The organism is Pseudoxanthomonas sp. Soil82 (assembly GCF_040446535.1).
GTDB classification, from domain to species: Bacteria; Pseudomonadota; Gammaproteobacteria; order Xanthomonadales; family Xanthomonadaceae; genus Pseudoxanthomonas; species Pseudoxanthomonas kaohsiungensis.
This window is the reverse complement of sequence record NZ_JBEAAK010000004.1, coordinates 114133-225044: the sequence shown is the minus strand read 5'-3', so window position 1 is coordinate 225044 and position 110912 is coordinate 114133. Positions and strand designations below refer to the sequence as shown.

General features: G+C 71.4%; 109 protein-coding genes and 1 riboswitch (2 of these 110 only partly in view). Of the genes, 52 read left to right on the top strand and 57 right to left on the bottom strand.

The window, feature by feature from the left end; genetic code table 11:
• Both ABKA19_RS12410 and purE read right to left on the bottom strand, forming a co-directional pair.
• Window positions 1-552, bottom strand: the start of a protein-coding gene (locus tag ABKA19_RS12410) for a 5-(carboxyamino)imidazole ribonucleotide synthase (RefSeq protein ID WP_353689161.1). Its footprint begins 594 nt before the window's first position; only the first 552 of its 1146 coding nucleotides appear in the window; the start codon lies at window positions 550-552; the stop codon falls past the left edge of the window.
• Entirely contained in the window at window positions 549-1076 is a 528-nt protein-coding gene (gene purE / locus ABKA19_RS12405) for a 5-(carboxyamino)imidazole ribonucleotide mutase (RefSeq protein ID WP_353689160.1), read from the bottom strand. The genes ABKA19_RS12410 and purE overlap by 4 nt, the downstream gene beginning before the upstream one ends.
• 60 nt (window positions 1077-1136) lie before the next feature.
• On the opposite strand from purE, the gene ABKA19_RS12400 reads away from it, so the two are divergent.
• The 4 genes from ABKA19_RS12400 to ABKA19_RS12385 all read left to right on the top strand — a co-directional run bounded on the left by ABKA19_RS12400 (window position 1137) and on the right by ABKA19_RS12385 (window position 4132).
• A complete protein-coding gene (locus tag ABKA19_RS12400) occupies window positions 1137-1406 on the top strand; it encodes a Trm112 family protein (protein WP_162376794.1) in 270 nt (89 codons plus the stop codon).
• A 13-nt stretch (window positions 1407-1419) separates the two neighbouring features.
• Window positions 1420-2292, top strand: a complete 873-nt coding sequence (nadC, locus tag ABKA19_RS12395) for a carboxylating nicotinate-nucleotide diphosphorylase (protein ID WP_353689159.1) — start codon at window positions 1420-1422, stop codon at window positions 2290-2292.
• A gap of 150 nt (window positions 2293-2442) precedes the next feature.
• Window positions 2443-3732: a DUF2272 domain-containing protein gene (locus ABKA19_RS12390; RefSeq protein ID WP_353689158.1), complete on the top strand. Its 1290-nt coding sequence runs from the start codon at window positions 2443-2445 to the stop codon at window positions 3730-3732.
• A 58-nt stretch (window positions 3733-3790) separates the two neighbouring features.
• Window positions 3791-4132: a DUF3301 domain-containing protein gene (locus tag ABKA19_RS12385; RefSeq protein ID WP_162376791.1), complete on the top strand. Its 342-nt coding sequence runs from the start codon at window positions 3791-3793 to the stop codon at window positions 4130-4132.
• A 6-nt stretch (window positions 4133-4138) separates the two neighbouring features.
• Here the strand turns inward: ABKA19_RS12385 and ABKA19_RS12380 are convergent, their stop codons facing one another.
• From ABKA19_RS12380 to ABKA19_RS12355, 6 genes are all read right to left on the bottom strand, one after another.
• Window positions 4139-4594 (bottom strand): ClpXP protease specificity-enhancing factor, encoded by a 456-nt coding sequence (locus ABKA19_RS12380; RefSeq protein ID WP_353689157.1) that lies wholly within the window; start codon window positions 4592-4594, stop codon window positions 4139-4141.
• Window positions 4595-4643: 49 nt separating this feature from the next.
• Entirely contained in the window at window positions 4644-5279 is a 636-nt protein-coding gene (locus ABKA19_RS12375) for a glutathione S-transferase N-terminal domain-containing protein (RefSeq protein WP_162376789.1), read from the bottom strand.
• A 154-nt stretch (window positions 5280-5433) separates the two neighbouring features.
• Window positions 5434-6177, bottom strand: a complete 744-nt coding sequence (locus ABKA19_RS12370; RefSeq protein WP_353689156.1) for a cytochrome c1 — start codon at window positions 6175-6177, stop codon at window positions 5434-5436.
• Window positions 6170-7429 (bottom strand): cytochrome b, encoded by a 1260-nt coding sequence (locus ABKA19_RS12365; protein WP_353689155.1) that lies wholly within the window; start codon window positions 7427-7429, stop codon window positions 6170-6172. The genes ABKA19_RS12370 and ABKA19_RS12365 overlap by 8 nt, the downstream gene beginning before the upstream one ends.
• A gap of 3 nt (window positions 7430-7432) precedes the next feature.
• Window positions 7433-8050, bottom strand: coding sequence for a ubiquinol-cytochrome c reductase iron-sulfur subunit (gene petA, locus ABKA19_RS12360; protein ID WP_353689154.1), 618 nt, complete (start codon window positions 8048-8050; stop codon window positions 7433-7435).
• Window positions 8051-8201: 151 nt separating this feature from the next.
• The gene (locus tag ABKA19_RS12355; protein WP_353689153.1) at window positions 8202-9113 is read right to left on the bottom strand and encodes a lytic transglycosylase domain-containing protein; all 912 of its coding nucleotides are present in this window, start codon (window positions 9111-9113) and stop codon (window positions 8202-8204) included.
• 150 nt (window positions 9114-9263) lie between these two features.
• Here ABKA19_RS12355 and miaB point away from each other — a divergent pair, with 150 nt between their 5' ends.
• Window positions 9264-10721, top strand: coding sequence for a tRNA (N6-isopentenyl adenosine(37)-C2)-methylthiotransferase MiaB (gene miaB / locus ABKA19_RS12350; protein ID WP_353689384.1), 1458 nt, complete (start codon window positions 9264-9266; stop codon window positions 10719-10721).
• A 472-nt stretch (window positions 10722-11193) separates the two neighbouring features.
• Here miaB and ABKA19_RS12345 read toward each other — a convergent pair whose 3' ends face one another.
• The 4 genes from ABKA19_RS12345 to ABKA19_RS12330 form a co-directional block, all read right to left on the bottom strand.
• Entirely contained in the window at window positions 11194-12300 is a 1107-nt protein-coding gene (locus ABKA19_RS12345; protein ID WP_353689152.1) for an ABC transporter permease, read from the bottom strand.
• On the bottom strand, window positions 12297-13220 hold the full coding sequence (locus ABKA19_RS12340; RefSeq protein ID WP_353689383.1) for an ABC transporter ATP-binding protein: 924 nt from the start codon (window positions 13218-13220) through the stop codon (window positions 12297-12299). The genes ABKA19_RS12345 and ABKA19_RS12340 overlap by 4 nt, the downstream gene beginning before the upstream one ends.
• Window positions 13221-13266: 46 nt before the next feature.
• Window positions 13267-14205 carry an HlyD family secretion protein gene (locus ABKA19_RS12335; protein WP_353689151.1) on the bottom strand — a complete coding sequence of 313 codons (939 nt, stop codon included), beginning with the start codon at window positions 14203-14205 and terminating at the stop codon, window positions 13267-13269.
• 73 nt (window positions 14206-14278) lie between these two features.
• Window positions 14279-14998: a TetR/AcrR family transcriptional regulator gene (locus ABKA19_RS12330; RefSeq protein ID WP_353689150.1), complete on the bottom strand. Its 720-nt coding sequence runs from the start codon at window positions 14996-14998 to the stop codon at window positions 14279-14281.
• A gap of 135 nt (window positions 14999-15133) precedes the next feature.
• Between ABKA19_RS12330 and ABKA19_RS12325 the strand changes: the two genes are divergently transcribed.
• From ABKA19_RS12325 to ABKA19_RS12290, 8 genes are all read left to right on the top strand, one after another.
• A complete protein-coding gene (locus tag ABKA19_RS12325) occupies window positions 15134-16117 on the top strand; it encodes a PhoH family protein (RefSeq protein WP_162376781.1) in 984 nt (327 codons plus the stop codon).
• 40 nt (window positions 16118-16157) lie between these two features.
• Entirely contained in the window at window positions 16158-16628 is a 471-nt protein-coding gene (gene ybeY / locus ABKA19_RS12320) for an rRNA maturation RNase YbeY (RefSeq protein ID WP_353689149.1), read from the top strand.
• Window positions 16629-16635: 7 nt separating this feature from the next.
• Window positions 16636-17241 carry a hypothetical protein gene (locus tag ABKA19_RS12315; RefSeq protein ID WP_353689148.1) on the top strand — a complete coding sequence of 202 codons (606 nt, stop codon included), beginning with the start codon at window positions 16636-16638 and terminating at the stop codon, window positions 17239-17241.
• Between the two features lie 64 nt (window positions 17242-17305).
• The gene (locus ABKA19_RS12310; protein ID WP_162376778.1) at window positions 17306-18187 is read left to right on the top strand and encodes a CorC family transporter; all 882 of its coding nucleotides are present in this window, start codon (window positions 17306-17308) and stop codon (window positions 18185-18187) included.
• Window positions 18188-18249: 62 nt separating this feature from the next.
• Window positions 18250-19404: a lipoprotein N-acyltransferase Lnb domain-containing protein gene (locus tag ABKA19_RS12305; protein ID WP_353689382.1), complete on the top strand. Its 1155-nt coding sequence runs from the start codon at window positions 18250-18252 to the stop codon at window positions 19402-19404.
• A 768-nt stretch (window positions 19405-20172) separates the two neighbouring features.
• A complete protein-coding gene (locus ABKA19_RS12300; RefSeq protein ID WP_353689147.1) occupies window positions 20173-21192 on the top strand; it encodes a magnesium and cobalt transport protein CorA in 1020 nt (339 codons plus the stop codon).
• Between the two features lie 146 nt (window positions 21193-21338).
• Entirely contained in the window at window positions 21339-23426 is a 2088-nt protein-coding gene (locus tag ABKA19_RS12295) for a carbon starvation CstA family protein (RefSeq protein WP_353689146.1), read from the top strand.
• 10 nt (window positions 23427-23436) lie between these two features.
• A complete protein-coding gene (locus ABKA19_RS12290; RefSeq protein WP_162376774.1) occupies window positions 23437-23661 on the top strand; it encodes a YbdD/YjiX family protein in 225 nt (74 codons plus the stop codon).
• Window positions 23662-23790: 129 nt separating this feature from the next.
• On the opposite strand, the gene ABKA19_RS12285 is transcribed toward ABKA19_RS12290, so the two are convergent.
• The 5 genes from ABKA19_RS12285 to ABKA19_RS12265 all read right to left on the bottom strand — a co-directional run bounded on the left by ABKA19_RS12285 (window position 23791) and on the right by ABKA19_RS12265 (window position 32174).
• Entirely contained in the window at window positions 23791-25050 is a 1260-nt protein-coding gene (locus ABKA19_RS12285; protein ID WP_353689145.1) for a DUF819 family protein, read from the bottom strand.
• A 59-nt stretch (window positions 25051-25109) separates the two neighbouring features.
• A complete protein-coding gene (locus ABKA19_RS12280) occupies window positions 25110-27278 on the bottom strand; it encodes a prolyl oligopeptidase family serine peptidase (RefSeq protein ID WP_353689144.1) in 2169 nt (722 codons plus the stop codon).
• Between the two features lie 102 nt (window positions 27279-27380).
• On the bottom strand, window positions 27381-29339 hold the full coding sequence (locus tag ABKA19_RS12275; RefSeq protein ID WP_353689143.1) for an OPT family oligopeptide transporter: 1959 nt from the start codon (window positions 29337-29339) through the stop codon (window positions 27381-27383).
• Between the two features lie 85 nt (window positions 29340-29424).
• A complete protein-coding gene (locus ABKA19_RS12270) occupies window positions 29425-31398 on the bottom strand; it encodes an alpha/beta hydrolase family protein (RefSeq protein ID WP_353689142.1) in 1974 nt (657 codons plus the stop codon).
• Between the two features lie 266 nt (window positions 31399-31664).
• Complete coding sequence (locus tag ABKA19_RS12265; protein WP_353689141.1) at window positions 31665-32174, bottom strand: single-stranded DNA-binding protein; 510 nt, start codon at window positions 32172-32174, stop codon at window positions 31665-31667.
• Window positions 32175-32323: 149 nt separating this feature from the next.
• Here ABKA19_RS12265 and ABKA19_RS12260 point away from each other — a divergent pair, with 149 nt between their 5' ends.
• The gene (locus tag ABKA19_RS12260; protein ID WP_353689140.1) at window positions 32324-33331 is read left to right on the top strand and encodes a polyprenyl synthetase family protein; all 1008 of its coding nucleotides are present in this window, start codon (window positions 32324-32326) and stop codon (window positions 33329-33331) included.
• 33 nt (window positions 33332-33364) lie between these two features.
• On the opposite strand, the gene ABKA19_RS12255 is transcribed toward ABKA19_RS12260, so the two are convergent.
• The 5 genes from ABKA19_RS12255 to ABKA19_RS12235 form a co-directional block, all read right to left on the bottom strand.
• Entirely contained in the window at window positions 33365-34171 is an 807-nt protein-coding gene (locus ABKA19_RS12255; RefSeq protein WP_353689139.1) for a dienelactone hydrolase family protein, read from the bottom strand.
• A gap of 235 nt (window positions 34172-34406) precedes the next feature.
• Entirely contained in the window at window positions 34407-35792 is a 1386-nt protein-coding gene (murD, locus tag ABKA19_RS12250; RefSeq protein ID WP_353689138.1) for a UDP-N-acetylmuramoyl-L-alanine--D-glutamate ligase, read from the bottom strand.
• Window positions 35773-37131, bottom strand: a complete 1359-nt coding sequence (gene murL / locus ABKA19_RS12245; protein WP_353689137.1) for a UDP-N-acetyl-alpha-D-muramoyl-L-alanyl-L-glutamate epimerase — start codon at window positions 37129-37131, stop codon at window positions 35773-35775. The genes murD and murL overlap by 20 nt, the downstream gene beginning before the upstream one ends.
• The gene (locus ABKA19_RS12240; RefSeq protein ID WP_353689136.1) at window positions 37128-37625 is read right to left on the bottom strand and encodes a hypothetical protein; all 498 of its coding nucleotides are present in this window, start codon (window positions 37623-37625) and stop codon (window positions 37128-37130) included. Before ABKA19_RS12240 ends, murL begins: the two co-directional genes overlap by 4 nt.
• The gene (locus ABKA19_RS12235; RefSeq protein WP_353689135.1) at window positions 37609-40248 is read right to left on the bottom strand and encodes a bifunctional aspartate kinase/diaminopimelate decarboxylase; all 2640 of its coding nucleotides are present in this window, start codon (window positions 40246-40248) and stop codon (window positions 37609-37611) included. Before ABKA19_RS12235 ends, ABKA19_RS12240 begins: the two co-directional genes overlap by 17 nt.
• Before the next feature lie 172 nt (window positions 40249-40420).
• Here ABKA19_RS12235 and ABKA19_RS12230 point away from each other — a divergent pair, with 172 nt between their 5' ends.
• A complete protein-coding gene (locus ABKA19_RS12230; RefSeq protein ID WP_353689134.1) occupies window positions 40421-41287 on the top strand; it encodes a PhzF family phenazine biosynthesis protein in 867 nt (288 codons plus the stop codon).
• 32 nt (window positions 41288-41319) lie between these two features.
• A complete protein-coding gene (locus ABKA19_RS12225; RefSeq protein ID WP_353689133.1) occupies window positions 41320-42198 on the top strand; it encodes a PhzF family phenazine biosynthesis protein in 879 nt (292 codons plus the stop codon).
• Between the two features lie 124 nt (window positions 42199-42322).
• Here ABKA19_RS12225 and ABKA19_RS12220 read toward each other — a convergent pair whose 3' ends face one another.
• The 10 genes from ABKA19_RS12220 to rlmE form a co-directional block, all read right to left on the bottom strand.
• A complete protein-coding gene (locus ABKA19_RS12220) occupies window positions 42323-42511 on the bottom strand; it encodes a DUF2065 domain-containing protein (protein ID WP_353689132.1) in 189 nt (62 codons plus the stop codon).
• Complete coding sequence (hflC, locus tag ABKA19_RS12215; RefSeq protein ID WP_162376760.1) at window positions 42511-43374, bottom strand: protease modulator HflC; 864 nt, start codon at window positions 43372-43374, stop codon at window positions 42511-42513. The genes ABKA19_RS12220 and hflC overlap by 1 nt, the downstream gene beginning before the upstream one ends.
• Window positions 43371-44516, bottom strand: a complete 1146-nt coding sequence (hflK, locus tag ABKA19_RS12210) for an FtsH protease activity modulator HflK (RefSeq protein WP_353689131.1) — start codon at window positions 44514-44516, stop codon at window positions 43371-43373. Before hflK ends, hflC begins: the two co-directional genes overlap by 4 nt.
• 163 nt (window positions 44517-44679) lie before the next feature.
• Window positions 44680-45993 carry a ribosome rescue GTPase HflX gene (hflX, locus tag ABKA19_RS12205; protein WP_353689130.1) on the bottom strand — a complete coding sequence of 438 codons (1314 nt, stop codon included), beginning with the start codon at window positions 45991-45993 and terminating at the stop codon, window positions 44680-44682.
• Window positions 45994-46046: 53 nt separating this feature from the next.
• Window positions 46047-46322: an RNA chaperone Hfq gene (gene hfq / locus ABKA19_RS12200; protein WP_162376757.1), complete on the bottom strand. Its 276-nt coding sequence runs from the start codon at window positions 46320-46322 to the stop codon at window positions 46047-46049.
• An 88-nt stretch (window positions 46323-46410) separates the two neighbouring features.
• Window positions 46411-47394 (bottom strand): tRNA (adenosine(37)-N6)-dimethylallyltransferase MiaA, encoded by a 984-nt coding sequence (gene miaA / locus ABKA19_RS12195; RefSeq protein ID WP_353689129.1) that lies wholly within the window; start codon window positions 47392-47394, stop codon window positions 46411-46413.
• A gap of 165 nt (window positions 47395-47559) precedes the next feature.
• Window positions 47560-48453, bottom strand: a complete 894-nt coding sequence (folP, locus tag ABKA19_RS12190; protein WP_353689128.1) for a dihydropteroate synthase — start codon at window positions 48451-48453, stop codon at window positions 47560-47562.
• A gap of 221 nt (window positions 48454-48674) precedes the next feature.
• Window positions 48675-48893: a hypothetical protein gene (locus ABKA19_RS12185; protein ID WP_353689127.1), complete on the bottom strand. Its 219-nt coding sequence runs from the start codon at window positions 48891-48893 to the stop codon at window positions 48675-48677.
• 102 nt (window positions 48894-48995) lie between these two features.
• A complete protein-coding gene (ftsH, locus tag ABKA19_RS12180; protein WP_353689126.1) occupies window positions 48996-50930 on the bottom strand; it encodes an ATP-dependent zinc metalloprotease FtsH in 1935 nt (644 codons plus the stop codon).
• 88 nt (window positions 50931-51018) lie between these two features.
• Window positions 51019-51648, bottom strand: coding sequence for a 23S rRNA (uridine(2552)-2'-O)-methyltransferase RlmE (rlmE, locus tag ABKA19_RS12175; protein WP_353689125.1), 630 nt, complete (start codon window positions 51646-51648; stop codon window positions 51019-51021).
• 84 nt (window positions 51649-51732) lie between these two features.
• Between rlmE and yhbY the strand changes: the two genes are divergently transcribed.
• Entirely contained in the window at window positions 51733-52038 is a 306-nt protein-coding gene (yhbY, locus tag ABKA19_RS12170) for a ribosome assembly RNA-binding protein YhbY (RefSeq protein ID WP_162376751.1), read from the top strand.
• Window positions 52039-52068: 30 nt separating this feature from the next.
• The gene (locus ABKA19_RS12165; protein WP_353689124.1) at window positions 52069-52443 is read left to right on the top strand and encodes an Mth938-like domain-containing protein; all 375 of its coding nucleotides are present in this window, start codon (window positions 52069-52071) and stop codon (window positions 52441-52443) included.
• 465 nt (window positions 52444-52908) lie between these two features.
• On the opposite strand, the gene ABKA19_RS12160 is transcribed toward ABKA19_RS12165, so the two are convergent.
• The 4 genes from ABKA19_RS12160 to surE are packed head-to-tail and all read right to left on the bottom strand — an operon-like array spanning window position 52909 to window position 55871.
• Window positions 52909-53673 (bottom strand): peptidoglycan DD-metalloendopeptidase family protein, encoded by a 765-nt coding sequence (locus tag ABKA19_RS12160; RefSeq protein WP_353689123.1) that lies wholly within the window; start codon window positions 53671-53673, stop codon window positions 52909-52911.
• A gap of 49 nt (window positions 53674-53722) precedes the next feature.
• Complete coding sequence (locus tag ABKA19_RS12155; RefSeq protein WP_162376748.1) at window positions 53723-54373, bottom strand: exopolysaccharide biosynthesis protein; 651 nt, start codon at window positions 54371-54373, stop codon at window positions 53723-53725.
• Between the two features lie 5 nt (window positions 54374-54378).
• Complete coding sequence (locus ABKA19_RS12150; protein ID WP_353689122.1) at window positions 54379-55071, bottom strand: protein-L-isoaspartate(D-aspartate) O-methyltransferase; 693 nt, start codon at window positions 55069-55071, stop codon at window positions 54379-54381.
• Complete coding sequence (gene surE / locus ABKA19_RS12145) at window positions 55068-55871, bottom strand: 5'/3'-nucleotidase SurE (RefSeq protein ID WP_353689121.1); 804 nt, start codon at window positions 55869-55871, stop codon at window positions 55068-55070. Before surE ends, ABKA19_RS12150 begins: the two co-directional genes overlap by 4 nt.
• Before the next feature lie 105 nt (window positions 55872-55976).
• On the opposite strand from surE, the gene ABKA19_RS12140 reads away from it, so the two are divergent.
• The 6 genes from ABKA19_RS12140 to rnhB are packed head-to-tail and all read left to right on the top strand — an operon-like array spanning window position 55977 to window position 60752.
• A complete protein-coding gene (locus tag ABKA19_RS12140; RefSeq protein ID WP_353689120.1) occupies window positions 55977-56513 on the top strand; it encodes a Smr/MutS family protein in 537 nt (178 codons plus the stop codon).
• Window positions 56514-56563: 50 nt separating this feature from the next.
• Complete coding sequence (gene lpxD / locus ABKA19_RS12135) at window positions 56564-57589, top strand: UDP-3-O-(3-hydroxymyristoyl)glucosamine N-acyltransferase (RefSeq protein ID WP_353689119.1); 1026 nt, start codon at window positions 56564-56566, stop codon at window positions 57587-57589.
• Complete coding sequence (gene fabZ, locus ABKA19_RS12130; protein ID WP_162376743.1) at window positions 57586-58044, top strand: 3-hydroxyacyl-ACP dehydratase FabZ; 459 nt, start codon at window positions 57586-57588, stop codon at window positions 58042-58044. The genes lpxD and fabZ overlap by 4 nt, the downstream gene beginning before the upstream one ends.
• Before the next feature lie 25 nt (window positions 58045-58069).
• Complete coding sequence (gene lpxA / locus ABKA19_RS12125) at window positions 58070-58858, top strand: acyl-ACP--UDP-N-acetylglucosamine O-acyltransferase (RefSeq protein ID WP_353689118.1); 789 nt, start codon at window positions 58070-58072, stop codon at window positions 58856-58858.
• 20 nt (window positions 58859-58878) lie between these two features.
• A complete protein-coding gene (gene lpxB / locus ABKA19_RS12120) occupies window positions 58879-60099 on the top strand; it encodes a lipid-A-disaccharide synthase (protein ID WP_353689117.1) in 1221 nt (406 codons plus the stop codon).
• A 35-nt stretch (window positions 60100-60134) separates the two neighbouring features.
• Window positions 60135-60752, top strand: coding sequence for a ribonuclease HII (gene rnhB / locus ABKA19_RS12115; protein WP_353689116.1), 618 nt, complete (start codon window positions 60135-60137; stop codon window positions 60750-60752).
• A gap of 83 nt (window positions 60753-60835) precedes the next feature.
• Here rnhB and ABKA19_RS12110 read toward each other — a convergent pair whose 3' ends face one another.
• Window positions 60836-61315 (bottom strand): FKBP-type peptidyl-prolyl cis-trans isomerase, encoded by a 480-nt coding sequence (locus tag ABKA19_RS12110; RefSeq protein WP_353689115.1) that lies wholly within the window; start codon window positions 61313-61315, stop codon window positions 60836-60838.
• 74 nt (window positions 61316-61389) lie between these two features.
• Between ABKA19_RS12110 and ABKA19_RS12105 the strand changes: the two genes are divergently transcribed.
• Together ABKA19_RS12105 and ABKA19_RS12100 are read left to right on the top strand one after the other, a co-directional pair.
• On the top strand, window positions 61390-61950 hold the full coding sequence (locus tag ABKA19_RS12105) for a C40 family peptidase (RefSeq protein WP_162376842.1): 561 nt from the start codon (window positions 61390-61392) through the stop codon (window positions 61948-61950).
• Between the two features lie 245 nt (window positions 61951-62195).
• On the top strand, window positions 62196-62924 hold the full coding sequence (locus ABKA19_RS12100; RefSeq protein WP_502945797.1) for a C40 family peptidase: 729 nt from the start codon (window positions 62196-62198) through the stop codon (window positions 62922-62924).
• An 82-nt stretch (window positions 62925-63006) separates the two neighbouring features.
• Here ABKA19_RS12100 and ABKA19_RS12095 read toward each other — a convergent pair whose 3' ends face one another.
• Entirely contained in the window at window positions 63007-63498 is a 492-nt protein-coding gene (locus ABKA19_RS12095; protein ID WP_162376737.1) for an acyl-CoA thioesterase, read from the bottom strand.
• 144 nt (window positions 63499-63642) lie between these two features.
• On the opposite strand from ABKA19_RS12095, the gene ABKA19_RS12090 reads away from it, so the two are divergent.
• Together ABKA19_RS12090 and ABKA19_RS12085 are read left to right on the top strand one after the other, a co-directional pair.
• Window positions 63643-64524, top strand: a complete 882-nt coding sequence (locus ABKA19_RS12090) for a bile acid:sodium symporter family protein (RefSeq protein ID WP_353689113.1) — start codon at window positions 63643-63645, stop codon at window positions 64522-64524.
• 49 nt (window positions 64525-64573) lie between these two features.
• Window positions 64574-65935: an amidohydrolase family protein gene (locus ABKA19_RS12085; protein WP_353689112.1), complete on the top strand. Its 1362-nt coding sequence runs from the start codon at window positions 64574-64576 to the stop codon at window positions 65933-65935.
• Between the two features lie 10 nt (window positions 65936-65945).
• On the opposite strand, the gene ABKA19_RS12080 is transcribed toward ABKA19_RS12085, so the two are convergent.
• Window positions 65946-67220, bottom strand: a complete 1275-nt coding sequence (locus tag ABKA19_RS12080; RefSeq protein ID WP_353689111.1) for a dicarboxylate/amino acid:cation symporter — start codon at window positions 67218-67220, stop codon at window positions 65946-65948.
• A 208-nt stretch (window positions 67221-67428) separates the two neighbouring features.
• Between ABKA19_RS12080 and ABKA19_RS12075 the strand changes: the two genes are divergently transcribed.
• A complete protein-coding gene (locus ABKA19_RS12075) occupies window positions 67429-69129 on the top strand; it encodes an alkaline phosphatase family protein (protein ID WP_353689110.1) in 1701 nt (566 codons plus the stop codon).
• A gap of 142 nt (window positions 69130-69271) precedes the next feature.
• On the opposite strand, the gene ABKA19_RS12070 is transcribed toward ABKA19_RS12075, so the two are convergent.
• Window positions 69272-69727 (bottom strand): HemJ family protein, encoded by a 456-nt coding sequence (locus ABKA19_RS12070; RefSeq protein WP_353689109.1) that lies wholly within the window; start codon window positions 69725-69727, stop codon window positions 69272-69274.
• Window positions 69728-69814: 87 nt separating this feature from the next.
• On the opposite strand from ABKA19_RS12070, the gene ABKA19_RS12065 reads away from it, so the two are divergent.
• Complete coding sequence (locus ABKA19_RS12065; RefSeq protein ID WP_162376730.1) at window positions 69815-70405, top strand: class I SAM-dependent DNA methyltransferase; 591 nt, start codon at window positions 69815-69817, stop codon at window positions 70403-70405.
• A 13-nt stretch (window positions 70406-70418) separates the two neighbouring features.
• On the opposite strand, the gene ABKA19_RS12060 is transcribed toward ABKA19_RS12065, so the two are convergent.
• The 4 genes from ABKA19_RS12060 to pdxH all read right to left on the bottom strand — a co-directional run bounded on the left by ABKA19_RS12060 (window position 70419) and on the right by pdxH (window position 72827).
• Entirely contained in the window at window positions 70419-70805 is a 387-nt protein-coding gene (locus ABKA19_RS12060) for a DUF4124 domain-containing protein (RefSeq protein ID WP_353689108.1), read from the bottom strand.
• Window positions 70806-70966: 161 nt separating this feature from the next.
• On the bottom strand, window positions 70967-71764 hold the full coding sequence (locus tag ABKA19_RS12055) for a cobalamin-binding protein (protein ID WP_353689107.1): 798 nt from the start codon (window positions 71762-71764) through the stop codon (window positions 70967-70969).
• The gene (gene aac(6'), locus ABKA19_RS12050; protein WP_502945781.1) at window positions 71764-72228 is read right to left on the bottom strand and encodes an aminoglycoside 6'-N-acetyltransferase; all 465 of its coding nucleotides are present in this window, start codon (window positions 72226-72228) and stop codon (window positions 71764-71766) included. Before aac(6') ends, ABKA19_RS12055 begins: the two co-directional genes overlap by 1 nt.
• Window positions 72225-72827, bottom strand: a complete 603-nt coding sequence (gene pdxH, locus ABKA19_RS12045) for a pyridoxamine 5'-phosphate oxidase (protein ID WP_353689106.1) — start codon at window positions 72825-72827, stop codon at window positions 72225-72227. Before pdxH ends, aac(6') begins: the two co-directional genes overlap by 4 nt.
• A 41-nt stretch (window positions 72828-72868) precedes the next feature.
• Here pdxH and ABKA19_RS12040 point away from each other — a divergent pair, with 41 nt between their 5' ends.
• Window positions 72869-73678, top strand: a complete 810-nt coding sequence (locus ABKA19_RS12040) for a kinase (protein WP_353689105.1) — start codon at window positions 72869-72871, stop codon at window positions 73676-73678.
• A 12-nt stretch (window positions 73679-73690) separates the two neighbouring features.
• Here ABKA19_RS12040 and ABKA19_RS12035 read toward each other — a convergent pair whose 3' ends face one another.
• Window positions 73691-74146, bottom strand: coding sequence for a hypothetical protein (locus ABKA19_RS12035; RefSeq protein WP_353689104.1), 456 nt, complete (start codon window positions 74144-74146; stop codon window positions 73691-73693).
• A gap of 568 nt (window positions 74147-74714) precedes the next feature.
• On the opposite strand from ABKA19_RS12035, the gene ABKA19_RS12030 reads away from it, so the two are divergent.
• The 3 genes from ABKA19_RS12030 (at window position 74715) to ABKA19_RS12020 (ending at window position 76537) form a co-directional block, all read left to right on the top strand.
• Window positions 74715-75509 carry a response regulator gene (locus ABKA19_RS12030; RefSeq protein ID WP_353689103.1) on the top strand — a complete coding sequence of 265 codons (795 nt, stop codon included), beginning with the start codon at window positions 74715-74717 and terminating at the stop codon, window positions 75507-75509.
• On the top strand, window positions 75509-76159 hold the full coding sequence (locus tag ABKA19_RS12025; RefSeq protein WP_353689102.1) for a response regulator: 651 nt from the start codon (window positions 75509-75511) through the stop codon (window positions 76157-76159). Before ABKA19_RS12030 ends, ABKA19_RS12025 begins: the two co-directional genes overlap by 1 nt.
• Window positions 76160-76255: 96 nt before the next feature.
• Window positions 76256-76537, top strand: a complete 282-nt coding sequence (locus ABKA19_RS12020) for a hypothetical protein (protein ID WP_353689101.1) — start codon at window positions 76256-76258, stop codon at window positions 76535-76537.
• Window positions 76538-76736: 199 nt separating this feature from the next.
• Here the strand turns inward: ABKA19_RS12020 and ABKA19_RS12015 are convergent, their stop codons facing one another.
• Entirely contained in the window at window positions 76737-76940 is a 204-nt protein-coding gene (locus tag ABKA19_RS12015) for a dodecin family protein (RefSeq protein ID WP_353689100.1), read from the bottom strand.
• 150 nt (window positions 76941-77090) lie between these two features.
• Here ABKA19_RS12015 and ABKA19_RS12010 point away from each other — a divergent pair, with 150 nt between their 5' ends.
• From ABKA19_RS12010 to hemE, 4 genes are all read left to right on the top strand, one after another.
• Window positions 77091-77633: a shikimate kinase gene (locus ABKA19_RS12010; RefSeq protein WP_353689099.1), complete on the top strand. Its 543-nt coding sequence runs from the start codon at window positions 77091-77093 to the stop codon at window positions 77631-77633.
• The gene (aroB, locus tag ABKA19_RS12005; RefSeq protein ID WP_353689098.1) at window positions 77630-78733 is read left to right on the top strand and encodes a 3-dehydroquinate synthase; all 1104 of its coding nucleotides are present in this window, start codon (window positions 77630-77632) and stop codon (window positions 78731-78733) included. Before ABKA19_RS12010 ends, aroB begins: the two co-directional genes overlap by 4 nt.
• 82 nt (window positions 78734-78815) lie before the next feature.
• Window positions 78816-79076 (top strand): WGR domain-containing protein, encoded by a 261-nt coding sequence (locus tag ABKA19_RS12000; RefSeq protein ID WP_162376718.1) that lies wholly within the window; start codon window positions 78816-78818, stop codon window positions 79074-79076.
• Window positions 79077-79113: 37 nt separating this feature from the next.
• A complete protein-coding gene (gene hemE, locus ABKA19_RS11995) occupies window positions 79114-80187 on the top strand; it encodes a uroporphyrinogen decarboxylase (protein ID WP_353689097.1) in 1074 nt (357 codons plus the stop codon).
• A gap of 4 nt (window positions 80188-80191) precedes the next feature.
• Here hemE and ABKA19_RS11990 read toward each other — a convergent pair whose 3' ends face one another.
• Together ABKA19_RS11990 and ABKA19_RS11985 are read right to left on the bottom strand one after the other, a co-directional pair.
• Window positions 80192-81136 (bottom strand): hypothetical protein, encoded by a 945-nt coding sequence (locus ABKA19_RS11990; protein WP_353689096.1) that lies wholly within the window; start codon window positions 81134-81136, stop codon window positions 80192-80194.
• Window positions 81136-84681, bottom strand: a complete 3546-nt coding sequence (locus ABKA19_RS11985) for a hybrid sensor histidine kinase/response regulator (RefSeq protein ID WP_353689095.1) — start codon at window positions 84679-84681, stop codon at window positions 81136-81138. Before ABKA19_RS11985 ends, ABKA19_RS11990 begins: the two co-directional genes overlap by 1 nt.
• A gap of 157 nt (window positions 84682-84838) precedes the next feature.
• On the opposite strand from ABKA19_RS11985, the gene ABKA19_RS11980 reads away from it, so the two are divergent.
• The 3 genes from ABKA19_RS11980 to ABKA19_RS11970 are packed head-to-tail and all read left to right on the top strand — an operon-like array spanning window position 84839 to window position 86752.
• Window positions 84839-85567 carry a YceI family protein gene (locus ABKA19_RS11980; protein WP_353689380.1) on the top strand — a complete coding sequence of 243 codons (729 nt, stop codon included), beginning with the start codon at window positions 84839-84841 and terminating at the stop codon, window positions 85565-85567.
• 10 nt (window positions 85568-85577) lie between these two features.
• The gene (locus ABKA19_RS11975; RefSeq protein ID WP_353689094.1) at window positions 85578-86189 is read left to right on the top strand and encodes a cytochrome b; all 612 of its coding nucleotides are present in this window, start codon (window positions 85578-85580) and stop codon (window positions 86187-86189) included.
• The gene (locus tag ABKA19_RS11970; RefSeq protein WP_353689093.1) at window positions 86186-86752 is read left to right on the top strand and encodes a YceI family protein; all 567 of its coding nucleotides are present in this window, start codon (window positions 86186-86188) and stop codon (window positions 86750-86752) included. The genes ABKA19_RS11975 and ABKA19_RS11970 overlap by 4 nt, the downstream gene beginning before the upstream one ends.
• Before the next feature lie 159 nt (window positions 86753-86911).
• On the opposite strand, the gene ABKA19_RS11965 is transcribed toward ABKA19_RS11970, so the two are convergent.
• Window positions 86912-87346 carry a hypothetical protein gene (locus tag ABKA19_RS11965; RefSeq protein WP_353689092.1) on the bottom strand — a complete coding sequence of 145 codons (435 nt, stop codon included), beginning with the start codon at window positions 87344-87346 and terminating at the stop codon, window positions 86912-86914.
• The gene (locus tag ABKA19_RS11960; RefSeq protein WP_353689091.1) at window positions 87343-87570 is read right to left on the bottom strand and encodes a glutaredoxin family protein; all 228 of its coding nucleotides are present in this window, start codon (window positions 87568-87570) and stop codon (window positions 87343-87345) included. Before ABKA19_RS11960 ends, ABKA19_RS11965 begins: the two co-directional genes overlap by 4 nt.
• Before the next feature lie 125 nt (window positions 87571-87695).
• Here ABKA19_RS11960 and ABKA19_RS11955 point away from each other — a divergent pair, with 125 nt between their 5' ends.
• Together ABKA19_RS11955 and ABKA19_RS11950 are read left to right on the top strand one after the other, a co-directional pair.
• Window positions 87696-89078: an L-serine ammonia-lyase gene (locus ABKA19_RS11955; protein ID WP_353689090.1), complete on the top strand. Its 1383-nt coding sequence runs from the start codon at window positions 87696-87698 to the stop codon at window positions 89076-89078.
• A 186-nt stretch (window positions 89079-89264) separates the two neighbouring features.
• Window positions 89265-92273, top strand: a complete 3009-nt coding sequence (locus ABKA19_RS11950; RefSeq protein ID WP_353689089.1) for a ligand-binding sensor domain-containing diguanylate cyclase — start codon at window positions 89265-89267, stop codon at window positions 92271-92273.
• Window position 92274: 1 nt separating this feature from the next.
• On the opposite strand, the gene ABKA19_RS11945 is transcribed toward ABKA19_RS11950, so the two are convergent.
• The 3 genes from ABKA19_RS11945 to metX are packed head-to-tail and all read right to left on the bottom strand — an operon-like array spanning window position 92275 to window position 95656.
• Complete coding sequence (locus tag ABKA19_RS11945) at window positions 92275-93363, bottom strand: homoserine dehydrogenase family protein (protein WP_502945796.1); 1089 nt, start codon at window positions 93361-93363, stop codon at window positions 92275-92277.
• Between the two features lie 5 nt (window positions 93364-93368).
• Entirely contained in the window at window positions 93369-94616 is a 1248-nt protein-coding gene (locus tag ABKA19_RS11940; protein ID WP_162376837.1) for an O-succinylhomoserine (thiol)-lyase, read from the bottom strand.
• A gap of 8 nt (window positions 94617-94624) precedes the next feature.
• Window positions 94625-95656 (bottom strand): homoserine O-succinyltransferase MetX, encoded by a 1032-nt coding sequence (gene metX / locus ABKA19_RS11935; protein WP_502945780.1) that lies wholly within the window; start codon window positions 95654-95656, stop codon window positions 94625-94627.
• A 72-nt stretch (window positions 95657-95728) separates the two neighbouring features.
• Window positions 95729-95846, bottom strand: a riboswitch (SAM riboswitch).
• A 235-nt stretch (window positions 95847-96081) separates the two neighbouring features.
• Here metX and ABKA19_RS11930 point away from each other — a divergent pair.
• The 5 genes from ABKA19_RS11930 (at window position 96082) to ABKA19_RS11910 (ending at window position 102503) form a co-directional block, all read left to right on the top strand.
• Window positions 96082-97026, top strand: coding sequence for a phytase (locus tag ABKA19_RS11930; RefSeq protein WP_353689086.1), 945 nt, complete (start codon window positions 96082-96084; stop codon window positions 97024-97026).
• A complete protein-coding gene (locus tag ABKA19_RS11925) occupies window positions 97023-97958 on the top strand; it encodes a M23 family metallopeptidase (protein ID WP_353689085.1) in 936 nt (311 codons plus the stop codon). The genes ABKA19_RS11930 and ABKA19_RS11925 overlap by 4 nt, the downstream gene beginning before the upstream one ends.
• Before the next feature lie 85 nt (window positions 97959-98043).
• On the top strand, window positions 98044-99648 hold the full coding sequence (locus ABKA19_RS11920; protein WP_353689084.1) for a peptide chain release factor 3: 1605 nt from the start codon (window positions 98044-98046) through the stop codon (window positions 99646-99648).
• A gap of 107 nt (window positions 99649-99755) precedes the next feature.
• Entirely contained in the window at window positions 99756-100430 is a 675-nt protein-coding gene (gene trhA, locus ABKA19_RS11915) for a PAQR family membrane homeostasis protein TrhA (RefSeq protein WP_353689083.1), read from the top strand.
• An 87-nt stretch (window positions 100431-100517) separates the two neighbouring features.
• Complete coding sequence (locus ABKA19_RS11910; RefSeq protein WP_502945779.1) at window positions 100518-102503, top strand: AsmA family protein; 1986 nt, start codon at window positions 100518-100520, stop codon at window positions 102501-102503.
• Between the two features lie 87 nt (window positions 102504-102590).
• On the opposite strand, the gene ABKA19_RS11905 is transcribed toward ABKA19_RS11910, so the two are convergent.
• Genes ABKA19_RS11905 through mtgA form a run of 3 tightly spaced genes read right to left on the bottom strand, consistent with a single transcriptional unit; the run spans window position 102591 to window position 104777 of the window.
• On the bottom strand, window positions 102591-103019 hold the full coding sequence (locus tag ABKA19_RS11905) for a CBS domain-containing protein (RefSeq protein ID WP_162376703.1): 429 nt from the start codon (window positions 103017-103019) through the stop codon (window positions 102591-102593).
• A complete protein-coding gene (locus ABKA19_RS11900; RefSeq protein ID WP_353689082.1) occupies window positions 102979-104010 on the bottom strand; it encodes a glycosyltransferase family 2 protein in 1032 nt (343 codons plus the stop codon). Before ABKA19_RS11900 ends, ABKA19_RS11905 begins: the two co-directional genes overlap by 41 nt.
• A 47-nt stretch (window positions 104011-104057) precedes the next feature.
• Window positions 104058-104777 carry a monofunctional biosynthetic peptidoglycan transglycosylase gene (gene mtgA / locus ABKA19_RS11895; RefSeq protein ID WP_353689378.1) on the bottom strand — a complete coding sequence of 240 codons (720 nt, stop codon included), beginning with the start codon at window positions 104775-104777 and terminating at the stop codon, window positions 104058-104060.
• Window positions 104778-104845: 68 nt separating this feature from the next.
• Here mtgA and ABKA19_RS11890 point away from each other — a divergent pair, with 68 nt between their 5' ends.
• From ABKA19_RS11890 to ABKA19_RS11875, 4 genes are all read left to right on the top strand, one after another.
• Complete coding sequence (locus ABKA19_RS11890; protein ID WP_353689081.1) at window positions 104846-106138, top strand: aspartyl/asparaginyl beta-hydroxylase domain-containing protein; 1293 nt, start codon at window positions 104846-104848, stop codon at window positions 106136-106138.
• 2 nt (window positions 106139-106140) lie between these two features.
• Entirely contained in the window at window positions 106141-107031 is an 891-nt protein-coding gene (gene hslO / locus ABKA19_RS11885) for an Hsp33 family molecular chaperone HslO (RefSeq protein WP_353689377.1), read from the top strand.
• Window positions 107032-107162: 131 nt separating this feature from the next.
• On the top strand, window positions 107163-108050 hold the full coding sequence (locus tag ABKA19_RS11880) for an XOO1806 family protein (protein WP_162376700.1): 888 nt from the start codon (window positions 107163-107165) through the stop codon (window positions 108048-108050).
• A 109-nt stretch (window positions 108051-108159) separates the two neighbouring features.
• Window positions 108160-110013 carry a tetratricopeptide repeat-containing sulfotransferase family protein gene (locus ABKA19_RS11875; RefSeq protein ID WP_353689080.1) on the top strand — a complete coding sequence of 618 codons (1854 nt, stop codon included), beginning with the start codon at window positions 108160-108162 and terminating at the stop codon, window positions 110011-110013.
• Here ABKA19_RS11875 and ABKA19_RS11870 read toward each other — a convergent pair.
• On the bottom strand, window positions 109941-110912 hold the 3' portion of the coding sequence (locus ABKA19_RS11870) for a class I SAM-dependent methyltransferase (RefSeq protein WP_353689079.1). 21 nt of this gene lie beyond the right edge of the window; only the last 972 of its 993 coding nucleotides appear in the window; its start codon lies beyond the right edge, outside the window — the gene reads right to left on this strand; its stop codon occupies window positions 109941-109943. The two genes, ABKA19_RS11875 and ABKA19_RS11870, sit on opposite strands and share 73 nt — an antisense overlap.

Below are 110912 nucleotides of genomic sequence, written 5' to 3'. Positions count from 1 at the left end.
CTCGAACGGCACGAACGCCTCGACGATCAATCCCACCGTCGCCGCCTGCGCGCCGAGCGCTTCCCAGGCCGCGTCGGCGTCGGCCAGCGCGCGGATCCGGAACTGGCCCTTGCCGTCGTACCCCAGCCGGCGGGTCTTGAGGATGCAGGGGACGCCGACCTCGGCCAGCGCCCGGTCCAGGTCCTGGCGGCTGGCGACCGCGGCGAACTCCGGCACGGGAATGTCCAGCTCGCCGAACAGGGTCTTCTCGGCCAGCCGGTCCTGGGCCACGGCCAGCGCGCGCGGATTCGGGAACACGGGCACGCGCGCGGAAAGCCATTCGGCGCTTTCGGCCGGCACGTTCTCGAAATCGAACGTCGCCACGTCGACCTTGCCGGCGAACTCGGCCAGCGCGGACTCGTCGCGGTAGTCGCCGACCAGCAGCGGCGCGAACTGGCCGGCGCAGGCATCGGCCACCGTGTCCATCACCAGGAAACGCAGCCCCAGCGGCGCGCCGGAAAGCGCCATCATGCGGGCCAGTTGCCCGCCACCCAGGATGCCTACGGTCGTCATTGCCGCGGATCGTCGTGGGCGATGACGTCGTCGGTCTGGCGCTGGCGGAACTCCTCGAGGGAGCGCGCGATCTCCGGGTGGTCCGCCGCCAGCAGCGCGGCCGCGAACAGCCCGGCGTTGGCCGCGCCGGCATTGCCGATCGCGAAGGTCGCCACCGGAATGCCGGCCGGCATCTGCACGATCGACAGCAGCGAATCCATGCCGTTGAGGGCCTTGCTCTGCACCGGCACGCCCAGCACCGGGACCGCGGTCTTGGATGCCAGCATCCCCGGCAGGTGGGCCGCGCCGCCGGCCCCGGCGATGATCACGCGCAGGCCGCGGTCGCGCGCGCTGGCCGCATAGTCGAACAGCACGTCGGGCGTGCGGTGCGCCGACACCACCCTGACCTCGTGCGGCACGCCCAGCGCATCGAGCTTCTGCGCCGCGTGCTGCATGGTTTCCCAGTCGGAACGCGATCCCATGACGAGACCGACCAAAGGCGTCGCTGGCGGGCTGTCAAGCAAACTGGCAGGCTGGGCTGGCATGGCCGTCCTCGGTGACAAGGCCGTATTCTAGCGGTCTTCCCCGCCACGCGCCCCCGCCCCATGGACCGCAAGCTGCTCGACCTGCTGTGTTCGCCCGATACCCGCCAGCCGCTGTCGCTGCTGGAACCGCGGGGCCTGGAAGCGCTGAACCGCGCGATCGCCGGCGGCCAGGTCCTGCGTGCCGATGGCAGCCCCCAGGCCGAACCGCTGCACGAGGCGCTGGTGACCCGCGACCGCAAGCAGGTGTTCCGCATCGACGACGGCATCCCGGTGCTGCTGGTCGAGGAATCCCTGGCCACCGCGCAGGTGGCCGGCTTTCCCGCGGCCTGACCGGCACCCGCGCATGGACCGGACGGCACCCGCGGCGCCCGACCCGTCCCTCGTGCTGGCCGACGTGCGCCGCGCGCTGGCGGAAGACCTCGGGACCGGCGACGTCACCGCCGCGCTGCTGCCGGACGTCCCCGAGCGCGCCTACCTGCTGTGCAAGGAAGATGCGGTCATCGCCGGCCGGCCCTGGTTCGACGCCTGCCACCGCGCGCTGGACCCGGACGTGGCGATCGACTGGAGCGTCGGCGAGGGCGAACGCGTGGCCGCCGGCACCGTGCTCGCGCTGCTCCGGGGCCGCAGCCGCGCCCTGGTCAGCGCCGAGCGCACCGCGCTGAACTTCCTGCAGACCCTGTCCGGCACGGCTACCACCACGGCCGCGCACGTCGATGCGGTGCGCGGCACCGGCACGGTGGTCCTCGACACCCGCAAGACCCAGCCCGGCCTGCGCCTGGCGCAGAAGTACGCGGTCCGCGCCGGCGGTGGCGCGAACCACCGCATCGGCCTGTACGACGCGGTGATGCTCAAGGAAAACCACATCCGGGTCGCCGGCACGGTCGCCGAGGCCATTGCGCGCGCGCGCGCGGCCCAGCCGGGCCTTCCGCTGATCGTCGAAGTGGAGACGCTCGACCAGTTGCGCGAGGCGCTCGCGTCCGGATGCGACCGCATCCTGCTGGACGACTTTTGCGCCGACGACCGCCGCGAGGCGGTACGGATCGCCCGGGCCGCCCCGTTCCACGGACGCATCCCCCTGGAGGTCTCCGGTGGCGTGGGCCTGGACGGCCTGCGCGCGATCGCCGCCGACGGCGTGGATTTTGTCTCGATCGGCGCCCTGACCAAGCACGTGCGAGCGATCGACCTGTCGATGAAGCTGGGCCCGGCGCCAGCCTAGGCGACGCGCACGCCGGCGACGCGGATGGCACGCGGCGAGCGTGTCCCCGCAGCGGCGCGCCCTGCGTTATCCACTTCCAGCGCCGACACGATCACGGATCGTCCACCGCAGGCGGCTAAGCTCGCTCCGGTACCGGGGAAAGGATTCGTCATGCGCAGGCTCCACGCACTCGCCCTGCTCGCCCTGCCAGCGCTCGCGGCACCCGCAGCACACGCGGCGCAGGGCGGCGTGGAAGTCTGCGACCTGCCGCCGCGCTTCGGCGTCGAGGCCACCGCCAAAGCCATCGTCCGCATCGCCTGCGACGAGCACCGGCTGTGGACCCGCCCCTTCATAGAGACCGACGGCCGCGTGGCCTGGCTCGGCGTTACCGAGGCCGAACGCGTCGCCCTGGCCGACGACTACACGCCGGCCTGGCAGCGGGTGGCGAAGTACTGGCGCGAAAGCGGCACCCTGTCGTCGATGGGATCGGCAGCCGGCGCCGCCAGCTGCCTGTACCCGGGTGCCACCCGCGAGACCGCCAGCGACTGCCGCGCCTTCATCGTCGACAACCCGTGGTCGGCGGCCTTCGTCTCCTGGGTGATGATGCGGGCGCCGCTGCCCGAGTTCCTGCGCTCGCCGCGGCACATGGACTACATCGCGCGCGCATGGCGCAATCCCGAGCTCAGCCCCTACCTCTACATGGATCCGTTCGCGGGGCAGCCAGCGCCGGGCGACCTGCTGTGCTTCCTGCGCGCGGACGACCAGGGGCGCGGCACCGCCGGACTGCAGGCGGGATTGTCCGGCAGTGGCCCGCTGCCGGCGTATTCGCACTGCGACATCGTCGTCGCGGCCAATGTCGGCGGCGACCGCACGCTTTACCTGGTCGGCGGCAACGTGCTCAACACGGTGATGATGCGCAAGCTGCCGCTGGACGCGTCCGGGCGGCTGCTGCCGGGACCGCTGCAGGCGGCGGCCGAGGACGCCCTGCGCGGCGACAGGGGCGTCGCCGGCCGCCCCGTCGTAACCGGCGCCCGTGTCGCGACGCCGGCCGCGGCGGCGGCGATGGCCACGGCCGGCACGTCCGCCGCGAGTGCGCTGGCCAGCGACGAGGTGGTTCCCGCGGCCTGCCGCCCGGGCAATCCTTCCGCGTGCAGCTTCAACCGCCGGGACTGGGTGGCCCTGCTCAAGCTCAAGCCCCAGGCGCAGTTGCGCGGCGGGTTTCCGGTAACGCCGCCGGCGCCGTTCCGCCCGACACCGGCGGGCGCCGGCACGCCGCCCATGACGGCGCCCGCACAGGGAGTAGCCACTCCGCCGGCCGGGAGTTCCACGCCCGCCCCTGCGCCGCGACCCGCCACCACGCCACCCGCATCCCCGCCCCGGCAGGCGATGCCCTCGCCCGCGCAGGAGCCTGCGCCGCCGCCGGCAGGTGCGAGCCCGGCCACCACGCCGACAGGTGGCTGAAGCCGCGCATGCACCGCGGCGGGTCGTGGCGCCTCGCCGCTTCCGCTAAAGTCCGGACATGCCCAGCCTGATCCTGCTGATGATCGCCGGTGCCGCCGTGTTCGCATGGTGGAACGCCTCGCGCGCGGCCGCCGAGCGCGCCGAGGCCCTCGGCCGCGACGCCTGCGCGGCCGCGGACGTGCAGTGGCTGGACCAGAGCGTGCACGCGATCGGCATGCGCCTGTACCGGCGCGAGGATGGCTGGCTCGGGCTCGAGCGCACCTTCCGCTTCGACTACTCGCACGATGGCGTCGAACGCCATAGCGGCCGCCTGGTCCTGCGCGGCGACCGGCTGGTGTCCTTCGTCGGACCGTCGTCGGGCGCGCACGTCATTCCGTTCGACCGCCCGCGCCGCGACTGAAGCGCGCTACTTCACCACGCGCAGGTGCGGACGCTTGCCCGCAGGCGGTTCCGCGGGGCCCGCCGGTGGCGTCGGCGCATCCGGCCCATCGCCGTCGGGACCGTCGTCGTCATGCGCGTGGGCGCCGCCCGCGCCCTCTTCCGGCAGGACCATGCCCTGGCCGGTCTCGCGTGCGTACACCGCGAGCACCGCGCCCACCGGCACGCTCACCGGCTGGCTCACGCCGCCGAACCGGGCGGTGAATTCGATCCATTCGTTGTCGATATTCAGGCCGACCACGGCGCGGTCGGCGATGTTCAGCACGACCTTGCCTTCGCGCACCGCGCCGGGCGGCACGCGTACGCCGGCCACGCCGGCATCCACCAGGATGTGCGGGGTCATCCCGTTGTCGTTGATCCACTCGGCCAAGGCCCGCAGCAGGTACGGGCGGTAGCTGGTCATGCGCGGCGCGTCATCGCTCATGCGGACAGTCTACGCTGCCACGGCGGGACCGGCCCGTCGCGGCGGCCGGTCAGGCCGGCATGTCGCGCAGCTTCTTTTCCTGGTCGGTCAGGCTGCGGACGAAGCCCGGGTTACGGAAGATGCGATTGCCGTAGTCCTCGATCGCCTTGCCGTCCTTGGGCAAGGGCACGTCCAGCGACTGCAGGCGCCAGATGATCGGCGCCATCGCGCAGTCGGCCAGGCTCATTTCCGGGTTGAGGAAGAACTTGCTGGCCTTGAACAGCGGCAGCGACTCGGTCAGGAGCTCCTTCAGGCGCTTGCGCCCGGCTTCGGCCTGCTGCTTGTTGCCCAGCTGGATCGCCTGCACCTGCGGCACCCAGTCGTGCTCGATGCGCAGCATGGCCAGGCGCAGGCGCGCGCGCGAGAGCGGATCGACCGGCATCAGCGGCGGGTGCGGGTAGCGCTCGTCGAGGTACTCGCTGACCACCGACGCGGCGTACAGCACCAGCTCGCGCTCGACCAGGGTCGGCACCGAGTGGTAGGGATTGAGGTGGATCAGGTCCTCGGGCGGGTTCTGCGCATCCACCGGGACCAGGTCGTATGTCACGCCCTTGGCCGCCAGGACCAGGCGGACGCGATGACAGAGGACATCATCGACGGACGAGAACAAAGTCAGGGTATTGCGCATGCGCACGCTCGCTGCCATCTGGCCTCCGACGGCCGGACTCCGCCGACCGTTGCGGCGCTGCCAGGCCCCTCGCCGGCAGTCGCCATAGTCCCCCGAGTGTGCCGGGGAGCGCCGGAGAAGCGCAAGGCCGGAAGCACCCGGTATACCCGGCCGCGCCCGCCGGCGCGCCGCGTCAGTGCACGTCGCTCCAGTATTCCTGCTTGAGCAGGTAGCCCAGGAAGGTCAGCAGCACCAGGAACAGGATCACCCACACGCCCATCGCCTGCCGCTTCAGCGCCGCCGGCTCGCCGGCGTACTCGAGGAAGTTGGTGATGTCGCGTACCGTCTGGTCGAACTCCACCGCCGACAGCCGCCCCGGGCCGGAGACCACCAGCCGCTCGGGATGGCGGGTGCCGGTCTCGTCGGGTTCGCCGAACTCGGCGTGCTGCAGGCCTTGCAGCTCCCACAGCGGGTTGGGCATGGAGGCGTTCGGGAACAACTGGTTGTTCCAGCCCAGCGGCCGCGATTCGTCGAGGTAGAACGACTTGAGGTAGGTGTAGATCCAGTCGCTGCCGCGCACGCGCGAGATCAGGCTCAGGTCCGGCGGCATCTTGCCGAACCACTCGGTGCCATCGGCATCGCGCATGGTGACCTGGATGTGCTCCCCGAACTTGGCGCCGGTGAAGTTCAGGTTCCCCATCACCTCTTCTTCGGTCAGGCCCAGGTCCTCGGCCATGCGCGAGTAGCGCAGGAACTTCAGCGAGTGGCAGCTGGAGCAGTAGTTCATGTACAGCTTGGCGCCGCGCTGCAGCGAGGCGCGGTCCGACAGGTCGTTCCCGGCCTGCTGCACGGGCCCGCCGGCGGCGGCCAGCGCCGCGGCGGAGAACAGCAGGCCGGCGGCGGCCGAGGCCAGCAGGGCAATCCACTTCTTAGTCATGCGTCGTCACCCGTTCCGGCACCGGCTTGGTCTTGTCCCACTTGGTCCACAGCGGCATGGTCAGGAAGAAAAGGAAGTAGTAGACCGTCAGGACACGCCCGACGATGGTCTCGACCGGGTCGGTACCCGGGCCGGCGCCGATCTTGCCCAGCCAGACGAAGCTGAAGGCGAACACCAGCAGCAGGGTCCACGACAGCTTGCCGCGGTAGCGGTACGACTTGACCTTGGCCCGGTCCAGCCACGGCAGGAAGAACAGCACGATGATCGCGCCGAACATCACCAGTACGCCGCCGAGCTTGTCCGGCACCACGCGCAACATCGCGTAGAACGGCGTGTAGTACCACACCGGCTTGATGTGCGCGGGCGTCACCAGGCGATTGGCCTCGGTGAAGTTGTCGTGCTCGAGGAACCAGCCGCCGAACGCCGGGGCGAAGAAGATGATAAAGGACGCGATGATCAGCATCGCGAACACGTAGAACGTGTCCTTGACGGTGTAGTACGGATGGAACGGCACGCCGTCGGCCGGGGCGGTCGGCGACCAGCGGTTGCCCTTCGGGCCCTTCTTGATCTCCACGCCGTCGGGGTTGTTCGAACCGACCTCGTGCAGCGCGCCCAGGTGCAGCACGACCAGCAGCAGCAGCACCAGCGGCAGCGCGATCACGTGCAGGGCGAAGAACCGGCCCAGGGTGGCGTCCGAGGGCAGGTAGTCGCCCATGATCCACTCGGTCAGGCCGCCGCCGATCACCGGGATCGCGCCGAACAGCGAGATGATCACCTTCGCGCCCCAGAACGACATCTGGCCCCACGGCAGCACGTAGCCCATGAAGGCCTCGGCCATCAGCACCAGGTAGATCAGCATGCCCAGGATCCACACCAGCTCGCGCGGCTTCTGGTACGAGCCGTACATCAGGCCACGGAACATGTGCAGGTAGACGACGATGAAGAACAGCGAGGCGCCGGTGCTGTGCATGTAGCGGATCAGCCAGCCCCACTCCACGTCGCGCATGATGTACTCGACCGAGGCGAAGGCTTCCGCCGCGCTCGGCTTGTAGTGCATCGTCAGGAAGATGCCGGTCACGATCTGGTTGACCAGCACCACCATCGACAGCACGCCGAAGATGTACCAGATGTTGAAGTTCTTGGGCGCGTAGTACTCGGACATGTGCTTCCGGTACATCGGCGCCAGCGCCGGTGCGCGCGCGTTGACCCAGTCCATCACGCCGGTGGCGGTGCGGGTGAAGATGTTCGCCATCGCTTACGCCCCCTGCGGATCGACGCCCACGACAATCGTGTTGTCGTCGGCGTAGTGGTGCGGCGGCACGACCAGGTTGGTCGGGGCCGGCACGCCCTGGAACACGCGCCCGGCCATGTCGAAGCGCGACTTGTGGCACGGGCAAAAGTAGCCGCCCTTCCATTCCGGGTCGAACGGCTCGGGCCGGATCTCGGCGGCCATCTCCGGCGAGCAGCCCAGGTGGGTGCACAAGCCGACCAGGACCGAGATCTCGGGCTTGAGCGAGCGCAGCTCCGGGTTGGCCTCCAGCACGTAGGCCGGCTGCTGGTCGGCGTTCTGCGACAGCGGATCGCGCAGGTGGCTGTCCAGGGTGGGCAGCGCCTCGAGGATCGCCTTGGAGCGCTTGACGATCCAGATCGGCTGGCCGCGCCACTCGAGGATCAGGCGCTGGCCCTCCTGGAGGGCGCTGATGTCGGCGGTCACCGGGGCACCGGCCAGGCGGGCCCGGGCGCTGGGGTTCCACGACTTGATGAACGGTACTGCGGCGAAACCTGCTCCGACGGCGCCGACCACTGCGGTGGTCGCGGTCAGGAACCGGCGTCGGCCCGTGTTTACGGGCTTGTGGACCTCATCGTTGGCCATCCGGCACTCCGAAAAACTTCTGCTTGGTAGCGTTGGCTGCCTGCGGTACGGGCCCCGTCGCCAGGAAGGCGCGCCGTCCGCAAAAGACGACGAAGTGTAACGGAAGCCTTAACAGGCGGACAATGGCACGGTCCGGGCCGTGCCACCGGCCTCACCGCGACGCCAGTACGCCCCGGTAGCGCTCGGCGAGCACGCCCACCCGCTGCACGTAGCGCTGGGTCTCGCTGTACGGGGGGACGCCCTTGTACCGGTCCACGGCGCCCTCGCCGGCGTTGTAGCCGGCCGCGGCCAGGGTCAGGTCGCCGTCGAAGCGCTTGAGCAGCCAGGCCAGGTACTGGACCCCGCCGCGGATGTTCTGGCCGGCGTCGTAGCTGTCGGCGACCCCGAACCGGCGGGCGGTGGCGGGCATCAGCTGCATCAGGCCCTGGGCCCCGGCATGCGAGAGCGCGGACGGGTTGTAGGCCGACTCGGCATGGATGATGGCGCGCACGATCGCCTCCTCGACCCCGAACTCGCGCGCGGCCGCGGCGATCTCCGCCTGGTAGGCGCTGGTATTCAGGCGCACGGTGGCAAAGCTCACCCCGGGATTGACCGCGCAGGCGTAGCAGGTCTCGATGAAGCTGTAGGCGACCGTGCGCACCTGGCTGGCGCCGGCGCCGCGGCCCGGCGGCCGGCTGCTGAAGTGGCGCACCCCGTCCTTCATGTACGAGTAGACCTGGCCGCTGACGCGCCGCTGCGGCGCGGCCGCCCGCTTCGTCGGCAGCGGCGCCGGAACGATCGCGTCGGTGCGGCTGGATGCCGGGACCAGGGTCGGCGCAGCGGAACCACCGGCCGACGCCGGGGCCGAAACGGTGGCCGCGGCCGGGACTGTCGCCGGCGGCGGTGCGCGGCGGCGGTCGGGCGTGTACTGGCTGAAGACCTTGCACTGCGCGCCGGGAATGCGCTTGTTGACGTAGCTGGACACCCCGTCCGCGCCGACGCAGCGGTACAGCGTGCCCGCACTGGCCGGCAGCGCGGCCAGCGCCAGCAGCATGGCGCCCGCTTTCCCCAACATCCCCTTCATGGCGCGGAGTCTCCCAGCTTCCCCGACCCTTGCCAAGCCGTTGTCCGACAAGCGGAAAAACGTGCCTTGGGTCGCGGATCGGACGCCCACCGGCGCCCGCCCCCGTTACAATGCGCGCCCCACCCGCCTGGATTAACCGCCATGACCGGGATGAACGCCACGCCGGACCTGCGTCCGGACGCCGCCATCGCGCCCGCCGCCGCCCCTGCCCCCGCCCTGGTCCCGCTGCCGGCCAGCGCCCCGCGCGCGATCCCCGGGGGCGCCCGCGGCAAGCTGTACATAAAGACCCACGGCTGCCAGATGAACGAGTACGACTCGGCCAAGATGGCCGACGTGCTCGCCGAGCACGAGGGGCTGGAACTGACCGACGACCCCGAAGAAGCCGACGTCGTCCTGGTCAACACCTGCTCGATCCGAGAGAAGGCGCAGGAGAAGGTGTTCAGCCAGCTCGGCCGCTGGAAGGCCCTCAAGAACAACGGCCGCGAAGTGATCATCGGCGTCGGCGGCTGCGTGGCCTCGCAGGAAGGCGAGGCGATCGTCAAGCGCGCGCCGTACGTGGACCTGGTGTTCGGCCCGCAGACCCTGCACCGGCTGCCCGAACTCATCCGCGCCCGCCGCGAACAGGACCGCCCGCAGGTCGACATCAGCTTCCCGGAGATCGAGAAGTTCGACCGCCTGCCCGAGCCGCGCGCCGAAGGTCCCAGTGCGTTCGTCTCGATCATGGAGGGCTGCTCCAAGTACTGCTCGTTCTGCGTGGTGCCCTATACCCGCGGCACCGAGGTCAGCCGCCCGTTCGAGGACGTGCTGGTCGAAGTCGCGCAACTGGCTGCCCAGGGCGTGCGCGAGATCAACCTACTGGGCCAGAACGTCAATGCCTATCGCGGGCCCATGGATGGCACCGACGAGCTGGCCGACCTGGGCCTGCTGATCCGCACCATCGCCCAGATCGAGGGCATCGGCCGGATCCGCTTCACCACTTCGCACCCGCTGGAGTTCTCCGACTCGCTGGTGGAGGCCTACCGCGACGTGCCGCAGCTGGCCAACTACCTGCACCTGCCGGTCCAGGCCGGCAGCGATCGCGTACTGAGCGCGATGAAGCGCGGCTACACCGCGCTGGAGTTCAAGCAGAAGATCCGCAAGCTGCGCGCGGTGCGCCCGGACATCTCGATCAGCTCGGACTTCATCGTCGGTTTCCCCGGCGAGACCGACGCGGACTTCGACAAGACCATGAAGCTGATCGAGGACGTGGGCTTCGACCAGAGCTTCTCCTTCATCTATTCGCGCCGCCCCGGCACCCCGGCCGCCGACCTGGAAGACGACACGCCCGAGGCGGTCAAGCACGCGCGGCTGGAACGCCTGCAAAAGCACATCAACGAGTACGCCGCCGGCATCTCGCGGCGGATGGTCGGCAGCGTGCAGTCGGTGCTGGTCGAAGGCCCCTCGAAGAAGAATCCCGACGAGCTGACCGGCAAGACCGAGAACATGCGCTCGGTGAACTTCCCCGGTCACCGGCGCCTGGTCGGCCAGTTCGTCGACGTGCTCATCACCGAGGCGCTGACCAACTCGCTGCGCGGGCGGGTGGTGACCGACCGCGACGTGGCGGCCTGAGACCTCACAAGGCGTTCAAGGCAGGAGCGCCAGCTCCGGACGGGGCCGCCGTGCCTCCGCTATCCGGTGCACCGCTCGGCCGGACATCCCTGTCCGTACTCGCGGCCGTGGCACATCCCTGTGCCACTTGCCCCGGATAGCGGAGACACGGCGTCCTCTTGCAACGTCGCGATCATCGCTTCTCCCACCTTGGCGAAAAGCTAATGCGCGACCGCGCCAGCCGTCAGCCTTCTTGGAACCTGCGAAGAAGCCTTGGCCTCACAGCCCGCAGAAGACGCGGCGGGCCGGGGGTGTCGTAGCAGCGGCCATGGATGGCCGCGGTAGCGAGTGCGTACAGGGATGTACGCCCGAGCGGCTACGACACCCCCGGCCTGCCGCGGCTCCACCCGAAGCCCGCCAGACCAGCGCCGTTGCCTTGCCTTTGCCGTCGCCTTTACACGCACGCTCAAAGCGCGCAGCAACCTCACCCCGTTCAATCCAGCCGCTTGCGGAACCGCAGGATCGCCGTGGTCATCATCACCGTGGTGAAGGCCACCAGCGCCAGCACGTCCGGCCACAGCTCCCACAGGCTGGCGCCCCGCAGCATGATCCCGCGTACCAGGCGCAGGAAGTGGGTCAGCGGCAGCAGCTCGGCGATCCACTGCACCACCGCCGGCATGCCCGCGAACGGGAACATAAAGCCGGACAGCAGGATCGAGGGCAGGAAAACGAAAAAAGTGATCTGCATGGCCTGGAACTGCGACCTGGCCTGGGTCGAGATCAGCAGCCCCAGCGCCAGGTTGGCCACGATCAGCAGCACCGCGGCCAGGTACACGTGCAGCACATGCCCGACCATCGGCACCTGGAACAGCCACAGGCCCAGCAGCAGCACCAGCGTGGTCTGCACCAGGCCGATGACGACGTACGGCAGCACCTTGCCGACCATCAGCTCGGCGCTGCTGACCGGCGTGGCGATCAGCAGCTCCATGTTGCCGCGTTCGCGCTCGCGCACGATCGACACACCGGTGAACAGGACCATGGTCATGGTCAGGATCACGCCTACCAGCCCCGGCACGATGTTCACCGCCGAGCGCCGTTCGGGATTGAAGAACGCGACCACGCTGATCGGCGCCTGCGACAGCAGCCGCGTCGCCGGCGAAGCCGCCCCTGCCGTGTCGGCCACGGGCACCTGCGCCAGCTGGGCGGCCGCGCTCTGCATGGCGTTGTCGCTGCCGTCGACCAGGATCTGCACCTGTTCACGGCCCTCGGCACGGCGGCGCTCGAAGTCGGCCGGGATCACGATCCCGATCCCGATCTCGCCGCGGCGGATCGCATCCATCAGCTGTTGCGGGGTCTGCTCGAAGCGCACCGGCTTCACCACCGTGGTGGCGACGATGTCCATCACCAGCGCGCGCGAGGCGGCGGTACCGGCCTGGTCGGCGATCCCGGCCGGCAGGTCGCGCAGGTTGGTGTTGATCGCATAGCCGAACAGCAGCAGCTGCATCACCGGGATGCCGACGATCATGGCCAGGGTGATCCGGTCGCGGCGCATCTGCCGCAACTCCTTGAGCATCACCGCCCAGAGCCGACGCCCGTTCACGCCGCCTCCTCCGCCAGGCGCCGGCGCGTCGCCGATACGAACACGTCCTCCAGGCTCGGCGCGACCGGCTCCACCTGCGCTTGCATGCCGGCCTCGTGCAGCGCCGCGTCCACGCCGTCGGCGGCGCCGGCCGTGCCGTCGAGCAGCACCCGCAGGCTGTTGCCGATCTGGGCCACGCTGACCACGCCGGGCGCGCCGACCAGCGCGGCCCTGGCGCGCCGCGGCTCGGCGGCCTGCACCGCCAGCGTGCGCCCCGCCAGCGCACCGGTCAGCTCGGCCGGCGAGCCGTCGGCGACGAGCACGCCACGGTCCAGGATCGCCAGCCGGTGGCAGCGCTCGGCTTCGTCCATGTAATGGGTGGACACCAGCAGCGTGGTGCCCGCGTCGGCCAGTTCGAACAGCTTCTCCCAGAAGTCGCGCCGCGATTCGGGATCGACCGCGCTGGTGGGTTCGTCCAGGAACAGCAGCTCGGGCTCGTGGATCACCGCACCGGCCAGGGCCAGGCGCTGCTTCTGGCCGCCGCTCATGGTGCCGGCCAACTGCTTCTGCCGGTCGGTGAAGTGGTACTGCTCGACCAGCTGGTCGATCCGCCGGCGCGCGCGGTCCCTGGGCAGGTCCTGCACGGCGGCCAGGAACTCCAGGTTCTCGCGCACGCTCAGGTCCTCGAACAGCGAGAACTTCTGGGTCATGTAGCCGATGCGGCTGCGCAGTGCCTCGGCCTGCTCCGGGATGCGCAGCCCGAGCACCTCGATCTGGCCTTCGCTCGGCGTGAGCAGGCCGCAGAGCATGCGGATGGTGGTCGACTTGCCCGAGCCGTTGGGCCCGAGGAATCCGTAGACATTGCGCCGCGGCACCTGCAGGTCGACGTGGTCGACCGCGACCAGTGCGCCGAAACGCCGCGTGAGGCCGCGTGCGCGGATAGCGATGCCGTCGCCAGCCGACGCCGGCGGTGCCGCGGCTGGCACGTCAGGGGACGCCATCGAATTCCACCCGCACCGGCAGGCCGGCCGGCAGGCCCGCCGCCTCGGCCTCCAGCGCCACCTCGGCCAGGTAGCTCAGCCGCGCCGCGTCGCGCCCGGTCAGGGCGTAGTACGGCGTGAACACCGGCTCGCTGCGGATCATGCGCACGCGGCCGGCGTAGTCGGCGGGCCGGCCGCCTTCGACATGCACGCGCACAGTGTCGCCGACCTTCACCCGCGCACGCAGCGGCTCAGGCACGTAGATTCGCGCGTGCGGAGCTTCGCCGACCAGCAGCACCGCCAGCGGAGCCCCGATCGGCGCCTGGTCGCCGAGCCGGTACGGCAGGCTGTCCACGCGGCCGTCGCGTGGCGCGGCAACCTCAAGCTTGTCCAGCAGCGCTTCCAGGTCGCTCGCATGCGCCTGCGCACCCGCCAATGCCGCCTCGCCCTGCCCCAGTTGTTCCTTGCGGGTGCCTCGCTCCAGTTCCAGCAACGCCTGCCGGGCGGCGGCCACCTGCGCTTGCGCGTTGTCCGCGTCGGCGCGCGCGCGATCGACCATCGCCGCCGAGACCAGTTGCTGGCGACCCAGCGGCTGCAGGCGCGTGTAATAGGTGCTGGCGTCCTTGGCCTGCGCCTGGGCGGCGACCAGTTCGGCGCGCGCCCGGGCGATGGCCTCGGTGCGCGGACCGGCCTGCAGTTCGGCCAGCGCCTGGCCGCTTTGCTGCGCCTGGGCACGGGCGACTTCCAGCTGCGCCCGGGTACGCACCGGATCCAGCCGCAGCAGGACATCGCCGGCCTTCACCGCCTGCCCCTCGCGCACCTGCACCTCCACGATCCGCTCGGCGACCGGTGCCGGCAGCGCGATCCGGTCCCACTCCAGCGTGCCCAGGGCCTGCGGCGCTTCGCGCCCGCACGCGGCCAGCGCAAGGCAGGCGAGCAGGGTCACGGGTCGGATCAGGCCGAAGCGGACCCGCTCAGGTCGGACCAGATCGGGTCGGATCGGATCGGATCGCTCGAGTTCATGCATCGGGAAGCTCCAGGCCACGGTCGAGCAGCGCCAGCGCATGCCGGCGCAGGTCGTCCACGCCGAGGTCGTCGGCGTCGAACAGCCGGCGCCAGATCGGCGCGCCGGCGGCGGGAAACAGGGTCAGGCCGATCAGCGACACCATCAGCAGGCGCGGATCGAGGTCGGGATTGAGCTCGCCGCGTTGCTGCGCTGCCGCGAAGCGGGTCGCCATGAGCTGGGCGATCGGCGGCGCCACGCGTTCGGTGAGCAGGCCGCGCAGTGCGCCGCCCTCGCTGACCACCTCGCGCACCCACAGCGGCGGCAACCACGGGTGGCGGGCGATCACCGCGGCCATGCCGTTGACGAACGCGGCCACGAGCGCGGCGATGTCGTCGTCGACGCGCTGCAGCGACTCGCGCAGCGGCGCGGTGGCTGGCAGCACGCGCTCGTCCACGACCGCGTCGAGCAACTGGGCGCGGTCGCCGAAGTAGTAGTGGAGCAGCGCGGGGGTTACCTCCGCATGGCGGGCGATGTCGCGCAGGGAGGTCGCGGCGATGCCATTGGCCGCATAGCAGGCCAGCGCCGAATCGAGCAGGCGCGGGCGCAGGTCGGGAGCATCGGGACCGGGGCGTCCGCGCGCGCGCCGCGGCGCGCGCGCCGGTGCGGCGGGCTTGGCCGACCTGGTGGCCGGGGAGCGCTTGCCGCGCGAAGGCGGTGGGGTCGTGGCTGGCATGGCGGCATATTTAATCCTACGATTAATTAATTGCAAGCACCGTTCGTCGGGCGCCTCGCTTGGCCCCCCGGCGCCCGCGCGCTACCCTCTCCTCCCCGCTCCCGCCGACATCCGCACGACCCACGCGTGCGAACCATGCCCGCCCTCTCCCGACGCGATTTCACCCTCGAACCCGCCGATACCGAGCGCCTGGCCAACCTGGCCGGTCCGTTCGACGAACACCTGCGCCAGATCGAACTGCGCCTGGGCGTGGAGATCGCCAACCGTGGCAACGTCTACCGCGTCAGCGGCGACGAGGACGCGGCCGCCAGCGCCGAGCACCTGCTGCGCGCGCTCTACGCCGAGACGGCCGAGACCACCTTCGACAGCCACGCCATCCACCTGCGCCTGAACGAGGCCAACGTCGACCAGCTCGACGACGACGGCTACCAGCCGCAGGACGTGGCCGTGCGCGTGCGCCGCGGCACGATCCGCGGCCGTGGCGCCAACCAGGCGCGCTACCTGCACGCCATCGCCAGCCACGACATCAACTTCGGCATCGGCCCGGCCGGTACCGGCAAGACCTTCCTGGCCGTGGCCATGGCCGTGGATGCGCTGAACGAATCGCGCGTGCAGCGGCTGGTGCTGGTCCGCCCGGCGGTGGAAGCCGGCGAGAAGCTCGGTTTCCTGCCCGGCGACCTCACCCAGAAGGTCGACCCCTACCTGCGCCCGCTGTACGACGCCCTGTACGAGATGCTCGGCGTGGAGAAGGTGGTCAAGCTGCTGGAGAAGAACGTCATCGAGATCGCGCCGCTGGCATACATGCGCGGACGCACGCTCAACGACGCGTTCGTGATCCTCGACGAGGCGCAGAACACCACCATCGAGCAGATGAAGATGTTCCTGACCCGGCTGGGCTTCGGCAGCACCGCGGTGGTCACCGGCGACATGACCCAGATCGACCTGCCCAAGCACGTGAAGTCCGGCCTGAAGGACGCGATCGACGTGCTGCGCGGCGTGGAAGGCGTGAGCTTCACCTTCTTCGAGGCACGCGACGTGGTCCGCCATCCGCTGGTGGCGCGCATCGTCAACGCCTACGACCGCCGCGACGCGCAGGACCGGGAGACCGGGCCGGCATGAATCCCCTACCCCCGCTGTCCGGCACCGGCAGGAGCCCGCCATGACCAAGGGTCCCGTGCGCCTCGACGTCTCCGTCAGCTACGCCGCCCCGCGCACCGGGGTGCCGGCGGCGACCAGTTTCCGCAAGTGGGTCGCCGCCGCGCTCAGGGGCCGCATCCGCGAGGCCGACCTGGCGATCCGCATCGTCGGCGCCAAGGAAGGACGCGCGCTGAACCGCCACTACCGCGGCAAGGACTATGCGACGAACGTGCTCAGCTTCCCGGCCGAACTGCCCGAAGGCGTGAAGATGCCGCTGCTGGGCGACCTGGTGATCTGCGCGCCGGTGGTGGCGCGCGAGGCGAAGGAACAGCGCAAGCCGGCGGTCGCGCACTACGCGCACCTGACCGTCCACGGCGTCCTGCACCTGCTGGGCTGGGACCACGACGACGACAAGGAAGCCGAGGCGATGGAGCAGCTCGAGCGCGACATCCTCGCCGAACTCGGCCTGCCCGATCCCTATGCGGAGGAATGAACCGCCCATGCTGCGCACCGCCCTGCTCGCCTTCGCCATATCTCCCGCCGCCGGCGCCGCCGCGGACGGCGCCGCCACGAAGGCAGCGGCCCCGGACCTGTCCGCGCTGATCGAATGCCGTCTCGGGCACGCCGACTTCATGGCCTACATGCCGGTGCTGCAGGACCCGTTGAAGGCGGTGGCGCTGGGCTGGCGGCCGCTGCCGCAGTCCAATCCGTTCATGGTCGAGTACCGCTTGAACGCGCCCGTGACCGTGTTCGGCCGCAGCAGCGACCACATCGCCTTCGCCGGCGAAGGCGTGGTGGCGGTGCTCGACCTGCCCGATCCGCGCGTGCTGGCGCGCGAGCTGCAGCTGGAAACGGCGATCGACACGCCGCAGAAGGTACTGGCGGGCAAGGAAGCGCGCGCCACCGTGCTCGACGGGCCGGATGGCAGCCCCGGCTGGGTCGAAACCGCCGTGATCACCGCCTCCAACGTCGACTCGCATCCGGGCCAGACCCTGGCCGGCTGCAGCTACAGCCTGGATGCCCCCGAACCGGCGGAACCTGCCGAGCCGGCCGCCGCCCCCGCCACCACCGCGGCGCCCTCGCCCGGCGGCGCCCAACCGCGCTAGACTTCCGTGACGGCGCCCGGGTTGCCGGGCCGCCGCATTCCCACCGCGCAGTTCTCTCCAACGAATGTCCGAAGACGACAGTAGTCGCACCGCGCCGGAGCCGCATGAGCGCCGGCGCTCATGGCTGGAGCGGATCAGTTCCGCGTTCTCCGGCGAACCCGACACGCGCGAGGAACTCGTCGCGATCCTCCGCGATGCCCAGGGCGACGGCCTGATCGACGCCGACACGCTGCGGATGATGGAAGGCGCGATCTCGGTGTCGGAACTGACCGTGGGCGACGTGATGGTCTCGCGCTCGCAGATGGTCTCGCTGCCGGCCAGCGCCCGGTTCCTCGACCTGATGAAGCAGGTGGTCGAGTCCGGCCACTCGCGCTTCCCGGTTCACGGCGACGACCGCGACGAGATCCTCGGCATCCTGCTGGCCAAGGACCTGCTGCGCGGCGTGGTGGCCGACAACGGCCCCGGCGACATCCACGGCCTGCTGCGCCCGGCGGTGCTGATCCCGGAATCCAAGAAGCTCAATCTGCTGCTGAAGGAATTCCGCCTCTCGCGCAACCACATGGCGATCGTGGTCGACGAGTACGGCGGCGTCGCCGGCCTGGTCACGATCGAGGACGTGCTCGAGCAGATCGTCGGCAAGATCGACGACGAGCACGACGACGCCGAGGACGACAGCGCGCTGATCGCCGCCCAGGCCGACGGCCAGTACGTGGTCGACGCGCTCACCCCGATCGGCGATTTCAACGAGCGCTTCGGCGCCGGTTTCCCGGACGACGAATACGACACCATCGGTGGCCTGGTCACCGAGGCGATCGGCCACCTGCCCGAGGTCGGCGAGGAGCTGACGCTGGACCGCTTCGAGTTCCGCGTGATCCGTGCCGATGCGCGCCGCGTGCGCGCGTTCCAGGTGGCGGTGATGGCGCCGGACCCGCAGGACGCCGACTGATGCGGCTGCACGACGGGCGCCGGCCACGTTGGCCGGCCGTGCTGGCCCGACCGCTCGCCTGGATGCTGGTGCTGGCGATGTTGCTGGCGATGCCACCGCTGGCGCTGGCCGCCGCCGCGCCGCGGATCGGGGTGATGACGATGCAACCGGGCGAGGTGTTCTTCGAACGCTTCGGCCACGACGCGATCGTGGTCGTGGACCCGGACAGCGGCGAGGCGGTCTCGTACAACTTCGGCTTCTTCGATCCGTCGGAGCCGGACTTCCTGTCGCGCTTCATCCGCGGCGAGATGATGTACCACCTGGTCGCGCTGCCGGCCACGCAGGACCTGGCGCAGTACCAGGCGGCCGGTCGCGGCGTGAGCATGCAGTGGCTGGACCTGGAACCGGACCAGGCGCGCGCGCTCGCCGCCCTGCTCGCCGAACGTGCCAGGCCCGAGAACTCGCGCTACCGCTACGACTACTTCACCGCCAACTGCGCCACCCAGGTACGCGACGCGCTCGATACCGCGATGGGCGGCGCACTGAAGGCGCAGCTGGCCGGACGTTCGCGCGGCAATACCTATCGCAGCGAGGCGGTACGCCTGGCCAGCCCGGCGCCATGGATGTGGCTGGGCTTCGACCTCGGGCTGGGGCCTTACGCCGACCGCGCGCTGTCGCGCTGGGAGGAGGCCTTCGTGCCGATGCGCCTGGCCGACAGCCTGCGCGAGGCGCGCAACCGCCAGGGCCGGCCGCTGGTCCAGTCCGAACAGGAACTGCTGCCGCACCTGATCGCGCCAGAGCCGGTCGAGGCGCCGCGGCGCTGGTGGCCCTGGCTGCTGGCCGGCCTGTCGCTCGCCGCGGCGATCTTCGCGGCGCGCCGCCGTCCTCGCCTGCTCGCCGGATTCGCGCTGCCGCTATGGGTGCTGTGCGGACTGGCCGGCGCGCTGCTGGTGTTCCTGTGGGGCTTCACCGCGCACCAGGCGGGCTGGGCCAACCGCAACCTGTTCCTGCTCAGTCCGCTGTGCCTGCTGCTGCTGCCGGGCGCGATCGCCCTGCTGCGCCGGCGCGCACCCGGGCGGCTGTTCCGCCCGCTGCTGTGGGCGGTGGCCGCGATCGCGATGCTCGGCTGGATCCTGCAGTGGCTGAGCCTGCAGCCGCAGTACAACCTGTCGTGGATCGCGCTGCTGCTGCCGGTCCACGTGGCCCTGGCACTGGCCCTGGGGCGTCGCTCCCGGTAGGAGCCGATCCTCATCGGCGACCCGGCGCCCGTCGGCACGGGCGACGGCCTCGTTGGGCCGGCGACCCGGTCGCCCATGAGGATGGGCTCCTACACGGGCGTCGACCGTCGCGGTGGTAGGAGCCGATCCTCATCGGCGACCCGGCGTCGTCGGCGCGGGCGACGCCCTCGTTGGGCCGGCGACCCGGTCGCCCATGAGGATGGGCTCCTACACGGGCGTCCACCGTCGCGGCGGTAGGAGCCGATCCTCATCGGCGACCCGGCGCCGTCGGCACGGGCGACGCCCTCGTTGGGCCGGCGACCCGGTCGCCCATGAGGATGGGCTCCTACACGGGCGTCGACCGTCGCGGTGGTAGGAGCCGATCCTCATCGGCGACCCGGCGTCGTCGGCGCGGGCGACGGCCTCGTTGGGCCGGCGACCCGGTCGCCCATGAGGATGGGCTCCTACACGGGCGTCGACCGTCGCGGTGGTAGGAGCCGATCCTCATCGGCGACCCGGCGCCGTCGGCACGGGCGACGGCCTCGTTGGGCCGGCGACCCGGTCGCCCATGAGGATGGGCTCCTACAAGGGTGTCCACCGTCGCGGTGGTAGGAGCCGATCCTCATCGGCGACCCGGCGCCGTCGGCACGGGCGACGGCCTCGTTGGGCCGGTGCCCCGGTCGCCCATGAGGATGGGCTCCTACGCGGGGGAAGCGGGCCCACCGGCTTTCGGTACCGAATTGCCGGCACGGCTTGCCCGCCACAGCGACCCGGCGCAGGATTCGAAGCATGGACCATCCCCACGTTTCCGCCCTTCCCGCCAATCCCGCCTGCGTCATCAACTGCGTCTGGTACGACGGCGAGGGCCAACGCCACGACCTGCCGCTGGAGCAGCTCAGCGAGAAGCTGCAGGAGGGCGCGCCCGGATTCGCCTGGGTCGGGCTCTACGAGCCGGCCAACGCGGTGCTGGCGCAGTTGCAGGAGGAGCTCGGCCTGCACCCGCTGGCGGTCGAGGACGCGCGCAACGCGCACCAGCGCCCGAAGGTCGAGGCCTACGGCGACACCCTGTTCCTGGCGGTGCACACCGCGCAGATGGTCGACGGCCAGATCCGCTACGGCGAAACCCATGCCTTCCTCGGCGCGCGCTTCCTGCTGACCGTGCGCCATGGCGGCTCGCTGTCCTACGCGCCGGCGCGCAGCCGGATGGAGCGCGAGCCGGAGCTGCTCAAGCTGGGTCCGGCGATGGGCCTGTACGCGGTGCTCGACCTGATCGTGGACAACTACGCGCCGATCGTCGACGAGCATCGCGACACCCTGCACGCGCTCGAGCGCGACATCTTCTCCGACACCTACCGGCGCGCGATCGTCGTGCGCCTGTACGACCTCAAGCGCGACCTCACCTACATGCGCGTGGCAGTGTCGCCGCTGCAGGACGTACTGGCGCAGGTGATGCGCAGCCAGGTGGCGCAGGGCCTGCTGATCCGCGAGGAAGTCCGCGTGTACCTGCGCGACGTCCACGACCACGTGCTGCGGATCAACGACACCATCGACACCATGCGCGACATGCTCGGCACCGCGCTGAGCGTGAACCTGTCGCTGGTGACGCTGGCCCAGGGTGAAACGGTCAAGCGGCTCGGCGCCTGGGCCGCGCTGCTGGCAGCCCCGACCCTGGTCACCAGCTGGTATGGCATGAACTTCGCGCACATGCCCGAACTGGAGCCGAAGATCGCCTATCCGTTGCTGATCGTTGCGGTCGCCGGGATCTGCGTAGTGCTGTACCGGCTGTTCAAGCGGGCGCGCTGGCTGTGAGGGCGCGCACGCCGGGGCACGCTCCTTCACGCCGTTTGTGATGCTGCAACCGCACATGCGACCAAAGTCTTAGCGCGCCGCGCGCGTGTTTCATTGACCTTCGCGGCGCACGGGACGACCCTTGTCCGATCCCCCCGGAGGCTCCCATGAAAGCTTTCTCCCAAATCGGTTGGGCCGCGCTGGCGCTGCTAGGCGCGTTCTGCCTGGGCACCGTGGCGCTGCGCCAGGGCGAGCAGATCAGCGCGCTGTGGATCGTCGTGGCCGCGGTATCGATCTACCTGGTCGCCTACCGCTACTACAGCCTGTACATCGCCAGGAACGTGATGGGGCTGGACCCGCGCCGGGCCACGCCCGCGCACATCCACAACGACGGCCTGGACTACGTGCCCACCAACAAGCACGTGCTGTTCGGCCACCATTTCGCCGCCATCGCCGGCGCCGGCCCGCTGGTCGGCCCGGTGCTGGCCGCGCAGATGGGCTACCTGCCCGGCATGCTCTGGCTGATCGCCGGCGTGGTGCTGGCCGGTGCGGTGCAGGACTTCATGGTCCTGTTCATTTCCAGCCGCCGCGATGGCCGCTCGCTGGGCGACCTGGTACGCGAGGAGATGGGACCGGTCGCCGGCACCATCGCCCTGTTCGGCGCGTTCCTGATCATGATCATCATCCTGGCCGTGCTGGCCATGATCGTGGTGAAGGCCCTGGCCGAGAGTCCGTGGGGCATGTTCACGGTGATCGCGACGATGCCGATCGCGATCTTCATGGGCATCTACATGCGCTACATCCGGCCCGGCAAGATCGGCGAGATCTCCGTGGTCGGCATCGTCCTCCTTCTGCTGGCGATCTGGTTCGGCGGCAAGGTCGGCGCGCATCCGACCTGGGGCCCGGCCTTCACCTTCACCGGCACCCAGATCACCTGGATGCTGATCGGTTACGGCTTCGTGGCCGCGGTGCTGCCGGTGTGGCTGCTGCTGGCCCCGCGCGATTACCTGTCGACCTTCCTCAAGATCGGCGTGATCGTGGCCCTGGCCATCGGAATAGTGATAGCCAGCCCGGAAGTGACCTCGCTGAAGATGCCGGCACTGACCCAGTTCGCCAGCACCGGCGACGGCCCGGTGTGGAAGGGCGGGCTGTTCCCGTTCCTGTTCATCACCATTGCCTGTGGCGCGGTATCGGGCTTCCACGCGCTGATCTCCTCGGGTACGACCCCGAAACTGCTGGCCAACGAGACCCACGCCCGCTACATCGGCTACGGCGGCATGCTGATGGAGTCGTTCGTGGCGATCATGGCGCTGGTGGCCGCTTCGATCATCGAGCCGGGCGTGTACTTCGCGATGAACAGCCCGGCCGCGGCGATCGGTACCGACGTGGCCGACGTGGCCGCCAAGGTCAGCAGCTGGGGCTTCGTGGTCACCCCCGACGTGCTCACCCAGACGGCCAAGGACATCGGCGAGCACACCATCATTTCCCGCGCCGGCGGCGCGCCGACCCTGGCCGTGGGCATCGCGGTGATCCTGCATGACGCCCTGCCCGGCGGCGATTCGATGATGGCGTTCTGGTACCACTTCGCGATCCTGTTCGAGGCGCTGTTCATCCTCACCGCGGTCGATGCGGGCACGCGCGCGGGCCGCTTCATGCTGCAGGACCTGCTGGGCAGCTTCGTGCCGGCGCTGCGCAGGACCGAGTCGTGGGGCGCCAACGTGATCGGCACCGCCGGCTGCGTGGCGCTGTGGGGCTACTTCCTCTACCAGGGCGTGGTCGACCCGCTGGGCGGCATCAACACCCTGTGGCCGCTGTTCGGCATCGCCAACCAGATGCTGGCCGGGATCGCGCTGATGCTGTGCACGGTGGTGCTGTTCAAGATGAAGCGCGACCGCTACGCGTGGGTCACGATCGTGCCGACGATCTGGCTGCTGATCTGCACCACCTGGGCCGGCCTGATCAAGATCTTCGACGCCAACCCCGCGGTCGGCTTCGTCGCCCAGGCCCGCAAGTACCAGCAGGCGATCGCCGACGGGCAGCTGCTGGGCACGGCCAAGACCGTGGGCCAGATGAACCAGGTGGTGGTCAACAGCTACGTCAACACCGCGCTGACCGTGCTGTTCCTGTTCGTGGTGTTCAGCGTGCTGGTGTATGCGATCCGCGCCATCGCCAAGGCCCGACGCAGCAGCGAGCGGACCGACCGCGAGACGCCGTTCGTCGCCCTCGGCGACGACCAGGTCAAGGCCTGGCTGTAAGGAGATCACCATGGGCACCCAGCTCGTCCCGCTCGACCACTTCGCCACGCACAGGCGCGTGTGGCGGAGGCTGGTCCAGACCGCCCGGCTGTGCTGCGGCGTGCCGGACTACGACAACTACGTCCGCCACGTGCTGGAGAAGCACCCGGACCGCGAACCCATGGACTACAAGACCTTCTTCCGCGAACGCCAGGAGGCCCGCTTCGGCGGGCGCTCTGGGTTCCGCTGCTGCTGAGCGGAATGCCGCGCTAAAAAGGCAAAGGGGCGAAGCCGGTGGCTTCGCCCCTTCCTGCTTCCGGCGCCGCGCAACCGCGGGCCCGAGCGCACTCCCGCGCCGGTCAGCGCGGCGGCACCGGCAGCGATCCTATCCCGCCATGCCCCGCAGCACGATGCCCGTGATGTAGGCGCAGTAGGTCCCCAGCGCATACCCGAACACCGCCAGCAGCACCGCCACCGGCGCAAGCGAAGGATGGAACGCGCTGGCGACGACCGGGGCGGAGGCCGCCGCGCCGATGTTGGCCTGCGAGCCCACCGCCGCGAAGAACAGGGGCGCCCTGATCAGCTTGGCCACGATGAAGAGCAGCAGGCCGTGGGTCGCGATCCAGATCACGCCCAGCAGGAACAGCCACGGCCGGTCGACCAGCGCCTTCAAGTCCATATGCATGCCGATGGTGGCGATCAGGACGTAGAGCATCGCCGTGCCGACCTTCGATGCGCCGGCTCCCTCCATCTGCCGGGCCCGGGTGAAGCTGAGCAGCAGGCCGACCGTGGTGGCGATGACGACCATCCAGAAGAACGTGGAGGTCAGGCTGAAGTCCTCGAGCCTCCACTCGGGCGGCAAGGTCTTGATCCATTCGACCAGCGGCGTGGCCAGGAAGTGCGCCAGGCCCGTCGTGCCGAGGCCGATGCCCAGGATGATCATCAGGTCGGTCAGGGTGGGATTGCGCGCGTGCTGCGCCTGGTAGCTCTCCATGCGCTCCCTGAGCTCGTCGATCGTGCGTGTATCCGCCCCCATCCAGCGGTCGATCTTCGCCGCGCGCGGGATGAGGAACAGCAGGAACGCCATCCACACGTTGGCGACCAGGATGTCCACCGCGACGAATTGCCCGAACAGGGTGGAATCGACCGCGAATACTTCCTTCATCGCGGCCTGGTTGGCACCACCGCCGATCCAGCTGCCCGCAAGCGTCGCCATGCCGCTCCAGGTGTCGCCGGCCACGGTCTCGGGGTGGATGACGCCCAGTGCGATGAACGACACGACCGCGCCGAGCATGACCCCCACGGTGCCGGTGAGGAACATGATGATGGCCTTCGGGCCCAGCCGCAGGATCGCGCCAAGGTCGATGGCGATGCAGAACAGCGCCAGCGAGCTCGGCAGCATGTAGTCGCGCGCCATCGCGTAGAGCCCGGACGCACTGCCGTCGACCAGGCCGGCGCTGTTGTAGATCGCCGGAAGCAGGTAGCACATCAACAGCGCCGGTACGACTGCGTAGAACTTCTTCCACGCGCCGGCGGGGCGCGCGGCGCCCCAGAAGACGAAGGCCAGCGTGGCGGCCAGCAGGCCCATCACGACGGCATCGTTCTGGATCAGCGCGGTGGACGGTGCGGCGGCTTCTATGGCCATCGATCTGGATCTCCTCGGTTCTTGGAAGAAGGGCTGGCGAACGCCAGCCCTTCCCGTCGTTACTGGCCGATGTGCTTCTTCAGCCAGGCATTGACGGTGTCGTGCCAGAGCACGCTGTTGGCCGGCTTGAGCACCCAGTGGTTCTCGTCCGGGAAGTACAGCAGCTTCGACTCGATGCCCTTGCGCTGCAGTGCGGTGAATGTCGACAGGCCCTGGTCCACCGGCACGCGGTAGTCCTTCTCGCCCTGCACCACCAGCATCGGCACCTTCCACTTGGCCACGTGGTTGACCGGGTTGAACTTCTCGTAGTGCTCCGGCTGGTCGAACGGCGTGCCGCGGTTCTCCCATTCGGTGAACCACAATTCTTCGGTCACGTAGCCCATCGAGCGGGTGTCGAACACGCCGTCATGGTTGACCAGGCACTTGAACGGCGCGTTGCCCTTGTCGTCGAACCAGTTGCCGGCGATCCAGTTGATCATGTAGCCGCCGTAGCTGGCCCCAAGCGCGCAGGCGCGATCGCCGTCCAGGAACGGGAACTTGGCTTGCGCGGCGGCCCAGCCCTTCTGCAGGTCGACCAGCGGCTTGCCGCCCCAGTCGCCGCTGATCGCGTCGGTGAAGGCCTGGCCATAGCCGGTGGAACCGTGGAAATCGATCATCACCACCGCGTAGCCCTGGCCGGCATAGGTCTGCGGATTCCAGCGGTAGCTCCAGCCGTCGCCGAAGCTGCCCTGCGGGCCGCCGTGGATCAGGAACGCCACCGGATAGGTCTTGCCGGCCTCGTAGTTCCACGGCTTGACCACGTAGCCGTGCACGGTCTCGCCGTTCCAGCCCGCGAAACTGAACTGCTGGTAGTCGCCGAACGCCACGTCCTGCAGCACTTCGCCCGTGGCCGGGGTGATCGCACGCAGCGCGCCGGTGTCGGACAGCGAGGTGGCGAACAGCTGGTCGCCGCTGGCCAGCGTGTTGCGCGTGAACACCAGCGTGTCGCCGGCGATGCCGAAGGCGGAGATGCTGCCGTCGCCGACCACCTTCTCGACCTTGCCGGTGGCGATGTCGACCGCGAACAGCGGGTGCTCGCCCATGTCCTGGGCGGTGGTGTAGATCGTGCGTCCGTCGGCCGACAGGGTGATGCCGTCGGCGCTGCGGTCCCAGCCGGGCGCGATCTCGCGGGTGGTGCCGGTGGCCATGTCGCGCGCCATCAGCGCGAAGCGGTCGGCCTCGAAGCCGGGGCGCTTCATCGCGCGGTAGTACAGGGTCCTGCCGTCGGCGCTGAACACCGGGCCGGTGTCCCAGGCGCGGTTCTGGCCCTGCGGACCGGGCGAGGCCGCCTTCGGGTCGGTGCGGTTGTCGAAGGTCAGGCTCTTCAGCGGCTGGCCGACGCGGTACTCGTAGAGGTCGAAATCGGTCGACCAGGCTTCCTTGCGGTCGGCGCGGCGCATCGCGAACACGATCGACTCGCCGTCCGGCGACCAGGTGTACTCGTCGTTGCCGCCGAACGGCTTGGATGGCACGTTGCCCGGGCCCGGCGAACCGGTCAACGAGTCGACCAGGAACACGCCCTGCGGATTCTTGCCGGTGGACGGCGTGGTCACGAACAGGCGGTTGTGGCGTCCGTCCTCCCAGGTGTCCCAGTGGCGCACGAACAGCTGGTCGTAGACCACGCCGCTGGACTGGGACGCCTTGCGCTCGTCGAGCCGCTTGACCGTGCAGGCCAGGTCGGCGCCGCAGTCGGGAAAGACCTCCATGCTTACCGCCAGCCGCCTGCCATCGGGCGCGACCTTGAAGGTACCGACATCGAGCGGCAGGTGCGTAGCCTGCTTCGGTGCGCCGCCCGTTGCCGGCATGACGTACACCTGCTGGGTGCCGGACTGCGCGCTCAGGAAGTAAAGCCACTGGCCGTCGGCCGAGAACGCCGGCGAGTTGACGTTCCAGCCGACCGGGCTGAGGCGCTTGGGCGGAGCCAGGTCGCGGGTGCGGAGATCGCGGATCCAGAGCGAGGTGGAGGCCTTGCCCAGGTCCTGGCCGCTGCCGCCGAGCATCTCGCGCTTGGCGAATACCAGCAGGCTGCCATCGGGCGAGAGCACCGGCGAGGACACGCGGTCCAGCTTCTGCAGGTCGCGCACGTCGAAGCCGCGGGCGGCCTCGGCCGGGGCGGCATGAACCGCCCCGAGCGCGGCCGCCAGGGCCAGCGGCAGGATCGGGGCGATGGACTTGAAAGCAGGCTTCATCCGGGGCTCCAGCACGGGCAAACCCCGGATGGTAGGCGCTGGCGGTGGACCGGGCAAAGGCGGAAGGTCATGCCTGCCCGGCGCATCCGGACCGGTGCGGCTTCAGCCGCCCGGCGCGACCGCGGCCTTGCGCGTGGACACGCGGTACAGCAGCCAGCCCACCAGCGCCAGCACCACCAGGCCCAGCCACTGCGCGGCCGCCTCGCCCAGGTGCAGGTGCTGCGGCAGGGCCAGCACGTCGGCGCGTCCCGTCATCACGATCGGGACCGCGATGGCGATGCCCATCAGCGCCTCGCCGGTGATCAGGCCGGCCGCATAGAGCGTGCCGGGCCGGTGGATGCGGTCGCGCGCCTCCTCGTCGCCGGCGCGCAGGCCGTGGAAGCGCTCGACGAAATGTGCGATCAGGCCGCCGAGGAAGATCGGCACCATCAGCTCCAGCGGCAGGTAGATGCCGATGGCCGCGGCCAGCACCGGCACGCGGAAGCTCGAACCGCGCGCCTTGAGCCACTCGTCCAGGGCCACGATCAGCGCGCCGACCACCGCGCCGGCGCCGATCATGCCCCATGGCAGGTCGCCGCCGAACAGGCCGCGCGCGACCGCCGCCATCAGCGTGGCCTGCGGCGCGGACAGCGCATTGGGATGCTCGGCGGTCGGCGCGCCGATGCCGTAGGCCTGCGACAGCAGGTTCAGCACCGGGGCCATGACCAGCGCGCAGGAGAACGCGCCGATGCCCAGCATCAGCTGCTGCTTCCACGGCGTGGCGCCGACCAGGTAACCGGCCTTGAGGTCCTGCAGGTTGTCGCCGCCGACCGCCGCCGCGCAGCACACCACCGCGCCGATCATGATCGCGGCCACCGCGCCGATCGGGGAGTCGCGCCCGAGCAGGAGCATCAGCACCACCGAGGCGAACAGGATGGTGGCGATGGTGATGCCCGAGACCGGGTTGTTCGACGAACCGACTAGGCCGGCCAGGTAGGCCGACACCGACACGAACAGGAAGCCGGCCACGATCATGATCACCGTCATCAGCAGGCTGATGCCCCAGACCCCGACGATGGCGTGGTACAGCATCCACAGCGGCACCACGAAGGCGACCAGCGCGACCAGCATCCACTTCATCGGCAGGTCGCGCTCGGTTTCGGCGACGGCCGCGCCGCTGCCCTTGCGCGCGGCGGCGAAGCCGCTGCGCACGCCCGACACCAGCGACTTGCGCAGCGAGAACAGGGTCCACACGCCGCCGGTGAGCATCGCGCCCACGCCCAGGTAGCGGATCTGGCTCGACCAGATGCCGAACGCGGCGTCCTCGGCGCTGGCCCCGGCCAGCGCGGCCGACAGCACCGGGTCGCCGGCCAGGAAGAATGCATGGTAGAGCGGAATGGCGATGTGCCAGGACAGGATGCTGCCGGACACCACCACGATGCCGATATTGAGGCCCACGATATACCCCACGCCCAGCAGCGCCGGCGACAGGTTCGTGCCCATGTAGCCGAGATACTTGCCGAGGAAGGTCGCGCCCGCGGCGGTATCGGGGATCGCCCGCAGGCCGCTGGTGGCGGCCAGCTTGACCACCGCGCCGATCGCGCCGGCAAGCGCCAGGATCTTCAGGCCCGGGCCCGGGTTCTCGCCGGCCTTGAGCACCTCGGCCGCGGCCTTGCCTTCGGGGAACGGCAACGGGTCCTCGACGATCATGGTGCGCCGCAACGGCACCGAGAACAGCACGCCGAGCAGGCCACCCAGGCCGGCGATGCCCAGCACCCACCAGTACTTGAACTCCGGCCAGTAGCCCATGATCACGAGGGCCGGGATGGTGAAGATCACGCCGGCGGCGATCGACGAACCGGCCGAGGCGCCGGTCTGGACGATGTTGTTCTCCAGGATGGTGCCGCCGCCGAGCAGGCGCAGCACGCCCATCGACACCACCGCCGCCGGGATCGCCGTGGCGATGGTCAGGCCGGCGAACAGGCCCAGGTAGGCATTGGCCGCCGCCAGCACCACCGCCAGGACGACGGCCAGGACCACGGCGCGGAAGGTGAGCTGCGGAATTCCCTTGTTCCCGGCCATCGGCCAATCCCCCTGGTTACTGCTGAAATGAAGGAGGACACGCTATCGGCGACGGCGGGGCAAGTCCAGTACCGGCCCGCTCCCCTCAACGGGGCCTGCTGGCGCCGATGTGCCGGTCGAGGAAATCCAGCAGCTGTCCGTAGTATTCGACCCGGTGGGGCACGCTGTAGAAGCCGTGGCCCTCGGTCGGGTAGTACAGCGTCTGCACCGGCACCCCGGCCGCGATCAGCGCCCGCTCCATCATCCGGGTGTGCACGACGGGGGTGATCTCGTCCTCCCCGCCCGCCGCCAGGAACACCGGCACGCGGATGCTTGCGGCCTGGCGGTTGGGCGAGGTGGCCGCGAGTTCGGCCGGGTCGCTGCCCAGCCAATCCTCCGACCAGGTCTCGGTCGAGCGCGCACCGCCGGCGAGCGCCCGGCTGCGCGTCGCCAGGTCGTAGACGCCGACGTAGCCGGCCGCACAGCGGTAGAGCGCAGGCTCGCGGGCCACCCCCATCAGCGCCGCATACGCACCGTAGCTGGCCCCGTAGATGCATACGCGGGAAGGATCCGCCAGTCCCTCCGCGATCGCCCAGCGCGTCGCATCGGTGAGGTCGTCCTGCATCGAGCGGCCCCACTGGCGCGCGCCGGCCTGCTCGAAGCGGTGGCCGTAGCCGCCGGACCCTCGATAGTTGACCTGGAGCACGGCATAGCCGGCGGCGGCGAGCAACTGCTGCTCCTCGCCGAACTCCCAGGTGTCCTGGACTCCATAGGGTCCGCCGTGCGGCAGCAGCACCAGCGGCAGGCCCTTGCCCTCGGCGCCGCGGGGCAGGGTCAGGTAACCGTGCAGCGGCAGCCCGTCGCGGGCACGCAACAGGACCGGGCGGGTCTCGGCCATCGCGAGCGGATCCAGCCAGGCACGCCGGCTGAGGAGGTGGCCGGCCTTCTTCGCCGACGTGTCGAACTGGAAGAAGTCGCCGCTGTTCCGGTCGGACGAGGTCAGGACCAGTGCCAGCCGGCCATCAGCGGTACGCGAGGTGATCCTCACCAGCTCGCCGTCGAAGGCCTGCTCCAGCATCCGCTGCAGGCGCGCATCGGGGTGGTCGGCCTTGAAGAACGCGGTGCGCGGGCGTCCATCCATGAACAGGGCGCCGATGGGCTCGCGCGGTCCGCTGCTCGCATAGATGACCTCGTAGGGGTCGACGGCATCGTCGCGCAGCACTTCGCGGCGCTGGCCGCTGTCCACGTCCCAGGCGACGATCGAGTCCGGTCCATCCGGCTGGTCACTGCGCAGGTAGACCGACTTCCCGTCGGCGGAGAAGCCCAGCGGCGTCTCGCGGCGCTTGCTCGCGCTTTCGCTGTTGACCAGCGTCCACTCCGCGTCGTCGCCGGCGCGGTAGTAGACGCGGCTGAGATTGTCGCCGTCGGCCCCCATGGCCAGCCTGACCACGCCCTGGTGGTCGGTGGTGAAGCTCGCGTTGCGGACCGGGACGCGCGCCACCACCACCCGGCGCCCGCTCAGTACGTCCATCTTCTCGGCGCGGGTATAGGCGTCGTCGTCGAAACTGGCGACCGTCAGGATGACGTTGCGATCGTCCTGCGGCAGGTCGTCGGTGAGCCGCGCCCAGACCAGCTCCGGCTTGCGCTGCTGGATGCGGGTGCCGGCGCCACCGCCCTCCACGCGCTGGCCCACCAGCATCTCGCCCTTGCCGCCTTCGGCGTCGAGGCCCACGATCTCGCCGGTGGCCCGGGGCCGGGCGAGCATGCCGAACTTGTCGGCTACGCCCAGCAGCACGCGGCCATCGTTGACCCACTGGAACCAGGCGATGTCGGTATTGCGGCCGAGCGAGAACTTCGCCGTGACCTTGCGGTCGGACAGGCGCAGGATCACCAGGCCGGTGCGATCCTCCATCGGCAACGTCGCGGCCAGGTAGGTTCCGCCCGGCGACACCTGCACGTCGCGGAACTGCTCGCGCTTCACGAACGACTCGACGTCCACGGCCGCAGGCGCCGCCTGCGGTACCAATGCGAACAGCACGCAGAGCGCCCATGCGGCGCCCGCTCCACGGTTGCGGATCATGCTCCCCCTCCCCTAACCGCTCGCGCGGCCCCTGGAGAGCAGACTAGCGAACGGGATGGGCGGGCGCCATGCCGGCAGTCACAGTCCGCGCGTGGCCATGAAACGGCGAACACAGGGCCGGCGCGATAGGGCGAGGCGCCGTCCTGGCAGCGCGCCCGCGGGGACGGGGCGGCGGCTACGCGAGCCGGCGTCGCGCGGCCACCTGCCGGCTTGGGCGACTGGAGGGGACGCCGTGGCGCCGGCATCCCCGCGCGGGTCGCCTGGCCTCAGAACGGGATGTCGTCGTCGGCGAAGTCGTCGGTGAAGCCGCCGCCGGCCTGGGGTGCGGCCGCCGCCGCGGCCGGGGCGCCGCCGCGCGGGGCGAAGTCGCGCCGGGGCGGCGCGCTGCGCTGCGGACGCTCGCCGCGGTCGGCATAGCCTTCGCCACCACCACCGCCACCGGCGCGGCCGCCGAGCATCTGCATCTCGTCGGCGACGATCTCGGTGATGTAGCGGTCCTGCCCGTCCTGGCCGGTGAACTTGTCGTAGCGGATGCTGCCCTCGACATAGCACTGCGAGCCCTTGCGCAGGTACTCGCCGGCGATCTCGCCGAGCTTGCCGAAGAACTTCACCCGGTGCCACTCGGTGCGTTCCTGGGTGTTGCCGTCGCGGTCCTTGCGCACGCTGGTGGTGGCCAGGCGGACGATGGTGACGGCCATGCCGGACTGGGTGTACTTGGTTTCGGGATCGTCGCCGAGGTTGCCGACCAGGATCACCTTGTTGATGCCACGCGCCATAGTGTTGGGTTCCGATGCATGCCCGGGCCCGGGCAGAGGAGGCATTGGAGTATACCGGCGCACCCCGCGCCAGCGCTGAATCCCGCGCCGCGGGGTAGGGTTTGTACGGGGCCGCCCCTTATAATTCAGGCACTCCCCAGGCGGCCCGCATGGCAGACCACTCCAGTCCCCTCCCCCACCTCCCCCTGCCCCGGATCCAGGCCCTGGCGGCCACGGACATGGCGTCGGTGGATGCGCTGATCCGCCGGCGGCTGGCGTCCGACGTCGTGCTGATCAACCAGGTCGCCGAGCACATCGTCTCGGCCGGCGGCAAGCGCCTGCGGCCGATGCTGGTGGTCCTGGCCGGCCAGGCGACGGCCGCTGGCGGCCGCAACGGCGCCGACCACCACCAGCTGGCGGCGATCATCGAGTTCATCCACACCTCCACCCTGCTGCACGACGACGTGGTCGACGAATCGGACCTGCGCCGCGGCCGCAGCACCGCCAACGCGATCTGGGGCAACGCGGCCAGCGTGCTGGTCGGCGATTTCCTCTATTCGCGCAGCTTCCAGCTGATGGTCGAGCTGGACCGGATGGAGGTCATGCAGGTACTGGCCGACACCACCAACCGGATCGCCGAAGGCGAAGTGCTGCAGCTGTTGCACGTGCGCAATCCGGACACGGACGAGGCCGCCTACCTGCGGGTGATCGAGCGCAAGACCGCGGTCCTGTTCGCCGCCGGCACCCGCCTGGGCGCGCTGGCGTCCGGGGCCGATGCGGCGACCCAGCAGGCGCTGTACGACTACGGCATGAACCTGGGCTACGCCTTCCAGATCGCCGACGACGTGCTCGACTACACCGCCGACGCGGCCGACCTGGGCAAGAACCTGGGCGACGATCTGGCCGAGGGCAAGGCGACGCTGCCGCTGATCCATGCGATGGCCGGCTCGGATGCGGCCACCCGCGAGCGCCTGCGCGCCATCGTCCAGGACGGCGACAGCTCGTCCATGCCGGAGGTGCTGGCCGCGATCCACGCCACCGGTGGCCTCGACTACAGCCGCCGCCGGGCGATGGATTACGCCGTCGCCGCCGAGGCCGCGCTCGCCGGGTTGCCGGAAAGCGAAGCGATGGCGGCGCTGCGCGGACTGGCCCGCTACGCGGTCGAGCGCACGCACTAGGCCGGTGGCGCGGTCGCCGTGCCGCGCCTGCCGTCACTCGCCGAAGCGTTCCTCGAAGAAGCCGTCCAGGATCCGGTACGCGCGCTTGGCCGCGCGCGCGTCATAGCGGCAGTTGCTGCCCGGATCGTTGCCGGCGTCGGCTTCGGCGAAGCAATGCACCGCGCCGCCGAAGTTGACGAACTGCCAGTCCGCGCCGCCGGCATCCATTTCCCTGCCGAAAGCGACAATGTCCTCGTTGGGCACCGCCTTGTCGGCGGCGCCGTTGAGCACCAGCACTGGCGCCTTGACCGCACCGGCCGGCGCCGGCATCGGCGTGCCCAGGCCACCGTGCAGGCTGACCGCGCCGGCCAGCGGCGCGCCGCCGCGGACCAGCTCCAGCACCGCGGTGCCGCCGAAGCAGAACCCGAATGCACCGATCCGCGCCGGATCCAGCGGCGCCTTGCCGGCCTGCGCCTTGAGCACGTCCACCGCCTTGGCGGTGCGTGCCCGCAGCAGCGGCCGGTCGTTGCGCAGGGCGGTGGCGACCGGTGCGGCTTCGGCATCGGTCTTCGGGCGCACGTCCTTGCCGTAGACGTCGGCGACCAGCACCACGTAATCGTCGCCGGCGACCTGGCGCGCCTTGGCGATCGCCGATTCGTTCACGCCCTTCCAGTTGGGCACCATCACCAGGCCCGGGCGCCTGGCATCGCCCTCGTCGTCGTAGACCAGGAAACCACTGAACTGCTCGCTGCCGATGCTCCACTCCACCGGTTCGGCGCGCGGCTTCGCATCGGCCGGCGCGGCATGCAGGGAGAGCAGCGCGGCGGCGAGGGCGCCGCCGAGGACATGGGAAGTGCGCATGGTCGGGATTCCAGGCTCGGCCGAAGGAAGGCCGAGTGTAATGCGCGGTGCGTCGCCGGCGGCATCACGGCGCACCGGCTGCTCCGCCGCGATGCCCGGTACCCCGGCAGAGCCACTGCTGCCGCCAGGCGCGTCGCGTTCGCCCGAGCCCGTCGGTCCGAGGTCGGGGAGGATCCGGCGATGGCTGCACGCCCGGGCGGGCGCCTCGCCGAAGCCGGGCCAGCCGGCACCGCCTTCAGGCCACGCCGAGCCCCGGGATGGCGCTTATCGCGTCCGGATCGAAGCCGCCCAGCACGGCGAAATGACGGCCGCGCTCGGTGTAGTCGCGGTAGGCGCCGAAGCTGGGCGCCCCGGGCGACAGCAGCACCACGCCGTGCCCTCCCAGCAGGCGACGCGCACGCGCGACCGCATCGGCCAGGTCATCGGCGGCCTCCAGCGCAAACCGGCCCTCGGCGGCCAGCGGTGCCAGCAGCCCATGGATGCGGGGACCGTTGCCGCCCATCGTCACCACCGCGTGCGGGGCGGCCTGGCGCAGGTGGTCGGCGAAGCCGTGCCAGTCCAGCCCGCGGTCGTGGCCGCCGAGCAGGATCGCCACGCGCCGCTCGCGATGGCAGTCCAGTGCGGCCAGGCTGGCGTGGGGGGTGGTGCTGATCGAATCGTTGACCCAGGCCAGCCCGTCGCGCTCGCCCAGCCATTGCAGGCGATGCGGCAGCGGCCGGAAATCCAGCGCGGCCGGCGCCAGCGGCGCGGCATCCACGCCCAGCGCCTCGATCGTGGCCAGCACCGCGCACAGGTTGCCGCGGTTGTGCCGGCCCGGCAGCGGCACCGCGGCGGTGTCGAACACGAACGCATCGCCCCGGTACAGCGCCTCGCCACGCAGGTGCCAGCCGTCCTCGCGGTTGAACCAGACCACGCGGCTGTCGGGCAGGTCCAGCGCGGCCAGGCGCGGGTCGGCCGCGTTGAGCACGGCCGTGCGTGGCCGCGCCTCGGTCACCAGCTTCAGCTTGTCGTCGACATAGCGCGCCTCGCTGCCATGCCAGTCCAGGTGTTCGGGGAACAGGTTGAGCACCACCGCCACCTCCGGCCGCACGTCGCTGGAAGCGACGTCGCCGGTCTGGTAGCTGGACAGCTCGATCGCCCAGAACTCCGGGTCCGCTTCGTCGGGCACCTCGAGCAGCGGCAGGCCGATGTTGCCGGCCAGCGCGGTGCGGTGGCCGCCGGCGCGCAGCAGGTGCGCCAGCAGCGAGGTGGTGGTGCTCTTGCCCTTGGTGCCGGTGACGCAGACCGTGCGCGCCTGCGGATGGGCAGCGAACCACAGCGCGGTGCCGCCGATGAAACGCGTGCCGCGCGCGGCCGCGTCCAGCGCCTCGGGCTTGTACGGGCTGATGCCGGGCGACTTGATCACGACATCGAACGCCGACAGCGCCTCCGCGTCGGCCACGGTGCGCGTATCCAGCAGCGCGTCGCCCAGCGCGGCGGCTTCGGCCGCCTCGGCCGGATTGCAGAACAGGGTCAGCGGCAGCGCGGGCAGCGCTGCGCGGACCGCACGCCAGGCGGCGCGGCCCTCGCGGCCCCAGCCCCACAGCGCGACGCGCCGGCCATCAAGCTGCGAAATTCGCACGCACCCGCTCCCAGACCGGCGCCGGCACGCGGTGCTCGCCGGCGATGTCGAACAGCGGTTCCAGCGCCAGTTCGCCCGGGTCCAGCTGCGGCTGGATCTCGCGGGCGAAACGCGCCACCAGCGCGTCCTCGCGCCAGTCCGCGCGCGCGGCCAGCGCGGCCATGGCCGCGCGCGATTCGCGACCCTCGCCCACGCACTCGAACGGCTTGTGGTCCTGGTACTCCAGCAGCGCGTCGAAGCCCGGCGCCTGCGAAGCGTCATCGAGCAGGTTGCGGCCGAAGATCCGCACCAGCCGCGTCTTGGGCATGAACGGCGCCAGCGCCAGGAACACGAAATGGCACTTCGGGCACAGCCCGCACCAGCGCTGCGCCGGCTTCTCGCCGAGTATGTGGAAGTTGCGGTTGCAGCTGGAGAAGTGCGCGTCGTAGTGGTCGTTCCTGGCGAACTGCCGCGCCACCGCCAGCTCCGACAGCGGCCGCAGCAGCGAGTAGTAGTGCAGGTCGGCGGCCACGGTGCGCTCGACGTGCTCGCCGAATGCGCGCTCGAACGCCCAGCCCTTGGACCACTGGTGGTTCACTTCGCCGGTGCCGGGAATGAGGCTGCCATAGCTGGCCGAGCGCTCGTTGGAGAACACCACCTGGTCGGCGCCGGCCAGCAGCGCGGCCAGCACCAGGATCGCCGAGTTCACCGCGGTGACCGGGATGTGGCCGTTGTAGGCGCCCTGCCGGTTGATATCGAACAGCGCCGGCGCCAGCGCGCGGCCGATGTTGAGCGTGGGCAGGCCGGTACGTTCGGCGCAGGTGCGGATCAGCTGCGAGCCACCGATCCAGGTGACGACCTGCTCCACGCCCGCCGCGCGCAGCGCCTCGATGCTGACCAGCGAATCCTTGCCGCCGCCGATGGCGACCAGCGCGCGTGGCGCCAGGCCCAGCGCCGGCGCGGCGCGCGGGGTCTCCTGCGCCTGCGCCGGGAAACGGATGCGCCCGTGCAGGTCCAGGCCGTTGCGATAGGCGAACTCGCCCAGGCCGTTGAGGTAGACCTGCTCCAGCAATCCAGCGGTGGCCGCGTCGATGGCATAACCGTCGATGCGGATCTGCGGCGGCACGGCGGCCTTGTAGTAGCTGACGCCGGCAACCAGGTGCAGCAGCCGCAGCGCCTGCTCCACGGCCGCCGCGCGCGGGCCATCGAGGGCGAACGGTGCGCCGGGCACGGTGATGGTTTCCACCAGTTCCGGGCCGTCGTCGAAGGCATACGCCAACTCGGCCACGCCGCTGTCCGCGTCGAAGCCGCAGCGCACGAAGCGGAAGGCCTGGATGGCGTCTCGATCGAAAGTGCTCATGCAATACCTGTGGTGAAGCCGGGTTGCCGGCGCAGGTAGCGCCGGCACAGAAAGAAAGCGATGACGAATGCCGGAAGCGTGGCGATGAGAACGGCCGCGAGCGTGGCGCCCAGGACGATCGACGGCACCCAGGCCATCAGCTCGCGCAACGGCATGCCCGCCGAGGCGAAGCGCTGGTCGAGCCAGCCGCTGATCACGGTCCAGCAGGCGACAGTGAGCGGATACAGCAGCAGGGCCAACCCGGTCGCGCGCAGCGCCATCGCACGAGCGGTCCAGGCACGCCCGGCATCGCGGGCGCGTCGCTGCCAGGCACTGGCGATCCATGCCGCAGCGAACGCCGCGGCAATGCCGGCCGGGCTCCACTGCGCGGCCAGGCGCAACGCCTCCACCGGCTGCAGCTCGAACACGAATGCCGACGCGAGCAGGTACCCCAGCACGGCGACGATGCCGCCGGCCAGGGTCGCCAGCACGATGAACTCAGTCCGCGGCGCCATCGATCACGTCCTCGGCCGGCAGCCCGCGCAGGTTGTAGGTGCTGGACATGGCTCGGCCGTAGGCGCCGGCATCGGCGATGAGCATCACCTCGCCGGGCGCGGTGGCCGACGGCAGGTGGCGCTGGCGGCCGAACACGTCGCTGGACTCGCAGATCGGGCCGACCACGTCGTAAACGCCGTCAGCCGCCGCGTCCAGGCGCTGCAGGTTGACGATGTCGTGCCAGGCGTCATACATCGCCGGGCGCACCAGCGTATGCATGCCCGCGTCCAGGCCGACTCGCAGCACGCCATCCTTCTCGATCACCTGGGTGGCATGGGCCAGCAGCACGCCGCACTCGGCGACCAGGTAGCGGCCCGGTTCGATCACCAGTCCGAACGCCGGATGCACCGCCTTGACTTCGGCCAGGCCTGCCGCCCAGGCGGCCACGTCGAACGGTTCGTCGTCGGCGCTGTACGGGATCGGCAGGCCGCCGCCGATGTCCAGCGTGGCCACCGTGCCGATGCGGCGGGCGAACCCGGCCAGCTCGTCGCACATCAGCCGCCAGTGGCCGGCGGTCTCCACGCCGCTGCCCAGGTGCGCATGCAGGCCGGTGATGGCGATGCCGAGCGCGCGCGCGGCGTCGACGAACTCGTCCACGCGCTGCGCCGACAGGCCGAACTTGGAGTCCCTGCCGCCGGTGTTGACCTTCTGGTGGTGGCCGTCGCCATGGCCCAGGTCGATGCGCAACCAGATCTGGCGCCCGCGGAACACCTCGGGCCAGCGCCGCAGCGCTTCGACGCTGTCCACGGTCACCGTGACGCCGAGCGCGAACCCCGCCTCGTACTCGTGCACCGGCGCGAAGCTGGGGGTGAACAGCACGCGCGCCGGATCCAGGCCCGACACCGCGGCGAACACGTGCTGCAGCTCGCCCAGCGACACGCATTCCAGGCCGAAGCCTTCCTCGACCAGCGCGCGCAGGATCGCCGGGTGCGGATTGGCCTTGATCGCGTAGTAGCGCCGGTCGACCGCCGCCACCGACTTCAGCGCGCGCGCGCGTTCGCGCACGGTCGGCAGGTGGTAGACGTAGCGCGGCGTGCCTTCGGCGGCCATCGCCAGCAGCCGCCCGCGCTCGCCGTGCCACCACGGCACCGGACGCGGACGCAGCGATCCGTCGATCTCGCGCCAGCGCGGACCGAACACGTCCTTCTCCAGCACCGGCATCGCGCCGCTGTCGATCAGCGCGGCGTGCAGGTCGGGCAGCAGCCCGTCGGCATCGGCCTCGTCGATGACGAAGGTCAGGTTCAGGTCGTTGGACGACTGCGAGATCATGTGCACCCGCTCGTGGCCGAAGCTGGAGAACACCTCCGACAGCTTGTGCAGCAGCGAGCGCATGCCACGGCCGACCAGGGTGACCGCGGCGCAGGGTACGATCACCTTGACCCGGCCGATCTTCTCCAGGTCTTCGGCCAGCGCCGCCAGCACGTTCTCGCTGAGCAGGTTCTCGCTCGGGTCCAGCGACACGGTGACGTTGGTCTGCGAGGTGCCGATCATGTCCACCGACAGGCCGTGCTTGCGGAACAGCGCGAACACCTCGGCCAGGTAGCCGACCTGCTGCCACATGCCGATGTCCTCCACCGACACCAGCACCACGCCGTTGCGGCGGCTGATCGCCTTCACCCCCGGCACCGTCGCCGCGCTGCGGTCGATGGTGGTGCCGGGCAGTTCCGGGCGCTCGGTGTCCAGGATCGCCATCGGCACGCCGGCATCGCGGCACGGCTTGATCGAACGCGGGTGCAGCACCTTGGCGCCGGTGGTGGTGATCTCCTGCGCCTCGGCGTAGCCGAGCCGGCTGAGCAGGCGCGCGTCGGGCACTTCGCGCGGATTGGCGCTGAACATGCCCGGCACATCGGTCCATATCTCCACTTTCGAAGCGCCGAGCAGGGCGCCGAAATAGGCGGCCGAGGTGTCCGAGCCGCCGCGGCCGAGGATCGCGGTACCGCCGTCCTGGTGCCGGGCGATGAAGCCCTGGGTGATCAGCAGGCGCGCGGGCTGTTGCGCGAAGCGGGCGCGCCATGCCGCGTCCGCCTGCCACTGGCAGTTCACCGACAGCCGCCGCGACCACTCGCTCTGGTTGGCCTGCGGCGGCAGCGCGTCGAGCCAGTCGCGCGCGTCCATCCAGCCCATGTCCAGGCCCTGCGCGCGAAGGTAGGCGGCGCCGAGCGTGGAAGAGAGAAGCTCGCCCTGGCCCAGCACCTCGGCCTGCCAGTCGAGCGGACGCGACGCCGCGCGCGGATCGTCGAGCAACGCGCGCAGCGCGGACATGCGCCCGCCCAGGACCGCGTCGGCATCCAGGTCCAGCTCGGCGGCGAAGTCACGGTGGCGCTGCTCCAGCGCAGCCATGCGCGCGCGCGCGTCCGGCGCGCCGTCGCCGGCCTTGCCTTCGGCGATCGCGGTCAGCTCGTTGGTGACGCCGGAAAGCGCCGATACCACCACCAGCACGCGCCCGCCCGTCTGTTCGGCACGTTGCCTGGCCAGTTTGCCGATCGTGTCCCAGCGGTGCCGGCGCGACACCGAGGTGCCACCGAACTTGAGGACGATCCAACCGCCGGAGGCGGCGTCTTGCGCAGGCGAAACTGGGGACATGGAGTGTGTTGTGGGGACCACCCGACCACCGGGCATGAACCGCCGATTCTAAGCGCAATCGGCCTGCGGCGATGGCCCGCGCACTGCGCCGCGCAGGCGTCGCGGATGCGCCCGGCGCGGTACCCGGTGCGCTGGTACGCTCGGCCATCCCGTTGCCCAGGCCCGCCCCGCCATGCCCACGCGCCGCTACCTGCAGGTCGATGTCTTCGCTCCCCGCGCCGGCGCGGGCAACCCGCTGGCGGTGGTCTACGACGCGCAGGGCATGGATGCGGCAGCGATGCAGGCGTTCGCCGCCTGGACCAACCTGTCGGAGACCGTGTTCTTCCTGCCGCCGTCCGACGGCGGCGCCGATTACGCGATCCGGATCTTCACCCCGCGGATGGAGTTGCCTTTCGCGGGCCACCCCAGCGTCGGCGCGGCCTGGGCCGCGCTCGATGCCGGGCTGGTCCGCGAACGTGATGGCCAGCTGGTGCAGGAATGCGCCGCCGGACTGCTGCCGGTGCGGATCCGGCACCAAGGCGACCGCCTGCTGCCAGCGGTGCGCAGTCCCGCGGCCAGGCCGGTGGATGCACCGGCGCCGGGCTGGCTGGCCGGCGATCGGGTCTGGGGCGCCGCGCGCGGGGCCCTGCGGCCGGCGCTGTGGAACAACGGCCCGGACTGGTGGCTGCTGGAACTGGCCGACGAGGCCGCGGTGCGCACCCTGCGTCCCGACCAGACCGCGATCGCCGCGCTGCCGGGCAGCGGCAAGCTGGCCGTGTTCGCGCGCGCGGACCCTGGCGACGGCGCGGACCTGGTGGTGCGGGCGTTCGCACCGGGCGCAGGCATCGCCGAAGACCCGGCCACCGGCAGCGTCAACGCCAGCATCGCCGCCCTGCTTCACCGCCACGGCCGCCTGCCGGGTGCCGGCGGCCGCTACCTCGCCAGCCAGGGCCGCGAGATCGGTCGCGACGCGCGCCTGGAACTGGTCGTCGACGCCGATGGCGGGGTGTGGGTCGGAGGTGAAGTGCACGCGGTGATCCGTGGCACGGTGGACTGGTAACCTCGGCCCCCTTCCCCGACAGGATCGTCGCCATGGCCACCCGCCCCTTCGTCCAGGTGGACGTGTTCGCCGACCGCCCCGGCGCCGGCAACCCGCTGGCCGTGCTGCCGGACGCAAGCGGCCTGGACGAGGCGGCGATGCAGGCCATCGCCCGCTGGACGCGGCTTCCCGAGACGACATTCGTGTTCCCGCCGACCCGCGAAGGGGCCAGCTACGGCATCCGCATGTTCAGCCCGAAGCGCGAGGTGCCGTTCGCCGGCCATCCCAGCGTCGGCACCGCCCATGTGGTGCTCGAGGCCGGCCTCGCCCAGGCACGCGACGGGCTGCTGGTGCAGGAGGGCATCGCCGGCCTGCTGCCGCTGCGGGTGGACGCCGACGGCGGGGTCCGGCGCATCGCGATCCGCACGCCACGCGCGCGCCTGGTGGAAACGGCCGACGGCCGCGGCTCGCGCATGGCCGAAGCGCTGGACTGGCTGCCGTTGGGCGAGCTTCCACCGGCGCTGATGGATGGCGGGCGCCGCTGGTGGATCGCCGAAGCGCGCGACGAGGCCAGCCTGCGCAACGCCATGCCGGACTGGGATGCCATTGCCGGCCTGGCCCGCGGCACCGACAGCATGGGCGTGCTGGCCTTCGCCCGCTGCAGCGGCAGCGACTACCAGGTCGCCGCACGTGCGTTCGTCGGGGGGCCGGCGGTGTTCGAGGATGCCGCCTCGGGTGCGGCGAACGCCACGCTTGCCGCCTGGCTGTCGCTGCGCGATGCGCTGCCCGGCCGCGACGGCCGTTACCGCGTGAGCCAGGGCCGCGAAGTCGGCTACGACGCGCGATTGGACATGCAGGTCGATGCCGAGGGCGAGGTATGGTCAGGTGGCCGCGTGGTCAGCGTGGTACGCGGCACCATCGACTGGCCCTGAGCGGTCGCCCGATCGAGCAGGCACTTCTTCGTGTAGGAGCCCATCCTCATGGGCGACCCGATGCCGCCGGCACAGGCGACGTTCCCGTGGCTCCGACGCCCGTGTCGCCCATGAGGATGGGCTCCTACAAGCGCAGCCACCACAGGGACACGACGCCCGCGAGCAGGACCACGGCGCCGAGCCGCCGCAGCGCGCCGTCCGGCCGCTGCAGCAGCTGCTCCATCATCCGCCGCCACAGCCCCGGCGCGGCGAACAGGAACAACCCCTCGATCACCGCGACCAGGCACAGCGCCTGGAGCAGCGCGCCCGGCATCAGCGTTCGTTCTTGAAGTACTGCAGGAACGGGTCGTCCTTCTCCAGCACGATCACGCCCTTGCCGTCGGCGAACGCGGCCCGGTAGGCCTCCAGGCTACGGTGGAAGGCGAAGAACGCCGGATCCTGGCTGGCCGCTTCCGCGAACAGCCGCGCGGCCTGGGCGTCGCCTTCGCCGCGCAGCTGCTGCGCGTCGCGCTCGGCCTCGGCCACCAGCACCGCCTGGTCGCGGTCGGCCTGCGCGCGCACCGTGCGGGCCTGCTCCTCGCCTTCGGCGCGCAGGGCGCTGGCGACCTGCTTGCGCTCGGCGCGCATGCGGTCGTAGACCTGCGTGATCACGTCGCTGTCGGTCGGCAGGTCGATCTGCTTCAGGCGGATGTCGACGATGCGCATGCCCAGCGTCTCGGCGCCCTTGTTGATGCCGTCCAGCTGCCGGGCGATCACCTCGCTGCGGTCCCCGGACACCAGCTGGGTCAAGGTGCGCGAGTTGATCTCGTTGCGCAGCGAATCCTTGATGATCGGCGCCAGGCGGTCGGCCGCGGCCGATTCAACACCGCCGGTGGCGCGGTAGAAGGCGCGCGCATCGTTGATGTAGCCGATCGCCACGAAATCGACGCTGACGTCCTTGCGCTCGGACGTCAGGTAGCGCTCCGGCGAAAAGTCGACCAGCGCGAAGCGGCTGTCGAAGGTGCGCACGGTCTCCACCAGCGGCACCTTGAAGTGCAGGCCCGGGCCGATGTCGGTGCGCGCCACGCGGCCGAGGTTCAGCACCAGGGCGACCTGGCCCTCGCGGACCACATAGACCGAACCGAGCAGGCCCAGCGCGGCGGCCACCGCCAGGGCGATCCAGAGGGAGTACTTCATCGGGCGGGATCCTCACGGCCGGTGCGGGCGGAATCGCGGCCGGTGCCGCGCGTCGCTTCGGGAGTGCTTTCGATCGCGGGCATCAGCGCCTCGGCGCCGATCGCCGGACCCACCGGGGCGTTCGTGGCCGCGCCGGCGGGCGCCATCGGCACGTAGATCAGCTGGCGGCCGTCGCCACCGACCACGGTGCGGTTCTTCGCCAGCACGTCCTGCACGGTTTCCAGCCACAGGCGCTTGCGGGTGACCTCCGGCGCGTTGCGGTACTCGTCGCGCAACAGGCTGAAGCGGGCCGCATCGCCCTCGGCCTGGGCGATCTTGGCCGCCTTGTAGCCTTCGGCCACGGTGCGCCGGCGCGCCGCCTCGCCGCGCGCCTCCGGCACCACGCGCGCGGCATAGGCGCGCGCCTCGTTGATCAGCTGGTCCTTGATCTGCTGGGCGCTGTTGACCTCGTCGAAGGCCGGCTTGACCTCTTCCGGCGGACGCGCGTCCTGCAGGTTGAGCTCGGTCACGACCAGGCCGGTGCGGTAGGCGTCGAGCGAGGCCTGCAGTTGCTGCGCGGCGCTGGCCGACAGCGGGCCGCGGGCGCCGAGCACGGTATCCAGGTCGGCGCGGCCGACCTGTTCGCGGACCACGCTCTGCGCGACCTGCTCGAGCATGCGGTCGGCGTCGCGGGAGCCGAACAGGTACAGGCGCGGGTCGCCGACCCGGTACTGCACGTTCATGGTGACGTTGACGATGTTCTCGTCGCGGGTCAGCACCGGCACGGTGTTGCTGAAGGTCTTGATCTGGGTCGCGTTGACCTTGATCACCCGCTCCACCGGCCACGGCCACTTCAGGTTCGGGCCCGGTTCCATCACCCGCGCGAACTGGCCGAAGCGCAGGACCACGCCGCGCTGCTGCTCGCCGACCAGCTGGAAACTGCTCAGCAGGACCAGCAGGGCCAGGCCCAGCAACACCCAGCGGCCGATGCTGCCGCCACCGCCACCGCCGCCGAACAGGTCGCGCAGCCGGGCCAGCAAGCCGTCCAGGCCGCCGCCGCCATTGCCGGGGGCACGGCGCGGGGGCCAGGGATTGCGGGGCGGGCTGTCGGGCGAATCGCCGTTCCTGCCGGGGCCGCCCTTACCAGGGGTGTTCCAGACCATGAAAGCTCCGTATCGAAGGGTCCCGGCCGTCGCCGCGGGCGCGGGCGGGGCATGGCCCGATTCTAGCAAGACCGCGCCGGCTGCCCCCGGGCCATTGGCATGGCCGCGTTGGCGCGGCGCGGTGCGGTACAGGAAGCGGCCTGGAACGACAGGCGCGGTGGCTTCAGTCGTCCTGCCGCGGCGGCAGCATCGCGCGCAACGGTTCGCCATCGGCGCGGGCGGCCAGGCGTTCGACCTCGCTCCGCGGCAGGTCCACCTGCAGCAGCCAGCCGTGCTCGTCCGCCTGCTCGGCGCGGACCGCCTCCAGCTGGTGCAGGCGCGCCCTAAGCCGCCCGGCCTGCGGCGGCAGGCGCAGCTCGCCGAACACGCGCTGCAGGTCCAGGCGCCGGGCCAGCGCGGCCTGCAGCAGCTCCAGGCCGCGGCCGTCGCGCGCCGACAGCCATACCCGCTCGCGGTGGCCGGGGTCGTCGGGGTCGCCGCCGCTGTGGTCGTGGCGCGCCTCGGCGCCCTCGATCCGGTCGATCTTGTTGAACACCAGCAGCTGCGGCAGGTCGCCGGCGCCGACTTCGGCCAGCACCGCGTCGACCTGGGCGATGCGGTCGTCGCGGTGCGGGTCGGCGGCGTCGATCACGTGCAGCAGCAGGTCCGCCTCGCGCGCCTCCGACAGGGTCGAGCGGAAGGCGGCCACGAGCTCATGCGGCAGGTCGCGCACGAAGCCGACCGTGTCGGCCAGGACCACGCTCCCGCCCGGCAGCGCGATACGGCGCACGGTCGGGTCCAGGGTGGCGAACAACTGGTCCGCCGCGTAGGCGTCGGCGCCGGTCAGCGCATTGAACAGCGTGGACTTGCCGGCATTGGTGTAGCCGACCAGGGCCACCCGCGGCAGCTCGCTGCGCACGCGCGCGCGCCGCATCTGGGTGTGCTGCACCTCGACCTTGTCCAGGCGCCGTTGCAGCTGCTCCAGGCGCTTCTGCAGCAGGCGGCGGTCGGTTTCCAGCTGGGTTTCGCCGGGGCCGCGCAAGCCGATCGCGCCGCCGCGCTGGCGCTCCAGGTGGGTCCAGCCCCGGACCAGGCGGGTGGCCATGTGCCGCAGCTGGGCCAGCTCGACCTGCAGCTTGCCTTCGTGGCTGCGGGCGCGCTGGGCGAAGATGTCCAGGATCAGCCCGGTGCGGTCGACCACCCGCCGCTGCAGCGCCTTCTCCAGGTTGCGCTCCTGGCCGGGGCTGAGCGGGTGGTTGACCAGGATCAGGTCGGCGCCGGTGGCCTCGGCCGCGGCCTTGACCTCGTCCAGCTTGCCGCTGCCGATCAGGGTGGCGGGATTGGGGCGATCGATGCGCGCGGTGAGCGTGGCGGCCACGCTGGCGCCGGCCGAACGCGCCAGGTCGGCGAATTCCTCCAGCACGTCCTCGGGCACGGCCCCACCTGCGTGGGGCTGGATCAGCAACGCGTGTTCACCCTTGCGGGAACGTTCGAACAAACAGGACTCCGGGAAGCAACGGCACCGTCAACCTGCCCGGTCGCGGTGCGTGGTCATTCGGCCTCGTCGCCGCCTTCCTCGGGCTCGCCCGGCTGCTGCACGTAGCCGCCACCCGGTCCGACCCGGACATTGCGCGACGGCACGACGGTGGAAATGGCGTGCTTGTAGACCATCTGGCTGACGGTGCTGCGCAGCAGCACCACGAACTGGTCGAAGGACTCGATCGTACCCTGCAGCTTGATGCCGTTCACCAGGTAGACCGACACCGGGACGCGTTCGCGACGGAGTGCGTTCAGGAACGGGTCCTGCAGAGATTGCCCCTTGGACATTGGCTGGTTCCCCTTGTTCTTCTTATGGGTGACTGCTTGTCGGATGCGTCGGGCGCACCCGGGGCCTCCCCCGGCCCGTCCGGGCATGTTACACAACCGCGCGGTGGTGCAAGCCCGCGGGACGGGCGAGGAAACAGGCGACCGCCTGCCGGAGTTGACCGCCGTCACGTTCCGGATCGAACCAGCGCGCGTCCAGTTCGCCGCGCAGCCAGGTCAGCTGGCGCTTGGCCAGTTGCCGGGTGGCGTGCACGGCGCGGTCGCGGAACGCCGCCGCGTCGGTCGCCCCGTCCAGGTGTTCCCACGCCTGGCGGTAGCCGACCGCCCGCAGCGCAGGCAGGTCGAGTGGGCGCGGATGGGCGCGCAGCTCCGGCCGCGCGCGCAGGGCGCGCACCTCGTCGAGGAAGCCGGCATCAAGCATCGCATCGAACCGGCGCGCGATCCGCGCGTGCAGCACCGCGCGGTCGACCGGCGCCAGCACCAGCTTGAGCACCCGCAGCGGCAGCCGCGGCGGCGGCGGATCGCGCTGCCATGCGCTGATCGGGCGCCCGCTCAGGCGGTACACCTCCAGCGCGCGCTGGATCCGCTGCGTGTCGCCGGGCCGGATGCGCGCAGCGGCAGGCGGATCGACCCGCGCCAGTTCCTCGTGCAGCGCCGCCCAGCCGCGCTGCGCCGCTTCGGCGGCGATCGCCTCGCGCAGCCCCGGATCGGCCTCGGGCATCGCGGCCAGCCCGCGCAGCAGCGCCTGGAAGTACAGGCCGGTACCGCCGGCGAGCACCGGCAGCCGGCCGCGGGCGACGATGCCGTCGATCGCCAGGCGCGCGTCGCCGGCGAACTCGGCCGCCGAGTAGGGTTGCCATGGCTCGCGGATGTCGAGCAGGTGGTGCGGCACGCCGGCGCGTTCGCGTGCGTCCGGCTTGGCCGCGCCGATGTCCAGGCCCCGGTACACCAGCGCCGAATCGACGCTGACGATCTCGCCACCGTACTGCCGCGCCAGTTCGACCGCGAACGCGGTCTTGCCCGACGCGGTCGGGCCCATCACCGCGATCGCCAGGGGCCTGGCATCTACCGGCATGGCCAGCTCCCCCGGCGCAGCGAGCCGGCAGGCGTTGCGGGCCGGCACGGCGGCGGCAGCGCCGGCGCGCGGCGGAAAGGGAATGGGAAAAAGGCGCTCACGTGGCGGGATGCCGGACCATCGACGGGCGCAAAGCTTACCGGAGCGCCGGCGGACCGATCACCGCTACTCGTCCGGCCAGCGGATCGCCGGCGCCGCGTCGCTGCGCGGCGCCGGCACCGCGGCCACCGCTTCCCAGACCTTCAGCGCATCCACGGTGGCGGCCACGTCGTGCACGCGCACGATCGCCGCACCGCGCTGGGCGGCGAGCAGGTGCGCGGCGAGCGAACCGGCGACCCGCTCGCCCGGCACCGCGCGCCCGGTCAGCTCGCCGATGCTGCGCTTGCGCGACAAACCGGCCAGCAACGGCACGCCCAGTTCGGCGAACCGCTCCAGCCCGGCCAGCAGCAGCACGTTGTGCGCGGTGGTCTTGCCGAAGCCGAAACCCGGATCGACGACGATGTTCTTCCTGGCGATGCCGGCCAGCTCGGCGGCGAAGATGCGTTCGGCGAGGAACCGGTGCACCTCGGCGACGACATCGTCATAGCGCGGATCGTCCTGCATCGAACCGGGCTCGCCGAGCATGTGCATCAGCACCACCGGCACGCCCAGCGCGGCCGCCGTTTCCAGCGCCCCGTCGCCACGCAGGGCACCGACATCGTTGACCATGCCGGCACCGGCCTGCACCGCCGCGCGCATCACTTCCGGCTTGCGCGTGTCCACGCTGATCGGCAGCGCGGTCTCGCGCGCCAGCCGTTCGATGACCGGCACTACCCGGCGCAATTCCTCCTCCAGCGGCACCGGTGCCGCGCCGGGCCGGGTGGACTCGCCGCCGACGTCGAGGATGTCCGCGCCCTGCGCCGCAAGCGCCAGGCCATGGGCGACCGCCGCCTCGGCGCTGGCGTGGGCGCCACCGTCGGAGAACGAATCGGGGGTGACGTTGACGATGCCCATCACCCGGGTGCGGTCGAGCTTCAGGACGCGGCCGGCGCAATCCAGGCTGGGGGAAACGTCGAACATCGGCGGCATCCACGGGTCGATAGCGCGCAAGTCTGGACCGTGGCCACGCCTGGGACAACCGCGCCGCCAAAAAGGGCGACCGCCCCGTATGGGGCCGAGCCGCTGCTCCGCGTGGGAACTGCGTGCCCGCCTTCCAGCACCGACGCGCGCACACGCCGCAGGCGGGGATTATTCCTGCTGGCGGTTCGGTCCCTTCGACCGGACGGGCCCGCGGTGCCGGCTCAGGGGACTGGCGGGCCGTTGCCCAGGTCCGCGTCGAAGCGCTCCGCGCGGCGGCGCGCATACAGGCCGAAGCCGAACGCACCCGCCGCCAGCAGCACGGACAGGCCGACCAGCGGCAGCGGCAATCGCCCCAGCGCGTAGAACACGGCGGTGATCGTCAGCATCATCGAGGCGCCGGCGAATCCACCCGTGGCGCGGGTGCGCCACGGGTTATGCACGAAATAGCTGCGCCGCGGTGGCGGTTCCTGCGGTGGCGGTTCCTGCCGCGGCGGGTTCTCCCGCGACGGCTCTGGCGGCAGCCCGGCCATGCGCCTGCAGGCTCAGGTCTGGGTGGCGGGACCGCCTACCGGCGGCAGCGGACGCGGACCGCTCTTGTTGTCGCCGTCCTTGCCGGACTTGCCCCAGCCCATCGGCGGCGGCGGCTCGCGGCCTTCCATGATCGCGTCGATCTGCGGCGCATCGATGGTCTCGTACTGCAGCAGCAGCTGCGACATCGCATGCAGCTTGTCGATGTTCTCGGTCAGCAGCGTCCGGGTCTTGGCGTAGGCGCGGTCCAGGATCGAACGCACGACCTCGTCGATCCGGCGCGCGGTGTCGTCGGAGACGTTCTTGTGCTGGGTGACCGAGCGGCCGAGGAACACCTCGTCCTCCTGCTCGCCGTAGGCGATCGGGCCCATCTCGTCGCTCAGGCCCCACTTGGTGACCATGTTGCGCGCCATCTTGGTCGCGCGCTCGATGTCGTTGGAGGCGCCGGTGGTGACCTTGTCCTCGCCGAAGATCAGCTCCTCGGCCACGCGTCCGCCGTACAGCGAGCACAGCTGCGACTCGATCGCCACCCGGTTCATCGAATAGCGGTCGCCCTCGGGCAGGTACATGGTCACGCCCAGCGCACGGCCGCGCGGAATGATCGTGACCTTGTAGACCGGGTCGTGCTCGGGCACCAGGCGGCCGACGATGGCGTGGCCGGCCTCGTGGTAGGCGGTCAGCGTCTTCTCGTCCTCGCTCATCGCCATCGAGCGGCGCTCGGCGCCCATCAGGATCTTGTCGCGGGCGCGGTCGAAGTGGTCCATGCGGACCTCCTTGGCGTTCTCGCGCGCCGCGAACAGCGCCGCCTCGTTGGCCAGGTTGGCCAGGTCGGCGCCGGAGAAGCCCGGCGTGCCGCGCGCGATCACCATCGGCTCGACGTCGTCGGCCAGCGGCAGCTTGCGCATGTGCACCTTGAGGATCTGTTCGCGGCCCTTCACGTCCGGCAGGCCGACCACCACCTGGCGGTCGAAGCGGCCGGGGCGGAGCAGCGCCGGGTCGAGAACGTCGGGGCGGTTGGTCGCCGCGACCACGATCACGCCCTCGCCGCCGTCGAAGCCGTCCATCTCCACCAGCAGCTGGTTGAGGGTCTGCTCGCGCTCGTCGTGGCCGCCGCCCAGGCCGGCGCCGCGATGGCGGCCGACCGCGTCGATCTCGTCGATGAAGATGATGCACGGCGCATGCTTCTTGGCCTGCTCGAACATGTCGCGCACGCGGCTGGCGCCGACGCCGACGAACATCTCGACGAAGTCGGAACCGGAGATCGAGAAGAACGGCACCTTGGCCTCGCCGGCGATCGCCTTCGCCAGCAGCGTCTTGCCGGTGCCCGGGGGACCGACCATCAGCACGCCGCGCGGGATCTTGCCGCCGAGCTTGGTGAACTTGGACGGATCGCGCAGGAAGTCGACCAGCTCGCCGACCTCCTCCTTGGCCTCGTCGCAGCCGGCGACGTCGGCAAAGGTGACCTTGACCTGGTCCTCGCCCTGCAGCTTGGCGCGCGACTTGCCGAACGACATCGCGCCCTTGGCGCCGCCGCCGCCGCCCTGCATCTGGCGCATGATGAACAGCCAGAAGCCGATGATCAGCAGCACCGGCAGGAAGTTGAGGACGATGCCCCAGAAGCCCGGGCCGGTCTTCGGCGGCTCGCGGGTGACCTCGATGTTCTTGCTCAGCAGCTGGTCGGTCAGCTTCAGGTCGATCGGGCCGACCACCTGGCCCTCGGTGCCGTCGCTGCGCTTGTAGCGGATGACGTTGCTGGTCAGGGTGCTGTCGTCGGTGATCACCACCGAGCGGATCCGGCCGGACTCCACGTCCTGCAGGAAGCGGGTGTAGGTCGGCGCCTCGCCGGCGGTGGCGGTCGCCCCGTCGCGCGGCGAGAAGCTCTGGAACACGACCATCAGCACGATGGCGACGACCACCCAGAGCAGCAGATTCTTGGTCAAGTCGTTCATCCTCATCGGCTCCGCGGTTCCCTGTACATGGCGTGTCGCACTGGCTTGGTCGGGTGGTCTTGCTTGGGTCGAGCTTACCGGATCGGGCTCAACGGGGCTGGGCGCGCTTGCCCTGGGCCAGGGCATACACTTCCGGCGAACGCTTGCGCGAGGCCGCCGGCTTGCGGATCGCCACCTTCTCGTAGCGTTGGCGCAGCTGGCGGACGTACTCGTCGAAACCCACCCCCTGGAACAGCTTGATCAGGAAGGTCCCGCCGGGGCGAAGGTGGTGGTCGGCGAACTCCATCGCCAGCTCGGCCAGGTGCATCGCCCGCGCCTGGTCGACCACGTCCACCCCACTCATATTGGGGGCCATGTCCGACAGCACAAGGTCGACGCGCTGGCCGTCCAGCCGTGCCTCCAGCTCCGATAAGACGGCGTCTTCCCTGAAGTCGCCATGAAGGAATTCGACCCCGGCCAGCGGCGGCATGTCGAGGATGTCCAGGGCGAGCACCCGGCCGCCGTCGCCCATCGCCTGGCGCACGTACTGCGACCACCCGCCCGGCGCCGCGCCCAGGTCGACCACGACCATGCCCGGCTTGAGCAGGCGGTCGCGCTCGATCAGCTCCTCGAGCTTGTAGGCCGCACGCGAGCGCAGGCCCTCGGCCTGGGCCTTCTTCACGTACGGATCGGCGAAGTGCTCGCGGAGCCAGCGCTGGCTGCTCTTGCTGCGGGACATGCGGGGGAGACCGGGCGGAACGCCCGTGGCGGTATGGACGGCCATGATACCCTGAACAACCCCATGCCCCGCCCCGGTATCCCGATGTCCGTCGTCCTCACCAACGCCCAGAACCGCTTCCTCCGCGGCCAGGCTCACGGGCTCAAGGCGTTGATGCAGGTCGGGGGCAAGGGCGTCACCCCGGCCCTCGTGGCCGAACTGGATGCGGTGCTGGAGCGCCATGAGCTGGTCAAGGTGAAGGTCGCCGCCGAGGACCGCGAGGCCCGCGACGCGATGATCGCCGAGCTGGCCGGGCAGACCGGCGCCGCGCTGGTCCAGCGGATCGGCCACACCGCCACCCTCTACCGCCCCGCCAGCGAAAGGCCGGCGATCGTGCTGCCGCGGGCCTGAGACGGGGCGGCCGGACCGGATCCCGAAGCGATGCAGCTGAGCCACGAACGCCCCGATTACGCCTGGGTGGTGCGCGGCGCCGATGCGCGCCACGTGCGCGTGAACGACCGCGTGCTGGAGCGCAGTTTCGCCCTCGCGCCGGACCACCTGTTCGAGGACTGGGCGCCGCCCGCCAGTGCGACCGCCCTGGAGCCGGCCCACCTGCAGCCGCTGCTGGCGCTGTCCCCGGAACTCGTGGTGCTGGGCACGGGCGGCCGCCAGGTGTTTCCGCCGCCCGCGGTGCTGGCCGCCTGCCTGACCCGCGGCATCGGCATCGAGGTCATGGACAACGCCGCCGCCGCACGCACCTACAACGTGCTGGCCGGCGAAGGCCGGCGCGTGGTCGTGGCCTTCCTGCTCGGCTGACCGGCGGCGGCACTAGCGCTTGGGCAGGTACAGCAGCGGATCGACCGGCTTGCCGTTGTAGCGGGCAAGGCCGCGCAGCCTGCGATCCACCGGATCGCGCGCGGTCGAGCGCCCGGCGCGCTGCGCCGGGCCGGGGATCCGGCTACGGTCGCGATCGAGGGGTCTAGCGCTTGGGCAGGTACAGCAGCGGATCGACCGGCTTGCCGTTGTAGCGGGCAAGGCCGCGCAGCCTGCGATCCACCGGATCGCGCGCGGTCGAGCGCCCGGCGCGCTGCGCCGGGCCGGGGATCCGCCTACGGTCGCGATCGAGGGGGCTAGCGCTTGGGCAGGTACAGCAGCGGATCGACCGGCTTGCCGTTGTAGCGGGCGAGGCCGCGCAGCCTGCGATCCACCGGATCGCGCGCGGTCGAGCGCCCGGCGCGCTGCGCCGGGCGGGGGATCCGCCCACGGTCGCGATCGAGGGATCTAGCGCTTGGGCAGGTACAGCAGCGGATCGACCGGCTTGCCGTTGTAGCGGATCTCGAAGTGCAGCATTTCGCGCTCGGCACCCGTGCGGCCCATCTCGGCGATCTGCTGGCCGGCTTTCACGCCCTGGCCTTCGGCGACCAGCCGCTTGCGGTTGTGGCCATACGCCGACAGCCACTGCTCGTTGTGCTTGACGATGATCAGCTCGCCGTAGCCGACCAGGCCGGCGCCGGAATAGACGACCACGCCGTCGGCCGCCGCGGTGACCGGCTGGCCGCTGCTGCCGCCGATGTCGATGCCCTGGCGGGTGTTGTTGCCTGCCACGTAGGTGTTGAGCAGGACGCCCTGGGCCGGCCAGCGCCAGCTGAAACCACTGCTGGCCGGCGCACTGGAGGCGGGCGCGGGGCTCGCCGGCCGGGCCACGGGTTTCGGTGCGGTCACCGTGCGCGTGGGCGCGGTCGCCCCACCGCTGCGGCCACCGCCCTGGCCCAGCGCCAGGCGCTGGCCGGGGTAGATCGTGTACGGCGGCTTGAGTCCGTTCCAGCGGGCGATGTCCTCGACCGCGACACCGTTCCGGCGGGCGATCGAATACAGGGTTTCTCCCTGCTTCACCACCACCGACGCGCCACTGCGGCCGCTGGAACCGGCTTGGCCCGCCTCGGCTTGCGGCGTGCGCACCACGGTGCTGCTGCACGCGGCCAGCAGCACGGCCAGTGCCAGCGCCAGGCCGCAACGAATCCGCACGCGTACGCTTGTTCCGGTCATCACCACTCCATCCATCGCGGCCGCGGGCCCCGGGCCGACAGCATGCCTGTCATCCTGTGAAATGCCGCAGCAACCCGTGCGCGGCCATGCCACCACCGCCGATCAGGATACCGAAGTAGACGATCGTGCCGATGTTGGCCAGGTGGCCGAGCAGGATCGCGGTGCCGTCGCGCTGGATCATGCCGATCGCATAGAACAGCAGCGCCAGCCCGGGCAGCGTGTTGCTGAAGGGAATGAAGCCGAACGGCGCCATCAGCAGCAGTGCGGCGAGGATGAAGGCCAGGTTGTTGAAGATGTCCTGCGCGCGCCCGTCGACCAGGCCCCGCAGCCGGTAGGGACGGCTGATCTTCTCCAGCCGGCGCACCCAGTGCAGGCCGCCGCTCAATGCCGGGCGCAGGCGCGCGGCGGGCAGCGCGCGTTCGCGCAGCTTCGCCGGCAGCCACAGCGGCCGCCGCAGGACGCGGCTGATGCCGACCAGCAGGATCGCCGCGCCGAATACCGTGCTCACGCCCGGGATCGATACCGGGATCAGGAACACGAGGGTCAGCAGGATGGTCAGCAGAAGCAGGCCTTCGTCGCCAAACACCTGCAGCAGCTCGCCCAGGGTGAGGCGGTCCGGGGGGAGCTGTTCGATGATGGCGGCGAGCTGGTCGCCCAGTGCGCCGGCTTCGTTGATCTTCGCGAACGCAGGTTCGGCCATGGCGCTCAGTCGATGGTGCCGGACAGCAACGGCACGAAGCTGACCGCGGCCAGCCGCGTCTCCTCGACGCTGCCATCCTCGCGGCGCAGCAGCCGGACCAGCGCCTGCGAGCCGCTGCCGCCGACCGGCGCCACCAGCACCCCGCCCGGGCGCAGCTGTTCGACCAGGGCCGGGACCACCGCCGGCGCGCCGGCGGTGACGATGATCGCGTCGTAGGGAGCGTGCTCGGGCCAGCCGACGCGGCCGTCGTCGTGCTTGCTGCGGATGTTCATGCCCAGCGTGCGGAAGCGCTTGCGCGCCTGGCGCAACAGTTCGCCGATGCGCTCGACGGTGTAGACCTCCAGGCCCAGCGCGCCGAGCACCGCGGCCTGGTAGCCCGAGCCGGTGCCGACCTCCAGCACCTTGGACGGCGCATTCTCCAGCAGCAGCTCGGTCATCCGCGCCACCACCCACGGCTGGGAGATGGTCTGGCCGTGGCCGATCGGCAGCGCGGTGTCTTCGTACGCACGGCTGGCCAGTACCTCATCGACGAACAGGTGCCGCGGCAGGGTGCGGATCACGTTGAGCACGCGCTCGTCGGCGATGCCCTGGCCGTTGGCGGCGCCGTCGCGCAGGCGCTCGACCAGGCGGTCGCGCACGCGCTGCGAGGTCATGCCCAGCCCGACCGCCTCCGGCTGCAGGCGCAGGCGCGGGGTCATGCGCCGCCTCCCGGGCCGCCGCCCACCGGCGTGGCCAGCGCGGCGGACAGGCCGCCGACCCAGCCGGCGACCTTCTCCAGCGCCTGGTAGCGGGTCAGGTCGACATGGATCGGGGTGATCGAGATGTGGCCGGTGCGCACGGCATGGAAGTCGGTGCCGGGGCCGGCGTCCTGCTCCGGGCCGGCCGGGCCGATCCAGTAGACCGTGCGACCGCGCGGATCGGGCTGCGGCACGCAGGGCTCGGAACGGTGGCGGTTGCCCAGCCGGCTCACCTCGAATCCACGGACCTCCTCCCAGGCCAGGTCGGGCACGTTGACGTTGAGGATGGTGTCGGCGGGCAGCGGATCGGAGGCCAGCCGCGCCACGATCTCCACCGCCGCGCGCGCGGCGGTGCCGTAGTGCTTGGCCTCGTGGTTGCGCGTGGCCAGCGACACGGCCACTGCCGGCAGGCCGAGGAAGCGGCCTTCCATCGCCGCCGAGACGGTGCCCGAATAGATGACGTCGTCGCCCAGGTTGGCGGTGTTGTTGATGCCCGACACCACGATGTCCGGCTCGAACTCGAACATCCCGGTCAGCGCCAGGTGCACGCAGTCGGTGGGCGTGCCGGCGACCGAGCAGGTGTAATGGTCCAGCCGCCGCACCCGGATGGGCAGGTCCAGGGTCAGCGAGTTGCTCGCGCCGGAACGGTCGCGGTCGGGGGCCACCACGTAGACCTCGTGGCCGGCCTCGCGCAGGCCCTGGGCCAGTGCATGGATGCCGGGCGCGTCCACGCCATCGTCGTTGCTTACCAGTACGCGCATGGGCTTCCTCGAAAACACCGGCATGATACCGGAAGCGTCCCGGCGGTTCGCGCGCCGATGCGGCCGCATCGGCGGAACCGCCCCGCGCCGCGCTACCCTGTGGCCATGCACGAGCACGACGACGGCGAAGACGACGCCAGCCTGTTCCGCGCCGCGATCGGCAAGGTCGCGCCGCTGCGGACCGGGGCCGACGCGCCGCCGCCGAGGCCGAAACCGCGGCCGGCGCGCCGGCCGCCGGGCGACGAGCCCCAGCCGGGTCGCACGCACATCGCCGACCATCCTGACGCCGCGCTGGGACGCGGCGACGCCAGCGCGTTCCGCCGCGAGCGCGTGCCCGCGCGCGCCTGGCAACGGCTGCGCCGCGGCGAATTCGCCGTGCAGGACGAGCTCGACCTGCACGGCGCCAACGCGCTGCAGGCCGAAACCCTGCTGGCCCGGTTCCTGGCCGAATCGGCCGAGCATGGCTTCGGCTGCGTGCGCATCATCCATGGCAAGGGCGGCGGCGGTGGCGATGGCACGCCGGTGCTGAAGAACCTGGTCGACCGCCTGCTGCGCCAGCGCGGCGAGGTCCTCGCCTTCCACTCCGCACCAACGGCGCAAGGCGGCACCGGCGCCCTGCTGGTCCTGCTGGCGCGCCGCTGACCCTACGCCCCGGTCCGGTGGCCGCTGCACGTCCGGCTAGAATGCGCGCCATGGACACGCCCGCCTTCACCGCCGCCGAACTGGCCGAGCGCTTCGCCCTGCAGCTGCATGGCGACGGCAGCACGCGCGTGAGCGGGGTCGCCACCCTGGCCCATGCCGGGCCGGCGCAGCTGGCATTCCTGGCCAACCCCCGCTACCGGCCGCAGCTGGCCGGCTCCGCCGCCGGCGTGGTGGTCCTGCGCGCCGACGACGTGCCGTCGGCGCCGGGCACCGCGCTGGTGGCCAAGGATCCCTACGTCGCGTTCGCCCGGATCTCGGCCCTGTTCGAACGGCTGCCGGCGCACGCGCCGGGCATCCACCCCAGCGCGGTCATCGACCCGTCGGCCACCGTCTCGGCGGATGCCCACGTCGGCCCCTTCGTCAGCATCGGCGCGCGCACGAGCATCGGCCCCGGCTGCGTGATCGGCCCGGGCTGCAGCATCGGCGAAGACTGCAGCCTGGACGCGGGCTGCGAGCTGCAGGCCCGGGTCACCCTGGTGGCGCGGGTACGCCTGGGCAAGCGCGTGCGGATCCTGCCCGGCGCGGTGCTAGGCGCGGCCGGCTTCGGCCTGGCGATGGACGCCGGCGCCTGGGTCAACGTGCCGCAGCTGGGCGGCGTGGTGGTCGGCGACGACTGCGAGATCGGCGCCAACAGCTGCATCGACCGCGGCGCGCTGGACGACACCGTGCTCGAGGAAGACGTGCGCATCGACAACCTGGTGCAGATCGGCCACAACGTCCGGATCGGCGCGCACACCGCGATGGCCGGCTGCTCGGCCGCCGCCGGCAGCGCGAAGATCGGACGCTACTGCCTGATCGGCGGGGGCGCCGGCGTGCTCGGCCACCTCGAAGTGGCCGACAAGGTGCTGGTCACCGCGATGTCGCTGGTGACCCATTCCATCCGCGAGCCCGGCGAGTATTCCTCGGGCACGCCCCTCACCGACAACCGCACCTGGCGGAAGAACGCCGCCCGGTTCAAGCAACTGGACGCACTGGCGCGCCGCGTCAACGCCTCCACCCAGGAAAGTCCCGAATGAACGAAACCGTGCAGCTTCCCGTCGACGTCAACACGATCCGCTCGCTGATCCCGCACCGCTACCCTTTCCTGCTGGTCGACCGGATCGTCGACTTGGACATCGAGGCCAAGCGCATCGTCGGCGTGAAGAACGTGACGGTCAACGAGCCGTTCTTCCAGGGCCATTTCCCCGGCCAGCCGATCATGCCCGGCGTGCTGATCATCGAGGCGCTGGCCCAGGCCGGCGGCGTGCTGACCCAGCTCTCGCTCGGTCGCGACGCGCAGTCCAAGCTGTTCTACATGGTCAAGGTCGACAATGCCCGCTTCAGCAAGCAGGTCGTGCCCGGCGACGTGCTCGAGCTGCACGTGCAGATCAAGCGCGTGATCCGCAACATGGCCGTGTACTACGGCGAGGCCAAGGTCGACGGCGAAGTCGTCGCCTGCGCCGAGGTGCTCTGCGCCGGCACCCGCGAATGACGCCCGCTCGACGGACTTCGAACCCATGAACGCCAATGCCCTGATCCACCCCACCGCGGTCATCGATCCCGGCGCGCGCCTGGGCGAGGGCGTGAGCGTGGGCGCCTTCACCCTGGTCGGCCCGGACGTGGAGATCGGCGACGGCTGCCAGATCGGTCCGCATTGCAGCTTCGCCGGCCCGACCCGGATCGGCCGCGACAACCGGTTCATCGGCCATTGCGCCGTCGGCGGCGAACCGCAGGACAAGAAGTTCGCCGGCGAGCGCACCGAGCTGGTGATCGGCGACCGCAACGTCTTCCGCGAGTTCGTCACCCTCAACCGCGGCACCGGCAACGGCGGCGGCGTGACCCGCATCGGCGACGACAACTGGATGCTGGCCTACACCCACGTGGCCCACGACTGCATCGTCGGCAACCACTGCATCTTCTCCAACAACACCACCCTGGCCGGCCACGTCACCGTCGGCGACTGGGTGATCATCAGCGGCTTCGCCGGCGCCCACCAGTTCTGCCGGATCGGCGCCCACGCCTTCCTCGGCATGGGCGCGCTGGCCAACGGCGACGTCACTCCGTTCACGATGGTCGGCGGCAACTCGATCGGGCGGCCGCGCGGGATCAACAGCGAGGGCCTCAAGCGCCGGGGCTTCAGCCCGGAGCGGATCGCGGCCATCAAGCGCGCCTACCGCACGCTGTTCGTCGCCGGGCTGCCGCTGGCCGAAGCCCGCGAGCAGCTGGCACAGCAGGCGCTGGACAGCGAAGACGTGCGCCTGCTGCTGGACTTCATCGGCAGCGGCGAACGGCCGCTGCTGCGTTGAGCGCACCGCGTCGGGCCGCCATGAACGAGCGCATCCGGGGACGGGAAGCGGCGCAGCGCACGGACGCGGGCGGCCTGCGCTTCGTGCTCGTCGCCGGCGAAGCGTCCGGCGACGCGCTCGGCGCCGGCCTGGTCGAGGAACTGCGCCGCCGGTTCCCCGACGCGCGTTTCGCCGGCATCGGCGGCGACGCCATGCGCGCGGCCGGCGTGGAGACCTGGCACGACGCCAGCGAACTGGCGGTGATGGGGCTGTTCGAGGTGCTGCGCCACCTGCCGCGCCTGCTGAAGCTGCGACGGGAGTTCCGCACGCGCGCGCTGGCCTGGCGGCCGGACGTGGTGATCGGCATCGATGCGCCGGACTTCAACCTCGGCGTGGAACGCTGGTTCAAGCAACGCGGCGTGCCCACCGTCCACTACGTCAGCCCCTCGGTCTGGGCATGGCGCGAGAAGCGCGCCGAGAAGATCGGCGCCAGTGCCGACCGGGTGCTGTGCCTGTTCCCGATGGAGCCGGCGATCTACGCCCGGCATGGCGTCGACGCGCGCTTCGTCGGCCATCCAATGGCCGACGCGATGCCGCTGCATCCCGACCGCGAAGCGGCCCGCGCGGCCCTGGGCCTGCCCGCCGGGGCGCCGGTGCTGGCGGTGCTGCCGGGCAGCCGCCTGGGCGAGATCGAGCGGCTGGGCGAGGTCTTCTTCGAGGCCGCCTGGCAGGTCGCCGAGGAAATGCGTGCGTTGCACGTGGTGGTGCCGGCGGCCAACGCGCGCTGCCGCGAGCTGCTGCAGGCGCAGATGTCGCGCTCGGCCTTGCCGGTGATGCATTCGCACCTGCTCGACGGCCAGGCCCGCACCGCGCTGGCGGCCGCCGACGTGGTCCTGCTCGCCTCCGGGACGGCGACGCTCGAGGCGATGCTGTCCAAACGGCCAATGGTGGTCGGCTACCGCGTGTCACCGCTCACCTACCGCATCGTGCGGGCGCTGGGCCTGCTCAAGGTCGACCGCTACGCGCTGCCGAACGTGCTCGCCGGCGAGGACCTGGCGCCGGAACTGATGCAGGACGACTGCACCCCGGCGCGGCTGGCCGACGCGGTGCTGACCTGGTTCCAGTCGCCCGCGGCGGTGGCCGCCCTGCAACCGAAGTACCTGGCCCTGCACGAGCAGCTGCGCCAGGGTGCGTCGGCCTCGGCCGCCGCCGCGGTCGCCAGCCTGCCCGCGCTCGCCGGCGGGCGCCGGCCCGCGCCATGAAGCGGCCGGGCGCCGGCCCGGCGCAGGACCCGGGCATGGACATGTTCGCCATCGACCGCCGGCGGCTGCGCGTGACCGGGGTGGACGAGGCCGGCCGCGGTCCGCTCGCCGGTCCGGTGGCGGTGGCGGCGGTGATCCTCGATCCGCGGCGCCGGCTGCGCGGGCTGGACGATTCGAAGAAGCTGACCCGCGCGCAACGCGAGGCGCTCTACCCGCGCATCGTCGAACGCGCCCTGGCCTGGCACGTCGAGATGGTGCCGGTGGAGGAGATCGACCGGCTCAACATCCTGCACGCGACCCTGGAAGGCATGCGTCGGTGCATCCTGGCGCTGGGGCCGCAGGTCGAACTGGTTCGCATCGACGGCAACGCCGTGCCGCGGGCGCTGCCATGCCTGGTCGAGGCGGTGGTCGGCGGCGACGCGCTGGAGCCGGCGATCATGGCCGCCTCGATCCTGGCCAAGGTCGCGCGTGACCGCCTCATGTGCGCGCTGCACGAGGAACATCAGCATTACGGCTTCGACGTGCACAAGGGCTATCCGACCCCCGCGCACCTGGCCGCCCTGGCCGAGCACGGTCCCTGCCCGCACCACCGGCGCAGCTTCGCCCCGGTGCGCGAGGCCTTCGCCCGCAGCCGCGAGGCGGTGCCGGCGTAACTGCCGGCGCGCCCGGCCGGCGGACCCGAAAGAACGAACGGCCCGCCGAAGCGGGCCGTCGCGTCACCGCCGGCGCAACCGCCTCAGTGGTGGTGGCCGCCATCGCCGTGCACGTGGCCGTGCTCGATTTCCTCGGCGCTGGCCTCGCGGACCTCGACGATCTCCACGTCGAAGTGCAGGTCCTTGCCGGCCATCGGGTGGTTCAGGTCGACGTCGACCACGCTGTGGCCGACCTTCTCCACGGTCACCGCGCGCGGGCCGAAATTGGTCTGCAGGACGACCTGCATGCCCGGCGCCAGCTTGGTATTGCCGAAGTGCTTCTTCGGGATCCGCTGGCCCATGCCCTCGCGGCGCTCGCCATAGGCCTCGGCGGCCGGGACGTCGACGGCGAACTTCTCGCCTGCGGCCTTGTCCTGCATCGCCGCCTCAAGGCCCGGGATGATGTTGCCGTGGCCGACCAGGATCGCGATCGGATCGCGGTCGGTCGAGCTCTCCAGCGGCTCCTGGCCGACTTCGGAAACGGTGTAGTGGAAACGGACGACGCGGTCTTTTTCGATCTTCATGCGCAACTCGGTATGGCTGCCCGTGGACCGGCAGCGGTTGGACGGCTTGTCGGCCGCAGGGGAGTGCGGCCATGATGGCCGCCGTGAGGAAAGGTCCGCATTATCCCGTCCCGCTTCCCCCGGTGCCAGCGCCGGGCCGGACAGGCGTCCTCGCGGCACTGGGCCTGGCCCTGCTGCTGGCCGCTTGCGGCCGGGAAGCGACCCGCCCCGAGACCCCGCAGGCGCGCCACTGGCCGCAGGTGGCACCGGACGACCCGGCCTCGGCCAACGCGGTCACCCTGCGCGCGCTGAGCCTGGTGGGCACGCCGTACCGCTACGGCGGCAATACGCCCGAATCGGGGTTCGATTGCAGTGGACTGGTCAACTACGTCTACAGCGACATGCTGGCCCTGCGCCTGCCCCGCAGTTCGCGCGAACTGGCCGGCGTGCAGGGCCCGCGGCTGGCGCCCGAGCGGCTGGCCAGCGGCGACCTGGTGTTCTTCGGCAGCAGCGGCAATGTCACCCACGTGGGCATTTACGTGGGCGAAGGCCGCTTCGTCCATGCGCCGAGTACCGGCGGGACGGTGCGCCTGGACCGCTTGGATGGCCCTTACTGGCGAGACCACTACAGCGGCGCCAAACGCGTTCTGCGTTGAAATGGGACACGGCGCACACGCGCCTTTACATAAATTTAACTTTTTGTGAACATCAAGGGACAGTGAAGGCGGCATGATCCGTCCACTGCCGTAGATGTGATGCCCGCGTGACGACCGACGACCTGCGTCCAGGCCAGCCTGCCGCCACTACCACCGCCCGCTCCCGGGCGGTGCTCCGCCCCCTCCTCGCCTTCCTGCTCGCCGCGCCGGCCCTGCCTGCGCTGGCCGCGCCGGAACCGGCGCCGATCGTGCCCGAGGCCATCGCCCCGGCGGCCGAGGTGATCGTCCCGGTCGAACTGGAACTGGCGGCGCCGGTCGCCGCTTCCGCGGCGGCCAAGCCGGCGGCATCCCAGCTGGCCAAGCAGCCCGTCGTCGCCGGCGCCAAGGCGCCCGCCACTCCGGCCTCCGGCCTGCGGCAGAAGGCCGATGCCGCCGCCAATGCGACCCTCGCCGCGCTGCTGCCGCACCTGGCCGGCAACGACAGCCTCCCGCTGCTGGACCGCTCGGCGATGTTCGCCGGCGACGTCAGCCGCCTGCTCGCCGCCTACGACCTCACCCAGGGCGTCCCTGCGCAGAGCAGCCAGGCCCCCGAGGGCCGGGTGCAGCAGGTGCTCAAGGCCGCGATGTCGCTGGTCGGCACCCCGTACCGCTGGGGCGGCACCTCCACCGAGGGCTTCGACTGCAGCGGCCTGGTCGGCTACGTGTTCCGCAGCGCGCTGGGCGTGGAACTGCCGCGCGTGTCGCGCGAGATGGCCGCATCCGCGTCCGGCCAGCTGATCCGCGACCGCAGCGCGCTCACCCCCGGCGACCTGGTGTTCTTCGGCCTGCGCGGCCGGGTCAACCATGTCGGCATCTACGTCGGCAACGGCCAGTTCCTGCATGCGCCCAGCCGCGGCAAGGATGTGCGCGTGGACAGCATGGAAACCGGCTACTGGAGCAACCGCTTCATGCAGGCGCGCCGGGTCGAGATCTGACCGCGGCGCCATCGCCGGACCCTTCTTCGAGGCCGCCGCGTGGCGGCCTCGTGCTTTCGGCACAGGCCACCGGGACGCGTCCTCAGTCGCCGGCAGGCGACTGGTAGGCGGCGGCGGTCTGCTCGATGCCCTTGCTCAGGTCCATCACTTTCAGGGCGTACTCGGCCATGCGCCGGTCCTCGTCGGACTGCGGCAGCCAGGGCGGCACCGCGACCGGCCGGCCCTCGACCGCGTCGAGCGCCACGAACACGATCACGCAGTGCGTGCACAGCCGCCAGTCGCCCCCCATCGGGTCGCGCGCGCGCACCTCGATGGCGAAATGCATGCTGCTGTTGCCGGTGTGGATCAGCTTGGCCGATACCGCCACCAGGTCGCTGATCCGCACCGGCGCGACGAAGCGGATGCCGCCGACGGCCACGGTGACGCTGTAGCGACCGCTCCACCCCACCGCGGCGGCATAGCCGGCCTGGTCGATCCACTTCATCACGATGCCGCCGTGGACCTTGCCGCCGTAGTTGACGTCGGTCGGTTCGGCAAGGAAGCGCAGGGTCAGGTCGCGCTGTTGTCCCGGCATGGCGGGCCTCACGGGGTAAAGGGCGTCGCCGTCAGGTTACGCCGCCACGCGCAGCGCGGCACGCGGACCATGCGGCGCAGCAGCGTGACCGCCGGCGCCGCCATCGGTGATGGTATCGGCCACCCGCGGGGAAGGGAGCCATAGATGCAGGCGACGCTGCTGACCAACCTGATGCTGCCCCTGGCCCTGGGCGTGATCATGCTGGGCCTGGGACTCGGCCTGACCGTCGAGGACTTCCGCCGGGTGGCGCGCTACCCGCGCGCGGTGCTGGTCGGGCTGGCGCTGCAGACCCTTCTGCTCCCCTGGGCGGCGTTCGGGCTGGCGCTGGCGTTCCGCCTGCCGCCGGAACTGGCCGTGGGCCTGATGTTGCTGGCCGCCTCGCCGGGCGGCGCCACCGCCAACATCTACAGCCACCTGGCGCGCGGCGATGTCGCCCTCAACATCACCCTGACCGCGATCAACAGCGTGCTGTGCCTGCTCACCCTGCCGCTGATCCTCAACCTGGCCCTGGAACATTTCCTGGGCGCGGGCCAGTACGTGCCGCCGCCCACGCGCAAGATCGTCGAGGTCGCGGTGATCATCCTGCTGCCGGTGCTGCTGGGCATGACCGTGCGCGGATTGTTCCCGGCGCTGGCCGCGCGCGCCGAAAAACCGCTGCGGGTGCTGGCGGTACTGGTGCTGGCACTGCTGGTGGCGGTGGCCGTGGTCCAGTCCTGGCAGGTGCTGGTCACTTACTTCGCCGCCGTCGGCGCGGCCTGCCTGCTGTTCAACCTCGCCAGCATGGCCGCCGGCTACTGGGCGCCGCTGGCGCTGCGCCTGCCGCGCGGGCAGGCGATCGCCATCGCGATGGAGATCGGCATCCACAACGGCACCCTGGCCATCTTCATCGCGCTCAACGTGCTGGAGAGCTCCACGATCGCGGCGCCGGCCGCGGTCTACAGCCTGCTGATGTTCCTCACCGCGGCGCTGTTCGCCGGATGGCTCGTGCGGGCAGGCCGGCGCGAAGGCGCCGGCGGGCTGGCGTAAACGGCCAGTGACCGGCGATGCTGCACGCCCCCGCCGGATGGATATTGCAATGCGCCGTGGCTTCCTGGGTTGCCTGCTCCTGCTGTCCTCCACCGCCATCGCCACCGAGGCCACGCCGGAACGGACCATCTATCGCCACGCGGTACTGATCGACGGCACCGGCGCGCCCGCCAGGCCCGGCACCAGCATCGTCGTCGAGGGCGAACGCATCGTGGCGGTGCTGCCCGACGCGCAGGCCGATACGCGCGGTGCGCGGGTGGTCGACCTGCAGGGGCGGCATGTCATCCCCGGCCTGATCGATACCCACGTCCACCTGGCCACGCCGCCGGATGCGGACGCGGCCAGGAAGACGCTGCGGCGCCAGCTGTATTCCGGCGTGACCGCCGTGCGCAGCATGGCCGACGACGTGCGTTCGGTCGGCGAACTTTCCCGCCAGGCCCTGGTCGGGGAAATTCCCTCGCCGGACATCCATTACGCAGCGCTGATGGCCGGGCCTGGGTTCTTCAAGGATCCGCGCACGATCGCGGTCACCCGCGGCAGGACGCCCGGGCAGACGCCGTGGATGCAGGCCATCGACGAACGCACCGACCTGGTCCTGGCGGTGGCGATGGCGCGTGGCACTTCGGCCGATGGCATCAAGCTGTATGCCGACATGCCCGGGCCGCTGCTGGCCAGGATCACCGCCGAAGCGCACCGCCAGGGCATCCCGGTGTGGGCGCATGCGGCGGTGTTTCCCGCGATGCCGGCGGACGACGTGGCCGCCGGCGTGGACGTGATCTCGCACAGCTGCCCGCTCGCCTACCAGGCCTCGGCACGCAAGCCGGCTAGCTACCACGAGCGCACGCCCGTGGACGAAGCGCCATTCAATGACGGGGCGATGCCGGCCCCGATCACCGACCTGTTCGCGTCGATGGCCGCGCGCGGGATCATCCTCGACGCCACCAACCTGGTGTACGTGCGCCACGTCGAGGAATACGCGCGGGACAGGAAGGGCGCGCCGCCGCGCTGCTCGGCCGGACTGACCCTGCGCCTGACCGCGCAGGCGTTCAGCCAGGGCGTGGCGATCGCCAGCGGCACCGACGGCGACAACCCCGAGGATGCGCCGTTCCCGGCACTGCACGACGAACTGGACCTGCTCGCCGACCCGGTCGGGATGCCACCGATGGAGGTGATCCGCGCGGCGACCGCCACGGCCGCACGCGCACTGGGCCAGGAGAAGGTCATGGGCACGGTCGAGCCGGGCAAGCTCGCCAACCTGGTGGTGCTCGCGCAGGATCCGCTGGCCGATATCGACCACCTGCGCAGCGTGACCGAGACGGTCAAGCGCGGCGTGCGCTATCCGCGCAGCGCGTTCGCCGGCGGCGGCCAGGACTCCAACGCAAGCGGATCGGGCGCGCGCACGCCCGACTGACGCCGACGACTCAGTCGCCGAGGCCTTCGTGCTCCAACCCGACATTGCTGGACGCGCGATCGTAGGCCTCGCGGTCCAGCAACCCGGTCTCCTTGGCCACCAGCACCGGCACCAGCATCTGCCCGGTCACGTTGGTCATCGTCCGCATCATGTCGAGGACGCGGTCGATCGCTACCAGCAGGCCGATGCCCTCCAGCGGCAGGCCGGCCGCGCTCAGCACCAGGGTCACCATCACGATCGCCGTGCCCGGCACGCCGGCGGTGCCGAAGCTGCCCAGCACCGATGCGAGCAGGATCACGAAGTACTGGTTCACCGACAGGTCCAGCCCGAAGTACTGGGCCACGAACACGCTGGTCAGCGCCGGGTAGATCGCCCCGCAGCCGTCCATCTTGATGCTCGCGCCCAGCGGCACGGCGAACGCCGCGTAGTCGCGGTCCACGCCCAGGTTGTGGGTGACGCTGCGCAGGGCCACCGGCATCGAGGCGAAGCTCGACGAGCTGACGAACGCGACCTGCATGCCCGAGGCCGCGCCGCGGAAGAACTTCAGCGGGTTGAGCCCGTGCGCCAGCAGCAGGCTGCCGTAGACCACGACGATGTGCAGGGCGCAAGCCAGGTACAGGGCGAAGACGAAGTTGCCGAGCGGCAGCAGCTTCTCGAAGCCGTAGCTGCCGACCAGGCCGGCGATCAGGCCGAAGGTGCCCAGGGGCGTGGTCTCCAGCACGAAGCGGGTGACCTGGATCATCGTCTCGCTGGCCTCGCCGGCCAGCGCGCGCAGGCGCGCGGTGCGCTCGCCGAGCTTGACCAGGGCGAAGCCGACCAGGCCGGCGAAAAAGATCACCTGCAGGATCTTGCCGTCCGCCAGCGCCTTGAACGGATTGGAGGGCACCACGTCCAGCAGCACCTGCACCGGCGTGGGCACCTCGCGCACGGTGTAGTCCGGCGCCATCTGCAGGCCGCTCAGGCCATGCCCGGGCTTGAGCACCAGGCCCACGGCCAGGCCCACGCACACCGCCAGCGCCGCGGTCGCGGCGAACCACAGGAAGGTGCGGCCGCCCAGCGCGGCCACCGACTTCTGCCCGTGCAGCGAGGCCACGGCATTAATCACCGCGAACAGCACCAGCGGCACGGCGATCATCCGGATCAGGGTGACGTAGATGGTGCCCAGCGGCCCGAACCAGGTCTGCGCGGCCGGCCCCATCAACCAGCCCGCCAGCGCGCCCAGCACGAAGCCGGCCGCCACGCGCTGCCAGAACGGGATCGCCAACCATGCCGAGACCAGCTTCATTCCATCACCGCGCGCCGGGAAAGGCGCACCTTAGCCCAGCAGGCCGGCGCTGGCGACGCCGGCGGTGGAACGCCATCGTGTCACCGGCATGACACCGTGCGCCGGGCATAATGCCATTCCTCCGCGCGACGCCCGTGGCGTGGTTGCGCCGTTCACGGCGCGCCATGCCGGCAACGCGCGCCTTCCGAGCCACCCCACGCCATCGCCCATGCCCCTGCCCGCCGTACGCCTTCCCGCCACCGTCCTGTGCACCGCCCTCGCCCTGGCCAGCGGATGCTCGACTTCTCCCGCAAGCACCACGCTCCGTTCGACGGCCGTCACCGTCGAAGTCCCGCCGGTGGACCGTCCGGGCGGGGAGTCCGCGCAGTGGTGGTACCGCAGCGGCGCGGCGCGCGCGGCAGGCAACGGCGCCATGGCCGGCCGGGCGAAGAACGTGATCGTGTTCCTGGGTGACGGCATGAGCCTGACCACGGTGGCGGCGGCGCGCATCCTGGAGGGCCAGCGCAAAGGACAGCCGGGCGAGGAGAACCTGCTCGGCTGGGAGGTCTTTCCGCACACCGCCCTGAGCAAGACCTACAACACCGATTCGCAGACCCCGGATTCAGCCGGCACCATGACCGCGGTGACCACCGGCGTGAAGACCCACATGGGCGCCATCGGCGTTTCCGCCGGCGACCGCGACGACTGCGCCGGCAGCCTGGGCAAGCACCGGCTGACCTGGCTGCAGCTGGCCGACAGCGCCGGCATGGCGACCGGCATCGTCAGCACCGCCCGGCTGACCCACGCCACCCCGGCGGCGACCTGGGCGCATTCGCCCAACCGCGACTGGGAGAACGACACCGACCTGCCGCCCGAGGCGGTCGCCCAGGGCTGCACCGACATCGCCCGGCAGATGGTGGCCACGCCCTATGGCCGCGGCCCGCAGGTCCTGCTCGGCGGCGGCCGTGGCGAGTTCATGCCGGTCGTCCAGCGCGATCCGGAGTACGACGACAAGGTCGGCCAGCGCCTGGACGGGCGCGACCTGGTCGCCGAATGGCAGCGCGCCCACCCGCAGGGCGCGTACGTCTGGAACCGCGCGCAGCTGCAGGCCGCCGGCGAGGCTCCGGCGCTGCTGGGCCTGTTCGAGCCGGACCACATGCAGTTCGACCACGACCGCGACCGCGATGCAGAGCCCTCGCTGGCCGAGCTCACCGCCATCGCGATCGAGCGCCTGTCGCGCGACCCGGACGGATACGTGCTGATGGTCGAAGGCGCGCGCATCGACCACGCCAACCATTACGGCAACGCGTTCCGCGCACTGGACGAGACCATCGCCCTGTCGGACGCGGTGCGCACCGCCGCGGAAATGACCTCCGCCGGGGACACCCTGATCCTGGTCACCGCCGATCACTCGCATACCCTGAACTTCGTCGGCTACCCGGTGCGTGGCAACCCGATCCTGGGCAAGGTCCGCGGCCGCGGCGGCGAGGACGACCTGGCCGGCGGCTACGCGCGAGATGCCACCGGCCTGACCTTCACCACGCTCACCTATGCCAACGGCCCGGGCAATATCGGCGAAAGCAACCGCCAGCCGGCGGGGCCGAAGCGCTTCCTGCACTCGCCGGGCACGTTCGCCCCGGTCGAGGGCCGGCCGGACCTGTCGAAGGTCGACACCACAGACCCGGACTATCTGCAGGAAGCCCTGGTGCCGCTGAAATCCGAGTCGCATGGCGGCGAGGACGTGGGCGTATGGGCGCGCGGCCCCGGCAGCGATGCGATCCGGGGCACCGTCGAGCAGAACGTGCTGTACCACTTCGTCGTGCAGGCGACGCCGAGGTTGCGCGAGCGCCTGTGCCAGGCCGGCACCTGCGACGCCAACGGCGTGCCGGTGGAACTGCCGCAGCCGGTCGACTTCATGCGGGATCGCTGAGGCACCGGAGCACGCCCGTCCCTTGTAGGAGCCGATCTTCATCGGCGACCCGACGCGGTCAGCACTGGCGACGTCCTCGTTGTTTCAACGCCCGTGTCGCCGATGAGGATCGGCTCCTACAACAGCGCGCCCAGGCGCGATGTCAGAACGGCTTGGCCAGCACCAGCCAGATCACCACCAGCAACGCCAGCACCGGCAGTTCGTTGACCAGCCGCAGCGTGCGCGGGGACGGCAACGCGCGTCCCTGTTCGACGCCCTTGAGCCAGCGTCCGCAGACGATGAACTGCGCCAGGATCAACGCGACCAGCAGCAGCTTGGCGTGCAGCCAGCCGGCGGGCGATCCGACCATCGTCGGAAAGCCGTCGACCGCGCGGTGGCCCAGCCACAGCACCAGGCCCAGCAGCACGGCGATGCCGAAAATGTTGTGGCCGAACCGATACAGCCGCCGGCCCATCAGCACCAGGCGCGCGCGCACGTCGGGCTGTTCCGGCGCTTCGGCGAGGTTGACCAGGATCCGCGGCAGGTAGAACACGCTGGCCATCCAGGCCATCACGAACAGCAGGTGGAAGGACTTCACCCAGAGATACGTCGAATACATGCGCGGCGGCCTGCGGCTAGGATGTGCGGATTCTCGGCGATGGCCCGCGTGCTGTCGAACCGCCCCCCACCGCCTCCGCGAGCCCGCATGGCCAAGACCTACGACCGCCGCTATTTCGACCACTGGTACCGGCGCGAAGGCGTGCAGGAGCCGCAGCGCCTGGCACGCAAGGTCGCCCTGGCCGTGTCGGTGGCCGAGCACTACCTGGAGCGGCCGATCCGCAGCGTGCTGGACATCGGCTGCGGCGAGGGGGCCTGGCGCGCCCCGCTGCTCAAGCTGCGGCCGAAGGTGCGCTACCTGGGATTCGACAGCAGCGAGTACGCGATCGTCCGCCATGGCGCCCGGCGCAACCTGCACCTGGCGCGCTTCGGCGATTTCGCCTGGCTGCGCCCGTGCGCCCCGGCCGACCTGCTGGTCTGCGCCGACGTGCTGCACTACCTGCCCACCCGCGAGTTGAACCAGGGCCTGCAAGGGCTGGCGGAACTGTGCGGCGGCGTCGCGTTCCTCGAGGCCTTCACCGCCGAGGACGAATTCGAGGGCGACACCGAGGGCTTCCAGCCGCGCACGGCCCGCTGGTACCGGCGCCGCTTGCAGGCGCAGGGATTCACCCCGGTCGGATCGCATTGCTGGCTGGGCCCCGCGCTGGCCCAGGCGCCCTCGGCGCTGGAGCGCGGCTGATGTCGCGCCCCGCCTAGCCGCAGGCGTCCTGGACGGCCTGGTCGAGCCGGGTCCGCAGTTCCGCCGGCGGCGACGCACCGGCGGCGCCCAGCGTGGCGGTGCGCTGCGCACGAGCCCCGTCGCAGGCGGCGTTGGCGGCACCGGCCCCATGCCTGGCCTGCGCACGACGCTCGCCGGGAGCGAGCGGAGCCGACTGCGCGTGTGCGGACAACGGCGCCGTGGTGGTGGGCATGTAACCCGACGCGGGGGCGACGTGCGCGCGCGTGGTGGACGCCTCGCCTTCGGCGCAGGGCGTGGACTGGTAGCTGTTGCCACCCTCGGCGTTGGTGCACTTGTAGACCGGTTGCGCGCTGGCGGACCAGGCGGCGAACAGCAGCAACCACAGGCAGCCTTGTTTCACGGTCGATTCCGGGGTGGACTGGGCCGCGAAGCTAGCATGGGCGCCTCGCGCGTGGCGCCGGCATCACGCCATGCCGATGCGGCTCCGCGACGGCCGTCCCACTTCCCTGCCAAGGCCGTCGCGCCCGGCCGCGGGTATGCGCAGTGGGTCGACGCCGCACCTCACTGCGCGCGGCGCGCCGCCCAGCGCTGCACGACCGCCGCGATCGCCGCCACGCCGTCGGTGAGCGCGGCCGGCCCCGGCTGCAGGATCAGCGGCGACTTGATCTCGTGCAGCTCGCCCTCGCGCACCGCCGGGATCGCGTCCCAGCCCTGGCGCGCGGCCACCTGCTCGGGACGGAACTTCTTGCCGCACCACGAGCCGAGGATGATGTCAGGCATGCGCGCCACCACCGGGGCGCCATCGGCCAGGATCCGCGCCCGCGCCAGCGGCTGCGCCGACAGCTCCGGGAACACGTCGTCGCCGCCGGCGATCCGCACCAGCTCGGCCACCCACTGGATGCCGGTGATGATCGGCTCGTCCCATTCCTCGAAGTACACCTTCGGCCGCACCGGCAACGCGGCCGCGCGCGCCTCGATCGCATCCAGCCCGCGTCGCAGCGAACCGGCATAGGCATCGGCGCGGTCGCCGGCGCCGACCAGCGCGCCCAGCCGGCGCACGTAGTCGAGGATGCCGTCCACGCTGCGGTGGTTGGCGATCCATACCTCGACGCCGCGGCGCACGAGTTCGGCGGCGATGTCGGCCTGGATGTCGGAGAAGCCGATCGCCAGGTCCGGGCGCAGGGCCATGATCGCTTCGATCTTCGCGCTGGTGAACGCGCTGACCTTCGGCTTCTCGCGCCGCGCCTGCGGCGGACGCACGGTGAAACCGCTGATGCCGACGATGCGGTCCTGCTCGCCAAGCGCATACAGCGTCTCGGTCGGCTCCTCGGTCAGGCAGACGATGCGGCGCGGACCCATTACGCCAGTGCCTTGCGGAAGTAGACCACCCGTTCGGTCTCCTCGAAGCCACAGCCGGCATGCGCGGCCAGGCTGCCGGAATTGTCCAGCGCCGCATCGGAGGCGAGCTCGGTGCAGCCCTGGGCCCGCGCCCAGCCTTCGACCGCGGCGACCAGGGCACGGCCGACGCCGCGAGCGCGCCACTCCGGCACCACGTACCAGCCCTCGAGGAACCCGACCGGCGAGGAGCCGGTGCCGTTGACGTATTCGCGGCGCAGGCTGGCCTCGGCCATTCCCACCGGGACGCCGTCGCGCACGGCGATGAAGGCCGCTTCGCGGCCGCCTTCGAGCATCGCGCGCGCCTCGTCCGCCAGTGCGCGGACATCGGCGTCGGGCCACAGCGCGTGGCGCATGGCGGCCCAGGCCGCGAGGTCCGGCGCCTGCGCCGGCCGCACCTGCACCGGCGCCGCGGCGGGTGCCGTCACGGATACAGCATCCGCTTGGTCCACCGGCCGTCGCCGCCGCGCTCGTAGCACCAGCGCTCGTGCAGCCGGAAACCGGCGCCGTACCAGAACTCGAAGGACACCGGCACCACGCGGAAGCCGCCCCAGCCCGGCGGCCGCGGCACCTCGCTCCCCTCGAACCGCGCCTCCACTTCGGCCAGGCGCGCATCGAATGCCTCGCGCGAGGCCAAGGTGGCGGACTGCGTCGACGCCCAGGCGCCGAGCTGGCTCATCCGCGGGCGGCTGGCGAAGTACGCATCGGCCTCGGCGGCATCGACCTGGACGACGTCGCCTTCGATCCGCACCTGGACACCGGCCTCGCGCAGGTGCCGCCACAGGAACAGCAGCGCCGCGTGCGGATTGGCGCGCAGGTCGCGCCCCTTGGGGCTGTCCAGGTGGGTGTAGAAGGCGAAACCGCGCGCGTCGAACGACTTCAGCAGCACCGTGCGTGCGGAGGGGCGGCCATCGCTGCCTGCCGTAGCCACGGTCATCGCGTTCGGATCGGCCATGCCGGTGGCGCCGGCCTCCTCGAGCAGTCGGCCGAAGGTATCGAGCGCTTCGGCGTGCAGCGGGTCGGTCATGCGGGCTCCACAGTCGCGATGGGGACACGTATTGTGGACCGATGCCCACGGCCGCGCACGGCTTTCCCGACCCGCTGGTGCGCCAGGCGCTTGCCGCCAGCGGCGCAGGCAGGGACGGCCGCATGCGCGTGCTGGGAATCAGCGGCGTTCAGGGCAGCGGCAAGAGCACGCTGGCCGCGCAGGTGGTAGCGGGCGCGCAGGCGCAGGGCCTGTCGGCGGCGTGCGTGTCGCTGGACGACTTCTACCTCACCGCCGCGCAACGGCGGGCGCTGGCGGCACGGGTGCATCGGTTGCTGGCCACCCGCGGACCACCCGGCACGCACGACGTCGGCCTGGCCTTGGCCACCATCGACGCGTTGCGCGCGGGCGCCACCCCGACCCTGCCGCGCTTCGACAAGCTGGGCGACGACCGCGCACCCGCACACGCCTGGCCGCGCCCGGCGCGCGCGCTGGACCTGCTGGTGTTCGAAGGCTGGTGCCTGGCCGTGCCGCCCGAGCATGCGGACGCCCTGGGGGAGCCGCTCAACGCGCTCGAGCGCGACGAGGACGCCGACGGCCGCTGGCGACGCTGGTGCAACGCCGCGCTGGCACGCGACTATCCACCCTTGTGGTCGCGCATCGACGTGCTCTGGTGCCTGCAGGCACCGGGCTTCGAGGTCGTCCACGCTTGGCGCCGGCAACAGGAGCAGGCGCTGCAGGCGGCCGAACCCGGCCGCACCGGCATGGACGAAGCGCGCCTGGCGCGCTTCCTCCAGCATTACGAACGGATCAGCCGCCAGGCGCTGCGGACGCTGCCCGCGCTAGCCGGCCACTGCGTCAGGCTGGATCGCGCGCGTCGCGTGGTCGGCTGAGTGCCGGCCCGGTCACGACCGGGCGCAACGCGCGTAGGGCGACCCCTGCAACCAGGGCTGGTAGCGCGCGGGCATCGGCGGGCCGCCCTTCCAGCCGAAATCGTGCGGCTCGACGACCAGTGCCCCGGGCTTCTCGTCGTAATTGGTGAACACGACGAACGGATTGCCGCCGGCGTCGTTCCAGTAGGGCCAGAAGGCACCGGCGATGCCTTCGTACTCCGGGCCGAAGAAACTGGCCGAGTACTCGGGCCGGTTGGCCCGCTCGACTTTGCCGTTGCCGTGGTCCAGGCCGAAGCCGGCCGCATCGATCAGCACCTGCGGATAACGCGAACAGTCGCCATTGGGGCCGTAGCGGCCGTACAGCGATTCGAAATGCTTCATGTCCTCCAGCGTCACCGCCGTGGCCTGGCCGGCCATGGCCAGCGATGCCGCGCCCGACAACAGCACTGCCTGGGTCCACCTGCGCATATGCCCCTCCTCACTCGCGCGGCGACGGCCGCGAAGAAACGGTGATGGTCTGGCCACCGCTCTCCGGACCAACGTCGCACCGCCACCCGGGCGGCCACCGGCGCCGACGGGCGGCGGAGCGGGCCATGACGCCATGTGCCGGGTGGCCCCTGCCTCGGCCCGGCCATCCGTCGACCATGCCGGCGATCCGCGGGCACCGCGGCTCTCCCCGACGGCGGCAGTTCCATCCGGCCGGTTTTCAGACGCGTCTGATAGGCATGCCGGGAGCGGGCTGCCACCTTGCACGGCGTATGGGGGATTCCGAGCGGCGGGAAAGGATGCAGGTGCCGGGCGGTGGACAGCCTCCTCGTGCGCAAACGCCGCTTGGCCCCGGCTTCCCGTGGCCGCACGGGCCCGCCCTGTCCCTCCCCCGGAACAGGGCGTCAGCGGCCCGTCCGGACCCGCCAGTCCGGACGTCATCGAGGGCCAGCCTGCCGCCTGCCATCGGCCCGCGGCAGGTTGGCCCGAACCTTGCGTGCAATCTCCGGGCACGGCGATGGAACCGCCGTCCGGCTCTGGAGCAGGCAGGATGAACCAAGACCCGACCCCAAGCGCCGCCGGCCAGGACCGGCGTGTGGCGGTGCCCGTGCGCTGGCGCGTGCTGGTCGCCGACGACCATCCCTTCAGCCGGGCCGTGATCGCGCTGCAGCTTCGCCACCTCGGCTGCGGGGCGACCCTGGTGGAGGACGGGCTGCACGCGCTGGCCGCGCTGGAGCGCGACCGCTACGACCTGCTGATCAGCGACTGCCACATGCCGCGGCTCGATGGCCCCGCGCTGGCGCGCCGGATCCGCGCCGGCGAGTCGCCCGGAACCGCGCGCCTGCCGATCCTCGCCTGGTCGGGCAGCAGTTCGGAGCAGGCCCTGGTGCACTGGCGCGAAGCCGGCATGGACGACGCCCTGCCCAAGCCGCTGCGGCTGCACCAGCTGCAGCACGCGCTCGAGCGCCACCTGGGCGCCGCGCCGCCCCCCGTGCCCGCGCCAGCCGGCGACCTCTTGCGGCAACTGACCTCGCTGTTCGGCGGAACCGCGCATGCGCGCCAGGCCGTCGGCCAGCTGCTGGACGCCAGCGGCGACGACCTCGCCGCACTGGACCAGGCGCTGGCTGCCGGCGACCTGCCCTTGCAGCGACGCCTGCTCCACCGCATCGAAGGCGGCCTGTGCCTGCTGCAGCTGCACTCGGCGACCGACGTCGATCCTGTCGCATCCGCGGACCACGTGCTCAGGCGGGACCTCATCAGCCTGCGCCTGGGCGCCCTGCGGGAGCTGCACGCGCAACTGGCCATGCAGGCACCGGCAGCGGACGGAACCGCCGGGAGCGGATGATGCCGGATGCGCACGGGGGGATCCGCATCATCCTTGCAGACGACCACCCGGTCGTGCGCAGCGGCGTCCGCGCCATCCTCGAGCGCAATGGCGGGGCGCGGGTGGTCGCCGAGGCAGCCACTGCCGACGAATTGTTCGCGGCCATCGCCGGGGTCGCCGCGGACCTGGTCCTCACCGACTTCAGCATGCCCGGCGGCGACGCCGCCGATGGCCTGAGCATGCTGGTGCGCCTGCGCCTGCGCTGGCCGATGCTGCCGGTGGTGGTGCTGACCATGGCAGGCAACGGCGGCGTGCTGCGCGCGATCCTCGACACCGGCGTCCTCGGGCTGCTCAACAAGTCCGACGCGCTCAACGAGCTGCCGCTCGCGATCCGCGCGGTCGAACGGCGGCGGCGCTACCTCGGCGTCTCGATACGGCAGTTGCTGGATGCCGGGACCGGCATCCCCGCGGCGCAGACCACGCTCTCGCCGCGCGAAACCGAAGTGCTGCGGTTGTTCGCGTCGGGCCTGACGGTTTCCGCCATCGCCCGCCGCCTGAACCGCAGCGTGAAGACGGTCAGCCGGCAGAAGCAGGATGCGATGGCCAAGCTCGGCCTGCACAGCGACCTGGACGTCTACGCCTATGCGCGCGAGAACGGCCTGGCGTTCTGACGCCGATCCCGGTGCAGGCGCGGCCTGCTTCTCAATCCTGCAACTTTCAGACGATTCCGATGGTGCGCAGGCGTCCTCGCGATGCAGCATCGCGACATGGACACGATGCAGGCAATGCCCCGCCACTGGCATGCGTCGCCCGACGCGGATGCGTCAAACGAGGTGCCACCGGCGACCCGGATCGACTACTGGCACCGCCTCACCCACGCCGCGGTGATCATGGCCTGGCGTCGCGACCCGGACGTGATGAGCGACCTGGTCGCCACCCTGCTGGACATCCACCTGCGCCGCAGCAGCTGCCGGGCCGAGCTCACCCTCGACGAGTTGCACCTGATGATCGCCCTGGAACTGCAGCAGGTCTCCGGCGATCCGGACTGAGGGGACGCGGCGGCGTTCGCGGACGACAGCCGGGGCAAAGCCCGTTCGGCACGTCCTCGCCCAGCCGCGCCCAGCCGCGCACGCCCGGGACTTCGCGCGACGCGCGCAAGGCGACTCCTGCAACCAGGCCTGGTAGCGCGCCGGCATCGGCGGACCGCCCTTCCAGCCGAAGTCATGCGGCGCGCGCGCCGGGGAACCGCTACTGGACGATGAAGGTCACCCGCAGGTTGACCCGCCATTCGACCACGTTGCCCTCGCCGTCGGTCTCCACCTTGGTTTCGTTGATCCAGGCGCCCTGGATGCCCTGGACGGTCTCGGCAACCTTCTTCAGGCCGTTCTTCACCGCATCCTCGATGCTGGTCTTGGAGGACGAGCTGATCTCGATGACTTTGGCTATCGACATGGAACCGTCTCCTGCTGGCAGGCGCCGCGCGCCGGGAGCCGCAGTCTGTGCAGGGGCGTGTTAACGCCGCGGCACGGCGGCGTGGCCCCGCCGCACCGTTGCAGCGGTGACGGTCGTCCGCGCACGGGCCCGGTGCTAGCATCGCCAGCCATGAATCCCGCCCCCAACCTCGTGCTCGTCGGTCCGATGGGCGCCGGAAAAACCTCGATCGGTCGCCGCCTGGCCGAGCGCTTCGGCCTGCACTTCGTCGATGCCGACCACCACATCGAGCAGCGCACCGGGGCGACGATCGCCTCGATCTTCGAGCACGTGGGCGAGGCCGGCTTCCGCGAACGCGAGCGCTGCGCGCTGGCCGAGCTGCTCGCCGGCGAGGGCCAGCTGGTGGCGACCGGCGGCGGCGCGGTGCTGGACGCGCAGAACCGGCAGCGCATCCGCGAGCGCGGTTTCGTCGTGTACCTGTCGGCCGGGATCGAATCCCAGCTCAAGCGGCTGCAGCGCGACCGCACCCGCCCGCTGCTGCAGCGCGCCGACCGCGAGCAGGTGCTGCGCGAGCTGGCGCTGCAGCGCGAGCCGCTGTACCGCGAAGTGGCCGACCTGGTGATGGACACCGACGGCCTGACCGCGGCCGATGCCGCCACCCGCCTGTGCCTGCAGCTGGCCAGCCGCTGGAGCAGCGACGGAGTGGCCGCATGAGCGCGACCCGCACGGTCGCCGTGGGCGGCGCGGCGCCCTACCGGATCGAGATCGGCCCCAACCTGCTGCACGATGGCGAGCGCCTGGCCGCGCATGCGCGCGGCCGCCACGTGCTGCTGGTCAGCGACAGCAACGTCGCGCCACTGTACGCGGCGGCGGTCGCCGGTGCGCTGCGGCAGGCGCGGCCGGCGCTGTCGGTGGCCACCCACGTCATGCCGGCCGGGGAAGCGCACAAGACCCTGGCCAGCTTCGGCCAGGTGATCGATGCCCTGGCCGCGCTCGGCGCCAGCCGCGACGCCACCGTGTACGCGCTGGGCGGCGGCGTGGTCGGCGACCTCGCCGGCTTCGCCGCGGCCTGCTGGATGCGCGGGATCGACTGCGTGCAACTGCCGACCACGCTCCTGTCGATGGTCGATTCATCGGTCGGCGGCAAGACCGCCGTGGACATTCCGCAGGGCAAGAACCTGGTCGGCGCCTTCCATCCACCGCGCGCGGTGTTCGCCGACACCGGCGCGCTGCGCACGCTGCCGCCGCGCGAACTGCGCGCAGGACTGGCCGAGGTGGTCAAGTACGGCGCACTCGGCGACCCGCTGTTCTTCGAATGGCTCGAGAGCGAGCGTGCGCCTTTGCTGGCCGGCGACGACCGCGCCCTGGCCGAGGCGATCGCCCGCAGCTGCGGGCACAAGGCGGCGATCGTCGAGCGCGACCCGCTGGAACGCGGCGAACGCGCCCTGCTCAACCTGGGCCATACCTTCGGCCACGCGATCGAAGCCGAACAAGGCTACGCCGGCGCCGACCGCGATGCCCTCAACCACGGCGAGGCGGTCGCGGTGGGGATGGTCCTGGCAGCGCGACTGTCGGCGATGCTGGGGATGGCACCGGAGTCGGACACGGAAAGGCTGCGTTCGCTGCTGCGCGCGTACGGGTTGCCGGTGGACGTGCCGCCCGGGCTGGTGCCGGCGGAATTGCTGGGCCGGATGCGGCTGGACAAGAAGAACCTGGCGGGCCGGCTGCGGCTGGTCCTGTGGCGGGGAATCGGCAAGGCGGAAGTCGTCCCGGACGTGGACGAGGCGCGGGTGCTCGAAGTCCTGGCCGGGTAGCGCCGGGGTCGCGCGCTCCGCGCAACCGGCATCGGGGAAACGCGCCGCCGGGTCGCACCACCCCCGGCTACAATGGCGCCCCATGCGCATCCTCCTGCAGCAGCCCCCCGCCCCCGGGGAGGCCCCCCGCTACCTGCAGCTGACCCTGCAGCCGGACCTGTTCGGCGGCTGGGAACTGTTGCGCGAGAGCGGCCAGATCGGCGGCCGCTCCCAGCTGCGGCGCGAGCAGTACCTGCTCCAGGCCGAAGCCACCGCCGCGTTCGAGAAGGCGCGAGACAGCCAGCTCAAGCGCGGCTACCGGACGATGTTCGTCAGCGGCGCCGAGCCGCCGAAGGCGTCCTGAGCGCACCCACCCCTCCTCTCCCGCTGCAAGGTTTACCGTGTCCGAAACCCTCGCCAACGACCGCCTGCTGCGCGCCCTGCGCCGGCAGCCCGTGGACCGCACCCCCGTCTGGCTGATGCGCCAGGCCGGCCGCTACCTGCCCGAGTACCGGGCCACCCGCGCCGCCGCCGGCAGCTTCCTGGCGATGGCCAAGAACCCGGAGCTGGCCTGCGAGGTCACCCTGCAGCCGCTGCGCCGCTTCCCGCTGGATGCGGCGATCCTGTTCTCCGACATCCTCACCGTGCCCGACGCGATGGGCCTGGGCCTGTACTTCGTCGAGGGCGAAGGCCCGAAGTTCGAACGCCCGGTGCGCAGCGAGCAAGACGTGGCCCGGCTGGCGGTACCGGACATGGAAACCGGACTGCGCTACGTGATGGACGCCGTCCGCGTGATCCGCCGCGAGCTGGACGGCAGCGTGCCGCTGATCGGCTTCTCCGGCAGCCCGTGGACGCTGGCCTGCTACATGGTCGAAGGCGGCGGCAGCGACAACTACTCCAAGATCAAGGCGATGGCCTTCAACCGGCCCGAACTGCTGCACCGGATGCTGGCCGTGGTCACCGATGCGGTGATCGCCTACCTGTCGGCGCAGCGCGCCGCCGGCGCGCAGGCGCTGCAGGTGTTCGACACCTGGGGCGGCGTGCTGTCGCCGTCGCTGTACCGCGAGTTCTCGCTGCCCTACCTGCAGCGGATCGCGCGCGAGCTGGACCGCGGCGAGGGCGACGCGCGCGCGCCACTGATCCTGTTCGGCAAGGGCAACGCACCGTATCTGGAAGAGCTGGCAGCCTCGGGCACCGACGCGGTCGGCGTGGACTGGCTGGTCGGCATGGGCGAGGCCGCGCGCCGCACCGGCGGCCGCGTGGCGCTGCAGGGCAACCTGGACCCGGCCACGCTGTACGCCAGCCCGGAGAAGATCGCCGCCGAGGCCGCGCGCGTGCTCGACGACTACGCCGCCGGCAACGGCGGCTCGCGCGATGGCCACGTGTTCAACCTCGGCCACGGGATGTCGCCGGACATGGACCCCGAGCACGTCGCCGCGCTGGTGCAGGCGGTGCACGCGCACAGCGCGCGCTGACGGCTCAGCCGGTGGCGCGCGACGGTGCGTGCGGGCTGGCGGCGGGCGGCGCCCGCAGGTCCGGCGCCCGTTGCGGGCGCCGGTACTCGATCCGGATCTCGCGCAGCGCCGGCGGCACCTCCGGCTCGATCAGCTCTGGCGCCACGCAGCCGGGATACAGCGAGCCGGCCAGCTGCGCCGCGATTTCGGTGGCCCGGTCGGCCTGCCCATCGGCTACCAGCGCGCGATCACCGAGCACCACGGCCGCCAGCTCGTCGCCCTCGCGATAGCTGGCCAGGGCCTGCTGCGGATCGGGCAGGCGCGGTACCAGCTCGATGCGTGCCGGCAACCAGCATGTCCCGGTGCTGGCGATGCGCACCTGGGCGGCCACCGATTCCATGAATGTCCGCAGTTCGCCCTGCAGCGACCGGACCGTGGCCGGCGGCTCGGCCGCGCTGGCCCGCGCCTTGACCAGGTACATCTGGCGCGCGAACAGCAGCATCGCCGACGCCAGGCCTTCGCCCCGATAGCGCAACCCCAGCTCCCAGGCTGGCACGCCGGCCGCGTCCGCGCCGGGGCCGCCCAGGGTCAGCGGGGCGAGGTCGCCGAGCTCGGCCGCCCGCGCGTCCTCGCGCGCCGCCACGTCGATGCTCTCGCGTTCGCTGGCCGCCACCACCTCCAGCATCCGCGCGACCTGTGGTCCCGCCGGATAGAAATAGAGGTCGATCCAGCGCTGCTTGCGGTTGTCGACGTAGCGGACCGACACGCCCAGGCGCTGGTCCGGATAGCGGTGTTCGGATTCGGCCATCCAGCTGCCGACCTGGAGCGGATACAGGATGCGGCTTTCGGCCACCACGCCACCCAGGAACTCGTCGGACGCAGCTGTGGGACCATGCGCCTCCTGCGCCGCCGCCGCTGCGGACGCCCATGCCAGGCAGGCCGCCCCGGCAATGGCCCGGCTGCCGCGCACTAGGCCTCCACCGGCTCCGGCAATACCGCCTCGATCGCCGCGGCGAGTATGTCTCCGGTCACCGGCTTGCGCAGGAAGCCGTCGAAACCCGCCGCCCGCGCCTGCTGCTCGGCCTCGGCGTCGGCGCGCGCGGTCACCGCGATCAGCGGCGGCGCGAAGCCCTGCAGGCGCAACTGGCGCGCCAGCGCCAGGCCGTCCATGCCCGGCAGGTCCAGGTCGAGCAGCGCCAGGTCGAAACGCGCGACGGCCACGTCGGCCAGCGCGGCCAGCCCGTGCGGTGCGTGCGCCACCCGGTGGCCTTGCGCGCGCAGCAGGCTGGCGATGACCTCGGCCACGGTCGGGTCGTCCTCGACCAGCAGAAGGTCCAGCCGGCGGGTGGTGGCGCTGGCCGGCCGGGTCGCCGCCGGCGCGACCGGCTGCACCACCGCCAGCGGCAGTTCCACGCTGAAGGCCGCGCCCTCGCCAGGCGTGCTCTGGACGCCGATGTGTCCGCCCATCGCCACCGCCAGCTCCTGGCAGATCGCCAGGCCCAGGCCGCTGCCGCCGTAGCGGGCGGTGGTCCGGGCACCGTCGGCCTGCTCGAAGCGGCGGAACAGGCGTTGCTTCTGCTCGTCGTTGAGCCCGGGGCCGGTGTCGCGGACCACGAAGCCGACGCCCCCCTCCAGCCCCGGCCGCACCTCCAGCGCGACCTCGCCGCGGTCGGTGAACTTGACCGCGTTGCCGAGCAGGTTCAGCAGGATCTGGCGCACCCGCACCGGATCGCCACGCAGGCCGGCCGGTGCGCCGTCGGCGATCCCGACATGGAACGCCAGCCCCCGCTGCTCGGCCACCGGCGCCATCAGCGCGGCGACCTCGGCGACCAGGGCGCGCAGGTCGAAGTCGTGCGCCTCCAGTTCGAGCTTGCCGGCCTCGATCCGGGCCAGGTCGAGGGCGTCGTTCACCAGCCGCATCAGGTGCTCGCCGGCGCGGCGGATCGATTCGATGTAGCTGCGCTGGCGCGGATCCAGCGGCGTGGCCAGCAGCAGCTCGCTCATGCCGAGCACGCCGGTCATCGGCGTGCGCACCTCGTGGCCGAGCGTGGCCAGGAACCGGCTCTTGGCCAGCGAGGCCTGCTCGGCGAGCTCGCGCTTGTGCACGTCCAGCTGCCAGAGGCTGCGGCGACGCAGGCGGTTGCGGTACAGCCAGGCCAGCCACAGCAGCAGCACGGCGACGGCCAGGACCAGCACCGCCACTCCCCAGGGGCTTCGCCACCACGGCGGCGGTACGCGGAAGGCCAGCGTGCGCACCTGCGACCACTCGCCTTCGGCACCCGCGGCGGCCTGCAACTCCAGGCGGTGGTCGCCAGGCGGCAGCTGCGAGAACACGCGCTCGCCGCGCCCGAGCACGCCGACCCAGTCCTGGTCGAATCCGACCAGCCGGAACCGGTAGCGGTTGGACTCCGGATCGTCGAACGCGGGCAGGCGGACCACCACCTGCAGGTCATGGTCGTTCGGGCCCAGTTCGAAGCCGCCGTCCACCGGAAGTTCGACCAGCGCGTCGCCGCGGCGCACCCGCACCGCGTCGACCACCAGGGCCGGCGAAGGATGCGGGGGATCGGACTGCGCGGTGTCCAGCAGCAGCAGCGAGCCGTCGTCGGTGCTGGCGACCAGCACACCGGCGTTGTCGAGCGCCAACGCACGCTCGGTGAACTCCTGGCTCGGCAGGCCTTCGCGCACGCCGAACCGGCGCACGGACGGGGTGCCATCGCCGCGATCGGGATCGACCCGGAACAGGCCGCGCCGCGTCGCCAGCCAGGCCCGCCGCTGCCGGTCGACCACCAGGCCGGTCGCCTCGGTCGCCGGAATGCCCTGGCCGATGCCCAGGTGCAGCTGCCGCGTCCATGTCCCGGCGTCGAGCTCCCATGACTCCAGGCCGTTGAGGCGCTGCAGCCACAGCCGTCCGGGGCCGTCGAACGCGAACGCGAGCACCGGTTGCGGATCCATCCCTGGCAGCGCGACGAACGCGCGCTCCACCGGATCCCAGCGTCGCAGGCCGACATCGGCCGAAATCCAGGGCAAGCCGTCCGGTCCGAGCTGGACCGCGGTCAGGTCGGCGGTCGCCAGGCCCGGGGTGCCCACGGGCAGCGAATCGAGGACCCGTCCGGTGAGCCCGTCGCGTCGCTGCAGCCCCCCGCCCGGCGCGGCCAGCCAGAGGCTCCCGTCCGGCGCCGGCAGCACCCAGTCCACCGAGGCGCCTTCCGGCGTCGCATCGGGTTCGGCGGCGGTGTTCTTCCAGAGCCGCGCGCTTCCGTCGGCCGGATCCACCCGCAGCAGGCCGCTGCTGAGCGCGATCCACAGGCGGCCCCGCGCGTCTTCGCGCATCGACCGGGGCCGGCCGGCGAACTCGATCGGAAGCTGCTGCAGGACCTGGCCGCTGGCGGTATCGAGGCGCTTGATGCTGCCGGCCGAGCCGGCCAGCCAGACCCCGCCGCTGCCGGCCGCCGCCAGGCCGCGATACAGGCCGCCATCCAGGCCATGGCTGTGGTCCAGCACCGCGGTGCGCCGCCAGTCCGAGCGCAGGTACCCCAGGCCTCGCGACGGCAGCGCCACCCACAGCGCCCCGTCGTCCTGGCGCAACAGGGCCTGCACCTGGCTGTTGATGCCCAGCGCCTTGGATTCGTGCGTGACCGCCACCGGCGACGCGCCGGCGCGCACGCGCCAGGCCCCGTCGCGGGTGGCGACCCAGTAGCCGCCTTCGCCGTCGTCGCTCATCGCGGTGACCGTGCGCGCGCCGGTGAACGCGGTGGCCCAATCCGGGGTGGTCCAGCGGCCGTCGTCGGCCAGGCGGAACAGGCCGCGCGGCGTACCGATCCAGGTCGAATCGCCCTCGCGCGTCAGCGACACCACGGCCGGGAATGGCTGCTCGCCGGGCAGCGCGAGGCGCCGCACCTGCTTGTCCGCGCAGCGCACCAGCCCCTGCAGGGTGCCGACCAGGACGCCTTCGCGGTCGTCGAAGGCCAGCGCCATGATCGCGCGGTCCACCACCGCGTTGACCTCCGGGTCGGACGAACGCAACCGCCTGACCTGGTCCTGCGCATCGATCCGGTAGAGCCCGCCGCCGTAGGTGCCGAACCAGATCTCGTCGCCGCGTCCGGCCACGGCGAAGACCTCGTCGCTCTCCATGGCCGGGTGCTGCGCCTTGCGGAAATGGCGGAAGCCGGTGCGGTCGGCATCCATCACGCTGAGTCCGCCGCCCTCGCTGGCGACCCAGATGCGGTTGCGCGAATCGACGTACAGCACCTGCACGACGTTGCCCGGCAGCGAGGCCGGATCGTCCGGGTCGTGGCGCCAGACCCGGAAGCCGGCCCCGTCGTAGCGCGCCAGGCCATCCCAGGTCGCGGCCCAGAGGAAGCCGTCCTGGTCGCGCGCCAGGGCCGGCACGGTGGTCGCCGGCAGGCCGTCGGCCGGCCCGAGGACCCGGAAGCGCGGAATCTCGGGCACGGCGCCGCCGGCGGCAGATGCGACCGCCAGCAGCACGCACAGCACCCACATGCGCAGCATCGGCATCCGGTCTCCACGCTCCCCGGAACGAATCGTCGCAACGCATCGTTGCAGGCGCAAGCCGCGCCGCGACCGCCCGGGGCCTAGAATGCGCCGCATGACGCACCGGCGCCTTCCGTTCCCCGTTCCCGTGCGCCCCGGCCGCCCCGCCCTGCGGTGGGCGATGCTGCTGGCGCTGCTGGCCGGGCCCCTGGCATCCGCCGGCGCATGGGCGGCCAGCGCCCGCTACGAACTGGATCCGGTGCACACCCGGGTCCAGTTCGCGGTTTCCCATGCCGGCTTCTCGCAGGCGCTGGGCACCGTGTCCGGCAGCACCGGCACGCTCGAGTTCGACGACGGGGACTGGAGCACGGCACGACTGGACGTCACCGTGCCGCTGCAACGCCTCGACCTGGGCGACGCCGATTGGAACCGCGCCACCCTGGCGCGCAACCTGCTCGATGCGCAGCGCTGGCCCGAGGCGCGCTTCGTTTCGACGCGCGTCGAGCCGCTGGGACCGGACCGCTTCATCGTCCACGGCCAGTTGAGCATCCGCGGGGTGACCCGCGAGGCGGCGCTGGCGGTGGCGTTCAATGCCCTCAAGCGCCACCCGCTGCCGCCGTTCCGCCGCACCGCCGGATTCTCGGCGACCACGACGCTGAGCCGGCGCGATTTCGGCATCGACGCCTGGCCGTCGGTCATCGGCGATGTGGTCGAGTTGCGGATCGAAGTGGAAGCCACCCGGGCGCGCGGCGCCGCGGATGCCGGCGAGGTCGACCCCGAGCCGCCTGCGGCGACGGAGGTCGAGCCTGCGCTCCCGCCCGACGCCAACCAGGAGGACGGGACGGAACCGCCCGCGACCGGACCTGCGCCCGTCCCGGAGCCGCAACGCGACGAACCCACGCCGCCATGAGCACGACCGCATGAGCCTGAAGAACACCGACCGCTGGGGCGCCACCAGCCAGCTGCTGCACTGGACCATCGCCGTGCTGATCCTGTCGATCGGCGCGGTGGGGCTGGTGATGGGCGAACTGCCGCGTTCGCCGAAGTGGTTCTGGGTCTACACCCTGCACAAGTCGCTGGGGCTGACGGTCCTGGCGCTGGTGCTCGTGCGCATCGCCTGGCGCCTTTACGCCGGTGCGCCGCCGCCGGTGGAAGGCACGCCGCGCTGGCAGGCCAGGCTGGCATCGTTCACCCACGGCGCGATCTACGTGCTGATCCTGGCCATGCCGCTGTCGGGCTGGCTCTACGATTCGGCCAGCGGCCTGCGTCCGTTCCGCTGGTTCGGGCTGGCCGAGGTACCCAAGCTGTCGCCACCCCACGAAGCGCTCGCCGACGCGATGCACGAAACCCACGAACTGCTGTTCTGGGTATTGATCGCACTGGTCATCGGCCATGCAGGCGCGGCCCTGTACCACCATTTCGTGCGACGCGACGCGACGCTCGCGAGGATGCTGCCGCGGCGGTGGCTCGCCGGCTCGGTCGTCCCGACCGCCGCCCCTTCCCCCGACCTTCCCCCCGAGGATCCACGATGACGATCAAGCTGACCACGCCTGCCGCGGTGGCCGCCTCGCTGGCCGCCATGCTCGCCAGCGCCCCCGCCAACGCGGCCGAGTACGTGCAGGCGCCCGGCTCCACCCTGGCCTTCGCCAGCCGCTACGACGGCGAGGTATTCACCGGCCGCTTCTCCGAATTCGCCACGAAGCTGAGTTTCGATCCGGCCAGGCCCGAAGCGGGCAAGCTGGACGTGACCATCGGCCTGGCCAGCGCCGCCACCGGCAACGCCGATCGCGATTCCACGCTCAAGACCGCCGACTTCTTCGACGTGGCCAAGTTCGCCCAGGCGCGCTACAGCGCCAGCGGCTTCCGCAGGCTGGCCGACGGCCGCTACGTCGCCGACGGCACGCTGGAACTGCGCGGCGTGCGCAAGCCGGTGACCCTGACCTTCGCCTGGACCGGGGGCGCGCAGCCGGTGCTCGAAGGCAAGGCCGTGGTCAAGCGCCTGGATTTCGGCGTGGGCGGCGGCGACTGGGCGGATACCTCGGCCATTCCCGACGAAGTGAACATCAGCACCCGGGTGGCGCTGAAGCCGATCTGAGCTCGGCGCGCGCGTCCGCAGCGGTAGCGCGGGATTTGCCCGGCTACCTTGGCGAAGGACACGCGCAAGGCGGAGCAGCGGGGCGAGCCCCGCTCTAACAAAAGCGTCCTCGCCGCATCGGCAACCGGTACCGGCAGGCCCGTCCGCCGGGATCGCGACTCACTCCTGCGCGGCACGCGGCAGGGCGAAGCAGCCGCCCTGTCCGTCGGCCGCGCGCAGGCAGGCATGCTCGCCATCGGCGACGAAGCCGAACACGGCACCGTCGCGCACCACCAGCACCGCTTCCCAGATGCTGTCCTCGCGTCCGAGCCGCAGCAGGCCTTGTCGGGGCGCCTGGTCCAGGAACTTTTGCTCGGCCGCCTGGCGAAGGATGCGACGGATGCCGGCGAGGTCGTGGGCCGCGGTCGTGCTGGTCAGCGCCTTGAGCAGCACGACCCGCTCGATCTCGGCCGCCGGCAGCACGTCGGCCACGCGCCGGCCCGCCCAATGCGCATCGCTGCCCGGCCCGGCCGACTTGGCCAGGTCGACGTCGCCGGATGCCGGTGCCAGCACGGTGCCCAGCGCCATCAGCCACGACAGGCCGGCCTGGCTCATGCGCGCCACCGGTCCAGCGCCTGCAGGTCGAACGGCCAGTCCAGTTCCGCGTCGCGGGCCGTATCGCGCAGCACCGGCACGCGCACGCCGTAGCGCGCCTCCAGCGCCGCATCGCCGTCGATGAACACGCTTTCGGGTTCCGGCAGGCGCGCCTCGGCCAGCACCGCCAGCGCCTGGTCGCACAGGTGGCAGTCGTCGCGCTGGTAGAGGACGTAATGCGGCATGGACGGGCTCCGGGCGTGGGGCGCCAAGGTAGCCCAGCCGGGCGCCCCCCGCACTGCGTCACGCCCGTTTCGGGTGCAACCAATACAATGCTGGCCATTCCGTCGCGCACGCACCCTCCCGCCCCATGGCTGTCAGCACCTTCGACCTGTTCAAGATCGGCATCGGCCCCAGCTCCTCGCACACGGTCGGGCCGATGCGCGCGGCGGCGCGCTTCGTCCAGCGCTGGCTGGCCGATCCGGGCCACCTGGGGCAGGTCGCGCGCATCCGGGCCGAGGTGTTCGGCTCGCTGGCCCTGACGGGCCGCGGCCATGGCACCGACAAGGCACTGCTGCTGGGCCTGGAAGGCCACCAGCCGAACGCGATCGACCCCGACATCATCCCCGCCACGCTGGAGCGGATCCGCGCGGAGAAGTCGCTGCGCCTGGCCGGCGGCCACGCCGTGGCCTTCGAGGAGAAGCGCGACCTGGTGATGAACAAGCGGCAGAAGCTGCCGTTCCACACCAACGGCATGCGCTTCACCGCCTACGACGCCGCCGGCGAGGTCATCGCCACGCGCGACTACTACTCGGTCGGCGGCGGCTTCGTGGTCAACGAGGACGAGGCGGCCGAGGACCGGATCGTCGCCGACGACACCGAACTGCCGCATCCGTTCTCCAGCGGCGACGAACTGCTCGAACGCTGCCGCCACAGCGGCCTGTCGATCGCCGCGGTGATGTTCGAGAACGAGCGCGCCTGGCGCAGCGATGCCGATATCCGCGCCGGCCTGCGCGAGATCTGGCAGGCGATGCAGGCCTGCGTGGCGCGCGGCATCCGCTCCGACGGCACGCTGCCCGGCGGCCTGCACGTGGTCCGCCGCGCGCCGGGGCTGTACCGTGAGCTGTCGTCCAAGCCCGAAGCGGCCATGCGCGATCCGCTGACCACGCTGGACTGGGTCAACCTGTACGCGCTGGCGGTCAACGAGGAGAACGCGGCCGGCGGCCGCGTGGTCACCGCCCCGACCAACGGTGCGGCCGGGATCATCCCCGCGGTGCTGCACTACTACGACCGCTTCTGCCCGGGCGCCACCGAACAGGGCGTGTTCGATTTCCTGCTCACCGCCGCGGCCATCGGCATCCTGTACAAGGAGAACGCGTCGATCTCCGGCGCCGAGGTCGGCTGCCAGGGCGAGGTCGGCGTGGCCTGCTCGATGGCCGCCGCCGGCCTGGCCGCCGCCCTGGGCGGCAATCCGGGCCAGGTCGAGAACGCCGCCGAGATCGGCATGGAGCACAACCTGGGGCTGACCTGCGACCCGATCGGCGGGCTGGTCCAGATCCCGTGCATCGAACGCAACGCGATGGGCGCGGTCAAGGCGATCAACGCCGTGCGCATGGCCATGCGCGGCGACGGCCAGCACAAGGTGTCGCTGGACAAGGTCATCAGGACCATGCGCGACACCGGCCGGGATATGCAGGACAAGTACAAGGAAACCTCGCGGGGCGGGCTGGCGGTGAACGTCATCGAGTGCTGAGCCGTCCGGCTCAAGTTCCCCGGGGGCGTGCCGCTGGAGAAGTTCCAGAAAAAGCCTTAAAACGTACGCACGGGAACCGGGGGGATCTCGATCGACGGCCTAACCGCCAGCCTCAGGCGGCCGCGTCCATCGCAGCGGCCAGCGCAGCCCATCGGCCGGACGGCGACACGGTGGGCCCGCGCCTGCGTGGCCGCCTGCCTGCTCTGCCTGGCGGGCCACTCCTTTGCGCTGCAGCCGGACAAGCGATTCTCCGACTATGTCGGCGACACCTGGGGCATCGAGCACGGCCTGCCGCAGGTCAGCGTCCTGTCGATCACCCAGGACCGCGACGGCTACCTGTGGCTGGGCTCGCAGGGCGGCCTGGCCCGCTACGACGGCAGCCGCTTCACCGGCTTCGACCAGCGCGATGCGCCCGAACTGGGCAGCCACGCGCTCGCGCTGCTGGGCGATGACGCCGGCCGGCTCTGGATCGGAACCTCGCAGGGCCTGGTACTGCACAAGGAAGGCCGCTTCATCTCCATCCCGGTGGTGGCCGGCCCGGACCAGGCGCAGGGCAGCTTCCCGGTGCGGGCGCTGGCCGTCACCGCCGAGGGCCTGCGCATCGCCGGGCCGGACGGCATCTATGCCACCGACGGGGCGCGACTGGCCCTGCACCATCCACTCGACGGCCCCGCGCTGAGCCTGCTGGCCGACGCCGACGGCCTCTGGGTAGGCAGTACCGGGCGGGTGTTCCGGATCGGCATCGACGGCGTGGAGGCATTGCCCCTGCCGGGCGGGGCCGGTCTCGCCCAGGTTTCGCAGCTGGCGATGGACGCTGGCGGCGACCTGTGGGCCGGCACGGCGCAGGGCCTGTACCGGCGCCACCGGGAGGCCTGGCAGCGGATTCACGACCAGCCGGTCGAGGCGATCCTCGGCGACCGCGACGGCAACCTGTGGGTGGCCACGGCCCAGGACCTGCAGCGCTTCCGCGACGGCCGGCGGGTGGAGCGGATCCAGGACGCCGCCGGTAGCCGGGCGGTCCGTTCGCTGTACGAGGACCGCGACGGCAACCTGTGGCTGGGCAGCCTCACCGACGGCATCACCCGCTTGTGGGACGGCTGGACCACCCGCCTGGGCCGCGCCCACGGCCTGCGCAATCCGCTGCTGTGGTCGATCGCGGCCGGTCCACGCGGCGAAATCTGGGTGGGCGGCAGCGATGGCGTCGACGTCTACGCGCAGGACCGCTTCCAGGTGCGCGCCCCCGGTGCGCGGCTGCCGCATCCGGAGGCCTACAGCCTGCTGGTCGAGGACGACCGGACCTGGATCGGCACGCGCAGCGGCGTCGCGGTGCTGCGCGGTTCGCGCATCGAGGTGCCGCCGGCACTGGCGCCGCTGCGGGGCGCGCAGGTCAACGGGATCGTCCGCGACCACGCCGGCCGGCGCTGGTTCGCCACCACCCACGGCCTGTTCGTGCTGCTGCCCGATGGCCGCGTGGAGCACTATGCCGAGGCGCAGGGGCTGGCCGACCGCCGCATCCGCCTGGTCCACGAAACCCGCGACGGCCGGCTGCTGGTGGGCACCTACCGCGGCCTGTACGAATGGCGCGGGGGCCGCGTCCTGCCGTTGGGCCGCGACAGCGGGCTCGGTGACGCGACCATGGTCACCGCCTTCCACGAACTGGAGGACGGCCGCTGGATCCTCGGCAGCACCGAGGGCGAGGAACTGCGCCTGTTCGACGGCCGGCGCTGGGTCCGCCTGGGACGCGAGCAGGGCGTGCCGGCCAACATCCCGTTCCACTTCGCCGTCCACCACGGCTACCTGTGGGTCGCCGGCATGCGCGGTGTCTACCGGCTGCCGCTGGCGGACCTGGCCGGGACGGGCAGCGGCCAGCACACGGTCGCGGCGGAAATCGTGATCAACTCCGGCGCCGACCGCGCCGGCGGCCAGCCCGACAAATGCTGCAACGGCGCCGGCAACAGTCGTGGCTTGATGGTCGGCGACACCCTCTGGTTGCCGACCCGCGAGGGTGCGCTGCTGCTGGACACGGCGAAGGCCCAGATGCGCGGCGTGGCACGCAACGTGCGGATCGAACGCCTGCAGGTGCAGGGCCAGTGGCTGCACCCCGGCACCGGGCCCCTGCCCGACCTGCCCGTGGGCGCGCGCGACCTGAGGTTCGAGTTCACCGTGCCGACGTTCCAGCCGATGCACCCGGTGCACCTGCGCTACCGGCTGGCCGGCTACGACGCGGGCTGGCGCGAACTGGACGCCCCGCACCTGCGCAGCGCCACGTACACCAACCTGCCGCCGGGCGACTACAGCTTCGAGGTGGCCGACTTCGCCCAGGCCGACCCGATGGCCAGCGCCGCCCGGCTGCCGCTGGCGATCCAGGCGCGCTGGCACGAAACGCTGGCGTTCCGCCTGTTGATGCCGCTGCTGGTCACCGGCCTGGTCTACCTGCTCTACGTCGGCCTGCAGCGACGCTACGCGCGCCAGCGCGCCGCGCTGGAACAGCTGGTGCAGGAACGCACCCGCGACCTGCAGGCCGCCAACGCACGACTGGAAGCCTTGAGCTTCACCGACCCGCTGACCGGCCTGCACAACCGGCGTTACCTGTCCCGGCAGATCCCCGCCGACCTGTCGTTCTACGAGCGCGACGAGTCCTACCGCGCCGGCGACGAAGCGGTGGTGTTCGCCCTGCTCGACGTCGACCACTTCAAGGCGGTCAACGACACCCACGGCCACGCGGCCGGCGACCGGGTCCTGGAACAGATGGGCGCGCTGCTCACCGGCCTGGTGCGCAAGGGCGACTACGTGGCGCGCTGGGGTGGCGAGGAATTCCTGCTGGTGTTCCGGCCGCTGCCGCGCGGAAGCGTGCCGCAGATCGGCGCGCGGCTGTGCGCCGAGATCAATGCGCATGCCTTCGAACTCGACGACCTCACCCGGCGCCGCCTGACCGCGTCGGTCGGGCTGATCGAGTACCCGCTGTTCCCCGATGCGCCGCGCCTGCTGGACTGGGAACAGATGGTCACCCTGGCCGACCGCGCGCTCTATCGCGCCAAGTCGGCCGGGCGCGACACCTGGGCCGCATTCCGCCCGAGCCCTGGCGCAGAGCCACCGGCGGGCGTGACCGCATTCGAGGGCGATCCGTCGTGGCTGGTGGATTCCGGGCTGCTCGAACTGTTCGGGCCGGACCCGGCAGCAACGGATGACGCCTGAGCTAGGCCGGGCCGATCCGCAGCACGTCGTCCAGCAGCGCGGCCGCGGTCACCGCGGCGCCTGCCCCGGGGCCCTGGATCACCAGCGGCTGCCGCGGATAGCGGTCGCTCGTCACCGCGACGCGATTGTCGGTGCCGCCGCCGGCGCCCAGCGGATGGCCGGCAGGCAGCACGCGCAGCCCGACCGACGCACCGCCGGCGTCGAAGCGCCCGACATAGCGCAAGTTCCCGCCGGCCTCGCGCGCGGAACGCAGGCGCTCCTCCAGCGGTCCGTCGAGCAACCCCAGCAGCGCCTCCACCTCGGCGGCGGGGGCCCGCGCCAGCGCGTCCGGCAGCAGCGACTGCACCTGCACCTGCGAGGCTTCCAGCGCCAGGCCTGCGGCCCGCGCCAGGATGAGCAGCTTGCGGCGCACGTCTTCGCCCGACAGGTCGATGCGTGGATCCGGCTCGGTGTAACCGGCCGCCGCCGCTTCGCGCACCAGCTGCGAAAACGGCAGCGAACCGTCGTGGCGGTCGAACAGCCAGGCCAGCGAACCGGACAGGACGCCCTCCACGGCATGGATGCGGTCGCCGCCGGCCACCAGCGCGCGCAGGCTGCCGAGCAACGGCAGCCCGGCGCCCACCGTGGCGCTGTCGCCGTAACGCGCGCCGGTCTGGCATTGCGCGTCGACGATCGCCTGCGAACGGGCCAGCAGCGAGCCGTGGCCGAGCTTGTTCGCGGTCACCACGCTGACCCCGCGCGCCAGCCATTCCGGATGCCAGTCGGCGACCCCCTCACTGGCGGTCGCGTCGACGAGGATGTCGCCGGCGTGCAGCGCCTCCGCTTCGGCCCAGCCCTGCAGCACGACTTCGCGGCGCGGCGCGGCCCTGGCGCGGTCCAGCGCCGGGAGCAGGCCGTCGCCGCAGGCCTGCACGCTGCGCGAGTTGGCCAGCCACGCGACCTGCGGCAGCTCCAGTCCGCGCGCCTGCAACTGCTGGTAGCGCTCGACGAACGCCGTCCCCACCGTGCCGGTGCCGAGCAGCGCCAGCCGCCGGCGCGGCGCGGCGCGTCCGTGCGCACTTCGCGCCGCGCGCGGCGCGAGCCCGGCCACGGCACTCATGCGTGCACCCGTTCGTTCACCGGCACGGCCTGCGCGGGGGCGGCCGCCGCGGCCAGCTGCGCCGCGCGCAATGCGGTGGAAACGTCGGCCACCAGGTCGGCGCAGGCCTCGATGCCGATCGACAGGCGCAGCAGGCCGTCGGAAATGCCGGCCTTGGCGCGCGCCTCGGCGCTCATGGCCGCATGGGTCATCGTGGCCGGATGCGCGACCAGGCTTTCCACGCCGCCGAGCGACTCGGCCAGGGTGAACCAGCGCAGCGAATCGACGAAGGCGCGCACCGCGCGCTCGGTGTCACCATCCGGCCCGGCGGCCAGCTCGAAGCTGAGCATCGCACCGAAGCCGGCCTGCTGGCGCGCGGCGACCGCATGGCCCGGATGCGACTCCAGGCCCGGGAAGTACACCTTCCCGACCGCCGCATGCCCATCGAGCAGCGCGGCGATCGCCGCCGCGTTCTCCTGGTGCACGCGCATGCGCGCGTCCAGCGTGCGCAGCCCGCGCAGGGTCAGGAAGCTGTCGAACGGCGAGCCGGTCAGGCCCAGTGCATTGGCCCACCACACCAGTTGCTGGTGCAGTTCGGGATCGCGCGCGACCACGGCGCCGCCGACCACGTCGCTGTGGCCGTTGACGTACTTGGTGGTCGAATGCAGGACCAGGTCGGCGCCGAACGCCAGCGGCTTCTGCAGCGCCGGCGACAAGAACGTGTTGTCGACCACGGCCAGCGCACCGGCGCGGTGCGCGGCGTCGATCACCAGGCGCAGGTCGGTGATGCGCAGAAGCGGGTTGGACGGCGTCTCCACCAGCACCAGCTTCGGCGACTGGCCCAGCGCGTCGGCCAGCGAACGCGGATCGGTGAGGTCGGCGGTGATCAGCTCGAAGTGGCCCTTGGCGGCCAGCGCGTTGAACAGGCGCCAGCTGCCGCCGTAGGCGTCGTGCGGCACCACCAGGCGATCGCCCGGCTGCAGCAGCGCATGCAGCACCAGGGTGATCGCGCCCATCCCCGTGGCGGTGACCACGCCGCCCGCGCCGCCCTCCAGTTCCGCGAGGGCCTCGCCCAGCAGGTCGCGGGTCGGGTTGCCGCTGCGGGTGTAGTCGTACTGGCGCTTGTTGCCGAAGCCATCGAAGCTGAAATTGCTCGACAGCACGATCGGCGGCGTCACCGCCCCGTAGGCGGCGTCGCGGTCGATGCCTGCGCGCACCGCGGCGGTGGCCGGGCTGCAACCGGCGTTGATATCGGCGGCGGGGATGTTCTGGCTCACGTGGCGGCTCCGGTGCCGCGCAGGACGGCGGCGAGAATGAGGTCGATGCGGTCGGTTTCTTTCAGGAAGGCGTCGTGCCCGTACGGCGAGCGCAGCACGCGCAGTTGGCCGCGCCCGGCCAGGCCCTCGACCAGGTTCACCGAGTCGGCGAGAGGCACCAGGCGGTCGCCTTCCACCGCCACCACGCTGACCGGCACGGATACGCTGGCGGGATCGAGGCGGTGCAGGTCGATCGATTCGGACAGGCGCAGGTAGGCGGTGACCGGCGTGCGCGCCACGTACTGCGCACCGGCGGCGTCGAGGTAGTCCTCGGCGGCGCAGCGCACGCGGCCGTTGACGATTTCCGGTGCGCTGTCGAAGCGCTCGCCGAATTCCTCCGGCGTGCGGTAGCTCAGCATCGCGAACTGGCGCGCCAGCGCCAGGCCCTGCGCGTCGGCGCACTGCAGCTGGCCCAGGGCGACCGCACGGCGCTGCAGCGCGCGCCAGGCCGAGGCGTAGGGATGCGGGCGGTGCGCGCCGCTGACCGCGACCAGCCTCTGCAGCCGCTGCGGATGGCGCGCGGCGAACTGCAGGCCGACCATGGCGCCATAGGAATAGCCGACGAAGGCCTGCAGTTGCCCGATTTCCAGTGCATCGAGCAGCACGGCGATGGCGTCGGCCTGGTCGGTGGTGTCGATCGGCGCATCCAGCCGGCCATCGGCACCCACATAGTCGAAGGCGACGACGCGATGGCTGGCCGGGTCCAGCGTGCGCCCGGGGGCGACCAGCGCATTGGCCCAGCCCGGTTCGGCGAAGCTGTCGCTGGCCGAGACGTGGCGGTGCGCGGAAATGCCGCCGGCGACGAAGACCGCCGGCGCAGAAGCGGGGCCGTGGATTTCGTAACGCAGGACCGCCTGGCGCACGCCGGCATGGCGCATCGGCAATGCCACCGCGATCTCGCCGCGCACGGCGGACGGCGGGGCGTCGCCACCGGCGGCGACCGGTGCGGTCGGTGTTTCGGGCTGCAGTGGGGCGTTCACGAGGCTCATGGCGATGTCCGGGAGGAACTCGCCATCGAGCTCTTTGCGGAGCCCGCGTTCGCCGTGCATGGCGCACGGGTCGAACCATCTTCCGGCAGACGCGAAGGTCCCCGCAGGATTTGGCACCACGCAGGCGCTTGCGCGTCTGCTGGCTGCCCCGGCATCAAAGGGCCTGTCCCTCCGCCGGTCTCGATGGCGGGGCCAGAGTGCCACCGGCCCCGACGGGTGTCAATCGTTTCATCCGGATAGAGCGATGGCTCACGCCTTCACCTTCCCGCCCGGTCTGCCGATAATCGTTGCCTATGCCCTCCCTCCCCCGTTTCCTCCGGGCCGTCGCAATCGCGGTTGCGACCTGCTCGGCCCCCTGCCTCGCTGCCAGCCCGGGCGCAGTCCCCCCATCCGCGGTCGTCCGCGAAGCTTGGACCTCCGCGCCCGTGGAGGGCGAAGAGCTGGATTCGCTTGCCGCGTGGCAGCCCGCCGCCGGGCGTCCCTGGCTGGTCGCCAGCGCCAAGGAAGGCCAGCGCCTGGTGCTGTTCGACGCCGACAGCGGCGTGCGCATCGGCGCGTCCGGCGGACCGGGCGACGGCCCCGGCCAGTTCCGCCGGCCCAATGGCGTGGCGGTATCCGGCGACCTGCTGTTCGTGGTCGAGCGCGACCGCCACGGCGTCCAGGTGCTGCACCTCCCCGACTTCCGCGCCTTGGGCCATTTCGGCCGCGACGAGCTGGAATTGCCCTATGGCATCTGGGTGGATGCTTCGTCCGCGGACGGGATGACCGCCTACGTGACCGACAGCTTCATGGCCGATTTCGCTACCGCGCAACTGCCGCCACGCGAGCGGCTGGCCGAGCGGGTCAGGCGCTACCGGGTCTCGGTGGACAGCGGTGGCCGCCTCCAGGCGCGGTACCTGGGCGCATTCGGCGACACCGGCGAGGCGGGGGCGCTGCGCATGGTCGAGTCGATCGCGGGCGATCCGGCGCATGGCCGCCTGCTCATCGCCGAGGAGGACAACCGGGTCGGCTCCACGCTTCGCGAGTACTCGATGGACGGCCGTTTCCTCGGCCGCAACCTGCCCCCGTTCGAGGACGACGCCGAAGGCGTGGTGCTCTGGCCATGCGGCGACCGCTCGGGCTACTGGATCGCGGTGGACCAGCTGTCGCCGACCCGCTTCCGCCTGTTCGACCGCATCAGCCTGGCTCCCGCCGGCAGCTTCACCGGTACGCGGACCACGCTGACCGACGGCGTCGCGCTGCGCGCGGACGCGTCGGCGCGCTTCCCGCACGGCGTGCTCTATGCACTGCACGACGACCACGCGGTATCGGCGTTCGACCTGGGCGAGGTCGCCCGCCGGCTGCGGCTGTCCCGCGCCTGCCGCCGATGAACCGCGGTCGCGCCGGCTCGATCGCCTGGCTGGCCCTCGTCGCGCTGGCGCTGCCGCCACCGGCCGAAGCGGCGCGGTTCTGGCGGTGGAAGGACGGCCAGGGCACGACCATCTACGGCGACCGGCCGCCGGCCGATCCGGCCGCCGACGCGCGCAGCGGGACCTTCCGCCGCCCGCCCGGCGACCCGGTGGTGCTGCACGTGCGCGATCGCGGCAGCCACTACGAGATCACCGCCTTCAACAGCGCGCCGGGCCCGGTGCAGGTGCAGCTGGACCTGGCCCGGGCCGACAACGTCAAGCCGGTGCCGGCGCTGCCGGCAAGCCAGGTGGTCCCGGCGGGCGGGAGCGTGGTGGTCGCGCGGATCTACCCGGTCGATCCGCGCCTGCCCAACGCGTTCGAAGCCAACATGCTGCAGCTGCCCGGCGATCCGCGGGCGCGCCCGCTGGACTTCGAATACCGCGTGCCGTTCGACTACGGCCGGGTGCGGGTGGACCAGGGCTTCGGCGGCCGCTTCAGCCACAACGACGCGCAGAACTTCTACGCGATCGACTTCGCCCTGCCGGAAGGCACGCCCGTGCTGGCGGCCCGGGGCGGCACGGTGATGCAGGTCGAGTCCGACTTCCAGCGCGCCGGGCTGGACCGGGAGCATTACGGGGGCCGCGCCAACTTCATACGCATCCTCCACGAGGACGGCAGCATGGCCCTGTACGCGCACCTCAAGCCGGAGGGGGTGGAGGTGCGGGTCGGACAGCAGGTCCGGCAGGGCCAGCGCATCGCGCTCTCGGGCAACACCGGCTACAGCACCGCGCCGCACCTGCATTTCGCGGTCCAGGCCAACGGCGGGATGCGCCTGGAAGCGATTCCCTTCCGGATGTTCGGTGCGCTGGGCGAGCTGAAGTTCGCCCGCGAAGACCCGGCCCCGCCACGCTGAGCCGGGTCGGGCCCGGATCGGGCCTGCCGGGCCGGTATAATCCCGCGTTTCCGCATCCCACCCGCGCCGCCTGGCGCCCGCCCCCATGTCCGAAGTCCCAAACGAAGCCGCGCGCCGCCGCACCTTCGCGATCATCTCGCACCCCGACGCCGGCAAGACCACGCTGACCGAAAAGCTGCTGCTGTTCGGCGGCGCGATCCAGATGGCCGGCTCGGTCAAGGGCCGCAAGGCGGCCCGCCACGCGACCTCGGACTGGATGGCGCTGGAGAAGGAACGCGGCATCTCGGTGACCAGCTCGGTGATGCAGTTCCCCTACGAGGGCCGCATCGTCAACCTGCTCGATACCCCCGGCCATGCCGATTTCGGCGAGGACACCTACCGCGTGCTCACCGCGGTCGACTCGGCGCTGATGGTCATCGACGTGGCCAAGGGCGTGGAGGAGCGCACGATCAAGCTGATGGAGGTGTGCCGCCTGCGCGACACGCCGATCATGACCTTCATCAACAAGCTCGACCGCGAGGGCAAGGATCCGATCGACCTGCTGGACGAGGTCGAGACCGTGCTGGGCATCCAGTGCGCACCGGTGACCTGGCCGATCGGCATGGGCCAGCGCCTGAAGGGCGTGGTCCACCTGGTCAGCGGCGAGGTCCACCTGTACGAGCCGGGACGCAACTTCACCCGCCAGGACTCCACGATCTTCCCGTCGCTGGACGCGCCGGGGCTGGAGGAGAAGATCGGCGCGCCGATGCTGGCCCAGCTGCGCGAGGAGCTGGAGCTGGTGCAAGGCGCCAGCCATCCGTTCGACAAGGACGCCTACCTGCGCGGCGAGCAGACCCCGGTGTTCTTCGGTTCGGGCGTGAACAACTTCGGCGTGCAGCCGCTGCTGGACTTCTTCGTCGAGCACGCGCCGCCGCCGCAGGCCCGCGCGACCACCGGCCGCAAGGTCGCCCCGCAGGAAAACAAGCTGACCGGCTTCGTGTTCAAGATCCAGGCCAACATGGACCCGCAGCACCGCGACCGGGTGGCGTTCATGCGCGTGTGCTCCGGTCGGTTCGCCGCCGGCATGAAGGCCTTCCACGTGCGCAGCGGCAAGGAAGTGAAGCTGGCCAATGCGCTGACCTTCATGGCCTCCGACCGCGAGATCGCGGCCGAGGCGTTCCCGGGCGACGTGATCGGCATCCACAACCACGGCACGATCTCCATCGGCGACACCTTCACCGAAGGCGAATCGCTGTCGTTCACCGGCATCCCGAACTTCGCCCCGGAACTGTTCCGCCGTGCACGCCTGCGCGACCCGCTCAAGCTCAAGCAGCTGCAGAAGGGCTTGGCCCAGCTCTCGGAGGAAGGCGCGACGCAGTTCTTCCGCCCGCTGATGAGCAACGACCTGATCCTGGGCGCGGTCGGCGTGCTGCAGTTCGACGTGGTCGCCTACCGGCTCAAGGACGAGTACGGCGTGGATGCCACGTTCGAACCGGTCGGCGTGGCCACCGCGCGCTGGATCCAGTGCAACGATGCGAAGAAGCTGGAGGAGTTCCGCGAGAAGAACGCGATGAACCTGGCGATCGACGCCGCCGGCGAACTGGTCTACCTGGCGCCCACCCGGGTCAACCTGCAACTGGCGCAGGAGCGCGCGCCGGGCGTGACCTTCAACGCCACCCGCGAGCACGCGCACAGCGTGGCGGTCGACTGAACTCCGGTGCGGCCGCCCCGCGGCCGCTTCCGTTGCCGGCGTTCCATTCCAGATCGTGGCGGTGCGTACAGATGCATGCCCGCCGGGCATGCAGTAAGTTTCGGCGCATGCCGGCCGCCCCCTCCCCCGCCGCGCACCATGTGCGCCACGAGATCGCCAACGCCCTGACCCACGGCCTGGGCGCCGCCGCCGCGCTGGCCGGCGGCGCGGTCCTGATCACCCTGGCGGCGATCTACGGCGACGGCTGGCAGCTGGCCGGCGCGATCGTTTTCGGCGTCGCCCTGCTGCTGCTCTACACCGCCTCCACGCTCTACCACGCGATCCAGCATCCGGTCGCCAAGGGACGGTTGAAGGTCTTCGACCACTGCGCGATCTACCTGCTGATCGCCGGCACCTACACGCCTTTCACGCTGATCGGCCTGCGCGGCCCCTGGGGCTGGGGGCTGTTCGCGGCGATCTGGACGCTGGCGCTGGCCGGAGTGGTGTTCAAGCTGTTCTACACCGGCCGTTTCCCGCGCCTGTCCACCGCGATCTACATCGCCATGGGCTGGCTGGTGGTGGTGGCGATGAAGCCGATGATCGAGGCGATCGATGCCTGGACGCTGGGCTGGCTGCTGGCCGGCGGCGTCTTCTACACGCTGGGCACCTACTTCTACCACCGCGAGTCGATCCGCTATTCGCATGCGATCTGGCACCTGTTCGTGATCGCCGGCAGCGTCTGCCACTTCGTCGCGGTCAGTGCGCAGGTGCTCACCCCGCGGCTGCAGCACGGGTTCGGCTGACCCGTCGACGCGTGGTCCAAGGGCGGCTGAACCGCCGGCACCGCGCGTTCGCGCGCCGTGCACGCCGGTCCTGCCGATACTGGGCGCATGAATGCGCCGGAGCCCTCGTCCAAGCCGCCACGCACGCAGCGCCTGCGCCACTGGCGCCCCTCGCGCCCGACGCGCTTCGTGCTCGGCGCGCTGGGCATGGCATTGCTGCTCCTGCTGGTGTTCTTCGACTGGAACTGGTTCAAGGGACCGCTCGAGCGTTCCGTGAGCAGCGCCACCGGGCGCGAGTTCCGCATCGATGGCGACCTGGACGTCGACCTGGGCCGCACCATCACCGTCTCCGCCGACGGGGTGCGCCTTTCCAACGCCTCGTGGTCGAAGCAGGCGCGCATGGGCAGCGCCGACCGGGTGGAAATCGACATCGCGCCGCTGCCGCTGCTGGCGCTGCGCCTGCGGATGAAGGAAGTGCGCGCCACCCGCCCCGACCTGTGGCTCGAGACCGCGCCTGATGGCAGCGGAGGAAACTGGGAGTTCGGTGCACGCGACGACAACGAGGCGACGCCGCGCTGGCGCCTGGAACGACTGTGGATCGACCAGGGCCGGCTGCGTTTCACCGACGCGGCCGAGAAGACCGACATCGACATCGTCCTGGCGAGCGTGGCGCCTGGCGCTGGTGCGCGTGCCGATGCGTCCGCTCCGGTCGCGGTGGCAGGCAAGGGCCACTGGCGCGGTGCCGCGTTCCGGCTGGAAGGCCAGGCCGCCTCGCCCCTGGCCCTGGCCGACACCGACACGCCCTACCGGATCGACCTGGACGCCAGCGCAGGCGCCACCCGCGCCAGCGCCAGCGGCACCCTGACCAACCCGTTCCGCTTCCAGACGTTCGACGTGCAGATGCGCCTGCAGGGCCAGGACCTGGAAGACCTCTACCCGCTGCTCGGGCTGGCGCTGCCGCCCTCGCCGCCGTACCGCCTCGATGGCCGCCTGCGCCGCAATGGCGACGTCTGGCGTTACGAGGGATTCAAGGGCACGGTCGGCGACAGCGACCTGGCCGGCGACGTGCAGGTGGACGTGTCGGGCAAGCGGCCCATGTTCACCGCGCAGCTGCTTTCGCGGCGCCTGGATTTCGACGACCTCGCCGGCTTCCTCGGCGCCCCGCCGTCGACCGGCGGCGAGGAAACCGCGAACGCGCAGCAGAAGAAGCAGGCCGCGCAGCGCGCCGCCAGCCCGCGCCTGCTCCCGGACACGCCCTACGACCTGGCCAAGCTCAACGCGATGGATGCCGACGTGCGCTGGCGCGCGCAGAAGATCCATGCGCCCAAGCTGCCGATGATCGACGACATGGACGCCCACCTGCGGCTGGACGCGGGCCTGCTGCGGCTGGAACCGCTGAACTTCGGCGTCGCCGGCGGCGACGTGCGGTCCACCATCCGCATGGACGCGCGCAGCGAGCCGATCGACACCCGCGCGCAGATCAGCGTGCGCGGGGTCGAGCTGCCCCGGCTGTTCGCGCAATCCGAGCTCGCGCAGGGCGCGATCGGCCGCATCGGCGGCGACATGCAGCTGCACGGGCGTGGCAACTCGGTGGCCGCCATCCTCGGCAGCGCCGACGGCGAGGTCGCCCTGGGCATGGGCCGCGGCCGGATCAGCAACCTGATCATGGAGCTGGCCGGACTGGACATCGCCGAATCGCTCAAGTTCCTGCTCACCGACGACCGCCAGGTGCCGATCCGCTGCGCGTTCGCCGACTTCGGCGTACAGGACGGCGTGATGACCTCGCGCGCCCTTGCGTTCGACAGCACCGACACGATCATCGTCGGCGAGGGCACGGTGGACCTGGGCGACGAAAGCCTGGACCTGCTGCTGCGGCCCCGGCCCAAGGACCGCAGCATCCTCTCGCTGCGCTCGCCGCTGCGGGTCGGGGGCACGTTCAAGGACCCCTCGTTCCGTCCCGACCTGGCGGCGCTGGGCGTGCGCGGCGCGATCGCGCTGGCGTTGGGCAGCATCACCCCACCGGCGGCGCTGCTGGCCACGCTCGAGACCGGCCCGGGCGAAGACAGCGACTGCGGCGGCCAGTACGCGCGCTGAGCCCGAGGGGTCGGTTGCGCGCTCCGCCAGGATGCGTGGCCCGGCGATCCGCGGGCTGCCACGCCGCCGGCGAGAGCCCGCCTCGCGTCAACCGGCGATGTAGCGCTGCAGCTGTTCCAGCTCCAGCTGCTGGTCGGCGATCACCGCCTTGACCAGGTCGCCGATGGAGATCACGCCGACCACCTGCCCGCCTTCGACCACCGGCAGGTGGCGGATGCGCCGCTCGGTCATCAGCTGCATGCAGGCGGTCACCGGCGTGTCCGGGCCGACCGTGACCACCTGCGCGGTCATGATCGCGCTGGCCGGCGTGTCGGCCGACGAGCGCCCCTGCAGGACGACCTTCCTCGCGTAGTCGCGCTCGGACAGGATCCCGGCGAGCGTCTCCCCGCGCAGGACCAGCACCGCGCCGATCGACTTGTCGGCCATCAGCCGGATCGCCTCGACCACGGGCGCCTCCGGCGCCACCGCGAAGACTTCAGCCGGCTTGTCGGCCAGCAGTTGACGTACCGTGCGCATGGGCGCCTCCGTCAGCGGGTTGCTCCTGCGCGAAGGATACTCCTGCCGCTGCCGGATGCCACGCATCCACCAGGTAGAGCGGTCGCTGCTTGGCCTCGTCGTAGAGGCGGCCCAGGTACTCGCCGATCAGGCCCAGCGCGATCAGCTGCACGCCGCCCAGGAACAGGATGACCACCATCATGGTCGGCCAGCCCGCGACCCGGTCGCCCCAGACCAGGGTCTTGGCCATGATCGCCACGCCGCCGACGAACGCCGCCAGCGCGGTGAGCAGGCCGATGTAGGTCGCCACGCGCAACGGTGCGGTGGAGAAGCTGGTGATGCCCTCGAGGGCGAAGTTCCACAGCCGCCAGAGACCGAATTTGCTGCGGCCCGCCAGCCGTGGCGAGCGCCGGTACGGCAGGGCGACGCGACGGAAGCCGATCCAGCCGAACAGGCCCTTCATGAAGCGATGCCGCTCGCGCAGCTGGCGCAAGGCCGCCAGCGCGCGCGGCGAAAGCAGCCGGTAGTCGCCGGTGTCGGCCGGCACCGGCGTGGGCGAAAGGCGGCCGATCAGGCGATAGAACACCGCGGCCGCGCCGCGCCGGACCCAGCCGTCGCCTTCGCGTTCGATCCGGGTGCCATAGACGTCGTCCCAGCCCTCGCGCCAGCGCGCGACGAACTCGGGGATCAGCTCGGGCGGATCCTGGCCATCGGCATCGAGGATCATCGCCGCCCCCTGCCCGACCCGGTCCAGCCCGGCGGTCAGCGCCGCCTCCTTGCCGAAGTTGCGGGACAGCCGCAGCAGGGCGACCTGCGGGTCGCTGGCGGCCAGGTCCTGCAGGACGCGCCAGGTGTCGTCGCGGCTGCCATCGTCCACGTACAGCACGCCGGCCTGCAGGCCGGCGATCCCGGCCAGCGCGGCGCGGATCCGCGGATGCAGCAGCGGCAGCGCCTCGGCCTCGTTGCAGGCGGCCACCACCACGGTGAGACGATCGTGTCGCGGGTTGTCCATGCGCCGATGGTACGGGACGCGCGTGACCGGCGGCCAAGCCGCCGCCGCTAGTCCAGCTGCTCCAGGTATTCGCTTCCGCCCAGCTGGCGCATCTGCCGCTGGATCCAGCCGGCACGCCGCTGCACGTAGGGCCCGGGGCGGCTCGCGCTGTAGCGCCGTGGCGAGGGCAGCACGGCCGCCAGCCGCGCGCTCTCGGCCGCGGACAGCCGGGCCGCGTCCTTGCGCCAATAGCTGCGGGCGGCGGCCTGCGCGCCGTAGATGCCGTCGCCGAACTCGGCCACGTTGACGTAGACCTCCAGGATCCGGTGCTTGGGCCACATCAGTTCGATCAGCAGCGTGTACCAGGCCTCCAGCCCCTTGCGCAGCCAGCTGCGTCCCTGCCAGAGGAACAGGTTCTTGGCCACCTGCTGGCTGATCGTGCTGCCCCCGCGCACACGCTTGCCGCGCGCGTTGTGGTCGAGCGCCTTCTCGATCGCCTTGAGGTCGAAACCGGAATGGCTGGCGAAGTTCTGGTCCTCGGCCGCGATCACCGCCATCGGCAGGTAACGGGAAATGTCTTCCAGGTCGCGCCAGTCGTAGGCGACCCGGAAGCCCCAGTCCCCCTGGCGCCAGGCTTCGCCCTGCCGGGCCAGCATGAAGGCCGAAGCCGGCGGATCGACGAAGCGCAGCACGGCCACCTGCAGCGCCGACAGGGCCACGAACAGCGAGGGGACCCAGAGCAGCCATCGCCAAGGGCTCCGCCTGCGCTTGCCGGTCGCGTTTTCGATGGCCCGCCCCCTGTCTGTCGACCTCGGCGGGAATGATAATGCGCCAGCCCACCCGCCCGGCACATGCCATGAACAGTCGTCCGCCCTTACCGCTGGCCAACCTCGTCGCCGAGGCAGAATCGCTGACCCGCGCGGGCCGGCCACAGGAAGCCCATGGCCTGTGGGAGCGGATCCTGGCCATCGACCCGGCGCATGCCACCGCGCTCAACCAGCTGGGGGCCCTGACCCTGGCGCACGGCGACCTCGACCTGGCCGAGTCCTACCTGGAGCGGGCCGTGGCGGTTTCTCCCCGTACCGCCACCACCCACGCCAGCCTGTCGCGCCTGCACGCGATCCGCGGCGACCGGGAGCGGGCGCTGGCTTCGATCGACGTCGCGATCCAGATCGACCCGACCGCCTGGGTGCCGCACCTGCAGAAGGCGCGGCTGCTCGAGGAAACGGGCCAGCTGCGCTCGGCGGGACTGCACTGGGGAAGCGCGCTCAACTACATGCCCGAAGCGGTCAGGCGGCAGCAGCACATGGAACAGACGGTGCTGCATGCCCAGGCCGCGGTACGCCGCAACCAGGAGGAACTGGCCAGCCACCTGGAGGACGGCATCGGCCCGCTGCTGCAGGGGCACGACCGCCGCGAGGTGGAGCGCATGCGCCACAGCCTGGACATCCTCGCCGGTCGGCGCAGCTTCGTTACCGCCAAGCCGTTGACCCTGCCGATTCCGCGCCTGCCGGCCATCCCCTTTTTCCATCGCGAGGACTTCGACTGGGTGCCCGAGGTGGAGGCTGCCTTCCCCGACATTCTCGGCGAACTGCATGCGCTGCTCGACCAGGATGCCGGCTTCGAGCCCTACGTGCAGACACCCGAGGGCCAGCCCAAGGGCCAGTTCGCCCCCCTGGACCGCAACGTAGACTGGGGCGCCTACTTCCTCTGGAAGCACGGCCGGCGCATCGACGCGCAGGCCGACCTCTGCCCGCTGACCGAGGCTGCCATCGGCCGCGCCCCGCAGATGAAGGTGCCCGGCCGCGCCCCGGTGATCTTCTTCTCGGCGCTCAAGCCGGGCGTACACATCCCGCCGCACAATGGCGCCACCAACGCCCGGCTGACCGTCCACCTGCCGCTGATCATCCCGCCCGACTGCGCCCTGCGGGTGGGCGAGGAAACCCATGTCTGGGAGCCGGGCCGGCTGGTCCTGTTCGACGACACCATCCGCCACGAAGCCTGGAACTCCAGCGACAGGCTGCGCGTGGTCCTGATCTTCGACGTCTGGCACCCCATGCTGACCGCGCTCGAACGCGAACTGGTGGTCGCGATGACCGGAAGCCTGATGTCGTTCTATGGCGCCAATGCCGACCTGGGTGAACTGTGAACCTGCCTGATTCCGACCACGACCTGCTGACCCGCTTCCTGCTGCCGCATGCCGGCGTCCGCGGAGTCCATGTGCGCCTGCATGGCAGCTGGCAGGAGCTGCTCTCGCACGCCAGCTATCCGCCGGCCGCCACGCGCCTGCTCGGCGAAGCCTGCGCGGCGGCGGCCATGCTGACCGCGCACGTCAAGGTGGAAGGCCGCCTGTCGCTGCAGCTGCGCGCCGATGCGCAGCTCAAGCTGCTGTTCGCCGAGTGCACGGCGGCGGGCACCGTGCGCGGCATCGCCCAGCTCGAGGACGGCTCGGACGCCCCGGCGGACCTGCAGCGGCTGGCGAACCCGGTGCTGGCGATCACCATCGAGAATCCCGGCCTGGATCCGCGCGAGCCGCTGCGCTACCAGAGCCTGGTCGAGCTGGCGTCGGGGGCGCTGGACGAAGTCCTGGAAGACTACTTCCGCCAGTCCGAACAGCTGCCCAGCCGCCTGCTGCTGGTCGCCGACGGCGCTCACGCCTGCGGGCTGATGCTGCAGAAGCTGCCCGGCGACGAGGGTGACGACGACGGCTGGGCCCGGGCGGGGGCACTATTCGACACCCTGTCGGCGGAGGAGCTGGCCGCCACCCCGGGCCCGGCGCTGCTGCACCGGCTGTTCCACGAGGAGGCGCCGGAAGTGATGTTGCAGAAGGGGCTGGCGTTCCAGTGCTCCTGCTCGCGCGAGCGGGTCGCGGCCATGCTCCAGTCGCTGGGCGAGGAGGAGGCCCTCGCCGCGGCACGAGATGGCGAAGTTGAGATCCAGTGCGGGTTTTGCGGCCGTTTCTATCACTTCCCTTTGGCGGAAATCGGCGTATTGTTCGGGCTGCCGCCGGCCAATGTGCCGGCGCCGGACCGGTTGCAGTAATCGGTTACGCAGGCAACGGGTCAGGCGTTCCCGGGGAGGGCCACGACTTGTTAACCAATCGTAAATCCCATACGATGCGATTCCCTGCCGCACGGGAACTGCCGTGCCGTCGAGGTGTCTGAGAGCAGACCATGAAACTGCGCCGCCTGCCCCTGCTGGCTGTCCTGCTGACCGCGCTCTGCGCGGCGCCGGGAGCCTACGCGCAGAGCAAGCCGGCACCGGGTAGCGACCGGCAGACCGTCCTCCCCGTCTGGAACAAGGGCAGCGGCAAGGTCGAGGCCGTCCTGTTGCTGGAGCCCACCGGCCAGGCCGGCCCGGGAGCCCGCTGGCGCTTCGGCAACAACTCGCTGGATGCGGCATTCGGCCTGGGCGCAGGCGACTCGCTGGGGCTGCTGTGCAGCGGCTCCGGCGGCGCTGACATCAACAGCCTGGCCAGCCACTGCCTGCTCGCCAGCCTCGGGGCGGACAATCCGGCCAGCAGCCCCGCTCGCCGCCTGACGGCGACCACGGCGATCAGCCGCCAGGGCAACCGTTTCGGCCTGACCGCCGGCAACACCCAGGGCGCCACGCTGCCTGCGTGGCTCAATACCGAAGGCGGAGCCGCATCGCTGGCCCACGCCGGCAGCGTCGAACAGAACGACCTGCAGGTGTTCGGCCAGAAGAGCATCGGCGCCGAGGCGTATGTCTCCATCGCCGGCACCTATGCCCGTGCCAGGCTGGTCCCCCTGGCCGACGCCGGCCCGGGCCTGGTCGACCAGTGGAACAGCAAGAGCCTGAGTGTCGGCGGCGGCTACGGCGCCTTCGGCGCCAGCGTCATCGGCCGCGTGGTGGATGTGCCGGGCCAGCCCGGCAAGTGGGAAGGCCTTGGCCTGGGCCTGACCTGGCGCACGCCGTGGAGCGGCCAGCTCACGGTCGGTGCGGAAAATGTCGTCACCCGCGGCAAGAACCCCTTCTCGCCGACCAATGGCGACTCGGACGAGGGCACCGTGCCCTACGTCCGCTACGAACAGGGCCTCTGATCCAGCCTTCGCCGCAGGCGCCAGCGACCGTGGCGCGCCCGCAGGCGTATGAGCTTGGGCGGCATTGCGGCGATAATGCCCGCCCCACGCTGCGGCTCCATCCTGCACCATGACCGCTCCCGGCCCGGTTTCCGTCGCCCTGCAACGCGCCGCCGTGCTCGAGCGGGAAGGGCGGCGCGACGTCGCCCTGCAACTTCTGCGAACCGCCGCCGGCAGCCATGCCGACGCCGGCGCGCACCGCAGCCTGGCCCAGGCCGCCATGCGCCTGGGCGATCCGGCAATGGCGATCGACCAGATGCAGTCCGCACTCGGACTCGAGCCGGACGATCCGGAACTGCGCTTCCAGTTCGCGTGCCTGCTGGCCCACGAGGGGCGGAACGCCGAAGCGACGAACCACTTCCGCCAGTGCGTCGAGCGCGCGCCGCGCAACTTCCAGGCCTGGCACCTCATGGGTCTGGCCCTGCAACGCCAGGGGCTCCACGGCGACGCGCTGCGGGCCTTGCGGCAGGCCTCGGCCCTGGCGCCCGGCAACCCGCGCGTCCTCGAGGCCTTGGCCGAGTCGGAGTTCCATGCCGGCTACCCGGAGGATGCCCTGCCGCTGTGGCGGGAGCTGTTCGCGAACCGGCCGGACGATGCCACGGTGATACTGCGGACGTCGGAGACGCTGAACCGGCTCGGCCGGCATGGGGAAGCGCTGGCGATGCTGCGCGAGGCGACCAGGCGGCAGCCGGCTACCGGCGACATCTGGATGGCGCTGGCCCAGACCGAGGAGGACGTGGGCGATCGCGAGGCCGCGCGCGCGGCCTATCGCGCCGCGCTGGCCGACCATCCGGACTGGGCCTTTCCCGTGAGCGGATTGCTCGGCCTGGACCGTGGCAAGGCGGACGACGCGCTGGTCGCGCAGGCGCAACGCCTGCTTGCACGGCCGGCGCTGCCGGACGCCGACCGCGCGCTGATCGGATACGAACTCGGCAAGGTACTGGATGGCCGCGGGGCATATGCCGAGGCCATGGATTGCTGGCACCAGGCCAACGCCGCGCGCCGACGCATGACCGGAGCCGCCGACGCGGCGCAGCTCGAGCGCCATGCGGCGCGCACCATGGCGGTGCTCACCGGTGCACGGCTCCGGGCGCGGCACGCGCGCTGGCCCGGCAGCCCCGACAGCCGGCCCTTGTTCATCGTCGGCATGCCGCGCAGCGGCACGACGCTGACCGAGCAGATCCTTGCCGCGCACCCCGCCGGCCACGGATGCGGCGAATTGCCCGACATCGCGCTGATCGCGCGCAACCTGCGCGCGGGCGACGCACCCGCCGATGCGTGGCCGGCCTCCATCGACCTCCTCCCCGATGCCGCGCTGGACGCGGCCGCGCGGCGCTACCTGGCGGCCGCGGCCCGCGACGCCCCTCAGCAGGCGCAGCGCCTGGTCGACAAGGCGCCGCTGAACTTCTTCCACCTCGGGCTGATCGCGCTGCTCTTCCCCCGGGCGCGCGTGGTCTGGTGCCGGCGTGATCCGCGCGACATCGCGGTTTCGGTCTATGGCGAGAATTTCTCGCTGGAAGAACGGCTGGCGACCAGCCTGGAAGGCATCGGCCACTACATCAACCTGCAGACGCGCCTGATGCGGCACTGGCAGACATCGCTCTCGCTGCCGATCCTGGAGCTCGCCTACGAACAGCTGGCCACGGCGCCCGAGGAGCAGGCGCGCCGGCTGATCGCGTTCGCCGGCCTGCCATGGGATCCGGCGTGCCTGGAGTTCCACCGCAGCGACCGTGGCGTACAGACGCCGAGCCGGTGGCAGGTCAAGCAGCCGGTATACACACGCTCGATCGGGCGCTGGCGCAACTACGAAGCCGACCTCGGCCCACTGCTCGAGGTGCTCGAGGACGACGCCTACCCGACGCTGGCCTCACCGCCACCCGGGGGAGCGCAAACCAGCGACCAGGCCACCACGCCCTCGGCCTGACGCAGCTCACTGCAGTCCACCGCCTGGCCGGGCCGGGCGGAACGAAGGCGTTCCCGCAGGTCTTCCAGCTGCGCTGCATCCAGCGCGTGGGACACCATCTCGGCGGTGCGCAGGCGCGCACGCGCGAGCTCGCCCGCATAGGCATCCATCGACTGCAACGTCGCGTCGGCGCCGCCGGCGGGCACGCGGGCGACCAGCCCGTGCACCGCCTGGCGCGCCTCCAGGAGGAGATCCGGCGCAGTCGACTGCCGCGCCCGCTCGGCGAGGGCCTGCATGGCCGCGTTGTAACGCGCGCGCGCGCGCGCGGCGCGCTCGGCCTCGCCGGCGGGAATGCCGGCGCTTGCCTGCGCCAGCCAGGGGATCACCCCGCGTGCCGCCTCGACAAGGCCGTCGTCGCCCGCCAGCCATCCATGGTGGCCTAGCTCCTCGCGGCCCACGGCCACCAGCACCGAACCGGCATGGTGCATGACCAGGGCGATCGGGGCGCGCGGGCGCAGCACCCGCAGGCACTCGGCCAGCGCGGGCGCGCGCCGGGCATATTCGAAGCCGAACTGGCTCATCGCACCATCGAAGGAAGCATCGGCGAACGGCAGGGCTTCCAGGCGCACCGACCGGTGGAAGCGCACGCCCCGGTGCAGCGAAGGCGAATGCCACGCCGGCGCGACATCGGCCAGGTCCACCGCATCGATATCGGCGGCGTCCTTGTGCAACTCCCACACCAGCCGCGGCAGCGGCCCATTGCCGGTGGCCAGGTCCAGCAGCCTGGCCGGCGGCGGAAGCCGTTCGAGGAACGTGCGCCAGAACTGCGCGATCGCTCCCCCGTAGTTGTCCTGGTCGCCGGAGGCGCACGAATGCAGCCGTCCGCTGGACCAGTAGGAGGACCACGCCTCGCGCCGTTC

Bases quoted from the DNA above. Each gene is read 5' to 3' on its own strand.
- purE (WP_353689160.1), bottom strand. From the start codon at position 1,076: ATGCCAGCCCAGCCTGCCAGTTTGCTTGACAGCCCGCCAGCGACGCCT.
- ABKA19_RS12400 (WP_162376794.1), top strand. From the start codon at position 1,137: ATGGACCGCAAGCTGCTCGACCTGCTGTGTTCGCCCGATACCCGCCAG.
- nadC (WP_353689159.1), top strand. From the start codon at position 1,420: ATGGACCGGACGGCACCCGCGGCGCCCGACCCGTCCCTCGTGCTGGCC.
- ABKA19_RS12390 (WP_353689158.1), top strand. From the start codon at position 2,443: ATGCGCAGGCTCCACGCACTCGCCCTGCTCGCCCTGCCAGCGCTCGCG.
- ABKA19_RS12385 (WP_162376791.1), top strand. From the start codon at position 3,791: ATGCCCAGCCTGATCCTGCTGATGATCGCCGGTGCCGCCGTGTTCGCA.
- ABKA19_RS12380 (WP_353689157.1), bottom strand. From the start codon at position 4,594: ATGAGCGATGACGCGCCGCGCATGACCAGCTACCGCCCGTACCTGCTG.
- ABKA19_RS12375 (WP_162376789.1), bottom strand. From the start codon at position 5,279: ATGGCAGCGAGCGTGCGCATGCGCAATACCCTGACTTTGTTCTCGTCC.
- ABKA19_RS12370 (WP_353689156.1), bottom strand. From the start codon at position 6,177: ATGACTAAGAAGTGGATTGCCCTGCTGGCCTCGGCCGCCGCCGGCCTG.
- ABKA19_RS12365 (WP_353689155.1), bottom strand. From the start codon at position 7,429: ATGGCGAACATCTTCACCCGCACCGCCACCGGCGTGATGGACTGGGTC.
- petA (WP_353689154.1), bottom strand. From the start codon at position 8,050: ATGGCCAACGATGAGGTCCACAAGCCCGTAAACACGGGCCGACGCCGG.
- ABKA19_RS12355 (WP_353689153.1), bottom strand. From the start codon at position 9,113: ATGAAGGGGATGTTGGGGAAAGCGGGCGCCATGCTGCTGGCGCTGGCC.
- miaB (WP_353689384.1), top strand. From the start codon at position 9,264: ATGAACGCCACGCCGGACCTGCGTCCGGACGCCGCCATCGCGCCCGCC.
- ABKA19_RS12330 (WP_353689150.1), bottom strand. From the start codon at position 14,998: ATGCCAGCCACGACCCCACCGCCTTCGCGCGGCAAGCGCTCCCCGGCC.
- ABKA19_RS12325 (WP_162376781.1), top strand. From the start codon at position 15,134: ATGCCCGCCCTCTCCCGACGCGATTTCACCCTCGAACCCGCCGATACC.
- ybeY (WP_353689149.1), top strand. From the start codon at position 16,158: ATGACCAAGGGTCCCGTGCGCCTCGACGTCTCCGTCAGCTACGCCGCC.
- ABKA19_RS12315 (WP_353689148.1), top strand. From the start codon at position 16,636: ATGCTGCGCACCGCCCTGCTCGCCTTCGCCATATCTCCCGCCGCCGGC.
- ABKA19_RS12310 (WP_162376778.1), top strand. From the start codon at position 17,306: ATGTCCGAAGACGACAGTAGTCGCACCGCGCCGGAGCCGCATGAGCGC.
- ABKA19_RS12305 (WP_353689382.1), top strand. From the start codon at position 18,250: ATGCTGGTGCTGGCGATGTTGCTGGCGATGCCACCGCTGGCGCTGGCC.
- ABKA19_RS12300 (WP_353689147.1), top strand. From the start codon at position 20,173: ATGGACCATCCCCACGTTTCCGCCCTTCCCGCCAATCCCGCCTGCGTC.
- ABKA19_RS12295 (WP_353689146.1), top strand. From the start codon at position 21,339: ATGAAAGCTTTCTCCCAAATCGGTTGGGCCGCGCTGGCGCTGCTAGGC.
- ABKA19_RS12290 (WP_162376774.1), top strand. From the start codon at position 23,437: ATGGGCACCCAGCTCGTCCCGCTCGACCACTTCGCCACGCACAGGCGC.
- ABKA19_RS12285 (WP_353689145.1), bottom strand. From the start codon at position 25,050: ATGGCCATAGAAGCCGCCGCACCGTCCACCGCGCTGATCCAGAACGAT.
- ABKA19_RS12280 (WP_353689144.1), bottom strand. From the start codon at position 27,278: ATGAAGCCTGCTTTCAAGTCCATCGCCCCGATCCTGCCGCTGGCCCTG.
- ABKA19_RS12275 (WP_353689143.1), bottom strand. From the start codon at position 29,339: ATGGCCGGGAACAAGGGAATTCCGCAGCTCACCTTCCGCGCCGTGGTC.
- ABKA19_RS12270 (WP_353689142.1), bottom strand. From the start codon at position 31,398: ATGATCCGCAACCGTGGAGCGGGCGCCGCATGGGCGCTCTGCGTGCTG.
- ABKA19_RS12265 (WP_353689141.1), bottom strand. From the start codon at position 32,174: ATGGCGCGTGGCATCAACAAGGTGATCCTGGTCGGCAACCTCGGCGAC.
- ABKA19_RS12260 (WP_353689140.1), top strand. From the start codon at position 32,324: ATGGCAGACCACTCCAGTCCCCTCCCCCACCTCCCCCTGCCCCGGATC.
- ABKA19_RS12255 (WP_353689139.1), bottom strand. From the start codon at position 34,171: ATGCGCACTTCCCATGTCCTCGGCGGCGCCCTCGCCGCCGCGCTGCTC.
- murL (WP_353689137.1), bottom strand. From the start codon at position 37,131: ATGAGCACTTTCGATCGAGACGCCATCCAGGCCTTCCGCTTCGTGCGC.
- ABKA19_RS12240 (WP_353689136.1), bottom strand. From the start codon at position 37,625: ATGGCGCCGCGGACTGAGTTCATCGTGCTGGCGACCCTGGCCGGCGGC.
- ABKA19_RS12235 (WP_353689135.1), bottom strand. From the start codon at position 40,248: ATGTCCCCAGTTTCGCCTGCGCAAGACGCCGCCTCCGGCGGTTGGATC.
- ABKA19_RS12230 (WP_353689134.1), top strand. From the start codon at position 40,421: ATGCCCACGCGCCGCTACCTGCAGGTCGATGTCTTCGCTCCCCGCGCC.
- ABKA19_RS12225 (WP_353689133.1), top strand. From the start codon at position 41,320: ATGGCCACCCGCCCCTTCGTCCAGGTGGACGTGTTCGCCGACCGCCCC.
- ABKA19_RS12220 (WP_353689132.1), bottom strand. From the start codon at position 42,511: ATGCCGGGCGCGCTGCTCCAGGCGCTGTGCCTGGTCGCGGTGATCGAG.
- hflC (WP_162376760.1), bottom strand. From the start codon at position 43,374: ATGAAGTACTCCCTCTGGATCGCCCTGGCGGTGGCCGCCGCGCTGGGC.
- hflK (WP_353689131.1), bottom strand. From the start codon at position 44,516: ATGGTCTGGAACACCCCTGGTAAGGGCGGCCCCGGCAGGAACGGCGAT.
- hfq (WP_162376757.1), bottom strand. From the start codon at position 46,322: ATGTCCAAGGGGCAATCTCTGCAGGACCCGTTCCTGAACGCACTCCGT.
- miaA (WP_353689129.1), bottom strand. From the start codon at position 47,394: ATGCCGGTAGATGCCAGGCCCCTGGCGATCGCGGTGATGGGCCCGACC.
- folP (WP_353689128.1), bottom strand. From the start codon at position 48,453: ATGTTCGACGTTTCCCCCAGCCTGGATTGCGCCGGCCGCGTCCTGAAG.
- ftsH (WP_353689126.1), bottom strand. From the start codon at position 50,930: ATGAACGACTTGACCAAGAATCTGCTGCTCTGGGTGGTCGTCGCCATC.
- rlmE (WP_353689125.1), bottom strand. From the start codon at position 51,648: ATGTCCCGCAGCAAGAGCAGCCAGCGCTGGCTCCGCGAGCACTTCGCC.
- yhbY (WP_162376751.1), top strand. From the start codon at position 51,733: ATGTCCGTCGTCCTCACCAACGCCCAGAACCGCTTCCTCCGCGGCCAG.
- ABKA19_RS12165 (WP_353689124.1), top strand. From the start codon at position 52,069: ATGCAGCTGAGCCACGAACGCCCCGATTACGCCTGGGTGGTGCGCGGC.
- ABKA19_RS12160 (WP_353689123.1), bottom strand. From the start codon at position 53,673: ATGACCGGAACAAGCGTACGCGTGCGGATTCGTTGCGGCCTGGCGCTG.
- ABKA19_RS12155 (WP_162376748.1), bottom strand. From the start codon at position 54,373: ATGGCCGAACCTGCGTTCGCGAAGATCAACGAAGCCGGCGCACTGGGC.
- ABKA19_RS12150 (WP_353689122.1), bottom strand. From the start codon at position 55,071: ATGACCCCGCGCCTGCGCCTGCAGCCGGAGGCGGTCGGGCTGGGCATG.
- surE (WP_353689121.1), bottom strand. From the start codon at position 55,871: ATGCGCGTACTGGTAAGCAACGACGATGGCGTGGACGCGCCCGGCATC.
- ABKA19_RS12140 (WP_353689120.1), top strand. From the start codon at position 55,977: ATGCACGAGCACGACGACGGCGAAGACGACGCCAGCCTGTTCCGCGCC.
- lpxD (WP_353689119.1), top strand. From the start codon at position 56,564: ATGGACACGCCCGCCTTCACCGCCGCCGAACTGGCCGAGCGCTTCGCC.
- fabZ (WP_162376743.1), top strand. From the start codon at position 57,586: ATGAACGAAACCGTGCAGCTTCCCGTCGACGTCAACACGATCCGCTCG.
- lpxA (WP_353689118.1), top strand. From the start codon at position 58,070: ATGAACGCCAATGCCCTGATCCACCCCACCGCGGTCATCGATCCCGGC.
- lpxB (WP_353689117.1), top strand. From the start codon at position 58,879: ATGAACGAGCGCATCCGGGGACGGGAAGCGGCGCAGCGCACGGACGCG.
- rnhB (WP_353689116.1), top strand. From the start codon at position 60,135: ATGGACATGTTCGCCATCGACCGCCGGCGGCTGCGCGTGACCGGGGTG.
- ABKA19_RS12110 (WP_353689115.1), bottom strand. From the start codon at position 61,315: ATGAAGATCGAAAAAGACCGCGTCGTCCGTTTCCACTACACCGTTTCC.
- ABKA19_RS12105 (WP_162376842.1), top strand. From the start codon at position 61,390: ATGGCCGCCGTGAGGAAAGGTCCGCATTATCCCGTCCCGCTTCCCCCG.
- ABKA19_RS12095 (WP_162376737.1), bottom strand. From the start codon at position 63,498: ATGCCGGGACAACAGCGCGACCTGACCCTGCGCTTCCTTGCCGAACCG.
- ABKA19_RS12090 (WP_353689113.1), top strand. From the start codon at position 63,643: ATGCAGGCGACGCTGCTGACCAACCTGATGCTGCCCCTGGCCCTGGGC.
- ABKA19_RS12085 (WP_353689112.1), top strand. From the start codon at position 64,574: ATGCGCCGTGGCTTCCTGGGTTGCCTGCTCCTGCTGTCCTCCACCGCC.
- ABKA19_RS12080 (WP_353689111.1), bottom strand. From the start codon at position 67,220: ATGAAGCTGGTCTCGGCATGGTTGGCGATCCCGTTCTGGCAGCGCGTG.
- ABKA19_RS12075 (WP_353689110.1), top strand. From the start codon at position 67,429: ATGCCCCTGCCCGCCGTACGCCTTCCCGCCACCGTCCTGTGCACCGCC.
- ABKA19_RS12070 (WP_353689109.1), bottom strand. From the start codon at position 69,727: ATGTATTCGACGTATCTCTGGGTGAAGTCCTTCCACCTGCTGTTCGTG.
- ABKA19_RS12065 (WP_162376730.1), top strand. From the start codon at position 69,815: ATGGCCAAGACCTACGACCGCCGCTATTTCGACCACTGGTACCGGCGC.
- ABKA19_RS12055 (WP_353689107.1), bottom strand. From the start codon at position 71,764: ATGGGTCCGCGCCGCATCGTCTGCCTGACCGAGGAGCCGACCGAGACG.
- pdxH (WP_353689106.1), bottom strand. From the start codon at position 72,827: ATGACCGACCCGCTGCACGCCGAAGCGCTCGATACCTTCGGCCGACTG.
- ABKA19_RS12040 (WP_353689105.1), top strand. From the start codon at position 72,869: ATGCCCACGGCCGCGCACGGCTTTCCCGACCCGCTGGTGCGCCAGGCG.
- ABKA19_RS12035 (WP_353689104.1), bottom strand. From the start codon at position 74,146: ATGCGCAGGTGGACCCAGGCAGTGCTGTTGTCGGGCGCGGCATCGCTG.
- ABKA19_RS12030 (WP_353689103.1), top strand. From the start codon at position 74,715: ATGAACCAAGACCCGACCCCAAGCGCCGCCGGCCAGGACCGGCGTGTG.
- ABKA19_RS12025 (WP_353689102.1), top strand. From the start codon at position 75,509: ATGCCGGATGCGCACGGGGGGATCCGCATCATCCTTGCAGACGACCAC.
- ABKA19_RS12020 (WP_353689101.1), top strand. From the start codon at position 76,256: ATGGACACGATGCAGGCAATGCCCCGCCACTGGCATGCGTCGCCCGAC.
- ABKA19_RS12015 (WP_353689100.1), bottom strand. From the start codon at position 76,940: ATGTCGATAGCCAAAGTCATCGAGATCAGCTCGTCCTCCAAGACCAGC.
- ABKA19_RS12010 (WP_353689099.1), top strand. From the start codon at position 77,091: ATGAATCCCGCCCCCAACCTCGTGCTCGTCGGTCCGATGGGCGCCGGA.
- aroB (WP_353689098.1), top strand. From the start codon at position 77,630: ATGAGCGCGACCCGCACGGTCGCCGTGGGCGGCGCGGCGCCCTACCGG.
- ABKA19_RS12000 (WP_162376718.1), top strand. From the start codon at position 78,816: ATGCGCATCCTCCTGCAGCAGCCCCCCGCCCCCGGGGAGGCCCCCCGC.
- ABKA19_RS11985 (WP_353689095.1), bottom strand. From the start codon at position 84,681: ATGCCGATGCTGCGCATGTGGGTGCTGTGCGTGCTGCTGGCGGTCGCA.
- ABKA19_RS11980 (WP_353689380.1), top strand. From the start codon at position 84,839: ATGCTGCTGGCGCTGCTGGCCGGGCCCCTGGCATCCGCCGGCGCATGG.
- ABKA19_RS11975 (WP_353689094.1), top strand. From the start codon at position 85,578: ATGAGCCTGAAGAACACCGACCGCTGGGGCGCCACCAGCCAGCTGCTG.
- ABKA19_RS11970 (WP_353689093.1), top strand. From the start codon at position 86,186: ATGACGATCAAGCTGACCACGCCTGCCGCGGTGGCCGCCTCGCTGGCC.
- ABKA19_RS11965 (WP_353689092.1), bottom strand. From the start codon at position 87,346: ATGAGCCAGGCCGGCCTGTCGTGGCTGATGGCGCTGGGCACCGTGCTG.
- ABKA19_RS11960 (WP_353689091.1), bottom strand. From the start codon at position 87,570: ATGCCGCATTACGTCCTCTACCAGCGCGACGACTGCCACCTGTGCGAC.
- ABKA19_RS11955 (WP_353689090.1), top strand. From the start codon at position 87,696: ATGGCTGTCAGCACCTTCGACCTGTTCAAGATCGGCATCGGCCCCAGC.
- metX (WP_502945780.1), bottom strand. From the start codon at position 95,656: ATGAGCCTCGTGAACGCCCCACTGCAGCCCGAAACACCGACCGCACCG.
- ABKA19_RS11925 (WP_353689085.1), top strand. From the start codon at position 97,023: ATGAACCGCGGTCGCGCCGGCTCGATCGCCTGGCTGGCCCTCGTCGCG.
- ABKA19_RS11920 (WP_353689084.1), top strand. From the start codon at position 98,044: ATGTCCGAAGTCCCAAACGAAGCCGCGCGCCGCCGCACCTTCGCGATC.
- trhA (WP_353689083.1), top strand. From the start codon at position 99,756: ATGCCGGCCGCCCCCTCCCCCGCCGCGCACCATGTGCGCCACGAGATC.
- ABKA19_RS11910 (WP_502945779.1), top strand. From the start codon at position 100,518: ATGAATGCGCCGGAGCCCTCGTCCAAGCCGCCACGCACGCAGCGCCTG.
- ABKA19_RS11905 (WP_162376703.1), bottom strand. From the start codon at position 103,019: ATGCGCACGGTACGTCAACTGCTGGCCGACAAGCCGGCTGAAGTCTTC.
- ABKA19_RS11900 (WP_353689082.1), bottom strand. From the start codon at position 104,010: ATGGACAACCCGCGACACGATCGTCTCACCGTGGTGGTGGCCGCCTGC.
- ABKA19_RS11890 (WP_353689081.1), top strand. From the start codon at position 104,846: ATGAACAGTCGTCCGCCCTTACCGCTGGCCAACCTCGTCGCCGAGGCA.
- ABKA19_RS11880 (WP_162376700.1), top strand. From the start codon at position 107,163: ATGAAACTGCGCCGCCTGCCCCTGCTGGCTGTCCTGCTGACCGCGCTC.
- ABKA19_RS11875 (WP_353689080.1), top strand. From the start codon at position 108,160: ATGACCGCTCCCGGCCCGGTTTCCGTCGCCCTGCAACGCGCCGCCGTG.